A 114,014-nucleotide genomic window follows, 5' to 3' on the forward strand; every position below is an offset into this window, starting at 1 on the left:
GGTCAGGCCGAGCGACCGCCGGTCGGTGCGGTGCGGTGCGGGCGCGGCGACACCGTCGTCGCCGGGCGCCGTCACGCGCTGCCTGGGACGGGCGGGGGTGCCAGCGGGGCCGACAGGGGCCCGGCCGCGGCGACGGCCGAGAGCACCGCCCGGGCCTTGTTCAGGCACTCCATGTCCTCCGCGGCCGGGTCGGAGTCGGCGACGATCCCGCCGCCGGCCTGCACGTAGGCGGTCCCGTTGCGGATCATCGCGGTGCGGATCGCGATCGCGGTGTCGGCGTTGCCCGCGAAGTCGAGGTAGCCGACGATGCCGCCGTATTGACCGCGCCGGGTCGGCTCCAGCCGGTCGATGACCTGCATGGCCCGCACCTTCGGCGCCCCGGACAGGGTGCCGGCGGGGAAGCAGGCGACGACGGCGTCGAACGCGGTGCGGTCGCGCCGCAGCAGCCCGGACACCGTCGACACCAGGTGCATGACGTGGCTGTAGCGCTCGATCTCGAAGAAGTTCCGCACGGTCACTGTGCCGGGCTCGCACACCCGGCCCAGGTCGTTGCGTCCGAGGTCGACGAGCATCAGGTGCTCGGCGCGCTCCTTCTCGTCGCCGCGCAGCTCCTTCTCCAGGAGCTGGTCCTCCTCGTCGGTCGCGCCGCGCCAGCGGGTGCCCGCGATGGGGTGCGTGGTGGCGCGCCCGTCGAGCACGCTGACCAGCGCCTCCGGGCTGGACCCGACGATCGAGAACGGCGGCCCGCCCGCGGCGTCGTCGAGGCGCAGCAGGTACATGTACGGGCTCGGGTTCGTGGTGCGCAGGATCCGGTAGACCTCGAGCGGGTCGGCGTCGCACTCCATCTCGAAGCGCTGCGACAGCACGATCTGGAAGGCCTCACCCGCGCGGATCTGCTCCTTCGCGTCCTCGATCGCGGCGTGGTGCTGCTCGGGGGTGCGCCGGCGGAGGAACTCCGGGCGGGTCGGGGTGTACACCGCGACCGAGCTCGGCGACGGGACCGCGAGCTCGCCGGTCATCCGGTCCAGCCGGGCGACCGCGTCGTCGTAGGCCTGGTCGACGCGGTCGTCGGTGGCGTCCCAGTTGATCGCGTTCGCGATCAGGGTGACGGTGCCCTCGTGGTGGTCGAGCGCGGCCAGGTCGGTGGCCAGCAGCATGACCAGCTCGGGCAGCGCCAGGTCGTCGACGGCCGGGTCGTCCGGGTCGGCGATGCGCTCGACACGGCGGACGATGTCGTAGCCGAGGTAGCCGACCATGCCGCCGGTCAGCGGCGGCAGCCCGGGCAGCGGCTCGGAGTGCAGCTCGGTGACCACGGTGCGCAGCGCCTCGAGCGGGTCCCCGCTGGTGGGCAGGCCGTCGGGGACCTCACCGGTCCAGACCAGCTCGCCGTCGACGGCGGTGAGCGCCGCGGCGCTGCGCGCCCCGACGAACGACCACCGCGACCAGGACCGGCCGTTCTCCGCGGACTCCAGCAGGAACGTGCCGGACCGCCCACCCGCCAGCTTGCGGTACACCCCGACCGGGGTCTCGTCGTCGGCCAGCAGCCGCCGGGTCACCGGGATGACCCGGTGCGCACGCGCCAGCTCCCGGAACTCCTCGCGGCTGGGGCTCACCGCGCCCAGGGCTGCGGCTGCGGGAACCGCGGGGGCGGGGGCGCCCGTCGTCGTCGCGCCACCGGATGCGTTCTGGGTCCGCTGGGTCATGCGACTCATTGTCCCCGAGCAGTGACGACCGCCCTCGGGCGGGTGAGGATGGGACGCATGACCGAACCGAGCGCCAGCGCACCCCCGGCCCCGGGGGCGCAGCCCCGGCGTCGTGGCCGCCGGTCCGGCGGTGCGGACACCCGCGCCGCGCTGCTGGCCGCCGCCCGCGTCGAGTTCGCCGACCGCGGCTTCGACGGCGCCACGGTCCGCCGGATCGCCGAGCGCGCCGGGGTCGACCCGGCGATGGTCAACCACTGGTTCGGCGGCAAGGAGAAGCTGTTCCTCGCCGCGCTCGACCTGCCGCTCGAGCCCGAGCAGGTCCGCGAGCACCTGCTGAGCGGTCCGGGCGACACCGTCGGCGAGCGGATCGTGCGCACCTTCCTCACCGTGTGGGACACCGGCAGCGGCTCCCCGATGGCGGCGGTGCTGCGCAGCGTCGCGGGACACGAGGCCGCGGCCCGGATGCTGCGCGAGTTCATCGGCAAAGCGATCCTGGTGCCGGTCACCCGCGTCCACTCCCCCGACCGGCCCGACGAGCGGGGCGCGCTCGTCGCCGCCCAGCTGATCGGGCTCGCCATGATCCGCTACGTGGTGCACCTGGAACCGCTGGCCTCGGCGCCCCCCGAGGACATCGTCGCCGCGGTCGGGCCGACCGTGCAGCGCTACCTGACCGGGAACCTGGGGTCGACGAACCCCGAGGAGTAGGCGGCGAACCCGGCCACGAGCTCGCCAGCAGGGCGGCCGGGGCCGCACGACCGCACACTGGGGTCATGGTCGATCCGTCCGCCCGGCTGCCCGGCGCCGTCGCCGACCGGCTCGAGGCGCTTCGCTCGCGGGTCGGGTCGGCGGTGTTCAGCCGGGTCGCCGGCGACGAGGGATCCGGCCGCCGTGCCCGCGTCCTCGGCGCCGAGGGCCCGCGCTGGTTCGCCGAGGACGCCGCGATCCGCACCGTGCACGGCGACGCGTCGATGTTCGTCGGCGGACTGCGTGCGCTGCTGCTACAGTCGCTGCACCCGCTGGCCATGGCGGGGGTCGCCGGGCACTCCGGGTTCCGCGGCGACCCGTGGGGACGGCTGCAGCGCACCTCGTACTTCCTGGCCGCGACGACGTTCGGGCCGGCCGAGGAGGCCGAGCGGGTGATCGCGCGGATCAGGCGGGCCCACGTGCACGTCCGCGGGACCGCGCCGGACGGGCGTCCGTACTCGGCGTCGGATCCGCACCTGCTGCGCTGGGTGCACATCGCCGAGATCGACAGCTTCCTCACCGCGCACGACCGCTACGGCGCCGCCCCGCTCGACGCCGCCGGACGCGACGCCTACGTCGCCGACACCGCACGCGTCGCCCGTGAGCTGGGCGTGCCCGACCCGCCGGAGTCCGTCACCGAGCTGCGGGCGCAGCTCGCCGCCTACCGGCCCGAGCTGGCCGGGACCCCGGAGGCCCGCGACGCCGCGCGGTTCCTGTTGTGGGAGCCGCCGCTGCCGCTCTCCGCGCGGCTGCCGTACTCGGTGCTGGCCGCCGCGTCGGTGGGGCTGATGCCGCGCTGGACGCGGCTGCCGCTGCGGCTGCCCTGGCTGCCCGTGGCCGAGGCGACCGTGGTGCGGGCCGGGGGGCACGCGATCACCGCCGGGATCCGGTGGGTCACCTCGGCACCCACCCAGCCGCCACCGACGCCGCCGGTGCACCCGTAGCGGTCAGACCCCGCCGCCGTCCCTGGCGAGCAGGACGTCGGTGCTCATGCGCCGTCCCTGGCGAGCAGGACGTCGGTGTCGAAGCAGGTCCGGGTCCCCGTGTGGCAGGCCGGCCCCTCCTGGTCGACGACGACCAGCACCGCGTCGCCGTCGCAGTCCAGCCGCACCTCGTGCACGTGCTGCACGTGCCCCGAGGTGTCGCCCTTGACCCAGTACTCCTGGCGCGACCGCGACCAGTAGGTCCCCCGGCCGGTGGTCAGGGTGCGGTGCAGCGCCTCGTCGTCCATCCAGCCGACCATCAGCACCTCACCGGCGCGGGACTGGACGACGGCGCAGACCAGCCCGTCGGCGTCGCGCTTGAGGCGGGCGGCGATCCCCGGGTCCAGCGCGGACTCGGCCGCCGTGAGACGGGTGCTCACCGGATCTCGACCCCCTCCGCGCGCAGCGCGTCCTTCACCTCACCGATCCGCAGCTGGCCGAAGTGGAACACGCTGGCGGCGAGCACGGCGTCCGCCCCGGCGCGCACGGCCGGCGCGAAGTGCTCGATCGCACCGGCACCGCCGGAGGCGATCACCGGGACGTCGACGACCTTGCGGACCGCGGTCAGCATCTCCAGGTCGAACCCGGCGCGGGTGCCGTCGGCGTCCATCGAGTTGAGCAGGATCTCCCCGACACCGAGCTCCTGGCCGCGCTGCGCCCACTCGACGGCGTCGATACCGGCGGAGCGACGCCCGCCGTGCGTGGTGACCTCCCAGCCCGACGGCTGCGGCTGCTCCCCCTCGGGGACACGGCGGGCGTCGACCGACAGCACGATGCACTGGCTGCCGAAGCGACGCGACATCTCGTGCAGCAGCGTGGGCCGGGCGATCGCGGCGGTGTTCACCGAGACCTTGTCCGCGCCCGCGCGGAGCATCCGGTCGACGTCGTCGGGGGTGCGGATGCCACCGCCGACGGTCAGCGGGATGAACACCTGCTCGGCGGTGCGACGCACCACGTCGATCATGGTTCCGCGCTCCGACGACGACGCGGTGACGTCGAGGAAGGTCAGCTCGTCGGCGCCCTCGGCGTCGTACACGCGGGCCATCTCGACCGGGTCGCCCGCGTCGCGGAGCTCCTTGAAGTTGACGCCCTTCACCACCCGCCCGGCGTCGACGTCCAGGCACGGGATGACACGGACCGCGACGCCCATCAGGCGCTCACCGCGTTCACGGCCGCCAGGGCCTCGGGCAGGGTGAACCGGCCGGCGTAGAGCGCCTTGCCGATGATCGAGCCCTCGATGTTCACCCCGGTCGCGGCGACCTCGGCGAGCCGGGTCAGGTCGGCGACCTCGGAGATCCCGCCCGAGGCGATCACCGGGGCGGTGGTGGCCTGCGCGACCTCGGTGAGCAGCTCGACGTTCGGGCCCTGGAGGGTGCCGTCCTTGGAGACGTCGGTGACGATGTAGCGGGTGGCACCGTCGGCGTCGAGGCGGGCGAGGACCTCCCAGAGGTCGCCGCCGTCGGAGGTCCAGCCGCGGCCGGCGACCCGGCGCCTGCCGTCGATCACCTTGACGTCGAGGCCGATCGCGATCTTCTCGCCGTGCTCGGCGAGGACCTTCCGGCACCACTCGGGCTGCTCCAGCGCCGCGGTGCCGAGGTTGAGCCGGGCGGCGCCGGTGGACAGGGCGCGGTCCAGGGACTCGTCGTCGCGGATGCCGCCGGACAGCTCGACCCGCAGATCGAGCTTCCCGACCACCTCGGCCAGCAGCTCGGCGTTCGAGCCACGGCCGAACGCGGCGTCGAGGTCCACCAGATGGACCCATTCGGCGCCGCCGGCCTGCCAGGTCATGGCCGCCTCCAGGGGAGAGCCGTAGCCGGTCTCGGTGCCGGCCTCGCCCTGCACCAGCCGGACGGCCTGCCCGTCGACGACGTCCACCGCGGGAAGCAACGTGAAGCTCACCGCGCCAGGGTATCCGCGCCGCTCGTGGCCCTCGGGGGTGGCCGAGGGGGACAGCATGCGTTCCGGGGAGTACGCGCCGGGCCGAGGCGCGTTCCGCGGAACGCTCGTGGCAGCGCGCGAGCACGGCCACACTCCCCGTCGTGGCGTTCCTCCGTGCCCGCACGCGCGCCGACCGGACCGCGCCCCGTGTCGAACCGCCGTTCCTGCCGTGGGCACCGGACCGGCGCGAGATCGCCGAGTACCGGAGGTGGAAGTACGGACCGCCCTCGTGGATCGGCGGGCTGATCTCCGTCGTGGTGATCGTCGTCGTCGGACGGGTCTGGCTGCAGGTCCAGGTCGAGCAGATCGACTTCGGGCCGGTCCGCGATCCGGCTCCCGTCGTCTCCGCGCCGGCCGCCCCGGCCACCGACATCAGCACGGCAGCGGGACTGACCCGCCTCGTCGACGACGTCCGCCGCGCGACCGGGAGCACGGTCGTCGACCGGCTCGCGGCGTACGGCGCGGACGGGGAACCGTGCAGACGGCCGACCCCGGCCGGCCCACCCACACCCGCACCTACGTCTGGAACTCCGACGACGGGTTGGGCGTGGTCACGACCGACCGGGCGCTCGCCCGGGACCCGGCACAGCGCACCGTCGACCTCGACGACCTCGCGCCGGGACCGGTCGCGGAGGTGGTCGCACGGGCCCCCGGCGCCGTGGGTGTGCCCGCACCGGAGACCATCCGCCTGGTCGTCACCGACCTCGGCAGCGGTCCCACCGTCGTGGTCACCTGCATCGGCCGCGACGGCCGGGTCGGCGAGGTGGAGGCCCGGCCCGACGGCGGCGGCGTCGTGGTGGGTATCAGGCCGTGACCGACCGCAGCCAGTTCTCCAGGACCGTGGCGCCGGCGTCGCCGGACTTCTCCGGGTGGAACTGGGTGGCCGACAGCGGCCCGTTCTCCACCGCGGCGACGACGTCCTCCCCGTGGTGGGTCCAGGTGACCTTCGGCGACGCGATCGCGTGCGAGGCCTCCAGGGTCCAGCGCCGCACGCCGAAGGAGTGCACGAAGTAGAAGCGGGCGTCGGCGTCGAGCCCGGCGAACAGCGCGCTGTCCTGCGGGGTCCGGACGGTGTTCCAGCCCATGTGCGGCAGCACGTCGGCCTGGATCCGCTCGACCGTGCCGGGCCACTCGCCGCAGCCCTCGGTGTCCTCGTCGAACTCGACGCCGCGCTCGAACAGAACCTGCATGCCGACGCAGATCCCCAGGACCGGACGGCCGCCGGCGAGGCGACGCCCGATGATCTGCGGGCCGCGGACGGAGTGCAGGCCCCGCATGCACGCCGCGAAGGCGCCCACGCCGGGGACGACGAGACCGTCGGCCTCGGTCGCCGCGTCGAAGTCGGACGTCACGGTGACGTCCGCGCCGACGCGTTGCAGGGCGCGCTCGGCGGAGCGCAGGTTCCCGGAGCCGTAGTCGAGGACGACGATGCGTGCCACGACGACCAGGATAGTCGCCGTCCCGCCCGGGACCGGTGGCGCGGGGCGATCGCGCCGCGCGGCTGCCACCCACCGCTCGTTCCGCATCCGCTCTGTCCGGAGGGACCCGATGACCCTGATCGACCTGCACTCTCACTTCCTCACCCCGTCCTACGTCGAGGCCGCCGGGTCGGCCGGGCACACCAGCCCCGACGGCATGCCGGGATGGCCGGACTGGGACCCGGCTCGCCACCTCGCGCTCATGGACGAGTGCGGGATCACCACGTCCCTGCTGTCCGTCTCCTCTCCGGGGACCCACTTCGGGGACGACCGGGCCGCCCGACGCCTGTCCCGCGAGGTGAACGAGGCCGGCGCATCCCTGCGCGCCGACCACCCGGACCGGTTCGGACACCTCGCCTCGTTGCCGTTGCCCGACGTGGACGGAGCGCTGGCCGAGGCCGTCCACGCCCTCGACGAGCTCGGCAGCGACGGTGTGACCGTCGAGACCAACGCCCACGGCAGGTATCTCGGGGATCCCGCGTTCGCGCCGCTGTGGGCGGAGCTGGACCGGCGTCGGGCGGTGGTGCTCGTCCATCCCACCTCGCCGCCGCACGCGGCGGAGCTGACCGCCGGTCGACCCCGACCGATGCTGGAGTTCGTGTTCGACACCGCCCGCACCTACACCGATCTCATGCTGTCCGGAACCCTCGCCCGGTTCCCCGGTGTCCGGTGGATCGCCACGCACTGCGGCGGTGCGCTGCCCGCCCTCGCCGACCGGATCGAGCTGTTCCACACGGCGTTCGGCGACGGCGGGGGCGCCCCGGTGCCCGACCAGCTGCGGTCCCTCTGGTTCGACACCGCCGGGACCCCGTTCCCGCACCAGGTCCCGGCCCTGGAGCGCACCGTCGGAGTGGAACGGCTGGTCTACGGCAGCGACTCGTGCTGGACGCCGGCCGCGGCCGTGCGCGCCCAGGTCGCCTCGCTCGACACCGCTCCCCCGGCCGCGGACGGCCGCGGCTGGCGCGAGCTGACCACCGCCAACGCGCGACGGCTCCTCGGATGACCTCGTGCTCTGCCGCCCGCCGGCCGCCCGGCGCCCCCGGTCGAGCCGCGCCCAGTACCCGGCGCCGCGCACCACCCGGCGCGCCGCGACGACATGATCATCAGTACGTGAGCGCTGCCCGCCCGGCACGCGACAGCGCTCACGCACTGATGATCATGTGAGGCGGTGTGCAGCGGGGCGCGGCGGCGGGCCGCGGTGAGGCAGGGCGGCGGGGGCGGTCGCACCGCGGCAGGTGCTCAGCGCGGCAGGTCCGGCCACCGGCCTCCCTGCGACTCCCGCACCCCCCGGTCCGCGAGGGCGGCGACCAACCGGGCGGCGGCCCGGTCCAGGGTGACGCTGCGGTCGGCGCGGCCCCGCCGGGTGCCGGTGAGCACCGCCGCCGCGACCGTCTCCCCGTCCTCCTCCACCGGGACGGCGACGGCGCGGATCGCCGGGTCCGCCAACCCGTCGCTGCGGGCCAGCCGGGTACGGACGATCTCCGGTCGCTCGGTGAGGTAGGCCGCGACCGCGGGCGGGTCGTCGACCCCCGCCAGCGCTCGGGCGGACTCCTCCGGATCGCCCAGGGCGAGCAACAGCCGTCCCGCGGCGGTGCGCAGCGGGGGGCGGGGCCGGTGGTCGTCGGTCACCCGTTGCAGCCGGTCGGGGGCGCGGGGACCGGCGTGGTCGACGTAGCGGACCTGCCCGCCGACCAGCACCGCGAGTGCCACGGGGGCCCGGGCGACGCGGCTGAGCGCGTCGAGCTCGGAGTGCGTGAGCGAGGCCGGCGGACCCAGCCCCGCGAGCAGCCCCAGCACGTACGGCCGGCGGCCCAGGACGTGGCCACGGCCCCGCAGCCGGAGCCAGCCGGTGGCCCGCAGCTCGCGCAGCAGGTCCGCGGTGGAGCTGAGCGGCAGGTCGAGCTCCCGGGCGACCGCGGTCACCGACGGAGGTGTCCCGGCGGTCGCGACCAGCTCCAGGATGCGGTCGGCCCGGCCGACCGCGCGGGCGGAGGCGACAGATCCCGACACCCGTCCGATCCTACGGATATACGGAGCCTGTGGAGAGCGCGGCCAGTTCGTCGCAGGCTGGAGCCATGACCACGACGACCCCGGCCGCACGCTTCCCCTCCGCCGCCGACACGGCGGCCACCCTGTTGCCGGACGCTCCCCCGGTCCGCTCGACGCTGCGGGTCACCGGAGCGGACCCGCTCGTGCCGTCGGTGCACCGGCTCGCCGATGCGATGTCGGCGGCGGTCGGGGCGTTCGGGCTGCAGGTCGCCGGGCTCGCCGAGGACTCCGGCGGCGCGCCCCGGGAGATCACGGTGCGGGCGGCCGACACGATCGACACGCTGCGCGCGCCGTTCCTCACCACCCTCGGCGGCGTCGACGTGCAGACCGTGGCCGAGGACCCGACGGCACTGGCGAACAACGGGTTCCGCCGGACCGCCGACGGCTGGATCTTCCTGATCACCACCTACCCGCACCAGCGCGACGCGGTGTGCCGGGTGCTGGACTGCCCGCCCCTGCTCGATCGCATCGCGCAGGAGGCCGCCCGGTGGCGGTCGGTCGAGCTGGAGGATGCCGTGTGCGCGGCCGGCGGGGTGGCCGCGGCGGTCCGGACCGGGGAGCAGTGGGCCGCGCACCCCGCGGGCCGACACCTCGCCGGGCGCCCGGTCGTCGAGGTCGAACGGATCGGCGACGCCCCGCCCGAGCCGGTACCGGACCGGCTGCGGGTCCTCGACGACACCCACGTCATCGCGGGGCCGGTCGCGGCGAAGCTGCTCGGCACCTTCGGCGCGGACGTCCTGCACGTGTCGCGCCCGGACCTGCCCGACCCGCTCGCGATGGTCGCGCTGACCGGCGGCGGGAAGCGCAACGCCTGGCTGGACCTGCGGGACCCGGCGCAGGCGGCGACGCTGCGCGACCTGGTCGGCGGGGCCGACGTGTTCGTCAACGCCTACCGGGGCACCGCCGCGCGGGGCTTCGGCCCGCAGGACCTGGCGGGACACCGGCCGGGGATCGTCGCGCTGGACCTGCACTGCTGGGGTGCCGACGGGCCGTGGGCCGCGCGGGGCGGCTTCGACCAGCTGGCCTGCTCGGCGACCGGGTTCGCGCTCGAGGAGGGTGCGGGCGGGCCGCCGTCGTTGCCGCCGACGCACCTGCTCAACGACTACCTCGCGGCCTGGCTCGGAGCCGCCGGGGTGCTCGCGGCGCTGCGCCGGCGCGCCGTCGAGGGCGGCTCGTGGCGGGTGCGGGTCACCCTCGCCGGGGTCTGCACCTGGGTCCGGGAGCTCGGGATGTTCACCGCGGCCCAGGTCGCGGACCTGCCCCGGCCCGGCGCGCCGACCATCGGCACGCACGTCGTCGACGGGCCGATGGGCCGGCTCGTCGAACCCGTGCTCCCACTGGAGTTCGACGGCCGGCCCGCGCCGCTGCCCGGCCCACCTCAGCTGCTGGGGACCGCCGCCGCGACCTGGTGACCGGCCGGCGCCCAGCCGATCGCCGGGGCGACCCGCTCGGCGATCGAGCGGAGCAGGTGCGCGTTGTACTCCACCCCGAGCTGGTTGGGCACGGTGAACAGCACGTAGTCCGCCTCCCGGACCGCGGCGTCCTCGGCGAGCTCGGCGGCGATCCGGTCCGGGTCCCCGACGTAGCTGCGCCCGAACCGGGAGCGGGCGCCGTCGAGGATGCCGACCTGGTCGTCCTCGCCGCGCTCGCCGAAGTAGCGGCGGTCGAGGTCGGTCGTCACCGGGATGACGCTGCGCGAGATCGACACCAGCGGGGTGCGCTCGTGCCCCGCGGCGGACCAGGCCTCGCGGTAGCGCAGGATCTGCTCGGCCTGCAGCCGGTCGAACGACTCGCCGGTGTCCTCGGTGAGCAGGGTCGAGCTCTGCAGGTTCATGCCCTGGGTCGCCGCCCACTCGGCGGTGGCGCGGGTGCCCGCACCCCACCAGATCCGGTCCGCCAGCCCCGGGGACTGCGGCTGCACCGGCAGCGCGACGTGCCGGCCGCGGGTGCGGGCCGGGTCCGCCGGCGCGACCCCGGCGCCGCGGATCGCCGCGAGGAACACCTCGGCCTTGGCGCGGGCGGCGTCGGCATGGGTCTGCCCGTCGGCGGGCCGGTAGCCGAAGGCCTCGGCGCCGTTCAGCGCGATCTCGGGCGACCCCCGGCTCACACCGAGCTGCAGCCGCCCGCCGGACAGCAGGTCGGTCGCGGCGGCCTCCTCGGCCATGTAGAGCGGGTTCTCGTAGCGCATGTCGATCACGCCGGTGCCCATCTCGATCCGGCTGGTGGTCGCCGCGATCGCCGCGAGCAGCGGGAACGGCGCAGCCAGCTGGCGCTCGAAGTGGTGCACGCGCACGAACGCGCCGTCGATGCCGATGTCCTCCGCGGCGCGTGCCAGCTCCACGGTCTGGCGCAGCGCGTCGGCCGCGGTGGGTGTCCGGGACCCGGGGACCTCCCCGTGGTGCCCGAACGACAGGAACCCGATCTTCGTCATGCCCTCTGCAACGAAGGTTGAGGGCTCAACATTCCCTAGAGGGCGCCCTTGGTGGACGGCACCCCGGTCACCCTCGGGTCGGACTCGGTCGCGGCCCGCAGCGCACGGGCGACGGCCTTGAACTCGGCCTCGGTGATGTGGTGCGGATCGCGGCCGTCGAGCACCCGCACGTGCAGCGCGAGGTGCCCGTGGAAGGCCAGCGACTCGAACACGTGCTTGTTCAGCACCGTCGGGTAGTGCCCGCCGACGACGAAGCCGCGCATCATCTCCGGCTCGCCGGTGCACACGGTGTAGGGCCGTCCGGAGACGTCGACGACGGCCTGGGCCAGGGCCTCGTCCATCGGGATCCAGGCGTCGCCGAACCGGCGGATGCCCTTCTTGTCCCCCAGCGCCTGCCGGATCGCCTGGCCCAGCACGATCGCGACGTCCTCCACGGTGTGGTGGGAGTCGATCTCGATGTCGCCCTCGGCGTGCACGGACAGGTCGAAGCTGCCGTGCTTGCCGAACGCGTCGAGCATGTGGTCGAAGAACGGGACCTTGGTGGCGATGTCGGTGCGCCCGGTGCCGTCGAGGTCGATCTCGACGACGATCCGGGTCTCCTTGGTGACGCGCTCGACGCGTCCGATGCGGCTCACAACAGCTCCTGGGTGGCGAGGTCGGTGGCGGCGGCGAGGAACGCGTCGTTCTCCTCCGGAGTGCCCACGGTGACCCGCAGCCGCTCGGGGATGCCGACGTCGCGGATCAGCACGCCCTGGTCGAGGAACCCCTTCCAGGCGCGGCCGGCGTCGGCGAAGCGTCCGAAGAGGATGAAGTTGGCGTCGGAGGCCACGACGTCGTAGCCGGCGGCGGCCAGTTCGCCGGAGATCCGGTCCCGCTCGGCGGCGAGCAGCGCCACCGAGCCGAGGGTGGCCTCGGCGTGGCGCAACGCGGCCCGCGCGGCGGCCTGCGACAGCACCGACAGGTGGTACGGCAGCCGCACGAGCTGGAGTGCGTCGATCACCGCGGGCGCGGCGGCGAGGTAGCCCAGCCGTCCCCCGGCGAACGCGAACGCCTTGCTCATCGTCCGCGACACCACCAGCTTGTGGCCGTGCGTGGCCAGCAGGGTCGTGGCGCTCGGCCGGCCGGTGGCCTCGGCGAACTCGGCGTAGGCCTCGTCGACGACGACCATCCCCGGCGCGGCGTCGACCAGCCGGGCCAGGTCGGCCGGGGCGATCGACTGCCCGGTCGGGTTGTTCGGGCTGGTCACGAACGTGATGTCCGGGGACTTCTCCGCCAGGACGGCGACGGCCGCGTCGACGTCGAGGGTGAAGTCTTCGCGGCGCGGGACCGGGACGAACTCGGTCTGCGTGCCCGAGGCGAGGATCGGGTGCATCGAGTAGCTGGGCACGAAGCCCAGCGCCGTCCGGCCGGGCCCGCCGAAGGTCTGCAGGATCTGCTGGAGGATCTCGTTGGACCCGTTCGCGGCCCACAGGTTCGCCGTGGTCAGCTCGACCCCGGTCTGCCGGGACAGGTAGGCGGCGAGGTCGCCCCGCAGCGCGACGAGGTCGCGGTCGGGGTACCGGTGCAGCTCGCGGGCGGCGTCGGTCACGGAGGCCGCGACGTCGGCGACCAGCTCCGGCGGCGGCGGGTACGGGTTCTCGTTGGTGTTGAGCCGCACCGCGACGTCGAGCTGCGGCGCACCGTACGGGCTCTTCCCGCGCAGGTCCTCGCGCAGCGGCAGGTCCGACAGCCGCACGCCCTCCCCCGCGGTCACGCGCGGGCCTCGAACCGGGCGGTGACGGCCTCGCCGTGCGCGGGCAGGTCCTCGGCGTTCGCCAGGGTCACGACCCGGTCGGCGACCTCGGCCAGCGCCTGGCGGCCGTAGTCGACGACGTGGATGCCGCGCAGGAACGTCGACGTCGACAGCCCACCGGAGTGCCGCGCGCAGCCCCCGGTCGGCAGCACGTGGTTCGACCCGGCGCAGTAGTCACCCAGCGACACCGGCGAGTGCGCCCCGACGAAGATCGCGCCGGCGTTGCGGACCTTCGCCGCGTCGCCCGCGGAGTCGGCGGTCTGGATCTCCAGGTGCTCGGCGGCGTAGGCGTCGACGACGGCGACCCCGTCGTCGGTCGAGGACACCAGGATGACCCCGGACTGCGGGCCGGTCAGCGCGGTGCGCACGCGCTCGCTGTGCTTGGTCGCGCCGACCCGGGTCTCGAGCTGCGCCTCGACCGCCTCCACCAGCGCCTCGGACGTCGTGACAAGTACCGACGCGGCGTTCGGGTCGTGCTCGGCCTGCGAGATGAGGTCCGCGGCGACGTGCGCGGGGTCGGCGGTGTCGTCGGCCAGGATAGCGATCTCGGTGGTCCCGGCCTCGGCGTCGATCCCGACCAGCCCGCGCAGCATCCGCTTCGCCGCGGTGACGTAGACGTTGCCCGGGCCGGTGACCATGTCGACCGGCTCCAGCTCGGCACCGTCGGTGTCGGTGCCGCCGTAGGCCAGCAGTGCCACGCACTGGGCACCGCCGACGGCCCACACCTCGTCGACACCCAGCAGCGCGGCCGCCGCGAGGATCGTCGGGTGCGGGCGCCCGCCGAACTCGGCCTGCGCCGGGGAGGCGACGACCAGCGACTCCACACCCGCGGCCTGTGCCGGGACCACGTTCATGACCACGCTCGACGGGTAGACCGCCAGCCCGCCCGGGGCGTAGAGCCCGACCCGCCGGACCGGGACGAACCGCTCGGTGACCGTGCCGCCGGGGACGACCTGGGTGACGACGTCGGGCCTGCGCTGCTCGGCGTGCACGATCCGGGCCCGCTCGATCGAGGTCTCCAGCGCCGCGCGCACGTCCGGGTCGAGGTCGCGCAGCGCCTCGGTGATCGCCGCGGTCGGCACCCGCACGGTCTCCGGGCGGACCCGGTCGAAGCGCTCGGTGGCGTCCAGTGCGGCGGCGGCGCCGCGATGGCGCACGTCCTCCACCAGCGGGCGGGCGCGCTCCAGCGCGGCGTCGATGTCCAGCTCGGCGCGCGGCATCACTGCGCGCAGGGTGGCCGGACGGGGCAGCGGTTCGGCTCGCAGGTCGAGGCGGCGGAGCATGGCTCCCAGGGTACGGCGGCGCTCCGAGGCCCCCTCAGCCCACCGGGACCACGAGCAGGTTCCCCGCACCCGCCCACGGCGTCCCGACGTCGACGCCGTCCGGATGGTGCCCGGCCCGGTGCACCAGCCGGGTGGTCCCGCGCTCGTACGGGGCGGGGCGCAGGAACAGGTAGTTGACGTCGTAGAGCGCCGAGGCGACCGGGCCCGCCTCGGCGCGGCGGGCCGCGATCCGGGTGAGCATCGGGGCCCGTTCCGACAGCGGGTCGTCGATCGTGCAGCGCCGGTCGCAGAAGTAGGCGAGTGCGCCCAGCTCGCCGGCGCTGACCACGGTGCCGTGCAGACCGGAGGCGACCCGCGCGTACTCGGCGGCCGTGGCGTGGTTGGTCGAGATCGGCGCGAGCCGCCACGGCGTCCCGTGGCCGATGTCGAACGCGGCGGACGCCACCGCCAGCACCGCCAGCACGGCGGTGAGCAGCGTCGCCGTCGCCGCCGAGAGGGTCGTGACCGCGCGCGGGGCCGGCCCGTCGCGCCGGACCGGTCGGACCAGCGCGCCGACCGACCACGCGGCCAGCACCGTCAGCGCGCCGACCGCGGGGCCGTAGTACCAGTGGTAGGGCGCCGTCCCGATCACGACGAACGCCGCCGCGTGCACCGCCGCACCCAGCCCGAGGACCGTCACCGCGGCCCGACCCCGGCGTCGCACGGCCACCCAGGCGAGGCCGCCCACCACCCCGGCGACGGCCGGGAGCAGTGCGAGGACGGTCGCCACCGGGAACACCCTGGCGTAGACCGTCAGCCCGTTCGCGAAGGTGATGTGGTCACGACCCCAGCTGTCACCGACTTTCCACAGCAGCGTATCCGGCACGAACGAGCCCAGCACGACCCACGAGAACAGGTACCAGGGCGCGGCGACCAGGAACGCTGCCGCCACGACCGCCCACCGGCGTCGGCGCAGCACCGGAACCGCGACGACCGCGAGCACGGCGATGACGACCAGGTCCGGCCGGGTGAGCACGAGCAGCGCGCACAGCACGCCCGCGGTGCGCGCGCGGCCGGTGACCGCGGCGTGCGCGAGCCCGGCGAGCAGGACGACCGCCAGGTACGTCTCGAGCCCCACGGTGGACAGCAGCAGCGGGTTCGCCAGCAGCAGCGGCGCCGGGAGCGCGGCCGTCCAGCCGGGCAGCCCCAGCGCCGCGGCGGTCCCCGCGCTCCAGTGGGTGAGCAGCGCCATCAGCCCGGCCAGCACGATCCCGGCGGCGACCACCGCGTCGCGGACGACGATCGTCACCGCCGCCTGGAGCAACACGTTCAGCGGGGAGGTGGCGGTGTTCGCGGGCAGGCCGGGCGACACGCCCCACTCCCCGTGCAGCGCGAGCGTGCGGACGTAGGCGAGGGTGATGTAGGCGTCGTCGATCAGCGCCCCGCGGACCAGCGCGAACGCGCCCGCCGCGAGCAGGGCGGCGGCCGCGGGCAGCACCGCGGCGGACCAGCGCGGCGGCCGCGCTGCGGGCACACGGTGGCGGCCCCGGCGCGTCCCCCACGGGCGCGGCTCCGGAGCCGATCGTCCCGGGCGGACCGCGGCGAGCACGGAGCAAGAATTGCAGGTGGCGCAGCGCCCCGGACACGGCCCCGCCACTCCGCCGGAGTGAGGTCGCCCACGGAGGGCACTGCGTGGCACCCTTCGCGCGTGACCCGGCACGTGACCGACGACGAGCGCCGCGCCCGGCTGGTGACCCGCCACCGGCTCGCCCCGCACACCCGCACCGACGACGTCGTCGCGATCAGCGACGACCTGGTCGGGCTGCACTCGACCGACCCGGTGACGGTGTACCTGTCGGCGGCCGCGCGGATGGTGACCCCGTCACTCGGTCCGGTCGACGCCGCGCTGCACACCGACCGCACCCTGCTGCGCCACCACGCGATGCGCCGCACGCTGTGGGTGTTCGGCCGCGGCCACGCCGCGCTGGCCCACCACGCCGCCACCGTCGACGTCGCCGCCGTCCAGCGTCGTGACCTGCTGCGTCAGGCCGCAGCAGCCGGCCACGACGACCCCGAGGCGTGGTACGCCGACGCCGCCGACCAGGTCCTGGCGGTGCTCACCGAACGGGGCCCGACCGCCGCCCGCGACGTCGCGAAGGCCCTGCCCGAGCTCGCCGCGCAACGGCTCGTCCTGCCCGGCGGGGGTCCGCAGCCCGCCCACACCCGGGTGCTGCTGGTGCTCGGGTTCGAGGGCCGGGTGCTGCGGACCCGACCGCTCGGGACGTGGGTCAACGGCCAGTACCGCTGGGCCGCGGCCGACGCCTGGGTCCCCGGCGGGATCGGCCCCGCACCCGACCCCGACGGCGACGCCCGTCGCGCGGCCGCGGCCGGGCTGGCCCGCGCCCACCTGCGGGCGTTCGGCCCGGTCCGCCGCGACGACCTGAAGTGGTGGGCGGGCTGGACCGTCGCCACCACCACCAGGGCGCTGGCCGACGTCGGTGCGGTCGAGGTGACCCTCGACGGCGGGGACACCGGGTTCCTGCTCCCCGACGACCTGGACCCCGTCCCCGACCCCGGGCCGTCGGTGGCGCTGTTGCCGAGCCTCGACCCGTCGACGATGGGGTGGAAGGCCCGCGGCTGGTACCTGGAGGCTTATTCAGGCTCCGTCAGGTAAGTGTGTAGAAGATGAGTCCGATGACTGCCGAGATTGTCGTTTTAAATGTGGCGTAGGGCCGCCGGTAGTCTGTGTGGAGAACTTTCCACGTTTTGATATGGGCGATGACTCGTTCGATGGTGGCGCGTGTGTGGTTGAGGCTCTTGTTGAATGTTTTTTGCCAGTTGAGAAGTTCCCGGCCGGGTGGTTTTTTGAACGGGGTGAGCATGCCGCGCCCGATGTATCCTTTATCGCCGATCGGGGGGTATGTGGCGAGGTGGTCGAGGGCGCCGGATTGGTCGAGGCAATATAGGTCGTGTCGGGAGCCTGGGGTCGGGTCGGAGATCCACGACAGCTGCCCTTCCAGGGTGGCTGCGACCTGGACGACGACGCCGGTGGTGCGATGCTTGCCCGACCACAGACCCGGCACCGCGGCCCATGACCAGCAGGGCAGCAAGGTTCCATCGATGATGTACTGCCGATCGGCACGAAGCTCCTCTGCCGTCGGAACGACACTCCGCAGCGCCTGTGCCAGCAACGGTGTCACCCCCGTGATCGCTCGACTAACCGTCGACTGCGACACCCCATAGGTTTCCGCCAACTCCCACTGCACACGATTCCCGCGCAGATACGCCAACGTGATCACCACCGACCAGAACAACCCCAGAACCGGCGGCCAAGACAAACGTGCCTCCGTCGCGTCCCGCTGATCCTGCTCATACACTATAGCGACAAGATCCTGAATTTCATCACGCCGGAAACCAGTGGTATAGTACATACTGCGGCAGCCCGTTCATCTCGGATTGATTCGGCAAACCAATATTCGCGATGGACGGGCTGTCGCCCAACCCGACACGCCGGGCTAGATCGTTATTTCACGGGGCCTGAATAAGCCTCCTGCCCGCCGAGGTGGCGCCGGAGCTGTTCGACCGCAACGGCAACGGCGGACCGGCGGTCTGGGTGGACGGTCGCATCGTCGGGACCTGGGTGCAGCGCCCGGACGGCGAGATCGCGACCCTGCTGCTCGCGCCGGTCACGGCCCGGGCTCGGACGCAGGTGCGGGACGCGGCGCAGCGGCTGCGGGAGTTCCTCGGCGACGCGCGGTTCTCCACCCGGTTCCCGGCCCCCGCCCAGCCCCGACTGCTCGCCTGACCGGCCCGGCGACAGCGCCCGGATCGGAGTACGACGCGTTGTCCGCCGCGCTCGGCGGGCGCGGTGCGGCCGGCCGGGCGCCGAGTGGCACACCATGCACCCCCGGCACCCGTCTCGGGGTGCACGGTGTGCCACTCGGCGTCGGTCACTCCAGGTCGAGCCCGAGGTCCAGCGCGGTCACCGAGTGGGTCAGCCCGCCGACGGCGAGGAAGTCCACACCGGTGGCCGCGTAGTCCCGGGCGCTGCCCAGGGCCAGCCCGCCGGAGGACTCCAGCAGCGTGGCCCGGCCCCCGCGCCGCCGGACCGCCTCGGCCGTCTCGGAGACGCTGAAGTTGTCCAGCAGCACCAGCTCGGCGGCGAGCTCCAGCACCTCGTCGAGCTGGTCGAGCGAGTCGACCTCCACCTCGCACGGCAGGTCCGGGGCGAGCGCGCGGGCCGCGGCCAGCGCCGCGGAGACCGACCCGGCCGCCGCGACGTGGTTGTCCTTGATCAGCACCGCGTCGCCCAGCCCGAGCCGGTGGTTCACCCCGCCGCCGCACCGCACGGCGTACTTCTCCAGCAGCCGCAGGCCGGGCAGCGTCTTGCGGGTGTCCCGGATCCGGGCGCCGGTCCCGTCGACGGCGTCGACCCAGGCGCGGGTGGCCGTCGCGATCCCGGACAGGTGCGTGAGCAGGTTCAGCGCGGTGCGCTCGGCGGTGAGCAGTCCGCGGACCGGTGCCCGCACCGTCAGTGCCGGGGTCCCGGCGGTGAGCCGGTCGCCGTCGGCCGCCTCGGCGAGGACGGTGTACCCGCCCGCGCCGAGCACCTCGTCGAGCACGGCGCGGGCCGCCGGGAGCCCGGCGAGCACGCCGTCGACCCGCGGGGTGACCGACGCGGTCGCCACGGCGTCGGCGGGCACGGTCGCCGCCGTCGTCGCGTCCGGGCCGTACCGCAGGTCCTCTTGCAGCGCGGTGCGCACCACCCGCAGCAGGTCCTCGGGGTCCGGGACGCCGACGTCGCTGACCCCACCGACCCCGGCGGCGACGCGCGCCCCGCCCCGCGCCGTACCGGTGCGTGCCGTCATGCCGCACCCACCAGCGAGCCGTCCGCCACGACCACCGGCCGCCCGGTCGCGTCGACCCGGATCCGCAGCGACGACCGCTGGTGTGTGTCGTCCCGGTCGGGGAAGTCCGTGCGCACGTGGCAGCCGCGGGTCTCCCGGCGGGTGCCCGCCGCCACCAGCACGGCCTGGGCGATCAGGGTCAGCGCCGCGTCCTCCACCCCGGTGCGGTCGACCGGGACCGCGGTGGTGGTGACGGCCTCGATCGCGTCCGACGCGCCGGCGAGCCCGGCGGCGTCGCGGCCGATCCCGGCGCTGCCCGACATCGCCCGCTGCACCACGGTGCGGTCGGCCACCGGCAGCGCCGGGACCGTCCCGGCCGGGGCAGGCACCCCGGTCGGGCCCGCGTCGGCGAGCACCGCGCGGACCACCCGCTCCCCCACGACCAGCCCCTCCAGCAGCGAGTTCGACGCCAGCCGGTTCGCCCCGTGCAGCCCCGTCCTGGCGACCTCGCCCGCCGCGTAGAGGCCCGGGACACCGGTCCGGCCGGACGTGTCGGTGACGACGCCGCCGCAGGCGTAGTGCGCGGCCGGGGTCACCGGGATCGGCTCGGTCAGCGGGTCGATCCCGGCGGCCCGACAGGAGGCGTAGACGGTCGGGAACCGCGCGGCGAACCCGTCGAGCGCGGTGGCGTCGAGCCAGGCGCACTCGCTCCCGGTCTCGGCCATCCGGCGGGTGATCGCCGCGGCGACGACGTCGCGCGGGGCGAGGTCGGCCCGCGGGTGCACCCCGGCCATGAACGCGGTCCCGGCCCGGTCGCGCAGCACCGCGCCCTCGCCGCGGACGGCCTCGGTCACCAGCGGGCGACGCCCGGCGGTGCCGCTGCCGGGGCCGGTCCACAGCACGGTCGGGTGGAACTGCACGAACTCCAGGTCCGCCGCGACCGCACCGGCGCGCAGGGCGAGCGCGACGCCGTCGCCGGTGGACGTGGCCGGGTTGGTGGTGGAGGCGTAGAGCTGCCCGTAGCCGCCGGTCGCGAGCAGCACCGCGGGCGCCGACAGCACCCCGGCGCGGCCGTCGGCGTCGAGCACCGTGAGGCCGGTGACCCGGCCGGCGTCGCGCAGCAGGTCGGCGGCGACGTGCCCGTCGAGCACGGTGAGCTGCGCCGACCGGGTCGCCGCGACCAGCGCGCGCTCGATCTCCGCACCGGTCGCGTCGCCCCCGGCGTGCACCACCCGGTACGCCGAGTGGCCGCCCTCCCGGGTCCGCGCGGGGCGGTCCCCGCTCAGGTCGAACAGGGCGCCGCGCGCGCGGAGCCTGCGCACCGCGTCCGGTCCGGCGCGCACGATCGTCTCCACCGCGGCGACGTCGTTCAGCCCGCCGCCCGCGGCGACGGTGTCGGCGACGTGGGAGTCGGGCGTGTCCCCGGCGATGTCGCCGAGCACGACGGCCACCCCGCCCTGTGCCCAGCGCGTGGAGCCCTCACCGACGCCGTCCTTGGTGACCACCACGACGCGCAGCCCGGCCGCGGCCGCGTCGAGCGCGGCGGTCAGCCCGGCCACCCCGGACCCGACGACGACCAGGTCGGCGCCGGCCTCCCAGCCGGCTCCCCGCGCCGTCACTCCCCACCTCCCGGCTGACCGATCTCGATCATCCGCTGCACGGCGGCGCGGCCGCGCGCGGCGAGGTCGGGGTCGACGTGGACCTCGTCGGTGCCCTCGCGGACCGACCGCAGCAGCGCCTCGGCGGTGATCATCTTCATGTAGGGGCAGGACGCGTGCTCGTTCACCGCGCGGAACTCGATCTCCGGGGCGGCCAGGCGCAGCTGGTGCAGCATCCCGACCTCGGTCGCGACGAGCACCTCCGTCGCGCCGGTCGCGCGGGCGGCGTCGATCATCCCGCCGGTGGACAGGATCTTCACCTGCTCGGCGGGCACCACGCCGGTCCCTGCCAGGTAGAGCGCCGAGGTCGCGCAGCCGCACTCGGGGTGCACGAACAGGTCCGCGCCGGGGTGGGCGGCGGCCCGGTCGGTGAGCTGGCGGCCGTTGATGCCGGCGTGCACGTGGCACTCCCCCGCCCAGACGTGCATGTTCTCCCGCTGCAGGGTGCGGCGCACGTGCGCACCGAGGAACTGGTCGGGCAGGAACAGCACCTCACGGTCGCGCGGGATCGAGTCGACGACCTCGACGGCGTTGGAGGACGTGCAGCAGACGTCGGTCTCGGCCTTCACCGCGGCGGTGGTGTTGACGTAGGAGACGACGACCGCACCCGGGTGCTCGGCCTTCCACTCCCGCAGCTGGTCGGCGGTGATCGAGTCGGCCAGCGAGCAGGCGGCCCGCGCGTCGGGGATCAGCACGGTCTTGTCCGGGCTGAGGATCTTGGCGGTCTCGGCCATGAAGTGCACGCCGCAGAACACGATCGTCGACGCGTCGGACTCGGCCGCGATCCGGGACAGCGCGAGCGAGTCCCCCACGTGGTCGGCGACGTCCTGGATCTCGGGCAGCTGGTAGTTGTGCGCCAGCAGGACCGCGTCCCGCTCGCGGGCCAGCGCACGCACCTCGTCGGCCCAGCCGGGGTCGATCCCCGTGTCGCCGGGTGCCGTCAGCGTTCCGGTCATTGCGCCCTCCCGGGCCGAATCGGGTTTTCGCCTAGCGGGCGGAAACTGAGCGGATAGTAGCACCGGTCGTCCGTCACCGGCACCTCCGTCGTGACCGGGACCTCACCTGACGGACACCTCACCGTCACGTCCCGGTGCGGTTGTCGATCCGCCCTAGGCTGGGGTCCGTGACACCGCCACCGGTCCTGCACGAGGTCCTCGCCGTCGTGCTCAGGATCCGGGAGGGGCGGGTCAACGCCCTGCTCTGGCAGCGCGCCCTGGACCCGGACGCCGGCCGCTGGGCGCTGCCCGGCGGCACCCTGGGCCCCGTCGAGGACGTCGAGACCTCCGTGCGCCGGCAACTCGCCGAGAAGGTCGACGTCCGCGAGGTCGCCCACGTCGAGCAGCTGTCGGTGTTCTCCGACCCGGCCCGCTCGCCCGGCAGGCGCCGCATCGCCACCGCGTTCCTCGGCCTGGTCCCCTCCGACGCGGACCCGGCACTGCCCGAGGACACCGCGTGGCACGAGGTCGAGGACCTGCCCGCGACCGCGTTCGACCACGCCGGGATCGTCGCGGCGGCGCGGGACCGGCTGCGCGCCAAGCTCTCCTACACCAACCTCGGGTTCGCGCTCGCCCCCGCGGAGTTCACGATCTCGGCGCTGCGGGAGCACTACGTCGCCGCGCTGGGACACGAGGTGTCGGCGACGAACCTGCAGCGCGTCCTCACCCGTCGCGGCCTGCTGGAGCCCACCGGCGAGGTCGCGCCGTCCGGGCGCGCGGGTGGGCGCCCGGCCGCGGTGTTCCGGTTCACCGACCGCGGCCTGCGGGTCACCGACGCGTTCGCCGTGCTCCGCCCACCTGCGCGACCCGGCGGGGCCCGCGACGGCGTACTACCGTGAGCCGGTGTCCGCCATGCTCCCGCTGTTCCCGTTGGGAACGGTGCTGATGCCGGGTGCGGCGCTTCCCCTCCACATCTTCGAGCCCCGCTACCGCCAGCTCACCGTCGACCTGCTCACCGGGGCCGTCCCCGACCGCGAGTTCGGCGTCGTCGCGGTGCGCGAGGGTCACTCACCGGACCGCTCCGGCGCCGCGGGCATGCACCCCGTCGGCTGCACCGCGGTACTCATCGACGCCCGCCGGCTGCCCGACGGCCGCTACGACGTCGTCACCCGCGGGGCCCGCCGCTTCCGGCTGCTCGACCTCGACGCGACCTCGCACTCCTACCTCTGCGGCGAGGTCGAGTTCCTGCCCGACGACACCGGCGACGACGCCGACCCGCGGCTGGTGGCGATGCTGGAGCGGTCCGCCCGCGCGGCCCACCGCGAGTACTGCGACACCGCGTGGCGGACCGGCGACTGGTCCGAGCCCGCCGACGACACCCCCACCGCCGAGCTCGCGCACCTGCTCGCCGGGGACTGCCTGCTCCCCCTCGATGACCGCCAGCTCCTCCTGGAGCAGACCAGCCCGGTGCAGCGGCTGCGGGAGATCCGCCGGCTGCTCGCCCGCGAGCGCGGCCTGCTGGAGAACCTGCGGGCGGTGCCCGCGCCGCTCGGGTCGTTCACCGACGAGCACAGCCCGAACTGAGTTCACCCGCCGATCGCGAGGTGCGGCCCGTCCCAGCGCCGGCGCAGCCACCGGTCGTGCGAGGTGACGACGACGGTCCCCGGCGCGGTCCCGAGCGCGTCCTCCAGTTCCCCGGCCAGCCGCAGCGAGACGTGGTTGGTCGGTTCGTCGAGCAGCAGCAGGTCCGGGGCGTCGGCGACGGCGACGGCCAGTGCCAGCCGCCGTCGCTGGCCCAGGCTGAGCTCCCCGACCGCGGTGCCGTGCTCGCGCGGGTGCAGCAGCCCCAGTTCGCGCAGCGGGACGGCCTCGGCCCGCTCGACGCCGACGGCGTCGGCGTAGGCGGCCGCGGCGCTGCGGTCGGGCGGGCCGACGTCGGGGTCCTGGGCCAGCAGCCCGACCCGGCGCGCCCGGACGTCCACGGTGCCCGCGCTCGGGGCGAGGGCGGAGTGCAGGACCGCCAGCAGGGTCGACTTCCCGGCCCCGTTCGGGCCGGTGACCAGCAGCTTCTCCCCCACCGGCAGGTCGAGCAGGTCGAGCCGCAGCCGGCCGTCGACCCGCAGGTCCCGGATGCTCACGGCGAGCCCGTCGGCCGGGGCCTCGCCGGTCAGGCGCCCGGTGAACTCCAGCGGCCGGGGCGGCTTGCGGACCGCCTCGCGCTCGGCGGTCTCCAGCCGGCGCTGAGCGACGTGCACCCGGCGGGCCCGGGTGCGCTCGACGCCGGCCCCCTTGAAGGCGTGGATGAACTTGTCGTTGTCGCGCGGGCCGCGGCCGGGGGCGATCGTCGAGAGCCCGGCCCGGCTCCGCTCGCGCAGCGCGGCGATCTCCTCCTGCTCCGCGGCGAAGCGCTCCTCCCAGCGACGGCGGCTCGCCGCGGCGGCGTCGAGGTACTCGGTGAACGAGCCGCCGAACCGGCGTCCGCCGTGCCCGTCGGTGCCGAGCTCGCCGGCGTCGAGGTCGAGCAGCTCGGTGCAGACCCGGTCGAGGAAGGTGCGGTCGTGGCTCGCCGCGACGACGACGCCGGGCAGCTCCACGAGCGAACGTTCCAGCAGGTCCAGGGCGGCGTCGTCGAGGTGGTTGGTGGGCTCGTCGAGCAGCAGCACCGCGGGGCGGCGGACCAGCGCGGCGGCCATCGCGAGCCGGGTGCGCTCACCGCCGGACAGGGTCGCGACCGGCCGGTCCCGCTCCAGGTCGGCGACGCCGAGCGTGCCCGCTGTGACCTCGGCGCGCCGGTCGGCGTCCCACGCGTCGTGGGCGATCGCCCAGGCCAGCACCCGGTCGTAGGCGACGGCGCCGGTGCCGTCGGCCAGCCGGCCGGCCAGGCGCTCCAGCTCGGCGACGGCGTCGTGCAGCGGACGCAGCGCCGCGTCCTGCAGGTCGCCGACGGTCCCCCCGTCGCCCAGGTCCGGTTCCTGCGGCAGGTACACCCGGTCAGCGGGCACCGTGAGCGTCCCGCCGTCCGGGGTGTCGACGCCGGCGAGCAGCCTCAGCAGCGTGGACTTGCCCGAACCGTTCTCCCCGATCAGGCCGACCCGGGTGCCCGGTGCGGCGACGAGGTCGACGCCGTCGAGCACCGGCGGGCGGCCGGCGCGGGTGGCGTAGGAACGGACCAGCCCGCGGGCGGTCACGGCGTGGATCTGCTCGGTCGATGACATGACGACGGCTCCGGTGGAGACGGAGGAGGACCGCAGGGGCGTGTGCCGCGTCCGCGGTCGGTGGTGTCGTCAGTGCCTCATGATGAGCAGGAGACTAGCGGGCGCGCCGGTGCGGCGCACCCCGGTTTCTCAGCGCAGGTTTCTCAGCGCCAGCCGTAGCGCGAGCGCAGCTCGGTGGCGACCCGGTCGAACCGCGCCCGGTCCAGCACCGCGCCCTCCCGGCGGATCCCGTGCTCCTCCACCTCCAGCACCCGGTCCAGCCGGATGTAGGAGTCGCGCCCCTCGCGGTCCCAGGCGCCGGAGCCGATCCCGACCCAGTCCGGGTCGTGGGCCCGCTTGTCCTGGCTGGACAGCATCAGCCCGAGCAGGTCCCCACCCGACCGCCCGACGACGAGCAGCGGCCGGTCCTTGCCCTGGCTCGCGTCCTCCTCGTAGGGCACCCAGGTCCAGACGATCTCGCCGGGGTCCGCGGCGCCGTCGGGCTCGGGGGCGTAGGCGATCTGCCGGGCACGGTCGCCGGTCGGCGCGGTCCGCACCCGCCCGGCCGTGGGCGGCGGACCGGGCCGGGCCCCGCCGCCCGGCCGCGCACCCCGGGGTGCCGTCCGACCGGGCTTCTGCGCGTCCTTCTGCGAGTCCTTGAGGAACTGCACCGCCACGTCCGCGGCCTTGCGCAGGACCGAGCCCCAGTTGATCGCCATGCCGGCCAGCCTGCCGCATGTGCGGCGCGTCACCGCGACCGGGCGCGCATGAACGGTTCCGCATGTGGGCACCCATCGGTATGAAGGCGACTCTGATCCACGGCAAGCACGACATCCGGATCTCGTCCGACGTACCGGACCCGGTCATCCGTGACGACACCGATGCGATCGTGCGAGTGCTGCGCTCCTGCATCTGCGGCAGCGACCTGTGGCCGTACAACTCGGCGGAGGACTCCACCGAGGGCCACCGCATCGGACACGAGTTCCTCGGTGTGGTCGAGGAGGTCGGGTCCGGCGTCCGGAACCGCACGAAGGGCCAGCTCGTCGTCGCGCCGTTCGTGTGGGCCGACAACACCTGTGACTTCTGTGCCGCGGGCCTGCAGACCTCCTGCCGGCACGGCGGCGGCTGGGGCTCCGACGGCACCGACGGCGGGCAGGGCGAGGCCGTCCGTGTGCCGTTCGCCGACGGCACCCTGGTCCCGATGCCCGGCGAGCCGGACGACGCGCTGCTCGCCTCGATGCTGACCCTGTCCGACGTGTTCCCCACCGGCCACCACGCCGCCGTCTCGGCGCGGGTGCAGCGCGGGGACACCGTGGCCGTCGTCGGCGACGGAGCGGTCGGGCTCTGCGCGGTGCTCGCGGCGAAGCGGCTCGGTGCCGAGCGGATCATCCTGCTCGGCCGGCACACCGCCCGGACCGACCTGGGCCGCGAGTTCGGCGCCACCGACGTCGTCCCCGAGCGCGGCGACGAGGCGATCGAGAAGGTCCGTGAGCTCACCGGCGGCGACGGCGTCGACGCCGCGCTGGAGTGCGTCGGCTACGTCGAGGCCGTCCGCACCGCCGTCGAGGTCACCAAGGACGGCAAGCTCGTCGGCCGGGTCGGCGTCTCGCAGTACTCCGACATCCCGCTGGGCGTCGGCTCGTTCATGCGCAACGTCGGCGTGCACGGCGGCGTCGCCCCGGCGCGGGCCTACATCGAGGAGCTGCTGCCCGACGTGCTGGACGGCACGGTCCGGCCGGGCAAGGTCTTCGACCGCACGGTCGGCCTCGACGAGGTCCCCGACGGCTACCGCGCCATGAACGACCGCGAGGCCCTCAAGGTCCTGATCAAGCCCTGACCGGGACCGGGACCGCTACCGGCTGGACCGCTCGCCGTGCCTGCTGCACCGGGCGGTCCAGCCCACCGGGTCGACCTGGACCACCATCCGCCGGGCGCAGTCCGGGCAGAAGCGCGGCGGCTCCAGCTCACGTCGCGCGGCGCACCGATCGTGGCCCGCCGTCGCGTCGGGGTTCCCGCACTGGTCGCAGTACGGGCCCCCTCCTCCCGGGTGGAGACCTGCACCGGCGCCGTCACAACGTCTCGTTGAGGGCCTTGATCGGCATCTCCAGCTCGCCGAGCAGGTCGATGTCGGACTCGGCCGGACGTCCCAGCGTGGTCAGGTAGTTACCGACGATCACCGCGTTGATCCCGCCGAGCAGGCCCTTGCGGGCGCCCAGGTCGCCGAGGGTGATCTCACGGCCACCGGCGAAGCGCAGGATCGTGCGCGGCAGCGCCAGGCGGAACGCGGCGACGGTGCGCAGCGCGTCCGGTCCGGACATCGGCTCCAGGTCCCCGAACGGGGTGCCCGGGCGCGGGTTGAGGAAGTTCAGCGGCACCTCGTCGGGCTCCAGCTCGGCGAGCTGCCCGGCGAACTCGGCGCGCTGGTCCAGGCTCTCCCCCATCCCGACGATCCCGCCGCAGCACACCTCCATGCCGGCCGCACGGACCATGCGCAGGGTGTCCCAGCGCTCCTCCCAGGTGTGGGTGGTGACCACGTTGGGGAAGTGGCTGCGGGCGGTCTCCAGGTTGTGGTTGTAGCGGTGCACGCCCATCGCGGCGAGCTCGTCGACCTGCTCGGCCGTGAGCATCCCCAGCGAGCAGGCGATGTTGATGTCGATCTCGTCCCGGATCGCCGCGATGCCGGCGGCGACCTGGGACATGAGCCGCTTGTCGGGCCCGCGGACGGCCGCGACGATGCAGAACTCGGTGGCCCCGGTCTTCGCGGTCTGCTTGGCGGCCTCGACGAGCATCGGGATGTCCAGCCAGGCCGAGCGCACCGGCGAGGCGAACAGGCCCGAATGCGAGCAGAAGTGGCAGTCCTCGGGGCACCCGCCGGTCTTGAGCGAGATGATCCCCTCGACCTCGACGTCGGGCCCGCACCAGCGCATCCGCACCTCGTGGGCCAGCTCCAGCAGGTCGTCGAGACGGTCGTCGGGAAGGTCGAGCACCTCGCGCACCTGGCTGACGGTGAGGCCGCGGCCCTGGTCGAGGACCTGGTCGCGCGCGACGGTGAGAACGTCGGTCCTGGCGGTCGTCATGATCAGGCATCCTGCCAGCGGCCGACCGGGCGCGGTCCGAATGTGCGGCACGCAACGTCGCGGAACCACTCGGGAGCGGCACCGCCGAGCCCGGCCGGGAGCGCTCCGAGCAACGGCACCCCGCTGGTCGCGGGCAGGTCGTCGAGGTTGCACCGGGCGGCGAGGTCGGGCGTGTCCGGCCAGGACCCGACGACGACCCCGGCGCAGACCAGGTCACGCGCCCGCAGTGCCTCGACGGTCAGCGCGGTGTGGTTGAGCGTGCCGAGCCCGGCCGCGGCGACGACGACCACCGGCGCGTCGAGCAGGCGGGCGACGTCGGCGACGGTGCCGCCGTCGTCGTCGAGGTGCACGAGCAGCCCGCCCGCGCCCTCGACAAGCACCAGGTCGTGGGTGCGGGCCAGCTCGCGGGCGGCATCGGCGGCCGCGGCGGGGGTGACCGGGGCGAGCCCGGCCCGCCGTGCGGCGGTCCCGGGTGCGAGCGGCTCGGGATAGCGGGCGAGCTCCGCGGTGTGCGCCTGCGGCACCAGCCGCGCGACGACGGCGGCGTCCCCCGGCTCGTCCGGTCCGACCCCGGTCTGGGCGGGCTTGAGCACCGCCACCCGCTCCCCCGCCGCGACCGCGACCGCGGCCAGCGCGGCGGTGGCGACGGTCTTGCCGACCTCGGTGCCGGTCCCGGTGACGACCAGGTGGCGGCCGGTCATGCCGGGACCTCCGTCCGCGACGCGGCCAGCACCTCGGTGAGCACCCCGGCCGCGAACGACAGCTCGGCGTCGGTGAGTCCGGCGCGGGCGGTCAGGCGCAACCGGGAGGTGCCCGGCGGGACCGACGGCGGGCGGAAGCACCCCACCCGCAGCCCGCGGCGCAGACAGGCCGCGGCGGCCTCGACGGCGGGGCCGGGCTCGCCCAGCACGACCGGGACGACCGCGGACACCGGCACCGGGGCGTCGCAGGCCCCGGCCAGCACCCCGGCGACGTGCAGCACCTCGGCCGGCCGGCCGGGCTCGGCGGCGAGCACCCGCAGCGCGGCGAGCGCCGCGCCGGCCGCGGCCGGGGCGAGGCCGGTGTCGAAGATGAAGCTGCGCGCGGAGTCCACCAGGTGGGCGGTGACCGCGGCCGGGCCGAGGACCGCGCCGCCCTGGCTGCCGAGTGCCTTGGACAGCCTGACGGTGGCGACGACGTCGTCGGCCCCGGCGAGCCCGGTCTCGGCGAGCAGCCCGCGCCCGCCGGGACCGCGCACGCCGAGGCCGTGCGCCTCGTCGGCGAGCAGCACCGCGCCGCGGGCCCGGCAGACCCGGTGCAGCGCCGTGAGCGGGGCGAGGTCGCCGTCGGCGGACCCGACGGAGTCGGTGACGACGAGTGCGCGGGTCTCGGTGCGGGCCGCCAGCGCGGCGTCGACCGCGTCGATGTCGCCGTGCGGCACGACGACCACCCGGGCCCGGGAGAGCCGGCACGCGTCGACCAGCGAGGCGTGTGCCGCGGCGTCGGAGACGATCAGGGAGCCGGGCCCGGTGAGGGCGGTGACGACGCCGAGGTTGGCGGTGTACCCCGAGGAGAACACCAGCGCGTCGGCGAACCCGCAGAACGCGGCGAGCTCGGTCTCCAGCTCGGCGTGCAGCGCGGTCGAGCCGGTGACCAGGCGCGATCCGGTGGCGCCCGCGCCCCAGGTGCGCAGGGCGGCCGCGGCCCCGGCGAGGACCCGCGGATCGGTGGACAGCCCGAGGTAGTCGTTGCCGGCGAGGTCGAGCCACGGCCCGCTCGCGGGGTCGGCCGGTCGCGGGGACAGCCTGCGGCGCAGACCGGCCTCGGTACGGGCGCGGGCGTGCTGGTCGAGCCAGGCCAGCGGGCCGGATCCTGGCGTCGTCGGGAGGTGGCCGGTCACGTCCACACCCTAGGCAGAGCGGAGCCCCGCCCACCGGTAGGTGTGCGGGGCTCCGGGGTCGGGCGTCGCCGGTCAGGCCTGCGGCGCCTCGCCCTGCTGCTTCTCCTGCTCGGCGACGGCGGCACGGACCTCGTCCATGTCGACCGCCTTCACCTGGCCGATGAGGTCCTCGAGGGCCTCGGCGGGCAGCGCGCCCGGCTCGGAGTAGAGCACCACACCGTCGCGGACGGCCATCACGGTCGGGATCGAGGAGATCCCGAACGCGCCGGCCAGCGCCTGCTGGGCCTCGGTGTCGACCTTGCCGAAGGTCACGTCCTGGTGCTTCTCGGAGGCGGCGTCGTACACGGGGGCGAACTGGGTGCACGGCCCGCACCAGGACGCCCAGAAGTCGATGAGCACGGTCGTCCCGGGCGCGCCCACGACGTCGTCGAAGTTGTCGGTGGTCAGTTCCACGGTGGCCATACGGTCCTCAACGACGTTGTGGGTGCGGATTGTTCCCGGGTCCGCGGTCTCAGACCTTCAGCAGCCGGCGGGCGGCGGCGGTGGCCCCGTGCCCGTGTCCGGCGGCGATCCGGTCGAGGTCCGAGCCGTCGGTCCCGATGTCGGTGCGGGGCTCGACGAACCGGCCCGCCGCCTCGTCGAGGACGAGCACACGGGCGCTGCGGATGTCGTAGAACAGGCCCAGCACCTCGGCGCCGGAGTCCTGCGCCCGCAGCATCTCCAGCTGCATCGCGACGTTCACCATCGCCAGCTGGTCGGCCTCGCCGAAGCCGTCCTCCGCGGCGGCGACGGCGACCGGGTGGCCGGTCTCGTAGGCCCGCAGCACCGGCCGTGCCTCGCGCAGCCACTGGCCGAGCGCGGAGTCCCCGCTCGCGCCGCCGGCGAGCAGCCCCTGCATCGCGCCGCAGCCGGAGTGGCCGCAGACCGCGACGATCGGGACGTCGAGGGTGCCGGTGGCGAACTCGACAGCGGCCGCGGTGCCGGGACCGACGACGAGGTTGCCGACGTTCTGCACGGTGAACACGTCACCCGGGCCGCTGTGGGTGATGACGTGCGGCAGCACCCGGGAGTCCGCGCAGGTGATCATCATCGCGGACGGGGACTGCCCGTCGGCGAGCCCGGTCATGGTCGGGCGGATCGCCTCGGAGGTGTTGTCGTGGTAGGCGGCGACGCCGGCCATCAGCGTCCCCGACGCGTGCCCCTCGGTCTGCATGCCCTGCCACTCGCCCCAGGTCAGGAACCCGGCGCCGGGCGCGGTGGCGCGACGGGCCTGCTCGGGCTCGATCACGGTCACGGTGGCGCCGGTGCCCTCGTGCCGGGCCTTCCAGGCGAGCAGGTGGTCGTAGGCGGCGTGGTCGAGGTAGTCGGTGACCAGCCGGACGGTGACGTCGCAGCCGCGCGGGACGGCGTTCAGCTCGCGGGACAGCCGCGGCACGGCCAGGAAGCTCAGCGAGCCCTCGACGACGAGCTCGCAGCTGCCGTCGTCGGCCTGCTCCAGGTGCGGGCGGGACCGGACGGCACGCCAGAGCAGCATCAGCCCGGCCAGGACCAGCCCGATCAGGACGCCCTCGAGCAGGTTCAGGAACACGACGCCGAGTAGGGTGGCGGCGTAGATGGCCAGCTCGCCGTGCTGGCGTGCGGTGCGGATCTCGGACGGCTTGATCAGCCCGACACCCATCATGACCAGCAGACCGGCCAGTGCGGCCATCGGGATGAGCTCGATGACGCCGATCAGCACGATCGCGAACAGCGCGATCCAGACACCGTGCAGCACCGCCGACGCGCGGGTCTCGGCACCGGCCTTGACGTTCGCGGCGGACCGGACGATCACACCGGTGATGGGCAGGCCGCCGATCATGCCGGACACGGTGTTGGCCGCACCCTGGCCGAGCAGCTCCCGGTCGGTGTCGGTGCTCGTGCCGGGCTTCATACGCTCCACCGCGACGGCGGACAGCAGCGACTCGACGCTCGCGATCAGCGCGATCGTCAGCATGCCGAACAGCACGCCGCCCCAGTTCGACTCCGGCAGCGTGGGCAGCGACAGCGCGTCCAGGAGCGAGCCCCCCAGCTGCACCCGGACGACGTCGGTGAACGCGAGGGAGACGACGGTGGCCGTGACGATCGCGACCAGCGCGGCCGGGACGACGGTCAGCTTCGCGGGCAGCCGGTTCCAGGTCAGCATGATCGCGATGACGATGCCGCCGAGGAGCAGCGCGGGCCAGGACAGGTTCGCGATCGCGCCGGGCAGCGCGGTGATCGAGTTGACACCGCCGGTCTGCGCCTGGCCACCGAGCACGACGTTCAGCTGGCCGAGGGCGATGGTGGCGCCGATGCCCGCGAGCATGCCGTGCACGACGGCCGGCGGGATGGCCTGGGCGAACCGGGACAGCCGGGTCAGCCCGAACACGATCTGCAGGACACCGGCGCCCGCGGTGATGAGGGTGGTGACCTGCCAGCCGAAGGTGTTGACCAGCTCGGCGACGATCACGGTCAGACCCGCGGCGGGGCCGGAGACCTGGAGCTTCGAGCCGCCGAGCAGACCGGCGACGACGGCACCGACGACGGCGGCGATGAGGCCGGCCAGGATCGGGGCGCCGGAGGCGACGGCGAGGCCCAGCGAGAGGGGCACCGCCACGAGGAACACGACGATCGAGGCGGACAGGTCCGCCCGGGCGTGCGGGAACGTGCGCCCGAACCAGGAGCCGCCGGGCGGCGAGTGCTCGCCACGGCCGGACTCGGCCGGGGCGTGCTCGTGGTCCTGCATGCCGTGCTCGGTGTTGCTGGTGTTGCCAGTGGGGTGGGTCGTGCTGGAGTGACTGTGCGCGGGCACCGGATCCTCCGTATCGGTCCGTGGGGGGTGCCGGACCGCAACGGTGCGGTCGGCTGGGGCGGGTCGTGCGGTGCGCGACCGGCGGAGCGGGTGCGGCCGACCGGACGAATGCGATCGGCCGACACCGTTTCACCCCGACCAGAGAATCGGATCCTGATGAGAGCGCTTCTCATCGTTTCGGACGTCTGCGACGAAACGCCCGGTCAGCGCCGTACATCTCTGTGTAACGTGATGTGGAACACGGAAAGATCCACCGGATCGGTGGTCCGATCAGGCGCTCAGCGCTGGTCGCGGTGCCCGTCGCCGTGGGGATCCCGCTGCCCCGCAAGCGCTGCGGCCCGCATCCCGGCGGTGATCAGCGCGATGTCGTCGCGGGTGCTGACGAACGGCGGCATCGCGTAGACGAGGTTCCGGAAGGGCCGCAGCCAGACCCCGGTGAGCACCGCGGCGGCGGTCGCGGCCGCGACGTCGACCTCCTCGTCCAGCTCGACGACGCCGATCGCGCCCAGGACCCGGACCTCCCGCACCCCCGGCAGCGACCGGACGGGGGCCAGCCCGGCGCGCAGTCCGGCGGCGATGTCGGTCACCTCGCGCCGCCAGTCCCGTTCGAGCAGCAGCGACACCGAGGCGTGGGCGACGGCGGCGGCGAGCGGGTTGCCCATGAACGTCGGTCCGTGCATGAGCACGCCGGCCTCGCCGTCGGTGATGCCGCGGGCGACCCGGGTGGTGCACAGGGTCGCCGCCATCGTCAGGTAGCCGCCGGTGAGCGCCTTACCGACGCACATGACGTCCGGGGCGACGGACGCGTGGTCGGCGGCGAACAGCTCACCGGTGCGGCCGAAGCCGGTGGCGATCTCGTCGAACACGAGCAGCACCTCGTGGGCGTGGCACAGCTCGCGCAGCACGTGCAGGTAGCGGGGGTCGTGGAAGCGCATCCCCCCGGCACCCTGCACCACCGGCTCGACGACGACCGCGGCCAGCTCGTCGGCGTGGGTCTCGACGAGCTCGGCGAGGTGGGCGAGGTGGGCGACGTAGTCGTGGGAGAAGTCCTCCGGCGGGGCGTCGGCGAACACCTGCTGCGGGAGCACGTCGGACCAGAGCGAGTGCATGCCGCCGTCGGGGTCGCAGACGCTCATCGCGCCGAAGGTGTCGCCGTGGTAGCCGCGCCGCCAGGTCATCAGCCGGTGTTTGCCGGGGCGGCCGCGGGACCGCCAGTACTGCAGGCACATCTTGATGGCGACCTCGACCGACACCGAGCCGGAATCGGCGAGGAACACGTGTTCCAGCCCCTCCGGGCCGACGTCCACGAGCAGCCGGGCCAGGTCGACCGCCGGGCCGTGGGTCAGGCCGCCGAACATCACGTGGCTCATCCGGCCGAGCTGGTCGCGCACCGCCGCGTCGAGCCGCGGGTGGCGGTAGCCGTGGATCGCCGACCACCACGACGACATCCCGTCGACGAGCTCACGGCCGTCGGGCAGCGTCAGCCGCACTCCCTGCGCCGACTCCACGACGATCGGCGCCCGGGTGGCCGGCATCGGCGCGTAGGGGTGCCAGACGTGGTCCCGGTCGGTGGCGAGCAGCGCCGCCGTGTCGGGCGCGGATCCGGGGAGGGTCGGGTCCGGGACACGCCCGGGGCCTGCGGTGGTCACGGACGGCCACGCTAGTGCCGACCCTCTACGCTGGCCCGACCATGGCCACGCCCGACTCCGTGTACGAGCCGGAGGGGCCCGACGGGTCGGCCCTGCGCCGGCGCGAGCTCGGGCAGACCTCCGCCCGATCGTTGCTGCTCACCGTGCTGGGCGAGTTCGTCCTCCCGGCCGGCGAGCCGGTCTGGACCCGGGCCCTGCTCGACGTGCTGGGCGCGCTCGGGGTGGAGGCCAAGTCGGCCCGTCAGGCACTGGCCCGCACCGCGGGCGAGGGTCTGCTCACCTCCGACCGCGACGGCCGCCGGGTCCGCTGGTCGCTCACCCCCGCCGGGTCGGAGCTGCTGTCCGACGGCGCCGCCCGCATCTACGGATTCGGCCGCCCGACGACCGGCTGGGACGGTCGGTGGCTGGTGCTGCTCGCCTCGGTCCCGGAGTCGCGGCGACGCCTGCGGCACCGGCTGCGCACCCGGCTCGCCTGGGCCGGGCTGGGCTCCCCCGCCCCCGGGGTGTGGGTCAGCCCCGACCCCGGCAAGGAGGCCCGGGTCGCGGCGGTGCTCGACGAACTCGACCTCACCGGGTCCGGGTACTCGTTCGTCGGGCACTACGGCGGCATCGGCCGCGCCGACGACATCGTCGCCCAGGCCTGGGACCTCGACGTCGTGGAGCGGGCCTACTCCGAGTTCCTCGACGAGTTCGGCCCGCACCTCGGGCCCGGCGCATCCGGCCGCTCCGAGCCCGGGCCCGCTGCAGCCGGCCGCTCCACAACCGGCCACGCCGCATCCGGTCCCGCTCGCGCCGGCGCAGCCGCGTCCGGTCACACCACCGCGTCCACCGCCGGCGCCGACGCCGGCGGTGGCGGTGGCGTCGGCGGCGGCGGCGTCCTCGCCCGCCAGGTCCGCCTGGTCCACGCCTGGCGTCGCTTCCCGTTCCTCGACCCCGAGCTGCCCGCCGAGCTGCTGCCCGAGCACTGGGCCGGGTCCCGTGCCACGGAGCTGTTCACCACCCTGCACGAGCGCTGGGACGCCCCCGCCCGCGCCGCCTGGGCCGACCTGGCCCGCCGGGCCTGAGCCCCGCCCCACCGGACCGGGCCGGCGGCCGGTCGGTGCCGCATCCACACCCCGTCCCCGGTACCCACACCCGTTGCAACGGGTGTGGGTACCGGCTGAGAGGTGTGGCTGGTCAGCCGCCGAGGCAGCCGGGGCCGAGCAGGGCCTTCAGGTCCCCCATCAGGGCCGAGGTGTGCGTGACCTTGAGCGAGTCGTCCAGCCGCAGGGCGGTCATCTTGCTGCCGTAGACCAGGGTCAGGTGCACCTCGGAGGTGCCGGGGTGGTGGGTCAGCACCTCCTTGAGCTTCGCGACGCGCTCGGGGGTGCACTGGTCGGTGCGCAGGCTGACCTTGATCGGCAGTCCGGCCTCACCGGTGGCGAGCTCGGGCACCGCGAGGTCGTTCGCGATCAGCGACACGCGGTCGTCGCGCTTGTTGACCCGTGCCTTGACCAGCACGATCGCGTCCTCGGCGACGTCAACGCCGACCACCTGGTAGGCCCGCGGGAAGAACAGCACCTCGATGCCACCGGCGAGGTCCTCGATCTGCGCCGAGGCCCAGGGCTCGCCGTTCTTGTTCACCCGGCGGTTGACGTTGGCGAGGATGCCGCCGACGGTGACCTGCGCGCCCTCGGCGACCGAGCCCTCGACGATGTCGGCGATCGAGGTGTCGGACTTCGCGGCGAGCGCCTGCTCGAGACCCTGCAGCGGGTGCCCGGACACGTAGAGGCCGAGCATCTCCCGCTCGACGGCGAGCTTGTGCTTGGAGTCCCACTCCTCGTCGGGCACCTTCACGTCGAAGATGCCACCGAGGCCGCCGTCGTCGCCCTCGCCGGGGCCGTCCAGGGACCCGAACAGGTCGAACTGGCCCATCGAGGCGGCCTTCTTGGTGCTCATCACCGCGTCGATGGCGTCGGCGTGCACGAGCAGCAGGCCCTTGCGGGAGTGCCCGAGCGAGTCGAAGGCTCCCGCCTTGATCAGCGACTCGACGACCTTCTTGTTGCAGACGACCGCGTCGACCTTGCGCAGGAAGTCGGAGAAGTCGACGAAGTTCCCCTTCTCCCGTCGTGCGGCGACGATCGCGTCGACGACGTTGTGCCCGACGTTGCGGATGCCGCCGAGGCCGAAGCGGATGTCGTCGCCGACCGGGGCGAAGTTGCGCACCGAGTCGTTGACGTCGGGCGGGAGGACCGTGATGCCCATCCGGCGGCACTCGGCCAGGTAGACGGCGGCCTTGTCCTTGTCGTCGCGCACCGAGGTGAGCACACCGGCCATGTACTCGGCCGGGTAGTTCGCCTTGAGGTAGGCCGTCCAGTAGGACACCACGCCGTAGGCGGCGGAGTGGGCGCGGTTGAAGGCGTAGTCGGAGAACGGGAGCAGGATGTCCCAGAGCGTCTTGATCGCGGCGTCGGAGTAGCCGTTGTCCTTCATGCCCTGGGCGAAGCCGGCGTACTCCTTGTCCAGGATCTCCTTCTTCTTCTTGCCCATCGCGCGGCGGAGCAGGTCCGCCTGGCCGAGCGTGTAGCCCGCCAGCACCTGCGCGATGGACATGACCTGTTCCTGGTAGACGATCAGACCGAAGGTCTCGCCCAGCACGTCCTTGAGCGGCTCGGCCAGCTCCGGGTGGATGGGCGTGATCTCCTGCCGGCCGTTCTTGCGGTCGGCGTAGTCGTTGTGCGCGTTCGCACCCATCGGGCCCGGGCGGTACAGCGCGCCGACCGCGGAGATGTGCTCGAACTCGCTGGGCGCCATGCGGCGCAGCAGGTCCCGCATCGGGCCGCCGTCGAGCTGGAACACGCCCAGGGTGTCCCCGCGGGAGAGCAGTTCGTAGGTCTTGCGGTCGTCCAGCTCGACCTTGTCCAGGTCGACGGCGGGCTTGCCGTTGAGCTCGATGTTCTCCAGGGCGTCGTCGAGGATGGTGAGGTTGCGCAGCCCCAGGAAGTCCATCTTCAGCAGACCGATGGTCTCGCAGACACCCATGTCGAACTGGGTGATGATCGCGCCGTCGGACTCGCGGCGCTGGATCGGGATGACGTCGATCAGCGGCGTCGAGGACATGATCACGCCCGCGGCGTGCACACCCCACTGCCGCTTCAGCCCCTCCAGGCCCCGCGCGGTGTCGATGATCTCCTTGACCTGCGGGTCCGCCTCGTAGAGGGCGCGGACCTCGGTCGCCTCGGAGTAGCGCTTGTGCGACGGGTCGAAGATGCCCGACAGCGGGATGTCCTTGCCCATCACCGCGGGCGGCATCGCCTTGGAGATCCGGTCCGCGACGGAGTAGCCGGGCTGGCCGTAGAGCACCCGCGCCGAGTCCTTGATCGCGGCCTTCGCCTTGATCGTGGAGTAGGTGATGATCTGCGCGATCCGGTCCTCGCCGTACTTCTCGGTGACGTAGCGGATCATCTCGCCGCGGCGGCGCTCGTCGAAGTCCATGTCGATGTCGGGCATCGACACACGGTCCGGGTTGAGGAACCGCTCGAAGATCAGCTTGTGCCGGATCGGGTCGAGGTCGGTGATGCCGAGGACGTAGGCGACCAGCGAGCCCGCCGCCGAGCCACGGCCGGGGCCGCAGCGGATGCCGACCGACTTGGCGTGCTGGATGAGGTCCGCGGTCACCAGGAAGTAGCCGGGGTAGCCCATCTTGATGATGACGCCGACCTCGTAGTTGGCCTGCCGCCGGTACTTCTCGGTGACGCCGTCGGGGAACCGCATGTGCAGCCCCCGCTCGACCTCCTTGATCAGCCAGGACTCCTCGGTCTCACCCTCGGGGACGGGCGCCTTGGGCTGGAGGTCCTGCCCGGTGGTGAAGTCGATGTTGCAGCGCTCGGCGACGAGCAGCGTGTTGTCACAGGCCTCGGGGTGGATCGGGTCCCAGAGGGCGCGCATCTCGGCGGCGGACTTGAGGTAGAAGTCCTGCGCGTCGAACTTGAACCGGTTCGGGTCAGCGAGGGTCTTGCCGGTCTGGACGCACAGGAGCACCTCGTGCGCCTTGGTGTCGTCCGGGTAGGTGTAGTGCAGGTCGTTCGTCGCGAGGCCGGGCAGGTCGAGCTTGTCCTTGAGCCGGAACAGGTCCTCCTGGACCCGCTTCTCGATCTCGATGCCGTGGTCCATCAGCTCCAGGAAGAAGTTGTCCTTCCCGAAGATGTCGCGGTAGTCGCTCGCGGCCTGGCAGGCGCCGTCGAAGTCGTGCTGCTGGAGCAGGCGGGCGACCTCGCCGGACGGGCAGCCGGTCGTCGCGATCAGGCCCTTGCCGTACTTCTCGAGCAGCTCGCGGTCCATACGCGGCTTGTAGTAGTACCCCTCGAGGCTGGCCAGCGAGGAGAGCCGGAAGAGGTTGTGCATCCCCTCCGTGTTCTCCGCGAGCAGCGTCATGTGGGTGTACATGAGGTCGGGGTTGTTCTCGCTGCCGTTGCCCAGCGCGGTGCGCTTGCGCTCGTGGCGCGACCCGGGCGCGAGGTAGCCCTCCATGCCGATGATCGGCTTGACGTCGTGGGCCTTCGCCTTGCGCCAGAACTCGAAGGCGCCGTACACGTTGCCGTGGTCGGTCATCGCGATGGCCGGCATCTCGTGCTTGGCGGCCTCGGAGAACAGGTCGTCGAGCCGCGCGGCCCCGTCGAGCATCGAGAACTCGGTGTGCGTGTGCAGATGGACGAAGGAGCGATTCCCGGATCCGGCACTGCCCATGTGTGTCCCGCGCTCCTCTCCCGCGCCGCTGGGACGGCGCGGACCTGACGATGGTGCGCACGCCCGTCGGGGCGGACGTGCCCGACACCGGGCCGGCGGCACGGCCGGGCAGGGACGACGGCGCCGGGTGCGCGGGCCTGGCGGGGCCCGCTCGCCGGAGCCGGTGGACCCTGCGGGTCCGGACCGACCGGATCGGTGAGGGCCTCAGCGTAACGGTGGGGCCCGACGGTTCCCGCGACGGCGGGCGGGCACGATCGGGCCCCGCGTGTCGCTCCAGCTCACCCCCCGTCCACCCCGGACGACGGCGTGTCGCGGACCCCCGGCGGCGGGTTAGGGTCGGGCCACGATGCCCGCCACCCCCGAGCCGCCGCAGACGCCGACGACACTGCAGCCGATGCCGAGGACGGTCGTGTTCGACCTCGGTGAGGTGCTCGTCCCCTCCGCGGGGCTCGAACGCCGCCTGGCCGCGGTGCTCGGGGTGTCCGAGCCGGCGCTGCGCGAGGCGTACTGGCGCCACCGCGCCCGGCACGACCTGGGCGAGCCGCCGGACCGCTACTGGACCGCCGTCTGCACCGACCTGGGCCTGGCGCCCGAGCGGACCCGGCTCGACGCCGCCGAACGGGTCGACGTGACCTTCTGGTCGACGCTGCCGCCGTCGTCGTCGCTGCTGATCGCCGACCTCGCCCGGGCCCGGGTGCGCCTGGCGGTGCTGTCGAACGCCCCGCGCGGGCTCGCGGCCGCGGTGCGTGCGGCGGCCTGGAGCAGCCCGTTCGACCGGCTGCTGTTCTCCGCCGACGTCGGGGCCGCGAAGCCGTCGCAGGACATCTACCGACGCGCCGACGTCGAGTTCGGTACCGCCCCGGAGCAGGTGGTGTTCTTCGACGACCGGGTCGACAACGTCCGCGCCGCCGTCGCGCACGGCTGGGACGCCCATCACTGGGAGGGCGCCGCCCGGGCCGTCCGGGTGCTGCGCGAGCGCGGCGTGCTCGGCTGACCGGGCCGCCTGCCCGTGCTCCGCGGGGGGCGGCCGCCTGCACTCGCACGCCCGGCCAGCGGCACCCCCGGGAGCCGGCGCCATGATCACCGCTGGTGAGGTGATCGGTGCCGGATCCGGCACCGATCGGCTCGGTCGTCGCGATCATGACCGGCAGCGGCCGGGCCGCGGGGCGGACGAGCCGGGCCCGGGCAGATCGCGGGCGGGACCGCGGCTCAGGGCCCGGGCGCCGCATGATCACCACCGATGCAGCGATCGGTGCCGGATCCGGCACCGATCGGCTCGGCCGTGGCGATCATGACCGGGCAGCCGGTGGCCGCGGCGGCGCCGGGCCACCGTCGTCACCGGCGGCTCGCGGCGGTGGGTGGACCGGGAGGACTGCTCAGGGGACGGGGCCGTCGTCGGGGGGTGGGCTCGCACTGGTGGTCTGCTCGGGCAGCAGCGGCGACAGCGCCAGCTCCGGTGCGGTGGTCCCGGGCGGTGCGGCCTGCACGGCGCGCACCCCCTGGCGCGCGGCGAGCGCCTCGAGCCCGGCCCGGTCCGCGGTCACGACCAGCGCGACCACGCAGGCGCAGCCCGGGTCGCCGAGGGCGCGGCCCTCGGCGGCGGCCACCGCGGCCCGCCGGGCGAGCGCGGCGCGGGCCTCCGGGGTGCCCGCTCCCCCGCCGTCGTGGGCGGCCCGGTCGGCGTCGGCACCGGCGGCGTACGCGGCCCGCTCGCGGGCGACGCCGAGCGCGCCGGCGGCGTCCCCGGTGCCGGTGACCGGCTCGAACCGCAGCGCGGTCTGCACCCGGTCGATCGGCACCCGGAACACCGCGGTCCCGACCGGGCCGACCCCGGCGGGCACGGCGGCCGCGGCGTCGACCGTCAGCGGCCGGGCGAACTGGACGAGCGCGGGCACCGCGGGGCCGGGCGGAGGCAGGGTCGCGGGCAGCCCGGCGAGGTAGCCGGCGACGTCCTGGCCGGGGTCGGGGCCCAGCCGCACCGACCCGGTCGCCGCCGGGGGCCCGGCCGACGGCCCGGACCCGGCCGCCCAGACGGCACCGAGGAACACCACCGCCATCGCCGCGGCGATCCACCCCAGCGCCCGGGTGCTCAGACCGGTCACGGGTCAGTCCCGCAGGACGTCCAGCGCCGCGTCGAGGTCGGCCGGGTAGGGGCTGGTGAACTCGACGTACCGGCCGTCGGCGGGGTGGGCGAACCCGAGTGTGCGGGCGTGCAGCCACTGCCGGGACAGCCCGACCCGCTTGGCCAGCGTCGGGTCGGCGCCGTAGGTGATGTCGCCGACGCAGGGGTGGCGCAGCGCGGAGAAGTGCACCCGGATCTGGTGGGTGCGGCCGGTCTCCAGGTGCACGTCGAGCAGGCTGGCCGAGCGGAACGCCTCGATGGTGTCGTAGTGGGTGACGCTGGGCTTGCCGCTCTGCATCACCGCGAACCGGTAGTCGTGGCGCGGGTGCCGGTCGATCGGGGCGTCGATCGTGCCCGACGACGGGTCCGGGTGCCCCTGCACGACGGCGTGGTAGCGCTTGTCGACGGTGCGTTCCTTGAAGGCCCGCTTGAGCTCGGTGTAGGCGTGCTCGGAGGTGGCGACGACCATCACCCCGGTGGTGCCGACGTCGAGCCGGTGCACGATGCCCTGCCGCTCGGCGGCGCCGGAGGTGGACAGCCGGAACCCGAGCGCGGCGAGCCCGCCGGTCACGGTCGGCCCGGTCCAGCCCGGGGAGGGGTGCGCGGCGACCCCGACCGGCTTGTCGACGACGACGATGTCGTCGTCGGAGTGCAGCACCGTCAGTCCCGCGACGACCTCGGCCGGGCCCTCGATGACCGCGGGCGCGGGCGCGTCGGGCAGCTCGACCTCCAGCCAGGACCCGCCCGGCAGCCGGTCGGACTTGCCGGCCTCACGACCGTCGACCGAGATCCGGCCCGACTCGGCCAGGGTGGCGACGACGGTCCGCGACAGCCCCAGCAGCCGGGACAGCCCGGCGTCGATCCGCATGCCGTCCAGCCCGTCGGGCACCGGCATGCTCCGTACCTCACCCACGGTCGCGACTCCCGTCGATCTCGATGCCCCGCACGGCCATCAGCACCAGCAGGATCCCGCCGCACACGATGCCGGTGTCGGCGAGGTTGAACACGGGGAAGATGCTCCCGTCCGGGGAGAAGAAGGCCAGCATGTCCACGACGTGCCCGCGCATCGGTCCGGGTGCGCGGAAGAATCGGTCGACCAGGTTGCCGAGCGCGCCGCCGAGGACCAGGCCGAGACCGATGGCCCAGCCGGTCGAGGCGAGCCGCCGCGCGATCCGGATGATCACGCCGACGACGACCACGGCGACGATCGTCAGCACCCAGGTGTAGCCGGTGGCCATGGACCAGGCGGCGCCCGGGTTGCGCAGCAGCGTGAGGTAGAAGAACCCGTCGACCACGGTGACCGGCCGCTCCCCCTCCAGCGCGGCGACGGCGGCGATCTTGGTGACGAGGTCGAGCGCCAGCCACACCGCGGCGATGCCCGCCAGCAGCGCCACACCGCGCCGTCGTACGGCGGGGTCGATCGGCACGGTGGGGGGTGGGGGGTCGGCACTCACACCCGTGATTATGCGGGTCGCCCCCACACCGCCGACCGGCCGGTCAACCGGCCCGCCCGCCCGGCCGGCCCCCGCCCTCGTGCCAGCGGACCAGCTTGCCGCCGCGGTCGACGTCGCGGATCCGCTTCTCGGTGTCCTCCCGGTTGTCCCGGGTGCTGACGACGAGGAACTGGTCGCCCTCGCGCAGCCGGGTGTCGGTGCCCGGGGAGAACGCCTCGGCGTCGCGCACGACCAGGCTGACCGTGGCTCCGCGGGGCAGCCGCAGCTCGCGCAGGTAGACGCCGTGCAGCCGGGACCCGGGAGGGACCTTGACCTGCAGGAGCTCGGCGTCGACCTCGTCGAGCGGGGCGGCGTCGACCTCGACGCCGCGGGTGTCGGTGCGCGAGACCACCCCGAGCAGGCGCGCCACCCAGGGCAGAGTGGTGCCCTGGACCAGGGTGAGCAGCACGACCAGCACGAACACGACGTCGACCAGCCGTTGGTTCTGCCCGCCGCCCTCGGTGACCGCGATGAGGGCGAGCACGATCGGCACGGCACCGCGCAGCCCCGCCCAGGACAGGAACGCCTGCTCGCGCCAGGGCACCCGGAACGGCAGGGCGGCGGCGGCCACCGACAGCGGCCGCGCGGCGAGCAGGACGACGGCGGCGCAGATCAGCGCGGGCACCACGGCGGCGGGCAGCCGCGCGGGCACCGCGTACAGGCCGAGCAGCACGAACAGCCCGATCTGGGCGATCCAGCCGGTGCCCTCGGCGAAGGAGACGACGCCGCCGCGGTGCGGGAGCCGGGAGTTTCCCAGCACCAGCGCGGCGCAGTAGGTGGCGAGCAGGCCGGAGGCGTGCACCCCCTGCCCGGCGGCGAAGGCGAGCAGGCAGGACGCGATCGCCGCCAGCGGGTACAGGCCGGTCGAGGGCAGCGCGGCGCGGCGCAGTGCCCAGGCCGCGCCCAGCCCGAGCAGCACACCGATGACGGCGCCGGCGACGAGCTCGTAGACGATCAGCAGCGGCGTCGTCCAGCTGATGGCCTCGGTCCCGGCCAGGACGACGACGGCGATCACCACCGGCGCGTCGTTCATGCCGGACTCGAGCTCCAGGGTCCCGGCCAGGCGTTGCGGGACGGCGACGCCGCGCAACACGGAGAACACCGCGGCGGCGTCGGTGGAGGACAGCACCGCGCCCCACAGCAGCGCGGTGCGCCACTCCAGGTCGAGCAGCAGGTGCAGCAGCCCGCCCGTGACCGCGATCGACACCAGCACCGACAGCGTCGACAGCAGCAGCCCGAGCCCGAGCGCGGGCCGCACCGCCGACCAGCGGGTGGTGAGCCCGCCCTCGGTGAGGATCAGCACGAGCGCGGTGAGGCCGAGGGACTCGGTGAGGCCGGTGTCGTCGAACCGAATGCCGAGCACGGACTCGCCGAGCAGCACCCCGATGCCCAGGTAGAGCAGCAGCGACGGCAGGCCGAGCCGCACCGACACCCGCACCGCGAGCACGCCGAGCAGCAGCACCCCCGCGGAGATGCCGAGCAGCAGTTCCAGGCTCACCGGGGCCCCTGCTCAGGGCGACCAGGTCAGCGTGACGGCGTCGGTGCGTCGCGGCGGGAGGTCCACCAGTGCGGCGGCGACCTCCTCGACACGGTCGGCGGGCAGGCAGAGCCTGCGGGTGACCCAGGCGGCGTCGTGCGGCAGGCGTGCCGTGCGGGTCCAGGTCAGGACCTCCGGGTCGACGCCCTGCTGCTCGCGCAGCACCGCGACGGCGTCGTCATGGGTGGCCGACGGCGGCCGGACCACGTCGTGGAAGCGCTCCCACAGCGGGTCCAGCCAGGCCAGCGGGTGCTCGGTCAGCATCTCGACCACGACACCGCCGATCCCGCCCCGGGTGCGGACGGCACCGATCAGCGCGGCGAGGAACGGGGGCAGGTCGACGACGTTGTGCAGCACGTGGTGGCAGACGACGACGTCGTGCCGCCCGGCGTCCCCGGCCGCCTCCGGCCAGCTGCCGTGCACGGTCGCGTGCGGGAGTCCCCGGGCGCGGGCGGCCTCGGCGAACACCCCGAGCATGTCGGCCTGCCGGTCGACGCCGACCACCCGCGCCACCGGCGACGGCTCCGGCCACGCCGCGCCGAACGCGGCGTCCCCGCCGCCGCAGCCGACGTCGAGCACGCTCGCCCCGGCGCAGGTCCACGCGGCGGCGCGCTCGGCGATCGCCCGTGCGGCCCGGTGCGACGGCGTGTCGGCAGGTCGGGCGGGCGGGGTGAAGTCGGCGGGGTCGTGGGTCCACGGGTCAGCGGGGGCCCGGCGGAGGACGTGGTCGGGGATCCCGCGGGCGGTCTGGCGTTCTCGCCACCGTTCCGCCGCGTCACCCATGGGGGTGAGGATAGGGCCCGGTGGGGCCCGCACCCCGGACCGGTGGTTCCGGAGATCCCGGCGACGCCCGGGTCGCCCGGGATCCCGGCGCCGACCACCGCGTCCGTCCCGCGGGGACGCCCCGCAGGTGAGCGGTGGTCGGCGCCGGGCCGGTCAGGCGCGGGCGACCGCGGCCGACAGCGTGACCGACGCGCCGTCGGGACCGACGACCTGCCCGCTCGACGCGCCGTCCCCGGTGGGGCCGTAGGCGACCGAGGTCGCCAGCACCTCACCGGCGACGAACGCCTCGTGGGTCCGGACGGCGTCGAGCACCGCGTCGGGCCCGTCGAGGGTCAGCGCGATCCGGTCGGACACGTCGAGGCCGGCGTCGCGGCGGGCCTGCTGCACGACGCGCACGACGTCGCGCGCGGTGCCCTCCGCCGCCAGCTCCGGCGTCACCGTGGTGTCGAGGACGACGAGCCCCGCGTTCCCGGGCAGGGCCTGGGTGCGCTCCGGGTCGGCGGCGACGAGCTTCTCGGTGAACTCGCCCGGCTGCAGCGTGATGCCGGCGGCGACGACGGTGTCGCCCTCCTGGGTCCACTCCCCCGCCTTGACCGCGCGGATGCAGGTCTGGACGTCCTTGCCCAGGCGCGGGCCGGCGACACGGGCGTTGACGGCGACCTCGAACCGGCCGTGGGTGGCGACGTCGTCGGTCAGCTCGACCGAGCGGACGTTGACCTCGTCGGCGAGCAGCCCGGTGAAGTCCTCCAGCGCCTTGGCGTCGGTCGCCGCGACGGTGAGCGCGGGCAGCGGCTGGCGCACCCGGACCTTCGCGGACTTGCGCAGCGACAGCGCCGCGCTCGCGACCTGCCGGATCCGGTCCATCCCGGCGACGAGGTCGGCGTCGTGCGGCAGCCCGGCACCGTCCTGGCGGTGCGAGACCGACGGGTCGGACCCCCCGGGCCAGTCGGTCAGGTGCACCGACCGCCCCCCGGTGAGCCCACGCCAGATCGCCTCGGCGGTCAGCGGCAGCAACGGCGCCGCGACCCGGCAGGTCACCTCCAGCACGGTGTGCAGGGTGTCGACGGCGTCGCGGCGCACGGCATCGTCGGAGGACCAGAACCGCTCACGGGACCGGCGGACGTACCAGTTGGTGAGGGTCTCGGCGTGGTCGCGGATCCGGTCGCAGGCCCCGGCGATGTCGTAGGCGTCCATGGCCGCGGTGACGCCGTCGACGAGGTCGGCGGTCTTGGCCAGCACGTACCGGTCGAGCACGTGGGGTGAGTCGGTGCGGAACGTGCCGCGCTCGTCGCCGGCGTAGAGCGACAGGAAGTACCAGGTGTTCCACAGCGGCAGGATCGCCTGACGGACGCCCTCGCGGATCCCCTGCTCGGTGACGACGAGGTTGCCGCCGCGCAGGACCGGGCTCGACATGAGGAACCACCGCATGGCGTCGCTGCCGTCGCGGTCGAACACCTCGTTGACGTCGGGGTAGTTCTTGCGCGACTTGGACATCTTCGCACCGTCGTCGCCCAGGACGATGCCGTGCGCGACGCAGTTGCGGAACGCGGGCCGGTCGAACAGGGCGGTGGCCAGCACGTGCAGCGTGTAGAACCAGCCACGGGTCTGGCCGTTGTACTCGACGATGAAGTCGCCCGGGTAGTGGTCCTCGAACCAGTCGCGGTTCTCGAACGGGTAGTGGACCTGCGCGAACGGCATCGAGCCGGACTCGAACCAGCAGTCGAGGACCTCCGGCACCCGGCGCATGGTCGAGTTGCCGGTGGGGTCGTCGGGGTTGGGCCGGGTCAGCTGGTCGACGTACGGCCGGTGCAGGTCGGTCGGGCGCACGCCGAAGTCGCGCTCGATCTCCTCCAGCGAACCGTAGACGTCGGTGCGCGGGTAGCGCGGGTCGTCGGACTGCCACACCGGGATCGGGCTGCCCCAGTAGCGGTTGCGGGAGATGCCCCAGTCGCGGGCACCCTCCAGCCACTTGCCGAACTGCCCGTCGCGCACGTGCGCCGGGGTCCAGTCGATCTGCTGGTTGAGCTCGACCATGCGGTCCCGGAACTGCGTGACGCGCACGAACCAGGAGTCGACGGCGCGCTGGATGAGCGCGTTGCCGCAGCGCCAGCAGTGCGGGTAGGGGTGGTCGTAGGTCTCGTGGCGCAGCAGGACGCCCTGGGCGTGTGCGTTGCCGTCCTTGAGGTCGCGGATGACCTGCGGGTTCGCGTCGAAGACCTGCATGCCGGCGTAGGGGGGGACCTCGGTGGTGAACTCGCCGCGGGAGTCGACCGGGTTGACGACCTCGATGCCGGCCGCGTCGGTGACCTCCTTGTCCTCCTCACCGAAGGCGGGGGCGATGTGGACCAGCCCGGTGCCGTCGTCGGTGGTGACGTAGTCCGCGGCCAGCACCCGGTGGGCGTTCTCGCGGCCGGTGAAGAAGTCGAACGGCGGGGTGTAGCTCGCGCCGAGCAGGTCGGAGCCCTTCACCCGCGCCAGGACCGGCGGGTCCTCCCCCAGCTCGCGGGCGTACGCGGCGACCCGGGCCTCCGCGAGCAGCCAGCGCTCGGAGTTCGCCTCCACCACCACGTAGTCGACGTCGGGGTGCACGGCCATCGCGAGGTTGGACGGCAGGGTCCACGGGGTGGTCGTCCAGACCAGGGCGAGGACGCCGTCGGTCTCCGGACGGCCCGGCGTCGACAGACGCAGCCCGACGGTGACGGCCGGATCCTGCCGGTCGGTGTAGACGTCGTCCATCTTGGTCTCGGTGGCGCTCAGCGGCGTCTCGCAACGCCAGCAGTACCAGAGCACCCGGAAGCCGGAGTAGACCAGGCCCTTGTCCCACAACGACTTGAAGGCCCACATGACGGACTCCATGTAGTCCAGGTCGAGGGTCTTGTAGTCGTTGTCGAAGTCGACCCAGCGGGCCTGGCGGGTCACGTAGTCGCGCCACTCGCCGGTGTAGCGCAGCACGGAGGTGCGGCACGCCTCGTTGAACGCGGCGACGCCCATCTCGTCGATCTCGGACTTGTGCTTGATGCCGAGCTGGTTCTCGGTCTCGACCTCGGCGGGAAGACCGTGGGTGTCCCACCCGAAACGGCGCTCGACCCGGTGGCCGCGCAGGGTGCGGTACCGCGGGACGACGTCCTTGACGTAGCCGGTCAGCAGGTGGCCGTAGTGGGGCAGGCCGTTGGCGAAGGGCGGGCCGTCGTAGAAGACGTACTCGTCCGCGCCGTTCTCGCCGGCGGGCCGCTGGTCGACCGAGGCGCGGAACGTCTCGTCGGTGTCCCACGACGCGAGCACGTCCTGCTCGAGCGTCGGGAACGACGGGTGCGCCGGGACGTCGGGATAGCCGCTCACGTGTGTCGCTCCTCGTGCGTGCTCTCGCTTCGCACGGGGACGACGACGGCTCTGGCGAGCCGGGCCGCGGTACCACCCCGTTTGCCCGTGCACGGGTGCACGAGCCTCTCGTTCGACGGCGATGACGGGCCGCACCCGTCCGGTTCTACTCCGGCCGGTGGATCACGTGGCCGTTTCTTCCGGAGGCTCCCCGGTGATGGCCGGATCGGTGCCTGTGGAACCAGGGTAGCGCGGATGCGCACCCCGTTATTCCGCGGGGCGCGCCCCGCCGCTGGTCAGCGGGCCTGGGCGGGGTGCCGCTCGCCGAGGGTCCGGTTCGGCGCGCACCAGCCGCACGGGGTGAACCCGAGCTCGACGGCCTCGCTGACGGGCAGCGGGATCACCGGGCGCCCGGTGAGGGCCCGGCAGGTCTGCACGTGGTAGCGGGGGTGCTCGTCGATCACGAGCACCTCGTCGGGCAGGCGCGCGGCGAGTGCGGCGAGGGTGGGCTCGTGCGGCTCCTCCGGGGAGTCGCCGTCCGCGCCGGCGGCCCCGTCGGTCCCGGCCGCGTCGGCCGGACCGCCGCCGGTGTCCGTGCCGGCCCCGGCGGGCGCGCCCGCGGGAGCCCCGCCGCGGGGGTCGTCGACCGGCGCGCCGGATCCCGCGGCCGCGGCGCCCGCGGGCACGGCGGAATCGGGAAGGCCCGCACCGGACGGGGTGTTCGCACCGGCCGGTCCGCCGGAGGCACGATCGGTGCCCCCGCCCGGGCCACCGGGTGCGCCCGCGGCGCGGGCCGCCGTGGTGGCGTCGGCCGCTGCGGGGGTGCGGGTCGCGGTGGTCGCGTCCGCCGCTCCCGTGGCCGCCGCTGTCGGGGCACGGTCCGCCGTGGTCGGGTCCGCCGCTCCGGGAGCACCGTTCGCGGTGGCCGCTCCCGGCACAGCGTTCGCGGTCGTCGCGTCCGCCGCTCCCGGGGCACGGGTCGCGGTGGTCGCGTCGGACGGGCCGTCCGTGGCGCCCGGGCGGTCGGGGCCGGCCGCGGCCGGGGCGCCCGGGCCGTTGTTGCTCGGACCGGTGCCACTCGGGCCGGTACCCGAGCCGAAACCCGGGTCGTCGGCGCCCTCGCGGGCACCGGAGCGTGCCGTCGGGTCCGCACCCGACGTGGTGTCGCGTCCGGCGGCGGTGCCGGCGGCGACCGCGCCTGCGACTGCCGCCGTCACGGCCGACGTCGTGCCGGCGCCGCCGGATCCGGTCGGACGCGAGTCGGTCGCCCGCGCTGCCTCGGCGGGCGGTTCCGCGGTGCCGGGATCGGCGGGGCCGGACCGCGCCGGGTCGCCGCCACGACCCGCACCGTCCTCCCCGTCCGGTCCCGCCGACGCGTCCGCGCCCGCCGGGGCAGCCGCGTGCGAGCCCACCCCGCTCGGGTCGACCGCGTCCTCGGCCCCCGAATCGGTCACCGTGCGTGACGAAAGTCCACCCGAACGAGATGCGCCGGACGGTCCCTCCGCAGAGCCGGACGGACGGATCGCCGGCATCTGGATGGTCTCGTCGGTCGCGTTGTGGGCCGCCTCGGGCGTACCCGAGGCCGCGCCACCGTCCGGCCGGACGACCGGCAGGACCTGTGTCGCGGGCTCCATGTCGGCGCCGTGGCCCGCTTCCGTCGAGGCCCGGTCGGCCTGGTCCGGCACCGCGGGGGCACCGGTGCCACGACCGGAGGCATCGGCCTCCGCCCGGTCACCGGCCTTCACCGCGGCACGGGTCTGCCACCAGTCGTAGGCGAGCACCAGGCCCGCGATCAGACTGATGACCACCGATGTCCACGCCAGTGCCACCACGTGCAGGAACCATCCTGCGAGCAGCAGCACCAGCGCGATGACCACGAGGATCAGGACCAGCACCAGCATCGGCGAACTCCGTCGGTCGGCAGCGGCACCTGTCCGCTACCCGGTCGTCGTCGGTCGTCCCCGGCGCCTGGGCGGCGCCGTGGGGCGGTCAGCTCCCGGTGTCGGCCCGCTGGCCGTACCCGGAGGCGGCGTAACCGCCGTTCGAGCCCGACCTGGTGGCACCGGTGCCGTCCGACGGGGCAGCGGAACCGCGACCCTCCAGGTCACGCAGCTGCGACTCCAGGTAGGTCTTCAGGCGGGTGCGGTACTCCCGCTCGAAGGTCCGGAGCTCGTCGATCTTCTTCTCCAGAACGGACTTGTCGCGCTGGATGGCGCCCATGATCTCGTTCTGCTTGCGCTCGGCCTCGCTGACCAGGCCGGACGCCTTCTCGCGCGACTGGCGCTCGAGCGTCTCGGCCCGCGTGCGGGCGTCGTTGAGCATGGTCTCGGCGCGCGAGCGCGCGTCGTTGACCAGGCCGTCGGCCTTCGTCCGGGCGTCCGACAGGAGCTGCTCGGACTTGTTCCGGGCGTCCGACAGCATCGTGTCGGCCTCGTTCTTGGCCTCCGCGGTCAGGCGGTCCGCCATCTCCTGGGCGAGGCCCAGGACCTTGGCGGCCTGCACGTGGTGGTCACCGCCGTCGGCATCGGCGGGTCCGGCACCGGCCAGCTGCGGAGCGGGAGCACCCGCACCACGGCCCATCGGCGACGGCGAGGCGGCCATGACCTGGGTCTGCGCCGGAGCCGGCTGGCTCCGTGCCTCCTCCAGGTCGGCCTCGGCATCGCCGAGGCGCTGCTCCAGCTGCGCGACCTGGTCGCGCAGGTCGTCGTTCTCCCCTATCAGCCGGGCCAGTTCGGTCTCGACCAGATCGAGGAAGGCGTCGACCTCGTCCTCGTTGTAACCCCGCTTCCCGATCGGGGGTTTGCTGAACGCGACGTTATGAACGTCGGCGGGCGTCAGCGGCATCGGATCACCTCATGCGGTCCTCGGCGGCACTCCCGGGTGACTGGGGCTCATCCCAGGAGCTGTGATCTGACGGCGCTCATCGAGATGAACACCACCAGCAACAGAACCATAATCGACAGGTCCAGTCCTACGCCTCCGATACGGACCACGGGGATCACTCTCCGCAGCAACTTGACCGGAGGGTCGGTCACGGTGAAGACGACCTCGAGCGCCACGGCGGGCACTCCGGCGGGTCGCCACTGGCGCGCGAACGACCGGACCATCTCGACGACGATCCGGGCCGCGAGCAGCAGCCAGAAGAAGAACAGGATGTAGTAGACGAACATCAGGATCGCGACGGCCACGACTCAATCCTGTCGGAAAGCTCCGCGCTCGGCGAGTCTCCGCGCGTCGTCCGCGGACACTTCGACGTCGGCCGGAGTGAGCAGGAACACCCGGTCGGTGACCTTGTCGATGCTCCCGCGCAGGGCGAACGCGAGGCCTGCGGCGAAGTCCACCAGGCGTTTCGCGGCCGCGCCGTCCAGATCCGTGAGGTTCATGATGACGGGCACACCGTCGCGGTAGCGCTCGCCGATGGTGCGGGCCTCGTTGTAGCTGCGGGGGTGCAGCGTCGTGATCGACGCCGGTCCCGCGGCGGCCCGGTCGCGCTGCTCCGGCACCGGCGCGGGGGCGACGACGGGCTCGCTCCGCTCCTCGTGTGCCGGGCCCCGGAGGCTCTCCGGGTCCATCGCCAGCGCCCCGCGGACGGCCGCTCCGGCACCCCCTCCGAGGGGTGTCGGGAGGCTCCCGCGCTCCGGGACCAGCCCGAGCGTCTCCCGCTCGCCGCGTGGATCCTGCCGCACGGCGCGCGCCGGGCGGAGGGTCTCCCGCGCCGGGCGGGCTCCCCATCCGTCCTCGTAGCGCACCGCGGGCTCGTAGCGGTCGTCATCGTAGGACGCCTGGTCGGCGAACCGACCGGCCCCGGCGGACCAACGGTCACCGCGCGGGCCGGCGTGGTGCTCGTGGCCGCCCCGGTAGTGATCCGGTTCGTCCACATAGTCCATCTCGTCGGCCGGGACCATGCCGAAGTACGCCTTCAGCCGGTACATCGCGCTCATCCGCTGTCCCCTCGCAGTACTGCTCGACTCCGTACGCGTCCCAACCGCACGCGCACCCCGCGTTCTGGCGACGGTCTCGCCGGCGGCGCGGTGTCCGCCTCGTGCTTAGTACCCACACCCACCAGCGATTACTCGGAGGCTATCCGCCGATCCCCCACAAGGGCCGTACCGACACGCACCACCGTCGATCCGTGACCGATCGCCGACTCCAGGTCCCCGCTCATTCCGGCCGACAGAACCGTGGCCCCGGGGTGCCGTCCGACGGTCGCCCGGTGCGCCTGCGCGATCCGCTCGAACGCCGCGTCGGGCTCCCAGCCCAGCGGCGCGACGGCCATCAGCCCGGCCAGTTCCAGCCCCGGCAGCTCCGTGACCAGGTCGGTCAGCTCGACGAGCCCGTCCGGGGCGACACCGCCGCGGTCGGGGTCGCCGTCCACGCTGTACTGCACGAGCACCGGCAGCGGGCCGCCGCGAGCCCCGGCGTCACGGGCCTTCGCGACCTCCTTGTCGATGGCGCGGGCCAGCCGGGGCGAGTCGACGGAGTCGATCCGTGTCACCCACGGGAGCACCGTCCGTACCTTGTTCCGCTGCAGCCCGCCGACGAAGAACCAGTCCGGGGCGGCGTCCGGGCGCAGGGCCCCGACCTCGTCCACCTTGGACGCGGCCTCCTGCGCGCGGTTCTCGGCGAAGGCGTCCAGCCCGAGGTCCAGCAGCGCGGCCACGTCGACGGCCGGGATCGTCTTGGTGACGGCGAGCAGGTCGACCTCGGAGGGGTCGCGGCCGGCGGCGCGGCAGGCCGCGGCCACCCGCTCGCGGACGGCGGCCAGTCGGTCGGTCAGTTCACCGACACGGTCGGCGGCGGGGGTACCGAGATCGGACACGGGATCGGACACGGGATCGGGCACGGCGCCCATGGTTCCCGCCCGCGGGAGCGCCCGCGAGCCCCGCGTGGTGAGAATCGCCGGGCCGGGGTGCCGGTCAGCGCGGGTCGAGCCAGGTGACCGCGGCCTGGCGGCCGCAGCGGCCGTCGCGGCGGTGGCTGAACAGGTCCGGGTCCTCGACGGTGCAGCGCGGGTCGGTCGCGACCTTGGTGACGCCGAGGTCGGCGAGGCGGCGGACGAGACCGGCCCGCAGGTCCAGCCCGGCCGTGCCGGTGCGGGTGGTGGACGCGCTGCCCGGCAGCACGGCGTCGACCTCGGCGCGCATGGCCGGGGGCACCTCGTAGCAGCGGCCGCAGACCGACGGCCCGAGCAGGACCTCCAGCCGTGCGGGCTCCGCGCCCAGCGCGGTCATCTCGGTCACGACGGCGTCGACGACGCCCGCGGCCGCGCCGACGCGACCCGCGTGGGCCGCCCCGACGACGCCGGCGACCGGGTCACCGAGCAGCACCGGCACACAGTCCGCGGCGAGCACGGCGACACCGAGCAGCGGCACGTCGGTGACCACGGCGTCGACGTCGGCGATGTCCGGGGCGACGCCGCCCGTGCCGGGGCGGGCCCGCGGGGGCTCGCGCAGCACCGCGACGTCACGGCCGTGGACCTGGTTCAGGAAGACCAGACCGGACAGCGCGAGCTCACGTACGACCCGGGCCCGGTTCCCGGCCACCGCGGCCGGGTCGTCCCCGACCCCGGCGGACAGGTTGAACGAGGTGAACGGGCCCTCGGACCGGCCACCGGCGCGGGTGGTGGTGACCCGGCGGATCCGCGCGCGGCGGGTGCCGCCGGCGCGGGCCGCCGTGGTCGGGGCCGGGCCTGCTGAGTCCGGCACGCGGGTCAGCGCCGCATGAACGGCGGGACGTCCACCTCGTCCTCGACCGGCTCGGCCGGGCGCGTCGCGGAACTCCCGCCGACGGTGCCGTGCTGGGCCGGGGCCGACGTCGACGAGGCCGGCGCGGACATCGGGCCGCTCGGGACGGACGCGCCGTCGCCGCCGTGCTGCTGGGTGTCGCCCTGGCGCGGGGCCGGGGCGGTGGGCCGCTCGGGCGGCAGCACGCCGGTGCGCTCGGGCGCCGGCGTGGTGGCGGGCAGGTGCGGCGCCGACGGGGTGGTCGCGGTCGTCGCGGCCCAGCGGGACTGGCCCCGCGGCTGCTGACCCTGCTGCTGGGTCTGGTGCTGCTGGGTCTGCTCGGGCTGCTGCGGGGTCGCGGGCGACGCGGCCTGCTGGGCGGACCCGGCGGGCTTCTGGCTGCCGCGGGCGAACACGGCGGGCTCGAGCTTCTTGTGGGTCGGCGTGCCGCCCTCGAAGCCGGCCGCTATCACGGTGACCCGCACCTCGTCGCCGAGCGAGTCGTCGATCACGGTGCCGAAGATGATGTTCGCCTCGGGGTGCGCGGCCTCCTGGACCAGCGACGCCGCCTCGTGGATCTCGAACAGGCCGAGGTCCGAGCCGCCCGCGATCGACAGCAGCACACCCTGGGCGCCGTCCATCGACGCCTCGAGCAGCGGCGAGTTGATCGCCTTCTCGGCGGCCTGCACCGCGCGGCCCTCGCCGCGTGCGGACCCTATTCCCATCAGCGCCGACCCGGCACCGGACATGACCGACTTGACGTCGGCGAAGTCCAGGTTGATCAGGCCGGGGGTGGTGATCAGGTTGGTGATGCCCTGCACACCGGAGAGGAGGACCTCGTCGGCGGAGCGGAAGGCGTCCATCAGCGAGACGCCGACGTCGCCGAGCTGCAACAGCCGGTCGTTGGGGATGACGATGAGGGTGTCGCACTCGTTGCGGAGCGCCTGGATGCCCTCCTCGGCCTGGCCGGCGCGACGGCGCCCCTCGAAGGTGAACGGGCGGGTGACGACGCCGATGGTCAGGGCACCCAGCTTGCGGGCGATCGACGCGACGACGGGCGCACCGCCGGTGCCGGTGCCGCCGCCTTCACCCGCGGTGACGAAGACCATGTCGGCCCCCTTGAGGACCTCCTCGATCTCCTCGGCGTGGTCCTCGGCGGCCTTGCCCCCGACCTCGGGGTTGGCGCCGGCACCGAGGCCGCGCGTCAGCTCACGGCCGATGTCGAGCTTCACGTCGGCGTCGGACATGAGGAGGGCCTGGGCGTCGGTGTTCACCGCGATGAACTCGACGCCCTTGAGGCCGACCTCGATCATCCGGTTGACGGCGTTGACGCCGCCGCCACCGATGCCGACCACCTTGATCACTGCCAGGTAGTTGTGCGGGGGCGTCATGCGCGGCACCTTCCAGTCGCTCGGGGTCCGGGGTTCGGGTGGGTCAAGCTCCGGGTGCCCCGGGCCTTCGAACGCGCACGCTAAGTGGAGTGCGGTGCCCGGGTCCAGCAGGCGCGCCGCGCAACGACAACACCCCGCTCGGGTGGTTCGTCTTCTCCCCCGATGGAAACGCGCAGGGTCGTCGTCCGGTCACCCGCTGCAGCGGGCGGGTGCTCAGCGTTGCCGGACGGTGACCAGCGACGGGCTGGAGACGTCGTAGACGGCGCCCGGGCGCTGCAGCACCGGCCCGAGGACCCGGGCCCGGGCGGCGGTCTGCCCGGTGTCCGCCCACGGGCCCCACAGGACCCGCCGGTCCTCGGTGAGCCCCAGCTCGAAGGTGGAACCGCCCCCGCCGAGCGACAGCGTCTGGACCTGGTCGCGGACCGGGACCGGAAGCGCCTGCAGGACGCCGACCGCGGCGAGGGTGGCGGGGTCGTCCGGGGCGATGCGCGGCAGCTGCAGCCGGGGCAGCCGCACGTCCGGCGGGGCGTCGCGGTAGACGAACCCGGTGACGTCGACGAGCTTCGGTCCGTCCGGTGTGTCGAGCACCGCGGCCGGAGTGCGTTCGGTCACGACCACCACCAGGGTGTCCGGCCAGGACCGGTCGACCTCCACCGCGGCGACGCCCGGGATGGCCGACACCCGGGCGGCGACGCCGTCGGTGTCCACCGCCGCGAGCGGGACCCCGGTCTGGTCGCCGGCGGCGTCCTCGACGTCGCGGACCGGGATCTGGCGGGTGCCGTCGACCCGCACGGTGGCCACCGGCGGGCCGTACTGCCCCAGCGCCCACCAGCCGGCCGCGGACACCCCGAGGAGCACGACGGCGGCGGTGGCCAGCACGGCGACGAGGCGGCGGCGCCGGTAGCGGGGGTCGCGGCTGCGCGACCGCTCGGCCGCACGGGCCGCCGTGCGCTCCCGGACGGCGGCGGCCGCGCCGCGTCCGGTCCCCCGGCCCGCCGTCCCGGCCCGGTCGGTGCCGGCCGCCCCGTCGTCGGTCGCCCCGTCGTCGGCGTCGGCGGCGGCGTGGTCGGCGGCGGCAGCGTGGTCGGCCGCGGCAGTGTGATCGTCGGTGTCGGCGGGGGTCCCGGCGGTGCCACGGCGTCCGGCGCGGCGTTCGGCGGCACGGCGCTCGCGGATGCGGCGGGCACGCTCGGCGGCACGCCGTTCCCGGTCCGGGTCACGGCGGCCCGAGGAGCGGGCACCGTCCCGGGCCCGGTCGTCGCCGGTGTCCTGCTCGTCGCTGCTCATCGTGCCCCCGCTGTGCCGCCGGTCTGCCGCCGGTCTGCCGCCGCTGTCCCACTGCCGTGGCGCTGGTGTGGCGCTGCTGCCCGCGCGCTCACCCCTCGCCGGCGAGCTCCCGCAGGATCTCCGGCCCGAGCGCGGTGACGTCACCGGCGCCCATGGTGATCACGACGTCCCCGTCGGTCGCGAGCGCGGCGATCGCCGCGGGTGCCCGCTCCCACGAGGGGGCACGGTGCACCCGCTCGGCCGGCAACGTCACCGCGTCGGTGATGAGCGCCGGACCGACGCCGGGTTCGGGATCCTCCCGGGCACCGTAGACGTCGAGCACCATCACCTCGTCCGCCAGCGACAGCGACGCGCCGAACTCGGCGGCGAACAGCCGGGTGCGGGAGTACAGGTGCGGCTGGAACACGACCAGGACGCGGCCGCGCCGCCCGTTCCGGACCGGCGCGGCCTCGCGGGCGGCGCGCAGGGTGGCGGCGACCTCGGTGGGGTGGTGGGCGTAGTCGTCGTAGACCGACACGCCGCGGGCGCGGCCCTTGAACTCGAACCGGCGCTGCACCCCGCCGAACCCGGCGAGCCCCTCCAGCAGCACGGCTGGGTCGGCCCCGACGGCGCGGCCGGCGAGGAAGGCACCGAGCGCGTTGAGGACCATGTGCTCACCCGGGACGCCGAGGGTGAGCTCGTGCTCGGCGTCGCCGGTGCGGAACCGGGCGCGGCAGCCGGTGCCGTCCGGGGTGAACTCGAGCAGCCGGGCGTCGTGGCGGCCGGTCGCGGTGCGGCCGTAGCGCAGCACGGTGACGCCGGCCTGCTCGGCCCGCACGGCCACGGCCTCCGACCCGGGGTCGTCGGCGCAGGCGACCAGGGTGGCGCCGGGGACGAGCCGCTCCAGGAACCGCTCGAACACGGCCCGGTAGGCGGCCTCGTCGCCGTGGTGGTCGAGGTGGTCGGGCTCGACGTTGGTGACGATCGCGACCGACGGGGCGAACGCGGTGAACGAGCCGTCGCTCTCGTCGGCCTCGACGACGAACACGTCGCCGCTGCCGTGGTGCGCGCCCGACCCGGACACCGACAGGTCGCCGCCGATCGCGAAGGACGGGTCGGCCCCGGCGTGCTGCAGGGCGACGGTGACCATCGACGTCGTCGAGGTCTTGCCGTGCGTCCCGGCGACGGCGACCAGCCGCCGTCCCTCGGTCAGCGCGGCCAGTGCGACCGCCCGGTGGACGACGTCGTAGCCGCGCTCGCGGGCGGCGGCCAGCTCCGGGTTGGTCTCCCGGATGGCGGTGGAGACGACCACGGTCGGCGGGGCCTCGCCGTCGTGCCGCAGGTGGCCTGCGTCGTGCCCGGTCTCGACGCGGGCACCGAGCGCACGCAGCGCGGTGACCGTGCGCGAGTCCCGCGCGTCGGACCCGGAGACCGTGGCCCCGCGGGCGAGCAGGATCCGCGCGATCCCGCTCATCCCGGCGCCGCCGATCCCGATGAGGTGGACGTGGTCGGAGAGCACGCTCACCGGCCCGCCACCTCGAGGACGATGCGGGCGATCTTCTCGTCGGCCTCGCCGTGCCCGGCGGCGCAGGCGCGGCGGCCCATGGCCAGGGCCAGGTCGGGGTCGGTGAGCATCGGCATCAGTTCGTCGATCGCGCGGTCGCCGTTCATGTCCTCGTCCTGCACGAGCTTGCCACCCCCGGCCTCGACGACCGGACGGGCGTTGAGCGCCTGCTCGCCGTTGCCGTGCGGCAGCGGTACGTACACCGCGGGCAGCCCGACCGCGGTCAGCTCGGCGACGGTGGTCATGCCCGAGCGGCCCAGGACGACGTCCGCGGCGGCGTAGGCGAGGTCCATCCGCTCGATGTAGGGCACCGGCACGTAGCCGGGCCGCGGGTCGGCGGGGGTGCCGCCCTTCCCGTACGCGTGCAGCACCGAGATGCCGCGCTCGGTGAACGCCGGCAGCGAGGCGGCGACCGCCTCGTTGAGCGTCCGGGAGCCCTGGGAGCCGCCGAAGACCAGCAGCACCGGGCCGTGCGGCGGCAGGTTGAAGTACGTCCGGGCCTCCGGCCGCAGCGACGCCCGGTCGAGGGTGGTGATCGAGCGGCGCAGCGGCATCCCGACCACCTCCTCGTTCGCGAGGCCGGTACCGGGCACCGCGACGCAGACGGCGGAGGCGAACCGCGCGCCGACCTTGTTCGCGAGCCCGGCGCGGGCGTTGGCCTCGTGCACGACGATCGGCACCCGGCCGCGGGCACCCAGGTATGCGGGCAGCGAGACGAACCCGCCGAACCCGACGACGACGTCGGCCTCGGCCGCCTCCAGCACCTCCCGGACCCGCTTCACCGCACCGCGGACGTTGCCGGGGAGCTTGAGCAGGTCGGCGGTGGGCTTGCGGGGCAGCGGCACCGGCGGGATCAGCTCGAGCGGGTAGCCGCGGGCCGGGATCAGCTGGGTGTCGAGGCCCTTCTCGGTGCCGAGCGCGGTGATCCGGGCCCCCGGGACGAGCCGGCGGATCGCGTCGGCGACGGCCAGCGCGGGCTCGATGTGCCCGGCCGAGCCACCCCCGGCGACGACGACCGACAGGCCGCCCGACACCGGACCCGGTGCCTGCCCCCCCGCGGGACGCGTGGTGGCGGGGCCGCCGGTGCGGGTCGCGTCGGGGGCCGTGGGTACGGGCACGCCGGGTCCCTGCACACCCTCGCCCTGCGGGCTCTGCTGCGGGCCGGTCGGCTGCGGACCGGTCGGCTGCCGACCGGGCACCTGGGGGCCGGGTCCCTGGAAGCCCTGGGGCTGCGGGGCGCCGGGATCCTGGGGGTTCTGCGGGGCACCCGGGCCCTGCGGCCCGGGAGCGCCGGGGACCGGCCGACCGGGAGCGCCGGGGCCGTACTGACCGGGGACACCCGGTCCACCAGGGCCGTACTGGCCGGGGGCGCCGGGGCCTGCCGGGCCGAACCCGCCCGGGCGGAACGGGCCGGTCCCCGCGGGACCCGGTCGTCCGGGGCCCGCGAACCCGGGCGCCGGGCGGCCGGGGCCCTGCTGTCCCGGGGCGGCCGGGCCGGGGCCCTGTCTGCCGGGGGCATGGGGGTGGTGCGGACCGGTGCCGGTCAGGGCGTTCGGGCCCGTCGGGCCGGGACGCCCGAACTGCTGCGGGCCGGGTCCGCCGGGGACCGGGCCGGGGCCCTGCGGACCGACGCCGGGACGGCCCGGCGCGTACGGGCCGGGGGCGAACCGGCCGTGCGGCGGAACCGGACCGCGGGGGCCGGTCGCCGACAGGGCGCCCGGCTCGGGCCCGCTCTGCGGACCGGTGGCGGTGACGCCGGCGTGCTCGCGCTCGTCGGGCCGGCCCGGGCGCTGCTGCGGAGCCGACGGAGGCCGGGCCTGCTGCCGACCGGTTCCCGACGGCCCGTCCGCCGAGGCGGCGGCCGGGAGCCCTGCGGTGTCACCGGCGGGCTGCGCGACGGTCGGCGGTTCGTCGGGGGCCGCCTGCTCACCCCGGGCGTCGGCGACGGGCCGCTGCGGGCCGGTCCCGGCGTCGGGTCCGGACGCGTCGGCCGAGTCCGGGCCGGTGCCGTTCGGGACGGCACCGTTCGGGACGGCACCGTTCGTTCCGGTGCCCTCCGCACCGGCGCCCTGCGGGGTCGTGGTGTGCGGCGTGGCGACGGTGGGGCCGGTGTCCGTGGCGGACCCGCCGGGAACGTCCGGTCCCGGACCGGCGGCGGGGCCGTCCTGCGCCGGGCCGGTGCGCGGCACGCCGTTCACCGGGTCGCCGGACCGGGTCGGGTCCGCGCCGTCCGCCGGGCCGCGGTCCGCCGGCGCCGATCCGCCGCGTCCGGTGCTCGCGCGCGGGGTGAACAGGTCGTCGGCCGCACCGGGTCGCGCCGGCATCGCTGCGGGGGGCACCGGTCGCCCGGGCCGGCGACGCGGCAGGCCGCCCGGCTGCCCTCCGGCGTCGTCGGAACGCGGGGCGCCGGTGCGGCCGCGCGGCCCACCGTCCGGGGCGCCGTCCTGGCCGCCGGTCACGGCGTTCGGGCCCTGCGGGGCGCCCTGGTCCCCGCCCCCGGCAGCGCCGCGCGGAGCCCCGTTGCGCGGGGCCCCGTTCAGCGGGGCGCCCTTGCTCGGGTCGCCGTTCTGCGGAGCGCCGTTGCCCGGGGCGCCGTTCTGCGGAGCGCCGCTGCCCGGGGCACCGTTGCGCGGAACGCCGTTGGAGGGGCCGTCGTTGCGCGGAGCACCGTTGAGCGGGGCCTCGTGGCGGTCGGTGCCGTCCGGCCGGGGCTCCTCGTGCGCGGCGCCGCCCACCGGCCGTGCCGCCCCGCGGTCGCCGTGCGCGACGCCGTTCGTGCCCTGCGACCCGCTCCCGTTCAGCGGGCGGGCACCCGGGCGCCGGGACTGCGCGTGCGGGTCCCACCCGGTCCCGGGCAGCCGCTGCGGCCCACGCGCGCCCTGCGGCTCCCCCGGCTCCGCGGAGGGCTGTCCCGAGGGGGGCTGCGCCGACGGGGGTTGCGCGGGGGCGCTGAACAGGTCGGAACCCGACGGGGTCTCCGCAGGCCAGGCCGGGCGCCCACCCGTGCCACCGGCTCCGTCGGGCCCGCCGAAGACCACGCCGTCCGGCCGGACCTCGTGGGGCCCGGGAGCACGGCCGCCCATGGTCGGACGCCGGCCGGGCTCCCGGCCCGAGCCGGTGCCGTCGTTCCCGCCGGTCTGATCCGTACCCGTCACGCTCTCGTGCCCCTTGCGTCGTCCGTCGTGTCCGCTTCCACCCGGAGTGGGAGCGCCCTAACGCGCCGCCCACCGCGACACCGGGACCGGTGCGCGGTAGGGCTGCGGCAACGGCAGGCGCAGCAGCTTCGCCAGCCGCCCCTGCCCGTCCTTCCGGAGCGCGGCGACCGCCTCCGGCTCGTGCCGGGCCGCGTTCGTGAGCAGCCCGAACAGGAACATGGTCACCACCAGCGAGGTACCGCCGGAGGAGATCAGCGGGAGCTGCAGCCCGGTCACCGGCAGCAGTCCCACGACGTACCCGATGTTGATCGAGGCCTGGACGACCAGGCCCGCCGTCGACGTCGCGACGACGATCCGCAGCCACGGGTCGGTGTTGCGGGCGGCGATCCGCATGCCGGTGTAGGCCAGCGTCGCGAACAGTGCGAGCACCGCTCCCGCCCCGACCAGCCCCAGCTCCTCGCCGATGATCGCGAAGATGAAGTCGTTGTGGGCGTTGGGCAGGTAGTCCCACTTCGCCCGGCCCTGGCCGAGCCCGACGCCGAACAGGCCGCCGTCGGCGAGCGCGTACAGCGCCTGCGTCGCCTGGTACGCCGGACCCAGCGGGTCCGCCGACGGCGACAGGAACGCCGTGATCCGGCTGGCCCGGTAGCCGGCGGTCAGCCCGAGGATCACCGCACCGGCCAGGCCGCCGCCCGCGATCAGCGCGAGCAGCTTCACCGGGGCACCGCCGAAGTACAGCAGCGCGAGCATGATGATCCCGACCGAGATCGTCATGCCCAGGTCGGGCTCCAGCACGAGCAGCGTGAAGATCACCAGCGTCACCGGCACGACCGGGTTCAGCGCGTGCTTCCAGCGGTGCATCACCGCGCGGCGGGCGGCCAGCACGTGCGCGCCCCACAGCGTCAGCGCGATCTTCGTGCCCTCCGACGGCTGCAGCGACACCGGGCCGAACGCGAACCACGACCGGGCGCCGCCGCGCAGCGCGCCGATCCCCGGGATCAGCACCAGGACCAGCGCGACCAGCCCGATGATCAGCAGCACCGGTGCCGCGGCCCGCAGGCGTCGCGGCGGCACACGCAGACCCACGTAGAACAGCACGAGCCCGACCCCGCAGAACATCAGCTGGCGGGTGAACACCGAGTACGACGAGCCGTCGCCGACCGACGACGCCGACAGCACCATCACCAGCCCGAACAGGGTCAGCAGCCCGAAGACGCCGAGGATCAGGTGCAGCGAGGTCAGCGGCCGGCGCAGCCAGCGCCGCAACCGCCGCACGGCCCCGCTGGCGCCGGTGACGGCGACCTGGCCGAGCGTGCGGTCCGGCGCGGCCGGGCTCACCGGGACACCCCGGCGGCGGCCAGACCGGCGACGGCCGCGGCGAACGCGTCGCCGCGGTGGGCGTAGTCGCGGAACTGGTCCATCGAGGCGGCGGCCGGGGCGAGCAGCACGACGTCGCCGGGGCGGGCCAGGCCGGACGCGCGGCGGACCGCGGCCGGCATCGGGTCCTGCAGGTCGGAGGGCGCCATCGGGCCATCGTGTCCCGGCGCGACCTCGTGCACCGGGAGGCCGGGCGCGTGTCGCGTCAGCGCCTCGACGATCGGTGTCCGATCCGTCCCGATCACGACGATCCCGGCCAGCCGCTCGGCGTGCGCGGCGGCGAGCAGACCGAGCTCGGCCGGGTCCACACCCTTGAGCAGCCCGCCGACCACCCAGACCGCGCGGGCGCCGGGCCGGCGGGCGGCGACGGCGGCCAGCGCGGCCCCGGCCGCGTGCGGATTGGTCGCCTTCGAGTCGTCGAGGTAGGTGACACCGGCGTGCTCGCCCACCGGGGCGCTGCGGTGCGGGCCGGGGGTGAACGCCGCCAGGGCCGCGCCGATGTGGGTCGGGTCGACACCGTGCGCGCGGGCCAGCGCGGCCGCGGCGAGCGCGTCGGTGATCCCGGGCGGCCCCGGAGGGACGACGGCGTCGGCCGCGAGCAGCTCCCCGCCGCCGAACGCGCGGTCGGTCAGCACCCCGTCGGCGACACCGAGCTGGTCCGGCCCGGGGGCGGACAGCGTGACCCCGACCCGGCGCGGAGCCGGGGCCCGTGCCAGCAGCCGGGCCGCGACGGCGTCGTCGACCCCGCCGACGGCGACGTCCCCGACCAGCGCGCGGGCCTTCGCCGCGGCGTAGGCGTCCATCCCACCGTGCCAGTCCAGGTGGTCCTCGGCCACGTTGAGCACCACGCCCGCGGCCGGGCGCACCGACGGCGACCAGTGCAGCTGGAAGCTCGACAGCTCGACGGCGAGCACCGCGTGGCCCGCGGCGACCGCGGTGACCACCGGGTGGCCGATGTTGCCGCAGGCGACGGCGTCCACCCCGGCGCGCGCGAGGATCTCGGCGAGCATCTCGGTGGTGGTGGTCTTGCCGTTGGTGCCGGTCACCACCAGCCAGGACGGCGGCGTGTCGCGCAGCGCGCCGAGCCGCCAGGCCAGCTCCGGCTCCCCGATCACCTCGACACCGAGCCCGGCGGCCTCGGCGACCAGCGGGTGGTCGGGGCGTCGCCCCGGCGAGGTGACGACCGTACGGACCCCCTCGGGGATCCCGCCGCCGCGCCACGGCTCGACGCCGTCGGGCAACGAGGCCAGCGCCTCCTCCCGGTCGTCGGACAGCAGCACCCGGGTGCCCGCGTCCACCAGGGCCGCCGCGGCCGCGAGACCGGAGACACCGGCCCCCGCGACCAGGACGGGTCCCCCGCCGAACGGGCCGCTCATCCGGAACCCGACATGGACAGCCACTCGGAGTAGAAGATGCCCAGCCCCATCGCCGCGCAGATCGCGGCGAGCAGCCAGAACCGGATGATGACCGTCGTCTCGGCCCATCCGGCCAGCTCGAAGTGGTGGTGGAAGGGCGCCATCCGGAACAGCCGCCGCCGCGAGGTGCGGAACACGATGATCTGCAGCGACACCGACAGCGCCTCGACGACGAACACACCGCCGATGACCACGAGCAGCAGCTCGGTGCGGGTCACCATGGACAGGCCGGCGAGCAGGCCGCCGAGCGCCAGCGAACCGGTGTCGCCCATGAAGATGCGGGCCGGCGCGGCGTTCCACCAGAGGAACCCGATGCAGCCGCCCATCGCGGCGGCGGCGACCAGGCCGACGTCGAGCGGGTCGCGGACCTCGTAGCAGCCGGCCGTCGCGGCGATCGCGCAGTTGTTGCGGAACTGCCAGAACGCGATGATCACGTAGGTGCCGAGCACCATCGCGGCGGTGCCCGCGGCGAGGCCGTCGAGGCCGTCGGTGAGGTTCACCGCGTTCGACCAGGCGGCGACGATCAGGTTGCACAGCAGCACGAAACCGACGACGCCGAAGCTCAGCACCGTGATGTCGCGGACGAACGACAGGCTCTCCGAGGCCGGGGCCAGGTTGCGCTCGTTGACGAAACGCACGGCGAGGATGCCGAAGATCGAGGCGGTCAGCACCTGGCCGACGATCTTCGAGGTCTTGTTGAGGCCGAGGTTCCGCTTCCGGCGCAGCTTCAGGTAGTCGTCGAGGAACCCGACGACGCCCAGCGCGGTGGTCAGGAACAGCACCAGCAGCGCCGAGGCGGTGATCGGCTCCCGGGTGAACGCGTGCGAGCCCAGATAGCCGACCCAGATGGCGAGCAGGATCGCCACGCCGCCCATCGTCGGCGTACCGCGCTTGGACTGGTGGCTCTGGGGGCCCTCCTCGCGGATCTCCTGCCCGAAGCCCTGCCGCGCGAAGAAGCGGATCAGGTACGGGGTGAGCAGGATCGACACCGCGAGCGCGAGACCCGCGGCCAGGAACAGGCCTCTCACCGGTACACCGGTCCTTCGGTCGTCAGCAGGCCGGCGGCGAGCCGCTCCAGCCCGGCGCTGCGGGAGGCCTTGACCAGCACGACGTCGCCGGGCCGGGTCCGCTCCCGCAGCAGGGTCAGGGCGGCGGGCAGGTCGGCGACGTGCTCGGCGCCGGGCCCGTAGTCGGGCGCCCCGACGGCGACCACCAGGGCCCCGGCGGCGCGTGCGTACTCCGCGACCCCGGCGTGCTCGGCGGCCGCGTCGTCCCCGATCTCGGCCATCGGGCCGAGCGCCGCCCAGGCCCGGCGGTCCGGACCGGCGATCTGCCCGAGCGCGTCGATCGCGGCGCGGACGGACTCGGGGTTGGCGTTGTAGGCGTCGTTGACGACGGTCACCCCGTCGGCGCGGTCGGTGACCTCCATCCGCCAGCGCGACGCCGGCGACGCCGCGGACAGCGCCGCCGCGATCCCGTCCGGGGTGCCGCCCAGCTCCAGGGCGACCGCGGCGGCGGCGAGGGCGTTGGAGACCTGGTGCTCCCCCACCAGCCGCAGCGCGACGTCGGCCGCCCCGGCCGGGGTGACCAGCCGGAACGACGCCCGTCCCGAGGTCAGGGCGACGTCGGTGGCCCGCACGTGCGCGTCCGCGGCGCGTCCGAAGGTGACGACCCGGGCGGAGGTGCGGGACGCCATGGCGGCGACCAGCTCGTCGTCGGCGTTGAGGACGGCGACGCCGCCCCGCCCGCCGGGCAGGTCACCCGGGGGCAGCGCCTCGACCAGCTCGCCCTTGGCCGTGGCGATCGCGGCGCGGGACCCGAACTCGCCGAGGTGGGCGGAGCCGACGTTGAGCACGACCCCGATCCGCGGTGGCGCGATCGCGCACAGCGCGGCGATGTGGCCGATCCCGCGGGCGGAGAACTCCAGCACGAGGTTGCGGGTGCCCGCGTCGGCGCGCAGCGCGGTGTACGGCGTGCCGAGCTCGTTGTTGAACGACTCCGGCGGCGCGACGGTCGGCCCCAGCGGGGACAGCACCGCGGCCAGCAGGTCCTTGGTGGAGGTCTTGCCCGCCGATCCGGTCACGCCGACGACGGCGAGCCCCGGCAGGGCGCCCAGCACGTGCCGGGAGAGGCGGCCGAGCCCGGCCAGGACGGCGGCGCCGGTCCCGTCGGGGTCGACCGCACCGAGGTAGGTCTGGCTGTCGCGCCCCTCGACCGGCGGCACGACGATCGCCGGGGCGTCGACCTCGCGGCCCGCCAGCACCGCGGTCGCCCCGCGGGTGACGGCCTGCGCGGCGAAGTCGTGGCCGTCGGCCCGCTCCCCCGGCAGCGCCAGGAACAGCCCGCCCGGCCCGATCCTCCGGGAGTCGAACTCGACGGCGGTGACCGGTGCGGCGGCGGCCTCGTCGTCGATGCGGTGCAAGCGCCCGCCGGTCACGGCCGCGATCTCCGCCGGCGTCATCTCGATCATCGCCCGCTCGCCTCCACCGGTCCGATCCGTCTTCCTGCCCGTGCGCGGGCCGTGCCGGGTGCCGGCACGGCCCGCCGTGATGCCCCGCGGCGCGTCACGTCGCCGCCCGGATCGCCGCCACCAGCTCGTCGGTGTCGTCGAACGGGTACTTGACGCCGTTGATCTCCTGGCCCGCCTCGTGGCCCTTCCCGGCGACCACCACGGCGTCGCCGGGGCGGGCGGAGCGGACCGCGTAGACGATCGCGCTGCGCCGGTCGCCGATCTCGATGACGTCGCCGCGGGCGGGCTCGGCGAACGCGCCGTCGAGCATCGCGCGGCGGATCGCGCCGGGGTCCTCGCTGCGGGGGTTGTCGTCGGTCACGACGAGCACGTCGGACCGGATCGCGGCGGCGGCGCCCATCAGCGGGCGCTTGCCGGTGTCGCGGTCCCCGCCGCAGCCGAGCACGGTGATCACCCGCGCGTGCGGGCGGACCTGGCGGCGCAGCGCGTCGAGCAGGGCGGCGACGGCGGCGGGCTTGTGCGCGTAGTCGACGACGCCCAGCCAGGGCTGACCGGCGTCGACGCGCTGCATCCGACCCGGCACCGACGCCCGGGCGAACCCGGCCGCGGCCGTCTCCGGGGCGATCCCGTCGGCGTCGAGCACGGCCAGCGCGACGAGCGCGTTCGCGACGTTGTAGCGGCCGGGCAGGCTCAGGGTGACCGGCACGGCGAGCCCGCCGGGGCCGACCGCGGTGAAGGTCTGGGTGCCGTCGGGGTGGGCGGTGAGGTCGCGGACCGTCCAGGTGGCGTGCGGTCCGCGCGGTTCGGAGGAGACGGTGACCGCGTCGCGGTGGCGGGCCGCCAGCCGACGGCCCCACTCGTCGTCGACGCAGACGACCGCGTGCCGCGCGGCCTCCACCCCCGCCCCGCCACCGCCGAACAGCCGGGCCTTGGCCTCGAAGTAGTCGGTCATCGTGGGGTGGAAGTCCAGGTGGTCCTGGGACAGGTTGGTGAAGGCCCCTGCGGTGAACCGGGAGCCGCCGACCCGGCCGAGCTCGAGCGCGTGGCTGGAGACCTCCATGGCCACGTCGGTCACGCCGGCCTCGACCATGACCGCGAACAGCGCCTGCAGGTCCGGCGCCTCGGGGGTGGTGAACGCGCTGGGGAGCGCCCTGGCCGGGCTGCCGGGGACCTGCACCCGGGTCCGGACGGTGCCGAGCAGGCCGGTGGCCCGTCCGGCGGCGGTCAGGCCCGTCTCCAGCAGGTGCGCGACGGTCGTCTTGCCCGAGGTGCCGGTCACCCCGAGCACCCGCAGCCGGGCGGTGGGCTCGCCGTAGACGGCGGCCGAGACCGGCCCGAGGACCTCGCGCGGGTTCGGGTGCACCAGCACCGGGAGCCGGGAGTGCCGGATCTCGGCGCGGTCCGCGCCGGCGGCGTCGGTGAGGATCGCGCCGGCGCCGGCGGCGATGGCCTGCGCGGCGAAGTCGGCGCCGTGCGCCCGGGCGCCGGGCAGCGCCGCGAACAGGTCGCCGGGGCGCACCGAGCCCGCCCGCAGGGTCGCGCCGGTGACGGTGTGCGGCCCGGCGGCGGGGTCGAGCAGGGGGCCGGGGCCGCTGCCCGCGGTGCGCGGGTTCAGCTCGGCACCGGCGAGCCGCCCGAGCAGCGCGACGTCGACCGGGCGCACCTGCGAGGGGCGCTCCGGCAGCGACTCGAGCGGACCCGCCACGTCACCCGTCCCCGTCCGGTCGCCGACCACGCCACCCGGCCCGCCGTCGTGCGCGGTTCCACCGGTGCTCCGGGAGCGGGCGGTGGCTGCGGTGTGGAGGTCGGGCACAGGGCCGGAGATTACCGACCGGCACGGGCCGCCCCTCCCCCCGGTCGGACGCCCCCGACCGCTCACGGAGGAGGTCGCGGCGGGCGGCGGACAGACGACCGACACCCGGCCGTCCGACCAGCCGGATACGGCCATCCGGCGCAGGTTCCGGCCCGGTGGGCGGGCCGCCGGGCAGGGCGCACGGCGGCCCGGCCGACACCCGTACGGGTGGGCAGCGGCCGGGACCGCCCGACGCAGCCGGACCGCACCCGGCCGCGCCGTCACCTGATCTGCAGGGTCTGCACCGGGGCGGGCGTCGTCTGCACCGGCACCGCGTCGCGCTGGGCCAGGTAGGAGGCGATGTCGTGGAACAGCGGGGCCGCGCTCGTCCCGCCCTTCGGGGCGTCGAGCATGATCCCGATCACGAACCGCGGGTCCTGGGCCGGGAGCATCCCGGCGAAGGTGATCCAGTACTGGGAGCGCGAGTACGCCCCGGTCGCCGGGTCCACCTGCTGGGCGGTGCCGGTCTTGCCCGCCACCTCGTAGCCGGGCACCGCGGCGGCGGGCCCGGTGCCGGACTGGCCGTGCGCCTTCTGGGTGACGGCGGTGAGCATCGTCCGCAGCGTCTGCGCGGTCTGCGGCGACATCACCTGCACCGGCTCGGGTGCCTCGGTCGGTACCCGGACGCCGTCCGGGCCGGTCGTCGCGGCGACGATCCGCGGCGGGATCCGGACGCCGTCGTTGGCGATGGCCTGGTACATCCCGGCCATCTGCAGCACGGTCATCGACAGCCCCTGCCCGATCGGCAGGTTGCCGAAGGTCGAGCCGGACCAGGTCGCGCGGGCTGGGACCCGCCCACCGCTCTCGCCGGGCAGCCCGACACCGGTCTTCTGCCCGATGCCCATCTTCGCGAGCATGTCCGAGAAGCGGTCCTCGCCGACCTTCTGCGCGGTCATCAGCGTGCCGACGTTGGAGGACTTCGCCAGCACACCGGTCAGCGTGTAGTGGTCGAGGCCGTGCTCCCAGGCGTCCTTGATCGTCCGGTCGGCGACCTCGATGCTGCCGGGCACGGCCAGCACGTCGTCGGGCTTGGCGACGCCGGCCTCCAGCGCGGCGGCCATGGTGACCACCTTGTTGACCGAACCGGGCTCGAACGGCGTGGTGACGCCCTTGTTGCCCAGCGTGTTCGGGTCCGCGGACAGCAGCTGCGCCGGGTCGAACGAGGTGTTGTCGGCGAGCGCGAGCACCTGCCCGGTCGCCCGGTCGAGGACGACGGCCGACCCGCTGCGCGCCTCGGCGCGGCCCGCGTAGTCGGCCAGCATCCGCTGCACCTGGAACTGCAGGTCGGAGTCGATGGTGAGCTGCACGTCGGAGCCGGACACCGCGGCCTGTTCGGAGCGCACGCTGCCGGGGATGACGGTGCCGCTGCCCTCGGCGGTGTCGGCGATCTGGAAGCCGTCGCGCCCGGCGAGCAGGGCGTCGTCGGAGGACTCCAGGCCGATCCGGCCGATGAGCTTCTGCGCGTCGGCGCTCCAGGTCGCGGCGCCGATGATGTTCGAGGCGAGCGTCCCGTTCGGGTACTGGCGCGCCTCGCGGCTCTCCTCGGCGATCTCCGGGAACTGCCTGCGCAGGTCACGGGCGGGCCCGGGGTCGACCGCGGTGGCCATCACGACGTAGCCGCGGTCGCTGTTCAGCGCCCGCTTCAGCTCCTCGGGGTCGCCGTGGGTCACCGCGGCGACGGCCTCGGCCATCCGGTTCTTGTAGGCGACCGCGTCCGCGCCCTTGGTCGAGTTGATCAGACGCGGGTTGGTGACGAGCGCCTTGGACTCGGTGGAGAAGGCCAGGACGGCGCCGTTGCGGTCGGTGATGGATCCGCGCTCGGCCGGAACGACGATCCGGCTGGCGCGCTGCTTCTCCGCGTCCGCGGTCAACGTGCCCGCCTGCACCGTCTGGACGACGACGAGCTTCGCCCCGGACACCAGCAGCAGGGCGGCCAGCGCCACCCAGGCCAGGCGCAGCCGGAACCGCGGGTCGTCGGCCGGGGACCGGCGCCGTCCACCCCGTGGGCCCTGCCCCCGCGGCCGGGGGCGCGGCGGCGCGTAGACCATCAGTTCCCGCCCGCCGCCCGGGTGTCGGCCGGGACCTCGCGCTCGGTGCCCTCACCGGCACCCTGACCAGCATCCTGCCCGGCTCCCTGACCGGCGCCCGCGGCCCCGCCCGGGGCGGCGTCGCCGCCCTCTGCGGCCGGGTCGGTGGTGGCGGCGCCCGGCTGCCCGGCCGGCGGCGCGGGCGGGGTCTGCGGTGCCGGGGCGTCGGCGGCGGGCGGCACGGGTGGCACGGCCGGCGCCGCGGCGACGGCGGCCATCGGCTCCCCGACGACGTCCACGCGTCCGTCCGGGGCGACGACCAGGCGCGCCGGGTCGGTCACCCGGACCATGCCCTGGGCGGCGGCGCGGTCGGCGAGCGAGCCGGGGCTCTGCAGCACCGTGACCTCCTTGCGGAGCGCCTCGGACTGCTCGGTGAGCGACGCGGTCCGCTCCCGGGCCGCCTGCAGCGAGTAGGAGTCGGCCGCCGCGGCGGTCGACAGCCACAGCGTCGCGATCAGACCCGAGACCAGCAGCACCATCACGACCAGCACGAACTTCGCGCGGCCGGTGTTCTCCCTGGCCGCGGTGCGACGGCGCTGGTCGGCCACCCGGCGGGCGTCGCCGGGGCCGCGTTGGGCCGGGATCCGCGGGGGCGCCGCGGTGCGACGGCTCTGGCGGGTGTCGGGCCGTGCCCGGCCACCGCCCGGGGTGCCCGGGCGCTCGATGACGGGTGTGCTCATCGGGGGTTCCTGCCTCTCCGCCGTGCCGGTACTGCCTGCGTGCTCGGGGCCGTGCCACGGGTGCTCACGGCCCGTCCTCCACGCGCTGGGCCGCGCGCAGCCGCACCGGGGCGGCCCGCGGGTTGCGGGCGACCTCGGAGTCGGACGCCTGTTCGGAGCCCCGGGTCAGCAGCCGGAACTCCGGTCCGTGTCCGGGGAGCTCCACCGGCAGGTCCACCGGGGTCCGCGAGCGGACGCGCTCGGCGAACACGCGCTTGGTGATCCGGTCCTCCAGCGAGTGGTAGGACAGGACGACGATCCGCCCGCCCGGGGCGAGCGCGTCCAGCGCCGCGGGCAGCGCGTCGCGCAGGACCTCGAGCTCGCGGTTCACCTCGATGCGCAGGGCCTGGAAGGTCCGCTTCGCCGGGTGCCCGCCGGTGCGCCGGGACGCGGCCGGGACCACGCCGTAGAGCAGCTCGACGAGCTCGGTGCTGCGGGTGAAGGGGCGCTTCTCCCGGGTCCGGACGATCGCGTTCGCGATCGGGCCCGCGAACCGCTCCTCGCCGTACTCCCGCAGGATCCGGCGGAGCTCACCGGCGGTGTAGGAGTTCAGGACGTCGGCCGCGGTCGGCCCGGTGGTCGGGTCCATCCGCATGTCGAGGTCGGCGTCGCGGGAGTAGGAGAAGCCACGGGCGTCCTCGTCGAGCTGGAGCGAGGACACGCCCAGGTCGAACAGGATGCCGTCGGCGGCGGGCACCCCCGCCTGCTCCAGTGCGCCGGCGACGTCGTCGTAGACGGTGTGCACCCGGTGCAGCCGGTCGGCGTAGGCGGTGAGCCTGCGGCCGGCGAGCTCCAGGGCCTGCGGGTCCCGGTCCATGCCGACGACGGTCAGCCGGGGGTGCGCGGCCAGCAGCGCGGCCGCGTGGCCGCCCATGCCGAGGGTGGCGTCCACGTAGACCGCGTCCCGGTCGCGCAGGGCGGGGTCGAGCAGCTCGGTCACCCGCTCCAGCAGGACCGGGGTGTGCCGCTCACCGGGCGCGCGCTCGTCGCGCGGGGTGGCGCCGTCGCCGGAAGTTCCGTCCACGTGCCACCCCCCGGTGCGCCGTCCGTCCCCGTGGTGTGTGCGTGTGTGTCGTGCCGGCCGGCGTCCGTCCCCGGTCCCGGCCACGGGGCCGGGACCGGGACGGTCGATGTCCGTGGGTGTGGCGTGCCGGCTCCCACAACCGGTCCGCTCCACGCCCGAAGACGCGCGGGCTCCACCGCGCCACCCGAACTCCCCAGTCGGGGTGGGCGCCGGCGCCGTCCCCACCCGGGGGCCGTGCCGAGACGGACCTGGCACCGGGGAAGGTGTGCCAGGGCCATCTCGATCACGGCACCCGGGTCGGGGCGGCGACGGTGGTGTCGTCCGCTGTCGGTCGTGCTGTCCTGCTCGGTACTGCCGCCGTCCGTCGTCCCGCCCGCCAGCGGGACTCAGAACAGCCCGGGCAGAACCTCCTCCTGGGCCTTGGCGAACTCGTCCTCGTGCCGCTCCTGGTACTCCTGCCAGGCCTGCGCGTCCCAGATCTCGGCACGCGTGAACGCGCCGATCACCACGCAGTCCTTGGACAGTCCGGCGTACCGGCGCAGCTCGGACTGGATCGCGATCCGGCCCTGGCCGTCGGGGTTCTGCTCGTCGGTGCCCGAGAAGAGGTTCCGCTGGAACACCCGCGCCGACTCGTTCGTCAGCGGGGCCGCGGCGATCTTGCGCGCCATCTCGGTGAAGGCGTCACGGGTGAACACGTAGAGGCAGTGGTCCTGCCCTTTCGTGATCATGCAGCCGCCTCGCAACTCGTCGCGGAACTTTGCGGGCAGCGTGAGCCGCCCCTTGTCGTCCAACTTCGGGGTGTAGGTGCCGAGGAACACCGACCCCACCTCCACCTGGGACCCCTGTTCGCCCCAGCGATCACCACACTACCCCACACTCACCCACCGTCAACCCGAGACGGGGGGATCTTCCGCCGTTCATCAAATGTTTCCGCAGGTCAGAAGCGGTGGGGGACGGTGGGGGCGCGCGCCGCGCCACCCGGTCGCGCGACGTCCGGAGGCCGTATCGGGCCCGTCGCGCCCGTCCGGGGCGCCATCGCTCCCCCACCGCCGTCGTGGCTGGTCGGAGGCGGTTTCCGGGCCGATCGGGCCGTCCGGGGTGGGGACGGGTGGGGCGACCGTGGGGAGACCGGGTGGGGGGCGGTGGGGAGCCCGACGGACGCGTGGTGGGGCGGCGTGGGGAACCACGGTGGGGCGCGGTGGGGGAACCGCCGTGGAGTGCCGTGGGGCGCCGCGGCGGAGGTGCCGACGGCTCCGGCGGGGGCACTGCGGGGCCCGCCGCGTTCGGCCGTACGGAGCAGCGTCGCGGGGCGGGTGGCGGCGCCCGGTCCCGATCGGGGGACGTTTGACAGACTGGGGTCATCCGAGCCGTCTCCTGAGGAGGCCCGTTGTCGTCGAGCGCGCCGTCCGCGCCCTCCGTACCGCCCGTCCCGTCGCCGTCCGGCGGTCCCGTCCGCCGGGCCGAGGCCAGCGGTGCGCACCCCGGTTACGCGCCCGAGCCGATGGACGCCGTCGCCGTCGCCGACGCGGCGGGCCGGATCGCCGCCGCGATGGCGCGGATCATCGTCGGCAAGCCCGACACCATCCGGCTCGCCCTGGTCGCGATGCTCGCCGAGGGTCACCTGCTCGTCGAGGACGTGCCGGGCGTCGGCAAGACCACGCTGGCCAAGGCGCTCGCCCGGGCCGTCGACGGGGCGGTGAGCCGGGTGCAGTTCACCCCGGACCTGCTGCCCGGCGACATCACCGGCTCGTCGGTCTACAACCGCCAGACCGCGGAGTTCGAGTTCCGGCCCGGCCCGGTGTTCGCGAACGTCGTGATCGCCGACGAGATCAACCGCGCGTCACCGAAGACCCAGTCGGCGCTGCTGGAGTGCATGGCCGAGCACCAGGTCACCGTGGACGGCGGCACCTACCCGCTGGGTGACCCGTTCATGGTCGTCGCCACCCAGAACCCGGTGGAGATGGACGGCACCTACCCGCTGCCCGAGGCCCAGCAGGACCGGTTCACGATCCGCGTCTCGGTCGGCTACCCCGACCCGGCGGCCGAGCTGGCGATGCTCGAGGAGCACGGCTCGACCGACCCGCTGGAGCGGCTGCGGCCGGTGACCGACCTGCGCACGCTGCGGTCGATGATCGCCGGGGTCCGTGGTCTGCACACCGCGGCGGAGGTGCGCCGCTACTGCGTCGAGGTCGTCGGCGCGACGCGGCGGCTGCCCGAGGTCCGCCTCGGGGCGTCGCCGCGCGCGACCCTGCACCTGCTGCGCGCCGCCCGGGCCTGGGCGGCGACGGCCGGGCGCGGGTACGTCGTGCCCGACGACGTCCAGGCCGTCGCCGTACCCGTCCTCGCGCACCGGCTGATGCTGGGGCCCGAGGGGGTCGCGGCCCGCCGCACGCCGGCGGACCTGGTGCGGGCCGCCGTCGCGCGGGTCGCGGTGCCGTCCCCGCCGCGGGGCTGAGATGGCGCCGACCGCGCCGCCGCCGCGGACACCGGCTCCCGCCGAGCCCGGCGCCCCGGCCGCGTCCGGGTCCTCTCCGCCGCTCGCGACCGGCGGCGCACCGCGCCGGGAACGGCCGGCGGGGCTGACCGTGCGCGGGCGCTGCCTGCTCGCCGGCGGCGCCGCGATGGTCCTCTCGGCGATCGCGCTCGACGAGCGCGACCTCGTCCGGATCGGGGCGTTCGTGCTGCTCCTGCCGCTGCTCGCGCTCGTCGTCGCGCTGCGGTCGCGCCGCTCGCTGCAGGTCGCGCGCACCCTGGAGCCGGCCCGGCTGGAGGCGGGCGACGGCGGCACGGTGCTGCTGCGGATCGCCGGCGGCGCCCTGCTGGGCGCGTTGCGGATCGCCGACCACGTGCCCGACGCCGCCGGTCCCGCCGACCGCTACCCGCCACGGTTCACCGTGCACCGGCTCGGCCGTCGCGGTGCCCGGGTCGGCTACCCGGTGCGGCCCGCGGTCCGTGGCGCGTACCGGATCGGCCCGCTGCGCGGCCGCGGGACCGATGCGCTCGGCCTGGCCGAGTTCCGCCACGACCTGCTGCCCGCCGACCGGCTGCTGGTCCTCCCCCGGGTCACCCCGCTCACCGGGCGGCCCGCCCTGACCTCCACCGCCGCCGGGCGCGGCGCCGAGGGCGGCAGCCGCCCCGGCCCCGGCACCCCGGACGTGCTGATCCGCCCCTACCGCCACGGCGACGAGCTGCGCCGCGTGCACTGGCGCTCCAGCGCCCGGCGCGACGAGCTGATGGTCCGCCTCGACGACCGGCCCGACCCGTCCGGCGTGACCCTGCTGATCGACCGGCGCGACAGCGCCCACCGCGGCCACGGACCCGCGTCCAGCCTGGAGTGGGCGGTGGCGTTCACCGCCAGCGCCGCGGTGCACCTGCTCCAGCGCGGCGAGGCCGTCGCGCTCGTCGACGAGTCCGGCGAGACCGTCGGCGACGTGCCGCCCGGTGTGACCGGCGCGGACGCCGTGCCCCCGCGGCTGGAGTCGCTCGCGGTGCTGCGGCCCTCGGCGAGCACCGGGATCACCGCACCCGGCCCCGGGCCCGGGCATCCGGAGGGGGTGCTCGCGGTGCTCGGCGGGACCGCGCCGCAGGACGTCACCGCGCTGGTCTCGGCCTGGCCGCGCGGCGGGCACGCCGTCCTCCTCGACGTCGACACCTGGTCGGCGGCGACGCGGGCCCGCCCGGCGTCGGTCGCGGCGGCCGCGCTGCGCCGTGCCGGGTGGCACGCCACCGTCGTCACCTCCGACATGACCGTCCAGCGGGCCTGGGCCGACGCCTGCGGCTCGCCCGGCACCGCGGGAGCGACCGGATGAGCGCGCCGACCCGGCCCCCCGTGCGGCCCGCGCCGCCACCCGCCGCGCCCGTCGCCGAGACCGCGCCGGCGGGCCGGACGCCGGGCGCACCGGCCTGGACGGTGGTGCTGGGACCGGTCGCGACCGTCGTCGCGGTGCTGCTCGCCGGGACGGCAATGGGCTCGGTCGTGCAGGGCGCAGCCTGGTTCGCCCACGCCGCCGTCGCCGTCGTGCTGGTCGCTCTGGTCGGCGCCCTGCTGCTGCCGCTGCGGGCCTGGCTGGTCGCGCCCGGGCAGCTGCTGGCCCTGATCCTGCTGGTGACGGCGTGGTTCACCGGCAGCGGTGTGCTCGGGGTGCTCCCGGGCCCCACGGCGTTCGGCGAGCTGTCGGGCCTGCTCGGCGGTGCCGGGCAGCAGATCGACAGCGGCCTGCCGCCGGTGCCGGCGAGCCCGGAGATCCTGCTGCTGGTCACCCTCGGGTTCGGCACGATCGCGATCGCGGTGTTCGGTCTCGCGGTGACCGTCGCCGCCCCGGCCGCGGCCGGGGTGCCGCTGCTCGTGGTGTTCGCGGTGCCGACCGCGCTGCAGCCGGACCTGCTGCCCTGGTGGACCGTCGTCGCGGCGACGCTCGGCTACGGCGTGCTGCTGCTCCTGCGCCCGGACCGGCTGCGGCAGATCCCGGCCGGGGCCGCGGTCGTCGCGGTGGCCGTCGTGGGCTCGCTGCTGGTGGGGCTGCTGGCGTCGTCGGTGGGGACCTCGGGTCGCTTCGATGCCACCGGCGGGACCGGGGGCAACGCCGACGGCTCGATCGGGCTGAACCCGTTCACCTCGCTGCGCGGACAGCTGACCCGCAGCGAGCCGCGGCCGCTGTTCAGCGTCCGGGGTCTGGAGACCCCGACCTACCTGCGTGCGCTCACCCTGCAGACCTACGTGCCGCAGGAGGGCTGGAAGGCGGGCCGTCCGCTGCCGGGGGTGCCGCTGACCGGGCCGCTGCCGCCGTCGACGTCCGGGCCGGCCGCCGCGCAGGACGTGCAGGTCGAGAACCTCGGCTTCCGCGACTACTGGCTGCCGGTGTTCGGCGACCCCACCCGGATCGCGGTCGCCTCGCCGAGCTGGGCCTACGACGCCGCCGGCGGCATCGTCTACAGCGAACGCGCACAGTCCGAGGACGGCTGGACCCAGTCGATGCGGCTGCCGGAGCCCTCGGCCGACCAGCTGCGCGCGGCATCCGGCCCGACCACGGTCGACCGGGCCTACCTCGACACCGACGGGGTCGACCCGCGGGTCACCGCGATCGCCCGCGAGGTGACCGCCGGTGCCGCGACGCCGTTCGACCGGGCGATGGCGCTGGAGAACCACTTCACCGGGCCCGGCTCCCCCTTCACCTACAGCCTGGCGACCGCGCCGGGCAGCAACGGCGACGCCCTCGTCGACTTCCTGACCCGCGGCCGCACCGGCTACTGCGAGCAGTACGCCTCGGCCATGGCCGTCATGCTGCGCGCCGTCGACGTCCCGGCCCGGGTGGCGGTCGGTTTCACCGCGGGCGACGCCGACGGCTCCGGGGCCCGGACGATCACGACCGAGGACGCGCACGCCTGGGTCGAGGCGTGGTTCCCCGGGTACGGCTGGCTGACCTTCGACCCGACCCCGCTCGCCGACGGCCGCACCATCGACCCGGCCTACGTCCAGCAGGCCCGGGAGCAGGAGAGCGGCACGCCCGCCGCCGAGCAGACCCCGCAGCCCGAGCCGTCCGCGACACCCCCGCCCCCGGAGGCCGCCGGTCCCACCCCGGAGCCCCCGCCCACCGAGGAGCAGGCGGCGGACCGGCCGACGGCCGCGACCGGGTCGTGGTGGCCGCTGGTCGTGGCGCTGCTGCTGGCGGCCGCGGTGCTCGCCGTCGTGCTGACCCCGGGCCTGTGGCGCCGGCACCAGTACTCCCGACGGGCCGGGCTCGCCCGGGCCGGCGGCGACGGTGCGGCGACCGCGGCGTGGGACGAGGTCCTGGCCGCCTCCCGCGACCACGGGGTCCCGGTGCCGACCGGGGACACCGTCCGCGCGGCCGCCGACCGCATCATCGAGCGGCACGGCCTGTCCGGGCGGCCCGCGGAGGCGCTGCGCGAGCTGGCGGGCCGGGTCGAGGCGAGCTGGTACGGCGGGATGCTGCCCGGGCCCGGCACGCTCGACGGCCTGGTGGACGAGGTGCGGACGGCGATCGCGGCCGGCGGGACGCCGTTGCGGGCCCGGGTGCTGCCGGCCTCGGTCGTGCCGGAGGCGGTCCGGCGCGGGCGCCGTCCGGCCGACGACGACGCGCCGGCCGACGACCTGGACCAGGTCCGCACGTCTCGGCCCGACGGCGACGTACACTGATCGGTGAAGTCGGGAGCACGGCGACACGGGGAAGAGGGTTGGCCATGTCGAGCGCGGAGGATCACGAGGCGCTGCGTGCGCCGGCGCTGACCCCGGGCGCGCGCCGGATCCTGGAGGTGGCGTCGGGGCTCTTCTACCGGTGCGGGATCCACGCCGTCGGCGTCGACACCGTCGCGGCCGAGTCCGGCATCACCAAGCGCACGCTCTACAACCGCTTCGGCTCGAAGGATCGCCTGGTCGAGGCCTACCTGCAGGCTCGGCACCACGCGTGGTGGGAGCTGATGGAACAGAGGGTGGCCGCGAGTCCGGGCTCGGGAGTGCTGGCGCTCTGGGACTCCTACACCGAGAACGTCGAGTTCTCCGGGCGTGGCTGCGCCTTCATCAACGCCGCGGGAGAGCTTCCCGCGGACCATCCCGCCCATCGCGTCGTCCGCGCCCACAAGCGCGCGGTGCGCCGGCACCTCGAGGCGCTCATCCGGGCCGACCACCCCGGGATCGTCAGCCCCGAGGCGTCGGCGAACCTGGTGTTCCTGCTCCTCGAGGGCGCGATCACCCACCACGGCATCGGCGACGACCCCGACCTCCTGCGCAGGGCGCGAGAGGCGGCCGAGCGCCTGCTGCGGGACGAACGAGCGGCGCTGCACTGAGCAGGCAGGCCACTCCGGCCACCCGCTGTGCCCGCTCGCACCCGGCCCGGAGGACCGGGGGCGACCGCATCGTCTCGCAGCTCCGACGGCGACGTGGGCCGGCCTCCGCGTCAGCGCGTGACGGGGTCCGGGCCCGGCCCGGGAAGCGTGCCGCCGGCCAGGCGAAGTCCCCCACCGGCATCGACCGTCCAGCGCAGAGGGTGCGCCTGGCCCCGGTCGGCCTCCCGACCTCCGATCACGTCGCCGCCGTACTCCCGGACGGGCCGGGCACGCCGTGGAGCAGGCGGTGGGGCGCCGTGTCGGATCGCGCTGCCGGCGTTGACGCCCCACGCGACGTCCCGCAGGAACTCCATGACCACGTGCAGAACCTGACGCATCCGAGACCCCTTCACAGATCAGTGAACTCCTGGAGGGTCGACGCTAGGTACACAGATCTGTGAAGTCAAGTCCGGAGCCCACTCGGCGGCGACACCGGCGCAGCGCAGCGGGCCCCTGACGACGCGACCGCCGGATCCCGGTCGCCGAGCCGGGTAGCCGTGGGCAGCGCGCCCCCCTACCCGACCGTCAGGCACCCGGCGACGGTGCCGGACACACGACGGCGGAGCGGGTCACCGAGTCGGTGTCCCGCCCCGCCGGGCGTCACGCGGGCAGTCGCCTGGGGCGCCCGGGCGTCACTCCTGCTCGAAGCGACGCCGGAAGCGCTCCTCCATCCGGCCGGTGAAGCCGCCGCCGCTCTCGCCGGACTGCTTGTCCTTGGGGGCGGATCCGCCCTGGCCGGTCGTCTCCTCGCCGCCACGACGGGCGCCGATCGAGGTGACCGCCAGCAGCGCGCCACCGAGCATGGCGAGGAAGCCGACGATGCTGAGGATCGGCAGGTCGCCGAGCCAGAGCGCCCGGAAGGGGATCCCGGCGACGAGCAGCACGAGGCCCACCACGAACAGGACGGCGCCCTGGATCCGGCGGCGCCGGGCGGGCTTGCTCCGCCGGCTACCGCTGACCGAGGACGCGAACTTGGGGTCCTCCTGGTAGAGGGCGCGTTCGATCTGTTCGAGCAGGCGCTGCTCGTGCTCGGAGAGCGGCATGCCTTCACCTCCGGCACACGTAATCGGACGGTAGGCCGCATTCGGCCCGGGCTTCCTGCCCCGACCGGTACGACGGGCGCCCCAACCTGGGCGTCTGAGGACAAGAGTACGAGGCGAATCGTGCCGCGACCACCCGGACCGTCCAACCCGCTCGGCTGATCGTCGAGCGGACGGTGTTGCGCGGCGTGTCGTCGGTCACCCGGACCGTCGCGGACCCACCCGGACGGGGGTGGGCGGACGAGTGAACGCCGGTCGACCGATCACCGACGGCAGCCGGACGACGACCGTCGGACACCGGCGGCGGGACGGGCGTCAGTACCGCCGGGCGAGCAGATGCAACCGCGGGGCGACCTCGGCGAGGGCGCCGACCTGCGACGCGAGCGCGTCCAGTTCGTCACGTTCCTCGCGGCCCGCCGCCTCGCCCTCCTGACCGGGGCCGGGCAGCCACGCCTCGAGGGTGCCGTCGCCCTGGAGGATCTCGGTCTGCAGGCGTCCGGTCCCGGCGGCGAGCTCCTGCAGCCGGTGCGCGTCGAACCGGCGCAGCAGCCGGTCGTCGGAACCGGTGCGGCCCTCGGGGTCGGTGAGCAGGGCACGGGCCTCGGCGAGCCGGCCGCTGGCGAGGCGCCCGATGAACGCGCCGTAGCGCCCCACCGTCAGCACCGACACCGCTCCGCCCGGGGCGGCGGCCGCGGCGAGCGCGGCGAGCACCCGGTCCGGGCCGTCGACGACCTCGAGCAGCCCGTGACCCAGCACGAGGTCGGCGCCGTCGGCCGGGACGACCTCGGCGAGGGTGTCGACGTCGCCGTTCACCGGGGTGACCCGGTCGGTGACCCCGGCCTCCCCGGCGCGTCGGGCCAGCGTCGCCAGCGCGTTGGGGCTGGTGTCGACGACGGTCACCGCGCAGCCGGCGATCGCCAGCGGCACCGCCCAGGTGCCGCTGCCCCCGCCGACGTCGAGCACCCGGGGCGCGGCCCCGGTGTCCCGGCGGACACGGTCGATCTCCCTGTCCAGCACCCGGAACACGGCAGCCCCGCGCGCTGCTCCGGCCTGCTCGCGTGTCGGCGATCCCACGGCGCCGAGACTAGTGGCCCCTGCCGGTGCCCGGCCCGCCCGCCCGACACGACACCCACGGCGGGGCGCCGACGATCATGTGGACTCCGCCCGGCGACAGTGCCGGACCGCACGGTAGGTTGGGTGGGTGCAGGTCGTCGCCACGCTCAGTCTCAAGGGTGGCGTCGGCAAGACCACGGTCGCACTGGGTCTGGCCGGCGCGGCGCAGCGTCACGGCGTCTCCACCCTCGTGGTGGATCTCGACCCGCAGGCCAATGCCACCACCGCGCTCGACCCGGAGCCGACCACGGCCACCGTCGCCGACGTGCTGGACGAGCCGCGCCGCGCGGTCGTCGAGCGGGCCATCGCGCCGTCGGCGTGGGGCGAGGGCCTCGACGTGCTGGCCGGTGCGGAGCAGACCGAGCGGCACAACCACCCCGACCCGGGGGCGGCGCAGCTGTACCGGCTCGACCGCGCCCTGCAGCGGCTGGCGGGCGAGCTGATCACCGACGACTCCGGCGGCTCCGAGCCCGCCGAGGAGCGCTACCGGCTGGTGATCGTGGACTGCCCGCCGTCGCTGGGGCAGCTGACCCGCAGCGCGCTGTCGGCCGCGGACCGGGCGATCCTGGTGACCGACCCGACGATGTTCTCGGTGTCCGGCGTGCAGCGCGCGTTCGACGCGGTCCAGACCGAGCGCGAGCGGTCCAACGACCGCCTGCAGCCGTTGGGTGTGCTGGTCAACCGGGTGCGGCCGCGCAACACCGAGCACGAGTTCCGGATCTCCGAGCTGCGCGAGCTGTTCGGCCCCCTGGTGTTCAACAGCGTCCTGCCCGACCGCTCGGCGGTCCAGCAGGCCCAGGGCGCCTGCCTGCCGATCCAGGCCTGGGACACCCCGGGCGCTCGGGAGATCTCCGCGGTGTTCACCGCGCTGCTGGGCCGGGTGCTGCGCAGTGCCTCGCGCCCCGCCGCCTCGGCCTGACCGACCTCCTCCCGGATCTGCTCGCCGCGCCCGATCCCGGCGGCCCGACCTGCCCCGGCGCCGGCCGCCGCTCCGGCCGGGGGTCCTCACCGGGGCAGCAGCAGCTGCACCCGGGTCACGAACTGCTCGGCCTGACGCAGCAGGTCGTCGGCGGCGCGCCGGTCGACGTGCCGCCCGATCCCGGCCTCGGCCTCGATCCGCAGCCGCGAGCAGCCGGCGAAGAACGCCGCCCACTCCTCCAGCTCCGGGGCGACCTCGGCGAGGAGCCGCCAGACGTCGCGCGGGGCTCCCCGGCGGGTCCTGGGCCGGGCCCGCATGGCCAGCACCGCCGCCCCGGCACGGAGCGCTGCGAGGTAGGCCGCCGGGTAGCGACGCAGCGGCTCGGTCTCCCGGTGCGCCTCGGCGAGCTGCTCGGCAGCCTGGCGCAGCAGCCCGAGCGCGTCCCGCGACGGCGGAGCGGGCGCGGGCGACCCGAGCGGCGCGGCCGGCCGCGCGGTCTCGCCGGCCGGTCGTGCAGGGCCCCCGCCCGGTCGTGCAGAGCCCCCGCCCGGTCGTGCGGGGCCTCCGGGCACGACGGTGCTGCCCACGGTCGGTCGTGCCGGACCTCCGGTCGGTCGGGCGGCGCCGCCCGCCGACGCGGATGTGCCCGGCAGGGGGATCACCTGCCCGGACCGGCCGGCGCCTCCGGTCGATCCGGGCCGACCCGGCCGTCCGGTGCACCCGGCCCCCGCCGGGTCCGTACCGGTCCGGCCGCTCCCCCGCCGGGACGGCGCCGCCCCGGACGCGGACTCCGTACGGTCGGCAGCGGCCCGTGCCGAGCCCCGCCCCGAGCCCCGTGCCGCGCCCCGTGCCGCGCCGCAGTCCAGCGGCCACAGCCCGTCGGCGACCGGCCGCACCCGGGCGGACCGCCGCGCCGGTGGGGCGGCGGCCACCGGGGTGTCGCCCGGCCGTCGCGTCCCGGCGGACCGCGGCGCCGGCAGCGCCAGGTCCAGTTCCATCGTCCTGCTCCGCACGTGCACCTCCCGCACCTCCCGCACCACTCAGTCGACCTTCACCAGGTCCCACACGCCCGGACCGGACCGCATCCGCAGCACCACCTCACGCGGCGGCTCCTGCGGGTCCTGCACCGACCGGGCGAGCACCCGCCAACAGCTCAGCCGGTCCCCGCCCACCGGCATCGGCGACGGGAACGGCCACGGGGACTCCTCGATCCACTGGTCTCGAACCCCGGTGACCAGAAAATGTTCCCCGCGGCGCGACGGACGCCGGGAGAACTCGACCGGCTCACCGTTCTGCCAGCGCACGTCGATCGCCGCCGGCTGGCGGGACCGGAACAAACGCGAGAAGCCGCCCACTGGCATCACCACGCCCTCCACCCGGTGGCCGGGCCTCGATTCCCACCACCGGAATCGGTCTCCGGGACGCCCGGCGACGGGGTGCTTCCCCCACTCCGCCCACCGGACGCCCCGGCATCGAACGCGCGTTCGACATACGACAGTAGAACGCGTGTTCGATCGTCGCGTCAAGTCGGGTGCCCGGGTGGCGCCACTCACCCACCGACTCCGTGGCGGGGCACCCGGTCCGGACCCGCCGCAACCGGCCGGGCGTGGTGTGATGGGGACATGCACCCGGACACCGACCCCGCCCCCGCGCGGGCGTGCGGTCACCACCGGGGCCGGTGGTCGCGGTGACCGCCGCGCCGTCGCGGGCGCGTCTGGTCGGTCTCGGCCGCGGCGAGTTCGCCGACCGGCTGGGCGAGGCGATCGACGTCTACGTGACCGCGATGGGCTACCCGCGGTCGACCGCACGCCAGCGCCGCTCGCTGTGGCTCGAGCACTCCTACCGGCCGGGCTGGCGCTCGGTCGGCTGGCTCGACGAGCAGGACCGGCTCACCGGCATCGGCTACGGCTACTGGGGCGGCCCCGGGCAGTGGTGGTTCGAGGAGGTCCGCCGCGGACTGCGGGCCCGGCGCGGGGAGCCCGACGCCGTCAGCGCCGACTGGCTGACCGACTACTTCGAGCTGACCGAGCTGCACGTCCACCCGCAGGCCCAGGGCTCGGGCATCGGTGAGGCGCTGCTACGGGCGCTGGCCCGCGACGCCGCCCGGAGCCGGATGCTGCTGTCCACCCCCGAGTACGGCCGCGCCAGGCCCGGCCGGGCCTGGCGGCTCTACCGTCGCGCCGGGTTCGTCGACGTGCTGCGCGAGCACCTGTTCACCGGCGACCCGCGTCCCTTCGCCGTCCTCGGGCGCGAGCTTCCCCTGCTCCCCACGGATCACCCGACACACGCCCCCGAGTGACACCGGGACCGTCGTACCCGGGTGGCACGATGACGCCATGCCGTCGCACCACACCGCGCCACCCGCACGCCGTCGATCCCGGACGCGTGCGCTCGTGCTGCTCGCGGTGCTGGCCCTGCTCGCACTGACCGGCTGCGCCCGGGTCCAGGTGGCCCTCGCCGTCCAGCCGGACGACACCGTCGACGGCACGATCGTCGTCGCGACGCCCGCGGGCGCGCCGGACGGTCGCGGCCCGCAGCTGGCGGTCCCGGCCGACCTCACGGACGAGGTCGAGCTGTCGCCGTACGACCAGGACGGCTTCGTCGGCACCCGCGCGGCCTTCGAGAACCTCACCTTCGCGCAGGTCTCGCAGCTGAACCTGCTCGGCGGGAACGCGTCGGGCCGGGCGAACCTGGAGCTGCGCCGGGTCGGGGAGCGGATCGCCGTGCAGGGCCGGGCCGACCTGACCACGATGCCGGTGGACCGGGCCGACGTGCGGCTCGCGATGAGCTTCCCGGGCGAGGTCGTCGAGTCCGACGGCGAGACCGACGGCGGCACCGTCACCTGGGAGTTCGTCCCCGGTGAGGTCTCACAGATCAACGCCTCGGTGATCTCGACCGATCCGAACGCGCCGTCGATCCTGGGCTGGTCGCTCCTGCTGGCCGGGCTCGTCGTCGTCGCGGCGGGGGCCGCCGTGCTGCTGGCCCGGCGCAACCGGAACCCGCCGATCCGGCGCTGAGGGCGCGCCCGTCCGGTCTCAGGCGGCGTCGCGGCGCTCGTCGGCGAGCACGGCGACGGTCTCGCGGGCGGCGGCCCGGCGGGCCTGCGCGCGACGACGCCGCACCCGCCACCCGACGACGCCGGCGACGACCACGACCGCGAGGACCACCCAGCCGGCGATCCCGAAGGCCTTCTCGAACTGCTCGGCGGCCTCGCGCAGCAGGAAGCCCGCGGTCACGTGCACGGCCGACCAAACGGTCGCCCCGACGACGACGGCGGGCAGGAAGCGCCGCAGCGGCAGTCCGGACGCGCCCGCCGCGGCCGGGGTCATCGTCCGCACCACCGGCAGGAACCGGGCGCAGAGCACCGCCCACGGACCCCAGCGGCGCAGGGTGCGGGCGGCGTCGTCCCAGGCGTCGCGGCCCATCCGGCCGATGATCCGGGACTCGCGCAGCCGCGGGCCGAAACGGCGGCCGATCGCGTAGCCGATCGAGTCGCCGCAGGCCGCGGCGACCGCGACCACCGCGGTGACCAGCACCGCGGCGGGGACGTCCGGGACGGCCATCGCGGCGCCGATGAGCACGGTCTCGCCGGGCAGGACGAGCCCGACGCCGATCGTGGTCTCGCCGAGGGTGACCAGCCCCGCGACGAGCACCACCACCCACAACGGGACGGAGGTCAGGAAGTCGATGATCTCGGTGATGATGGGAGGCTCCTCGGCCGGGGTGACAGGGCCGCGTCAGTCGACGCAGGGCACCCCGTCGGCGGTCAGCTCGGGCTGGGTGTCGGCGGCCGGGGTCGGGTCACCCCGGGGCGCCGCGGCCCGTCCGGTCCTGCCCTCCGTGGTGGCCGGGGCCGTGGACGGTGTCGGCGCGGCGGTGTCCGCGTCGTCGCCGGCCCCGGGGTCGGCCGGCGCCCCGGGCGCGGTCAGCCCGGCGAAGAACGCGGTGACCTGGGCCGGGTCGACCTTCACCGCGACACCCTCGCTGCCGGTCCGGTAGTCGGCCCGGCCGGTGGGGATGGTGCGGAAGGTGACCCGGTCCCCGCGCAGCTGCGAGGCGTGGGCCAGCATCGAGGTGAGGTCCCAGCCCTGGTCGAGCACGACCGCCCCGTTGATCGCCTGCATCAGGTCGGCGACGGCCGTCGGGTCGGTGAGGGTGCCCGCCGACAGCAGCCGGTGGGTCAGCCCCGCGAGGAACGCCTGCTGGCGGCGGACCCGGTCGAGGTCGCCCTCGGGCAGGCCGTGGCGTTGGCGGACGAACTGGAGCGCCCGGGCGCCCTGCACGGTCTGCGGGCCCGCGGCGAAGTCGGCGCCCGAGTAGCTGTCGTGCACCGGGGCCTTGAGGCACACCGGGACGCCGCCGAGCGCGCGGGTGATGTCGGCGAACCCGGCGAGGTTGACCTGGGCGTAGTGGTCGATCGAGACGCCGGTGAGCTCCTCGACGGTGCGCACGAGCAGCCTGCTGCCCGCGGCGTTGGCCGCCCGCTCCAGATCCGGCCCGCTCAGGCCCTGGCGGACCAGGTCCGGCCGGGCCATCGCCGCGCCGCGCGCCAGCGCCGAGTTGATCTTGTGCATGCCGAGGCCGGGGACGTCGACCCAGGAGTCGCGCGGGATCGACACCGCGGACGCGCCGAGGTCGGGGTCGTCCGGGATGCGGACCAGCATCAGGGTGTCGGTGTTGTCCTGGCCGTCGGCGTCGCCGGCGTCCAGGGCGTCCAGGACCTCGCGCGGGAGCGGGTTGCCGCGGGCGTCGACCCGGGAGTCGCTGCCGACCAGCAGGATGTCGGTCGCGCCGTCGGCGACGTGCGGGCCGGTGACGTCGGCGGTGGTCAGGCCGCTGGTGCCGCCGACCATCGCCCAACCGGCGCCGGTGGCGAGGAAGACCGCGACCGACAGCGCCGCGACGAGGCCGCGGACACGGTGCCACCGCGGGGCGGAGGTGCGCTGCTCGGCGCGGGGCCAGGGGGCGACCGGGCGCATCGGCGTGGTGGGACGGGCGCCGGGGTCGGCGGGCCGGGACCGCGGACCAGCCGACGCACCGCCGGGGACCGCCGGCGACGACCGGGGCCCGGCGGGTCCGCCGGAGCGGGGCCACGCCTGCGGCGCCCGGGTGTCGCGCCGGGCCGCAGCACCCCGAGCCGCGGAGGTCCGCGACGACGCGTCGGACGCCGACGGCGTGGCTCCGGAGCGCCTCGTCGCCGCACCGGGAGTGGGCGGGGTCGCGGCCCCCCGGGCCGTCGGGGCGCCGGGCGGACGGGGCGTGCCGGCACGGTCCGGTCGCGGACGGCCCGGGGGCACCGGACCCGGCGGCGTCACGCGCTCCCCCGGTCGCGGACGGCGTCCGGCCCACGACGGCGGTCCTGCGCGGCCACCACGGTGCGGACCACCTCGACCATGCCGGCGTCGGCGATGACGTAGATCTGGTGGCGGCCCTCGCGACGGGCCCGGACCAGCCCGGCGAGCTTGAGCTTCGCCAGGTGCTGACTCACCGCCGCCACCGGCTGGCCGAGGACCGCGGCGAGCGTGCCGACGTCGCGCGGGCCGTCGGCGAGCAGCCAGACGATCTGCAGCCGCGAGGTCGCGGCGAGCATCCCGAACGCCGCGGCCGCGTCGGCCAGCAGCTCGGGGTCGAGGGGCTGCGGGCCCTCGGGGGCGGTCTCCACCGGACCTCCAGACAGTTGCGTCACTTACGCAACTGTTACCGTACCGGGCGGTGCCGGACGCGGTGCCGGGGACCGGAGGAGCACCGTTGGACCGGACGATCGGACGCGACGGTGCCGCGGCGCGGCCACCGCCCGCACCCGCCGGTCCGCCCGCCACGCCCGGCGAGCCCGCCCTGCGGCGCTGGGCGGACGCCGACGCGTTCGCGCTGTTCCGGGGCCTGGAGTCCTCGCGCCGCGGACTCTGTGAGGACACCGCCGCGCTGCGGCTGCACGTCCACGGCGACAACGCCACCGACGCCGTCCGACGCACCGGCGCGGCCGCCCGCGCCCGCCGCGCGCTCGCCGGCCCGTTCTCCGGCCTGATGACGGTGCTCGGGGTGCTGCTCGCCGTCGCCGGCAGCCCCGGCAGCGCGACGCTGGTGCTCGTGGTCGCCGCGCTCGGCGTCGGGCTGCGCCTGTGGCACGCCGTCCGCAGTGACCGGCTCTCGCGGGAGCTGCGGGCGCACGCCGCGACCACGGTGACGGTCCGCCGCCGCCCTGCCCCCGGGACGACACCGCGGGACAGCGAGGTGCCGCCGGAGGACCTGGTGCCCGGCGACGTCGTGCTGCTCGGCGCGGGCGACCCCGTCCCGGCCGACGCGCGGCTGCTGCGTGCCCGGGACCTGCTGGTCGACCAGTCGTCGCTGTCCGGGGAGCTGCTGCCGGTGGCGAAGGCTCCGCCGTCGTCACGGGCGCCGTCGTCACGGGGGCCGCGCCCGGCGCCGCGGCGACGGCCGTCGCGGGCCGGGTCCGACGACGGGCCGGTCACCGCGCACCCGGCGCTGCTGTTCGCCGGGAGCACCGTGGTGCGCGGCACCGCGACGGCGGTCGTACTGGCCACCGGCGCGCACACCCACACCGAGGAGCTCGCCGGGCGCGGCCGCCGTCCCCGGCCGGAGTCGGAGGTGGACCGGGGCCTGCGGTCGGTGCGCCGGGCACTGGTGCGCTGCATGCTGCTCGCGGCGCCGCTGGTGCTGCTGGTGAACGTCGAGGTGTCCGGCGACGTGCGGCAGGCGCTGCTGTTCGCCGTCGTCGTCACGGTGGGGCTGGCCCCCGAGCTGCTGCCGCTGATCGTCGGGACCACGCTGCTGCGCGGCACCACCCGGCTGCGCGAGTCCGGGGTGCTGGTGACCCGTCCGGAGGCCATCCACGACCTCGGGTCGATCGACGTCGCCTGCCTGGACAAGACCGGCACGCTCACCGAGGACCGGGTGGTGTTCACCCACTCCGTCGACGTCGACGGCCGTCCCGACCCCGCCCCGGCGGACGCGGCGGCGGTCGCGGTGCGTTTCCAGACCACCCCGCGCGACGGCCTCGACGACGCCATGGCCGCCGCCGACCGGGACGGGTCGGCGCTGCTGGCCCACGGCCTGCTCACCCGGGTCGAGGAGCTGCCGTTCGACCACGCCCGTCGCCGCTCCGCGGTGGTGCTGCGCGACGCGCACGACCCCGGCGAGCTGGTGATCGTGCGCGGTGACCCGGACACCGTGCTCCCCCGCTGCCCCCGGGTCGCGCGCGCGGGTGGGCCCGTCGAGCTGACCGCGTCGCTGCGGGTCGCGGCCGCCGACGCGGTGGCCGGACACCGCGCGACCGGGCTGCGGGTCGTCGCCGTCGCCACCCGCCGGACACCCCTGCTGCGCCCGCTCGGCGCCGGTGACGACGACGACCCCGAGCGCGACCTGCTGCTGCTGGGCTTCGTCGGGATGGTCGACCCGGTGCGGGAGTCCGCGGCCCGTGCGGTGGAGCGCTTCGCCGAGCAGGGTGTCGCGGTGAAGGTCCTGACCGGCGACGACACCGCGGTCGCCGAGCAAGTGTGCGCGCGGGCCGGGATCGCCGTCACCGGGGTCCTCGACGGCGCCGCGCTGGACGGGCTCAACGACGTCGCGCTGGCCCGCGCGGTGGAGCGCACCACCTTGTTCACCCGGCTCGGACCGCTGCAGAAGGAGCGGGTCGTGGGCGCGCTGCAGGCCCGCGGGCACACCGTCGGGTTCCTCGGCGACGGCCTCAACGACGTCGGCGCGCTGCGGATCGCCGACGTCGGGATCGGCGTCGACGGGGCGGTGCCCGCCGCGCGGGCGGCCGCGGACATCGTGCTGGCCGACCGCAGCCCCGACGTCGTCGTCTCCGCGGTCGAGGAGGGCAGGCGGACCCTGGGCCGCGCCACCCGCTACCTGACCGTGACCGCCGCGCTGAACGTCGGCAACACGCTGTCGGTGCTGGTCGCCTCCGCGGTGCTGCCGTTCCTACCGCTGCTGCCCGCGCAGCTGCTGCTGCAGGGCGTGCTGTTCGGCGCGGCCGCGCTCTCGCTGTCGTTCGACCGGGTGGAACCGGGGTGGACGGCGCGGCCCCGGCGGTGGGACACCCGCGGGATGCTCTGGTTCATGGCGGTCCTGGGGCCGCTGGCCTCGGCGTTCGACCTGGTCACGTTCTGGGCGGTGTGGCGCTTCCTGGGTCTGGACACCCCGCAGGAGCAGGCGGTGTTCCAGGCCGTCTGGTTCTCCGAGGGCATGCTGTCCCAGGTCCTGGTGCTGCTCCTGCTGCGGACCAGGGCGGGACGCGCGTCGCGGCCGGTGGTGGCGACGGTGTGCGCCGTCGTGCTCGCCGGGCTCGCGGTGCCCTACACCCCGCTCGCCCCCCTGTTCGGGATGGCGGCGCCGCCGCCCGCGGTGTGGCCGCTGCTGGCGGCCGTCGTGCTGCCGTTCCTGGCCTGCGTGGCCGCGATCCGGCCGCTGTACCTGCGTCACGTGCTGGGGATCGACGCCGCGGACCTCCGCCGGGAGCGCTGACCGTCGCGGGGCCGGGGACGTGCGTCCCCGGCCCCGCGGACCGGTTCGGAGCAACCCAGAGCAGCTCGGAGCGGCTCGGAGCGGCTCGGAGCGGCTCGGTCAGAGCAGCGAGGACCAGTAGGTCCAGAAGCGCTGCAGGATCAGCGCCGCGATCACCAGGAACCACAGCACGACCGGCACCGCGTGGTAGCCGGCGATCCGGGCGTGCAGCGCACGCGCGCCGCCGCCGAGGGCGTCCAGGGTCGCGAGCAGCGAGTACCAGAAGATCGGGATCGTCACGACCCACACGACCATGCAGTACGGGCAGAGCGCGCCGATCCGGTACAGGCTCTGGACGATCAGGTAGTGCACGAACACGACGCCGAGCGCGGACCCGACGGTCAGCCCCACCCACCACCAGCGCGGGAAGCGGGCCCCGGCCAGCAGGGCAACACCCGTCGTCACCACGACCGCGAACGCCCCGATCCCGAGCAGCGGGTTCGGGAACCCGAAGAACGCCGCCTGCGGGGTCGTCATGACCGACCCGCAGGACAGCACCGGGTTGATGCTGCACGACGGCGTGTAGCTCGGGTCCATCAGCAGTTCGATGCGCTCGACGGTCAGTGTGAACGCCGAGACCAACCCCAGCACGCCGCCGACGACGAGCAGCCACGGCAGGAACCGCGGCACCGGCCCCGGCACGGCCGGGGCGTCGGGGGTGACGCGGGAGAACTCCTCGGTCCGTGCCGCGGAGGGCGCCGCCGGGACGCTCATCGGTTCACCGCGGCGTCGAGGGCGTCGGTGATGTCCTGCACCGAGCGGAGCTGCACCTTCTCGCCGTTGACGAAGATCGTCGGGGTGCCCTCGACGCCCGCGGCGGTCCCGGCGTCCTTGTCGGCCTGGATCTTCGCGGCGGTCGCCGGGTCGGCGATCGCGGCGTCGTAGGCGTTCAGGTCGAGGCCGAGGTCCTGGGCGTAGCCGCGGAACACCGTCGCCGCGTCCGGGGACTCGGACCAGTCGCGCTGGGTCTGGAACAGCCGCTCGTACATCGGGTGGAACGCGCCCTGGGCGCGGGCGGCCTCACCGGCGAGCGCGGCGGCCTCGGCGTTCTGGTGCATCGGCAGCGGGAAGTTGCGGAACACGAACTGCACGCGGTCGCCGTACTGCGCCACCAGCTGGTCCATGATCGGCTGGACCTGGCCGCAGGCGGGGCACTGGAAGTCGGCGAACTCGACCAGGGTGGCCGAGGCGTTCGGGGCGTCGTTGAGGCGGGCGGCGTCGGCGGTGACGAGGCTGTCGGGCGTGCCGGCGGCGGCGCCGGTCTCCGGGGCGTCGGGGCGCGTCGCGAACAGCAGGGCGGCCACGATCAGCGCGAACGCGCCGAGGGCGGCCAGGGAGATCTTCACGTTGCGGGTCATCGGGAGTCTTCCTCCACGGGGCCCGGCACGGTGGCCGGGTCGGAACGGGTGCGGGGACACGGTGGCGGGGTGACCGCACGCCTCAGTTGCGGTCCACGCAGAGGTGCTCCACCGGCGACGGCGCGCACAGGGTCCGTTCCGGTGCGGTGGGTGGCGCGACGCCCGCGTGCCCGGAGGGCAGGACGGAGACGACGGTGACCGGGACCAGCGTGGGGACCGGCACGTCGTCGTCGCGGCGGGGGGCCTGCTCGCAGTCCCCCGGGTGCAGCAGCGTGAGCGGGTGCTGCGAGCAGTCCGAGCCGACGACGACCGCCGGCGCGGCGCCGTGGCCGCCCGAGGCGGTGGCGACGGCGGGTCCCGCGCAGAGCACCAGGGCCAGGACCAGCAACGTCAGCGGGGCGAGGACGCGCACGTGCCTCACCCCACCTCTCCGCTCCGGCCACGGCCGGACGCCTCCGGCAGCGTCGGTGACGATACCGAGGGGCGCTCGCCGCCCCGGCGCTCCCCCACGGCCCCGCGCGGGCGGTGACCGGCCACAGCGCCGGGACGCCCGGTCATCGGTCCGCTACGTTCGGTGCGTGAGCTTTCCCGAGCCCGGCGCGGTGTGGCGCCCCGCCGCGACCACCGAGCGCGCCGTGACCTCCCCGACCGGCTCGTGGACCCGGTTCGCCGCGCCCGGCACGGAGGTCGGTGGCGGGTTCGGTCTGTTCGAGTCGTGGGTCCCGGCGGACTCCCCCGGTGCGCTGCCGCACCTGCACACCGGGTTCACCGAGAGCTTCTACGTCCTCGACGGCGCACTGCGGGTCATGACCGGCGAGACCTGGACCGAGGCCGGGCCGGGTGACCTGGTGCACGTCCCGCACCGGGGCGTGCACGCGTTCCGCACCGGCCCGGACAGCGACGCGCGGTTCCTCATCCTGTTCGTGCCCGGCGCGCCGCGGGAACGCTACTTCCGGGGGCTGGCGGAGTTCGCCGCACGGGCGACACCGCCGTCGCCGGAGGAGGTCGACGCGTTCGCGCTGACCTGCGACCAGGTCAACCTGCGCGACCACCCGGGCTTCTGAGCGGGGCGGCCGGGGCTCAGCTGACCAGACCCGCCCGGAACGCCAGCGCGACGAGCTGGACGCGGTCACGCGACTGCGTCTTGGCGAGCAGGTGCCCGATGTGGGTCTTCACCGTCGCCTCGGAGACGACGAGGTCGGCCCGGATCTCGGCGTTCGACCGGCCGTTGCCGACGAGGACGAGCACCTCCCGCTCCCGCGGGGTCAGCTCGGCGAGCGCGGCGACGGCGTCCACCGACGGCTCCGCGGCGGCCGGCTCGGGCGCGGTGAGCAGGGGCCGGGTGGCGCGCAGCAGCCGGCGGGTGGAGACCGGGTCGACGACCGAGTCGCCGCGGTGCACGGTGCGGACGGCCTCGATGAGGTCCTGCGGGGACACGTCCTTGAGCAGGAAGCCGCTGGCACCGGCGGCGATGGCCTCGGTGACGGACTCGTCGAGGTCGAAGGTGGTCAGCACCAGGACCCGCACCCCGGGGTGCTCGGCGACGACCCGGCGGGTGGCGGCGATGCCGTCGAGGCGGGGCATCCGCACGTCCATCAGCACGACGTCGACCTCGGTGCGGTCCAGCTCGGCGAGTGCGGCCTCGCCGTTGCCGGCCTGGGCGACGACGGCGAGGTCGTCGCAGGAGTCGAGCACCATCGCGAAGCCGGTGCGGACCAGCTCCTGGTCGTCGACGAGCATCAGTCGTACGGGGTTCACCGTTCTCCTCGGGCCGGGGGTGTCAGGGGCAGACGCAGCCGGACCGTCCAGCCGCCGTCGGCGCGCGGTCCGGCCTCGACCGAGCCGCCGTGCAGGGCGGCGCGCTCCCGCATGCCGGTCAGGCCGTACCCGCCGCGCGGCGGGGTGGGGACGGGTCCGCGGGCGCCCTCGTCGTGGACGCGCACGGTCAGCTCGTCGGGGGTCCACCGCAGCTCGACGTGGGTGGGCACGCCGGTCCCCGCGTGCTTGATGACGTTGGTCAGCGACTCCTGCACGATCCGGTAGACGGTCAGGCCGGGCCCGGTCGGGAGCTCCCGCGGGGTGCCGACGGTCCGCAGGTCGACCGGCAGCCCGCCGGTGCGGACCTGCTCGACGAGTGCGGGGACGTCGCCGACGCCGGGCTGCGGACGCGCCGGGTCGGTGTCGGTGCCGTCGTCCGGGCCGGTGTCGCGCAGCATCGACAGCAGACCGCGGACGTCGGACAGCGCGGAACGGCCGGTCGTCGCGATGCCGACGAGCACCTCGACGGCCTTCGCCGGGTCGCGCTGCGCGGCGAACTGGCCGCCGTCGGCCTGGGCGATGATCCCGGACAGCGAGTGGGCGACGACGTCGTGCACCTCGCGGGAGATCCGCGACCGCTCGGCCAGCAGCTCGAGGCGGACCTCCTGGCGGCGGCTCTCCTCCAGCAGCCGGTTGCGTTCGCGCAGGTCGAGGGTGCGGCGGTGGGCGGCGCGGCGCAGCGACCCGAGCAGCCACACCAGCAGCGGGACCGTCGCCATCGCCCCGATCAGGGCCAGCGCCACCAGCGGCGTCATGTCCGGGGAGGCGAACAGGAACGCCGGGCCGCGGGCCACGAACGATCCGAGCACCCCCACCATGAGCACGACCAGCGCCAGCCAGCCCGCCCAGCGGGGCCCGTAGGCCACGGCCGAGTACCCCATGACCAGCGACGGCAGCAGGAACGCGGCCATCGTGCCGGGCAGCCCGAAGGTACAGACCAGCGCGACGACCGCGGTCGCGATCGCGGCCGGCATCGGGTACACCCGGCGCAGCGGGACGGGCAGCGACGCCAGCACGGAGACGACCAGCGCCTCGATCCGCATGTCCGAGCGGACGCCCTTGCCCTCCAGCGTCCAGCTGACCGCGACCCAGATGAGCAGGGCGGCCAGCACGGCGTCGACGACGACGGGGTTGCGCCGGCCGAGTGCCACCGCACGTTCGACGAGGGTCGGGGCCTCCGAGGGCGACGAGCGCAGCGCGGGCAGCCGGCGCACGGCGTCCCGCAGCCGTGTCGCGGTGCTCATCGCGTCTCCTCCCGGCCGGGACGGGCCTGTGGCACCTGTCGCGCCGGCCGCGCAGGCCCCGTGGTCGATGATGTCCGATACCCGATCGTGTCGGCCGCCCGGCCCGCCGTCGTGCTGTCCATGTCCCCAGCCTCGCGCGGGGCGGCCGCGCGAGGCATCGGAGCGGGGTCCGATCCCCGGTCTCCGACCGTGGGCGGAGACCCGGCCGCGCGGACGGAGACGCCGTGCACCAGTGCCTCCAGCGGACCGCGCCCGACGAGCCGGCGCCAGGTCCACGCTGTGACCACCGCCAGGCCCGCGACCAGCGCCGTCGCCGCCCACGGCGCGTCCTGCGGCCACCCGCCGAGTGCGACGAGCAGCGCGATGTGCCCGGCGTACAGGGTCAGCGCGAGCGCGCCGGTCGCGGTGAGCGGGTCGAGCAGCCGTCCCCCGTACCGCGCGGCGAGCAGGCACAGGCCGAGCACCGCGACGGCGACCCCGGCCGCCCCGACGACGTCGAACGGGCTGCCGCTGTGCGGGGTCGCGGCGAGCAGCCAGGCGGGTGTGGTGGTGGCGACCGTGCCCAGGGCGGTACCGCCGAGCAGCTGCAACGCGAGCTCGGCCGGGACGCCGAGCCGGTCGGCGACGGGCGCGACCGACGCCAGGAGCGCGTCGCGCCCACCCAGGACGTCCAGCGCCAGCCAGGACCCGCCGTAGCCGAGCACCGCGCCGGCGGCCCCGCCGGCGACCAGCCGGGTGGCCGCGGTGCGCAGGTCGAGCCGGCCGAGCGCCATCCCGAGCAGCAGGAACGGCATCCAGGTCAGGACGGGGTAGGCGCCGCTGAGCAGCACCGTGTCGAGCGCGTGGAGCAGGCCGGCGGGCGAGGTGAGGTCGGACAGCTGCGCGGTCGCGCCGAGCACCGTCCGGCCGTCGGCGTCGGGGGTGGACCCGAGCCGGGCACGCAGCACCCAGGACAGCAGCGGCCCGGCGACGGCCCAGACCGCGGCGGCGACCGCGAGCGCCCGGGCCGGCGCGAACAGCACCGGCAGGAGCAGCCAGAACAGCACCCCGTAGACGACGAGGATGACCATCGGTCCACTGCTGATCTCGGCCAGGAGCAGCCCGAGGACCACCAGCAGCAGTCCCCGCACCGCGATCCGGCGGCGCAGCCACGCCCGGTTCCGCGCGGTCGGCGCGGCGAGGACGGGCGCGGCCATCAGGGTCAGCGACACCCCGCCGAGCACCGCGAACAACACCGCGGCGCGCCCGGTGACCGCCTGCACCAGCCAGCTCGACCCCGCGGCGACGGCGACGTGCGCGACGATCATGCCGAGGACCGCGAGACCGCGGGCGGCGTCGAGGCCGGCCACCCGTGCCCGTCCGGCCCGGTGCCGGCCGCGCGGCCACGACCCGCTGTCCGGTCGGGCGGGCGGCGCCTGGGGTGCGCCGGGGATCCGGTCTGTCGTGCTCATGCTGCAACGGTGCGGGCCCGGGCCGGTCCGGCGCGTCGGAGCGGGGAACGATCTGCGCCGTCCGACCACGGTCGTACGGTCGCTCCCCATGAGCGATCCCTTCGCGGTGATGGTCGGCGACGAGCGGACCCAGCTGACGGCGTTCGTCGAGGAGTACCGGACGCTGATCGCCGGCCTTCTCGACGGGCTGACCGAGGAGCAGGCGCGACGGCGGCTGGTCCCGTCGGCGACGACGCTGCTGGGGCTGGTCCGGCACGCCGCGTTCATGGAGACGGTGTGGTTCGGCATCGGGGTCCACGGCGCGACGCGCGCGGAGCTCGGCATTCCCGAGACCGTGGAGGAGTCGTTCCTGCCCCGCGACGACGAGACCATCGGCTCGGTCCGGGACCACTACCTGCGGGTGTGCGAGCGTTCCCGGGACGCCGTGGCCGGGCTGGCGCTCGACGACACCGTGACCGGACGCGGGTACCCGATCACGGTCCGCTGGCTGCTGCTGCAGGTCCTGCGGGAGCTGGCCCACCACTGCGGGCACGCCGACATCCTGCGGGAACAGATCCTGGCGGCGGGCTGAGTCGCCCGCCGCCGCCACGTCCGTCGGTCCCCGGGCGGGTCAGGCCCCGGGGCCGGCCGGGGCCGTCGGTGCGGTGCCGCCACCCGCAGCGCCGCCTCCTGCAGCGCCGCCTCCTGCAGCGCCGCCTCCTTCAGGGCCGCCTCCTGCAGGGCCGCCGCTTGCGGTGCCGGCCGCCGGCGGGTGTCCGGTCGACGGGCCGCCGGTGCCAGGGCCGGATCCGGTGCCGGTCGCGTCCGGGGCCCCGTTCCCGGTCCCCGTGCCGGATCCCGTCCCTGCTCCCGGTCCCGGGCCCGACGCGGGCCCGGCTCCCGCCGGGGGCGCCGGGGCCGGTGCGGCTCCGGTACCGGAGGGCTGTCCCGTGCCAGTGCCGCCGGAGCCCGACGGGGTCGTGCCGGCGCCGGGCGTGCCGGGCCCGGCCGGGCTCGTGCCGCCGGGTGGGGTGCCGGGTGTCCCCGGGGTCGTCCCCCCGGCGGGCGCGCCCGGAGCCGCCGGACCGGTCCCGCCCGGAGCCGGGGCAGCCGGTGCCACCCGGCCACCCGCCGCCGGTCCGCCCGGAGCCGGCGGAGCGGAGGGTGCCGCCGGTGCGCGGCCGCCACCCGGTGCCGGGCTCGGTGCCGGGCGCTGTGCCGCGCTCGATGCCGGGAGCTGTGTCGCGGGGCCGCCCCGCCGCTCGTCCGGGCCCGCGGCCGGGTCCGGGCGGGACGCGCGGTCGGGATCCGGGTCGGCCCGGTACCGCTCCGGCGAGGCGGCCCGGTCAGGCGCCCCGTCACCGGAGGAGACCCCGGGCATCGGGACCAGGGGTCCCGGCCCCCCGGGGAGACCCGCGGTCACCCCGTCCGGGCGGGTCACCGCCGTCGGGTCGGTCGCGCCGGGCCAGCCTGCGCCGTCGCTCTGCTCCGACACCAGCGCGACCGCGCCCGCGGCCGCACCGGCGGCCGCCAGCAGGGACCCGACCAGCACCGCTGCCGTGAGCCGGGGCGTCGCGCGCGGCCCGACCGCGGGGACACCGGGCAGGGTCGGGTGCGGGCCGGTCGGCGGTGGCAGCGAGCGGGCGCCGTCGGGCGGTGGGACGGGCGGCGCTCCGGGCACGCTCGGCCCGGCGATGCCCGGCGCAGCGGCAGCGGGCGCCGTGGATCCCGGTCCCGCGGCAGCCGTCGACGCAGCGGCCGTCGCCCCAGCAACCGTCGCCCCAGCAGGGGTCGACGCAGCCGGGGTCGACGCAGCAGCGGTCGCCTCGACGGAGGCGGGTGCAGCGGAGGCCGGGCCCGGCTCTGCGGTGCTCTCCCGATCACGGTCGGCCGTGCCGGAATCCGGCGCAGCGCCCGTCGCGGCGGGCACCTCGGCGGTGAGCACCGGATCCGCGGTCGCGGGGTCGTCGGAGGACGGTGCGGCGGCCTCCGGCACCACACGGGGCGGCGTCACGCCGGCCCCGAACGCCTCGATGCCCGGAGGACCAGGCTCGTCCGCGGGCGGGGCGACGAGCGGCGCCACCCCCAGGAAGGGCGACGTCGGCCGCAGCGGGGGCCGTGGAGGCGGCGGGCGGAAGGGCCGGCGCACCGGCCGGTCCACTCGGTCACCGGCGACGGGGTCGGCGCCGGTGTCTGGACGCCGCACCGCCCCTGCGTCGTCCGCGACCTCACCATCGGTGTGGTCGGCGTCCTCCTGCCTCGACACGAGGTCCCCTCTCCGCACGGCGTTCACGCGATTGTCGAGCCCACGGACACCGCACTCCAGGTGCCGCGACGACCGTGCACCCGTTCGGGATCGCCGACCGCACGGCCGAGTGACCCCACGGACGGTCTGCACGCTCGCCGTCACACAAAGTGACGGAAGAACGAGTCTTTTCATCGAACACCCCTCCGAGGTGCGCGTTGATCCCGATAACGAGTACGCTCCGTTACTAGTGGGTGGGCCGTTCGAGTGATCACGGCTCGTTCGCGGAGTACGGAGGGGGTCGGGTTGTCCATGACCGAGCGGAGGGTGACCGTCCGGCACCGCGGTGCCGGACGGTCGACGACGACCCCCCTGCGCGAGGACCTGCGCGCCCGTCACGACCGCGCCGCCACCGACGTGCGCACCGCGGGACGTCGGGGCGACATGCCCGCGCTGCTGGACGCCACCCGTCGCGTACAGCGGGTCCTCACCGCCGCCGGTCGCGACCTGGGTCCGGACGACCCCGACACGCTCGTCGCCGAGGGGACCCTCGCCGTCGCGCTGCTGCTCGGCTACGACCGCACCGGCGGGCTGGAGCTCGCCACCCACAACCTCGCCGCCCGCGAGGCGCTGCTGGGCCCGGACCATCCGGCCTCACTCGCGGCCGCCGACGCCGTGGCCGCGGCCCACCGGGAGACCGGCGACGCCGAGGAGGCGGTCCGCCGGCACGAGGACGTGGTCACCCGGCGGACACGGGTGCTCGGCGAGACCCATCCCTGCACGATCGCCTCCCGCGCCGCGGTGGCGATCGCGCGTGCCGACACCGGCGACCTGCGCGGCGCGGCCGGCCTGCTCGCCGCGACGCTCGAGGTCGCCGAGCACGCGCTCGGCGACGGGCACGCGGTGACCGACGACGTGCGGGAGCTGCTCGCCGACTGCCGCGCCGCCGACGACGCGGAGCGCGCTGCGGAGCCGACCGCAGAGCCCGCCGGAGAGCCCACCGCAGAGCCCACCGTGCGGCCCGCCGCGGACTCTGCCGGGCAGCCCGCCGACCGCACCGGGCCGCCCACGGGCGTCCTGCCCCGGATGCGCCCGCCGACCGGGGAGCCCGACCCGCCGACCGGCGTCCTCCCCCGGATGCGCCGTCCACCCGAGGACGCCGAGCCCCCGACCGAGGTCCTCCCCCGGACCCCGGACCCGCGCGAGGACACTCTCCCGATCGTCTTCGACCGGCCCTCCGGCCCCCTGCGCGTCGTGCGCTGAGCGGCCCGACGGGCTCGGGCCCGCCGGTGCAGAGTGACCACGGGGCGGGCGACGTCGTCGTGGCCGGGGTCGCGTACGCCCTCGACCTCTCGACACGCTCTGCCCGCAGCCCCCGGAGGACCCCCATGACCCTCGATCCGAGCACCTACACCCAGCTGCGGTTCGAGCGCCGCGACGACGGCGTCCTGCTCATCACCATCGACAACCCGGCGAAGTACAACGCCGCCGACGAGGTCCTGCACGGCGAGCTCGCGCGGGTCTGGCGGGACGTGTCCGCCGACGCCGCCACCCGGGTCGCGGTGATCACCGGGGCCGGGAAGGCGTTCTCCGCGGGCGGCGACCTCGGCATGGTCGAGCGGATGGCCGGCGACCACGAACGCGTCTCCCACATGCTCCGGGAGATGTCCGACCTGGTCTGGAACATCATCGACTGCGAGAAGCCGGTCGTGTCGGCGATCAACGGCGTGGCCGTCGGCGCCGGGGTGGTCGTCGCGCTGCTCGCCGACATCGCGATCGCCGCCGAGGACGCCAAGCTGGGCGACGGCCACGTGAAGCTCGGCGTCGCCGCCGGGGACCACGCCGCGATCATCTGGCCGCTGCTGGCCGGGATGGCGAAGGCCCGCTACTACCTGCTGACCGGCGAGATGGTCACCGGCGCCGAGGCCGAGCGGCTGGGGATGGTCGCGAAGGCGGTGCCGCGCGACCAGGTCCTCGACGAGGCGCTGCGGGTCGCGCACGCCCTGGGCACCGGCTCCCAGCAGGCCATCCGGCTCACCAAGCGGGCGTTGAACTCGTGGCTGCGCAGCGCGGGACCGGCCTTCGAGCAGTCCGCCGCCTACGAGATGCTGACCTTCATGGGCCCCGACGTGGTGGAGGGCGCCGCCGCGCTGCGCGAGAAGCGTCCCCCCGACTTCCCCTCGGCACGGGGCTGAGCCTGGTGCAGGGTGGGTGCACGCGCGTCCCACCACACGCCAGGAGCACCACCGTGACCCTCACCGGATCGCCCGCGGAGACATCGCCCACCGACCCGGCAGGCCGCCCGGCCCTGCTCGCCCTGCACGACCGGCTCGCCGCCGCGGTCCGGCCGGCCGCCGTCGCCACCCGGGCGATCGACCGGCTCCGGATGGCGCACGACGCGTCGCACTTCGCCCGTACCCCGGCCGCGGTGGTGACGGTGTCGAGCGCTGCCGAGGTCGCCGCGCTGTTCCGCGCGGCGGGCGGGGTGCCGGTGACGTTCCGCTCGGGCGGGACGAGCCTGTCCGGGCAGGGGGTCACCGACGGGATCCTCGTGGACGTCCGCCGGCACTTCCGCGACGTCGAGATCCTGGACGGCGGCGAGCGGGTGCGCGTCGGGCCCGGCGCGACGGTGCGCTCGGTCAACACCCGGCTCGCCCGGTACGGCCGGATGCTCGGCCCGGACCCGGCCAGCGAGGTCGCCTGCACCCTGGGCGGGGTCGTCGCGAACAACTCCTCCGGCATGGCCTGCGGCACCGCCGCGAACAGCTACGCGCTGCTCGACTCGGTCGAGCTTGTCCTGCCGTCGGGCACCACCCTGGACACCGGCGCACCCGGCGCCGACGACGAGCTGCGCGCCCGCGAGCCGCGGCTGTGGGCGGGCCTGGCCCGGCTGCGCGACCGGCTCCGCGGCGACACCGCGCTGCGCACCGAGATCGAGCGCCAGTTCGCGCTGAAGAACACCATGGGCTACGGCCTGAACTCCTTCCTCGACCACCACGACCCGGTGCAGATCCTGGCCCGGCTGCTCGTCGGGTCCGAGGGGACGCTGGCGTTCCTCGCCTCGATCACCATGCGCACCGTGCCGGTGCTCGCCCACACCCGTACCGGGCTGCTGGTGTTCGACGACCTCGCCGCCGCCAACCGGGCCCTGCCCGGCCTGGTGGACTCCGGCGCCGCGACGATCGAGCTGCTGGACGCGACGTCGCTGCGGGTCGGACAGGGCGACACCGACGCCGACCCGCGGCTGCGCGCACTGACCGTCGACGAGCACGCCGCGTTCCTCGTGGAGTACCGCGGGCACACCGCCGACGAGGTCACCCAGCTCGCCGGGGACGCCTCCGGCCTGATCTCCGGGCTGCCACTGCGGGGCCCGCGGGAGCTGTCGGCGGACCCGGTCGCGAAGGCCGGTCTGTGGAAGCTGCGCAAGGCGCTCTACGCCAAGGTCGCGGGCGCCCGCCCGCCGGGCACCGCGGCGCTGCTGGAGGACGTCGCCGTACCCGTCCCGGACCTGCTCGCGACCTGCGAGGGCCTGATCGCGCTGTTCGCGAAGCACGACTACGACCACGCCGTGATCTTCGGGCACGCCAAGGACGGCAACGTCCACTTCATGCTGACCGAGACCCTCGACGACTCCGGCACGGCGGGCGGCCGGGACCGCTTCGGCCGGTTCACCGACGACATGGTCGACCTCGTGCTGGCCCACGGCGGGACGCTCAAGGCCGAGCACGGCACCGGCCGCATGATGTCGCCGTTCGTCCGCCGCCAGTACGGCGACGAGCTCTACGAGGTCATGCAGGAGATCAAGCGGCTGTGCGACCCGCAGCGGATCCTCTCCCCCGGCGTCGTCCTCGACGACGACCCCACCGCGCACCTGGCAGGTCTCAAGACCGCCCCGGCCGTCGAGTCCGAGGTGGACCGCTGCGTGGAGTGCGGGTTCTGCGAGCCGGTCTGTCCCAGCCGCGACCTGACCACCACCCCGCGGCAGCGGATCGTGCTGCGCCGCGAGATGGCCGCCGCGCGGGCCGCGGGCGACGACGCCGTACTCGCCGAGCTGGAGGCCGACTACGCCTACGACGGCGTCGACACCTGCGCCGTCGACGGCATGTGCGGCACCGCCTGCCCCGTCCTGATCAACACCGGTGACCTGGTGCGACGGCTGCGCGGCGAACGCGACCACGGCCCCGCCGGCGCGGGCTGGACCCTCGCCGCGAAGCACTGGGGCGCCACCACCCGGGCCGCCGGGCTGGCCCTCACGGTCGCCAAGACCGTGCCCGGCGCCGGGCCCGCCTCCGCGGCGCTGCGCCGGGTCGCCGACCCCGAACAGGTGCCGCAGTGGAGCCCCGACCTGCCCCGCGGCGGCGGGCGCCGGGTCCCCGGCGGTCTGGTGTCCACCGACGCCGACCTCGTCCTGTTCTCCTCCTGCACCGGTGCCATGTTCGGCTCGGCGGGCCCCGGCGCGGGCGAGGCGTTCTCCCGCCTCTGCGGACGGGCGGGGCTGCGGGCGAGCGCACCCGCCGGCCTGGGGTCGCTGTGCTGCGGCACGCCGTGGAAGTCCAAGGGGCTGCACGACGGGTTCGCCGCGATGGCCGAGCGGGTCCTGCCCGCGCTGTGGACGACGAGCCGCGGCGGGGCGGTCCCGGTGGTGTCCGACGCGTCGTCGTGCACCGAGGGCCTGCGGGTGATGGTCGCGTCCGGGCCGGAACGCTACCGCGGCCTGCGGGTCCTCGACGCCGTCGCGTTCACCGCCGAACGGATCCTGCCCACGCTCACCGTGCCCGCCCGGCTGGCCCGGCTCGTCCTGCACCCGACCTGCTCGGCCACCCAGCTCGGCCTGCTCGACCCACTGCGACGCCTGGCCGCGGCCGTCGCCGACGACGTCGTCGTCCCCGACTCGTGGAACTGCTGCGGCTTCGCCGGGGACCGCGGGATGCTGCACCCGGAGCTGACCGCGGCGGCCACCGCCGGGCAGGCGTGGGAGCTCGCCGGGGTCGACGCCGACGCCCACGCCTCCTGCAACCGCACCTGCGAGCTCGGCATGAGCCGGGCCACCGGCCGCGACTACGAACACGTCCTGGAGGTCCTCGAACGCCTGACCCGCGCCGCGCGTCCAGCAGTGACCGGGACGACACCGCACTGATCCGTTCGGGTGGCGCCATGAGCAGTTTTCGTGATCCTGACGCACCTTTTTCGGTCAAGTCCTTGTTTATAACCGGGTGGACAGGGCATGAATGTCCGTGATGCGCGCCTTCGTGGGGGCGGTGCGCACCCGGAAGGAGCACATGACCGTGACCGTGGTGACAGGTGGGTCCGCGGCGAGCGCCGTCATGGCGATCGTCCGCATCGAGGCGCCCGCGGGCGTCGAGGCGGACGTCGTGGAGGCCGAGCTGACCCGTGCCCTGCACACGCACCGCAAGCGTCCGATGACCGTCGAGCTGTCCCTGGCCGACGGCACCGGGCCCTGGCCACGTCGCGGACCGGCCCGGTACGCCTTCGTCGCCGTGCTGACCATGGCCGGGCACTCCGAGCCGGAGCGGCTCGCCGCCCGCATCGAGAAGACGGCCCGCAAGGCGATCCGGCGCCGCTTCGGCCGCCCGGCCACCGCCGAGGTCCGCACCGAGATCTCCGGCGCCGAGGCCGGCGCCTACTGGTTCAGCGTCCGGGGCACGCCGCACCGGCAGTGCTGACCCCCCGGCGGATCGGCCGGCCCACCCGGTGACCGGTCCGGTGGCCGCTCCGGGGCGTGAGACACGACACCGGCGTTTCCGTTCGGGTGCGCCCGTGCCGCATCCTGTGTGCCGCCGCCGACCCGGGCGGGCGCAGACGAGACGGGGAACGACCGTGCCCACCATCCTCACCGCCGAGATCGGCGGTTGACCGCCGCCGCACCGCCTCCCCTCGTGGAGGCCGGCCCGAAGGGGCTCCGGACCGGAGCGCTGGGCCTGTGGGGCAACACCGTCATCGGGCTCGGCGCCACCGCGCCCGCCTACAGCCTGGCCGCGACGCTCGGCTACGTCGTCCTCGCCGTCGGCGAGAAGGCGCCCGCGATGTTCCTCGTCGCGTTCGTGCCGATGCTGTTCGTCGCCGTCGCCTACCGCGAGCTGAACCGCGCGGTCCCCGACTGCGGGACCACGTTCACCTGGGGCACCAAGGCCTTCGGGCCGTGGGTCGGCTGGATGGGCGGCTGGGGCGTCGCGGTGTCGGCGATCATCGTGCTGGCCAACGTCGCCGAGATCGCCGCCGTCTACACCCTGCGCGCGCTCGGGTTCGACGCCGCCGCGGAGAACACCCTGGTCAAGGTCGGTGTCGGGGTGCTGTTCATCCTGGTCATGACCTGGATCAGCCACCGCGGGATCGTGCTGTCCGAGCGGTTCCAGAACGCGCTGATCGTCTTCCAGATCGTGGTGCTCGCCGTGCTGGCCGCCGGTGCGCTGTGGCTGGTGTACTCCGGCGACGCCGGCCCGCAGGCCGTGCTGCCCAGCTGGAGCTGGTTCGACCCGACCGGGATCTCCGGCTCGGCCGCGGCGCAGGCACTGATCCTGTGCATCTTCGTCTACTGGGGCTGGGACGCCTGCCTGGCCGTCGGCGAGGAGACCCGCGGCTCGACGAGCACCCCGGGCCGGGCCGCGCTGCTGGCCACGGTGATCCTGCTGGCGATCTACGTCGTCGTCGCCGTCGCGCTGCAGTCCTACGCCGGGTTCGGCGCGACCGGGATCGGCCTGGCGAACCCCGAGCACTCCGAGGACGTGCTCACCCTGCTCGGCGCGCCGATGGGCGGCACGGCGCTCACCGCGGTGCTGCTGCTGACCGTCGCGGTGTCGGCGGCGTCGTCGACCCAGACGACGATCCTGCCCACCGCGCGCGGCGCGCTGGCGATGGCCGTCTACGGGGCTGTCCCGCCCCGCTTCGGCAGCGTCCACCCCCGCTACGCGACGCCCGGGTTCGCCACCGTCGTCATGGGCCTGTCCGCGGTGGTCTTCTACCTCGTGCTGGGCCTGGTCAGCTCGGACGCGCTGCTCGACACCGTCGCCTCGCTCGGCCTGGCCGTGGCGTTCTACTACGGCATCACCGCCTTCGCCTGCGTCTGGTACTTCCGGCGCACCCTGCTGCGCTCACCGCGCGACCTGCTGATGCGCGGCCTGCTGCCGCTGCTCGGCGGGGTGGTCATGGTGTGGGCGTTCGTGCAGAGCTCGATCGACATGCTCGACCCCGGCTACGGCGAGACCTCCTTCGGCCCGGTCGGCGGGGTGTTCGTGATCGGCGTCGGCATGATCGCGCTCGGTGTGCCGCTGATGCTGGCCTGCGCGGTGCGGCTGCGGCCGTTCTTCCGCGGCGAGACCCTCGACGAGAACACCCCGGTGCTCGTCCCGGAAACCGGTGAGCCGCCCTACGGCGGTTCCTAGACCACACGGGGAGCGACCGGTCACCGCCCCCATCCGGTGACGGTCCCGACGGAACGGACCGACGACGCATCCGCCCAGGTGGGGGGCCGCCACGACGATCATGACCTCGCGTACGGTGCGGCCCATGGCTTCCGACACGAGCAGGTCCACGGACAGCGGCACGGCGACCGGTACCCCGGGGACCGACGACGCGTCCGGCTCCGTCGCGACGGACCGGGCGACCACGACCGGCACGACCGACACGACCGGCGGCACCGGAGCCGACTCCCCCGCCACCGACGCCCCCGCGACACCGGCCGAGAGCGCGCCGACCGCCGCCGGGAGCACGGAGGCGACCGACACGACCGACACCGGCGCGGCCACGGGCGACTCGTCCACCGCGGCGACGCCCGCGCCGACCGGGTCCGACACCCCGGCCGACACCGCGGCGGCCACCCCCACCTCCGAGGCGACCACCGGGACGACCTCGGCGACGACCTCCGGGACGACCTCCGGTGGTGGGCTCGCCGGAGCCGGCGCCGTCGTCGCCGCGGGGCTCGGCCTCGCCTCGCTCACCGGCACCTCGGTCGGCGACATGCTGCGCGAGCGCGAGTCGCTCGTCGGGCAGATCCAGGCCGCGACCGGCAGCCCCGGCGACACCATCGAGTCCTTCTACGGCGCGCCCTGGGACGTCGCCGCCCTGGTCAACGGTGTCGTCGCGCTGGTCGCGGTGCTCGTCGGGCTCGTCCTGGTCCTCGGCCCGGCCGCCCGGCCCGCCGCGGGCGCCTGGGTCCGGCCGGTCGCACTCGGCGGCCTCGTGCTCGGCGTCCTGGGCCTGCTGGTCTCCGGCGGGATGTACCTCGACCTGTTCGCCTCGACGCCGGTGCTCCCGCAGATGCCGGGCATCCCCGGCCTCGGCGGCTGACCCGCCCCTCCGGCCAGACCCGAGCGCGCATCCCGAGACGGCGCATCCCGTGGCGGCACCGACCGGGTCGCCCCGTTCACCCGCTCGATCGCTTCCGCTACCGGTCGCCCCGGTCCCGTCCCTAGGTTCGGCGCAGGTCACCGCCCGGTGACCTGCGCCGCACCCGCCGACCGCGGGCGACCGGGAGGAACCGACCGGGATGAACATCGTGCCGCTCCGGTCCCCGTTCGCGACGACGCTCGTCGCCATGGTCCTGCTGCTCGTCACCGGCGGTGTCGCCGCGGCCGGGCCGCCGGGGACGCCCGAGCAGCGGGTGGCCACCGCGGTCGAGGTCGCCCTGCGCCAGGTGGGGCTGCCGTTCGCCTGGGGTGGCAACGGGCCGGAGAACGGCGACCGCGGATTCGACTGCTCCGGGCTGACCGCCTTCGCCTACGGCAAGGCCGGCATCGTCCTACCGCGGACCGCGCACGACCAGTACCGCCGCGGCCCGCAGGTGCCCGCCGGGGCCGCGCTGCGCCCGGGTGACCTGGTCTTCTACGGCACCGTCGACAAGGTCCAGCACGTCGGTCTGTTCGTCGGGCAGGACCGGATGGTCAGCGCGCCGACGTTCGGGATGCCGGTGCAGACCTCCTGGTACCGGTGGCGCGGCGACGACTACCTCGGCGCGACCCGCCCGGCGCAGGCCACCGACGGCGTCCCGGACCCGGCGGTGCGCGAGACCCCGGACCCGTCGATCCCGGACGAACCCTGGTTCGACGCGCCCGCCGCGCCACCGCTGCCCCGCTGACCGCGCGACCCGCCGGCCCGCGGGACGACGACGCTGCCGCCCACGCGCCGGGTCAGGACGCGTCGGCGACCGGCACGTCGACCGCGACCACGGTGAGACCGGGGCCCGGGACCAGCCGCAGCGCGCGTGCCGCCGGCGCGGCCGGGTCCAGCACCACCACCAGGGAGGCGCCCGTGGCCCGGGCGCGGTCCGCGGCCGCACGCAGCATCGCCACACCACGCAGCCCGAGGAACCCCACCGCGTTCAGGTCCAGGACGACCCGGCCACCGGGCGCGGAGTCGACCGCGGCGAGCACCCGCGCCTCGACCGAGGGGCCGGGCGCGAGGTCGATCTCGCCGGACACGCCGATGACGACGGTCGCGGCAACGCCGCGTCCGACGTGGACCTGCGGGTCGGTGGTGACGGTGTCGGGCGCCGGGACGGCGAGGAGACGACGGGATGGCGTGGGCGCGGTCATGTGTCCGCCAGGGGGAGGTGGGGTCGGTCCCCCACTACGAGGACGGTCGACCCGTGGTGCCGTCGGAGCACGGAGCTGTACCGGACGGCCGAACGGCGACGGCCCCCGAGAGGGTGTCGCCCGTGAGAGACATCGAGCAGATCCCGTCGTCGGATCGACGAGCCCGGACCGTCACCGTAGCCGTCGTCGACACCGGGTGTCCAGGGCGCGGTCCGCTCCTCCGCCGGACCGGCGCCCCGATGCACTCCGCGGGGGCCTCGCCGCCCGGGCCCGGTGCTCCCGGGCGGCGAGGACCCCGGCGGGTCACATGCCCATGCCGCCGTCGACCGGCAGGCCGGCACCGTTGACGAACCGGGCGGCGTCCGACGCCAGGAACGCGACCACGTCGGCGATGTCGGCGACCTCGCCGAGCCGACCCGACGGGGTCAGCTCGACCACCGCGCCGACCGCGGCCTCCGGGCTCTCGAACAGCCCGAGCCCGGCGGTCTCGACCGCGAGCTTCTGCCCCATCGCGGTCGGGACGAGCCCGGGGTACACGCAGTTGACCCGCACCCCGTAGCCCAGCTTGCCCGACTCCATCGCCGCGACCCGGGTGAGCCGGTCGACGCCGGACTTGGTCGCGGAGTAGCCGCCGATGGCGGGGAACGCGATGGTCGCGGCCACCGAGGCCACGTTGATCACGGCCCCGCCGCGGCCGGCCGCGCCACCCGGGCGCATGGCGCGGAAGGCGTGCTTGATGCCGAGCATCGTGCCGAGCAGGTTGACCTCGAGCATCCGGCGGACGTCGTCGGGCTCGGTGTCGGCGAGCAGCTGGGTGACCTCGACGCCCGCGTTGTTGACGACGACGTCGAGTCCGCCGAACCGCTCCACCGTCTCGGCGACGGCGCTGGTCCATGAGGCGTCGTCGGTGACGTCCAGGTGCACGAACCCGTGCTGCTCGCCGAGGGACTTCGCGAGCGTGCCGCCCGCCTCGTCCTGCAGGTCGGCGACGACGACCCGGCCACCGGAGTCGGCCAGCGCGCGGGCCATCCCCTCGCCCAGTCCCTGTGCTCCCCCGGTCACGAGCACGGTGCGTCCGGTCAGGTCGATCTGCGTCACGGCGACTCCAGTGTCGATCGGTGATGTGGGCCACAGGCTGCCGCGATCTCTGACCAGTTGTCAAGACATCGTCGGGCAGGCGTCCAGAACACCGGCGTCGGAGGCGCGCCGGTCGGTTACAGTGGCCCCCTGGCGGACGACGGGAGGGGGCCGCGTGGCACGGGCGAACCCGGTCGACAAGCACGACGCGCGCCGTCGCGCACTGGCGGACTCTGCCCTGCAGACCCTCGGCGAGCTCGGCTACGCGCGGGCGTCGCTGCGCGAGATCGCCCAGAACTCCCCGTACAGCCACGGTGTCGTGCACTACTACTTCGCCGACAAGCTGGAGCTGATCGTCTACTGCGTGCGGCAGTACAAGGCGGTGTGCGTGACCCGCTACGACGGCGCCGTCGCCGACGCGACGACCGCGGACGGCCTGGTCACCGCGTTCGCGGACACCCTGTGCCAGACGATCGTCGACGAGGCCCCGATGCACCGCCTCTGGTACGACCTGCGCGCCCAGAGCATGTTCGAGCCGAACCTGCGCGAGGCCGTCGGGCAGATCGACCGCACCCTGGAGGACATGGTGTGGCGGGTCGTCACCCGGTACGCCGAGCTCGCCGGCACCACGGTCGCGCTCAGCCCGCACGCCGCCTACGGGATGGTCGACGGCGTGTTCCAGCAGGCCCTGCTGGGGTTCCTCACCGGCGACGACCCGCACGCGCTGGACACCCTGCGCACCGAGGTCCGCGACCTGCTGCCGCTGACCCTGCGCCCGGTGCCGGTCGGCGCGGGCGCCGGGGCCTGATCCCGGATCTCACCGGGACCGCGCGGACAGCCCGCCGTCCACGGGCAGGCAGACGCCGTTGACGTAGGCGGCGCGGTCGGACGCGAGGAACACCGCGGCCTGCGCGACGTCGTGTGGCGACCCCATGCGGCCGGTCGGGCTGGCCTCGTGTCGGGCGGCCAGCGCATCGGGGTCGTCGACGACCTGCTCGCGCACCATCGGGGTGTCGATCAGCCCGGGAAGGACCGCGTTGGCGCGGATCCCCTCGCGTGCGTACGTCAGCGCCAGCGACACCGTGAGCTGGTCCAGGCCGGCCTTCGCCGCGCTGTAGACCGGGTAGACGTAGCCGGTGTCGCGGATGGCGGCCAGCGACGACACGTTCACGATCGCCCCGCGACCGGCGGCGCGCAGGTGCGGCAGCGTGTGCCGGCAGGTCAGGTAGGCGCTGGTCAGGTTGATCGCGAGCCCCCGGTTCCAGTCGGCGAGGTCCAGCCCGGTGACCTCGCCGGGCACCACGGCACCGACGTTGTTGTGCAGCACGTGCGGCACACCGAGGGTGTCGACGATCCGGGCGACGGCGCGGGCGACGGCGCCGTCGTCGGTGACGTCGGCGGTGACGGCCAGCGCCGTGCCACCCGCGCCGGTGATCGCCGCGGCCACCCGGGCCGCCTCCGCGGCGTCGCGGTCGACGGCGGCGACCACCGCGCCGGCGTCGGCGTAGGCCAGCGCCGCCGCCTCGCCGTTGCTCAGCCCCCGCCCCGCGGACCCCGCGCCGAACACCACGGCCACCCGGCCCTCCAGCTCCCGCACCGGACCCTCCTCGCGTCGCCGTCCCCCGTCACCCTGCGCCCGCGACGGGGAGCTCGGACACCGACCGCCGACGAGCACCCCCGCCGCCGAGTGCTCCGTCTGTAGGATCGCGGCGTGCTCGGCGACGCGGCGACGACGCTGATCGACCGGCTCGCCGACGAGCTGTCCCGGTCGGTCGTCGTCGACGACCCCGCCGTGCAGGTCCTCTACGCCAGCGCGCACTACGGCGATGCCGACGAGACCCGCGTCGCGGCCGTGCTCAACCGCGGCGCCGAGCCGCGGATCCGCGGCTACGTGCTGTCCCAGGGGGTCCTGACCTGGACCCGCGCCGGGATCATCCCGGCCAGCGAGGAGCTGGGCATGCACGCCCGGGTCTGCGTCCCGGTGCGCTGGGAGGGCAGGCTGCTGGCGCTGCTCATGGTGATGGACGCCGACGGCTCGCTCACCACCGGCGAGCTCGGCCGGATCACCGAGGTCGCCGACCGGCTCGCGTTGCCGCTGCTGGACCTGGCGCGCACCGCCGACGCTGCCCACGAGGACGACCGCCGGGTGCTCGACCTCGTCGGCGACGACCCGGCGGCCCGGTCCCGGGCCGCCGCCGCGCTCGCCGGGACGGGCCGGGCCCCACGGTCGGGCGCGGTCGCCGCCGTCGTCGCGGTCCCCGGGGCCGGTGAGGACGAGGAGCACGCCCGGATCGCCCTGCGGACGGCCCTGTCCGGGCGCCGCCCCGACCCGTGCGGGTGGCTCACCGCGGTCACCGGCAGCGCCGCGGTGCTGCTCGCCGACCCCCCGGCGGCGGGCGGCGGGGACCTTCCCGGGCGGGTGCACCGGGTCGTCGAACGGGTCGCGGAGCTGGCCCACGGCCGGTTCCGCTGTGTCGCCGGGATCGGCGGGCCGGCCGCCGCGCCGGAGCTGCTCGCCGGGTCGGTCGCGCAGGCCCGGACCGCGTGCACGGCCGCGGAGCTGGGCCTGCGGCCCCCGGTGGCCCGGTGGTCGGAGCTCGGGGCGCTCGGCCCGCTGCTCGCGGTCCCGCCGGACCACCTGACCGAGGAGACCCTCCCGGCCGAGGTGCACCGGCTCCGCGCCGCCGACCCCGACGGGCGGCTGGTCGCGACCGTCCGCGCCTACCTCGACGAGGCGGGCAACGGCCCGGCCGCCGCCGCCCGCCTGCACATCCACCGCACCTCGCTCTACTACCGGCTCGACCGGGTCACCCGGCTCACCGGCCTCGACGTCTCCGACGGCGCGACCCGGCTGGCGCTGCACCTGGGGCTCACCGCACTCGACGTCATCGAGGCCCGGGCTCACCTTCGACAGTCGGAGCACGGAACGGCCTGATCACTCGTCCGGCGGAGGTGGTGACCGGAGCCACAGCGCCCCAGACTCTCCGCGGACCCGAGGAGGACACCGATGCCCACCTTCACCACCGCCGACGGCGTGACGCTCGACTTCCGCGACTCCGGCGGCGACGGCGTCCCGCTGGTGATGCTGCACGGCTGGGGACAGACCCAGGCGATGTTCGCCCACCAGCTCACCGGACTCGGCGCCGGCCGCCGCGTGGTCACCTACGACCAGCGCGGGCACGGCGTCTCCGACAAGCCCCACCACGGCTACCGCATCGCCCGGCTCGCGCAGGACCTCGTCGAGCTGCTCGACCACCTCGGGCTCGACCGCGCCGACCTGCTCGGCTGGTCGATGGGCGCCTCGGTGCTGTGGAGCCACATCGACACCCACGGCACCGGCCGGATCCGCAGGCTGGTGCTGGTCGACCAGCCGGCGGCCGTCGCGGCGGTGCCGTGGATGTCGGTGGACGAGCAGGCCGGGTCGGGGGCGATCTTCGACGTCGGCGGCCTGCTCGACCTGGCCGCGAACCTCGCCGGACCGGAGGGCCCGAAGGTGCGGGAGGCGTTCGTCCGCTCGATGTTCTCCGGCACCCCCGCCGAGGACGTCTGGTCCCTGGTCGCCCAGGAGATCACCCACACACCCGCCCACGCCGGAGTGCCGCTGCTGTTCGACCACTGCGCCCAGGACTGGCGCGACGTACTGCCCCGGATCGACGTCCCGACGCTGGTCGTCGGCTGCGAGGGCAGCCACGTGAGCCCGGAGTCGCAGCGCTGGATCGCCGAGCGCGTCCCGGGTGCGCGGCTGCACGTGTTCGGGACCGACGAGGCGAACTCGCACTTCGTGTTCCTGGAGAACCCCGCCGCGTTCGACGCGGTGGTCGAGGACTTCCTGGGCTGAACGCCCTCACGGCGCGGGGTCTCCCCCGGCGTGCGCCCGGGCGATGCCGTGGGCCGCGGCGCGCAGGGCCGGGACGAGGGTGCGGGCCCGGCCGTCGCGCGGCTGCACCGTCGACAGCGCCGCGACGACGGCCCCGTCCCGGCCCCGCACCGGGACCGCGACGCCGGTCGCGTCGGGGTGCACATGGCCCTCGGTGACGACGTGGCCGTCACGCCGGACGCGGGCGAGCAGGACCCGCAACCGGGCCGGGTCGGTCACCGTGGCGGACGTCCGCCGTTCCAGGGGCGCCGCGAGGACGCGTTCCTGCTGGTCGGGCGATGCGTGGGCGAGCAGGACCAGACCGGACGACGAGACGTGCAGCGGCAGCCGCCCGGCGATCCGGGTCAGGTTGACGACGGCCCCGGGGGCGGAGAGGCGTTCGAGGAAGATGACCTCGTCGCCGTCGAGGACGCCCAGCTGCACGTGGTGCCCGACGACGGCGTGCAGGTCCCCGAGGAACGGCAGCGCGGCGGCCCGCAGGGTCAGCGTCGGCGACGCCCGCTGCCCCA

Annotated in this window: 100 protein-coding genes (2 of these 100 only partly in view); 32 read left to right on the forward strand and 68 right to left on the reverse strand. The window is 75.4% G+C overall.

Going from position 1 to position 114,014, the window contains the following annotated elements; genetic code table 11:
* Both KPL59_RS01310 and KPL59_RS01315 read right to left on the reverse strand, forming a co-directional pair.
* Nucleotides 1-75 carry the 5' portion of a Trp biosynthesis-associated membrane protein gene (locus tag KPL59_RS01310; RefSeq protein WP_226352992.1) on the reverse strand. It extends 576 nt beyond the left edge of the window, so 75 of the gene's 651 nt are visible here — the first part of the coding sequence; the start codon lies at nucleotides 73-75; the stop codon falls past the left edge of the window.
* Complete coding sequence (locus KPL59_RS01315) at nucleotides 72-1,703, reverse strand: anthranilate synthase component I (RefSeq protein ID WP_226352993.1); 1,632 nt, start codon at nucleotides 1,701-1,703, stop codon at nucleotides 72-74. The genes KPL59_RS01310 and KPL59_RS01315 overlap by 4 nt, the downstream gene beginning before the upstream one ends.
* A gap of 57 nt (nucleotides 1,704-1,760) precedes the next feature.
* Here KPL59_RS01315 and KPL59_RS01320 point away from each other — a divergent pair, with 57 nt between their 5' ends.
* Nucleotides 1,761-2,408, forward strand: coding sequence for a TetR family transcriptional regulator (locus KPL59_RS01320; RefSeq protein WP_226352994.1), 648 nt, complete (start codon nucleotides 1,761-1,763; stop codon nucleotides 2,406-2,408).
* Between the two features lie 65 nt (nucleotides 2,409-2,473).
* Nucleotides 2,474-3,391: an oxygenase MpaB family protein gene (locus KPL59_RS01325; protein ID WP_226359650.1), complete on the forward strand. Its 918-nt coding sequence runs from the start codon at nucleotides 2,474-2,476 to the stop codon at nucleotides 3,389-3,391.
* A gap of 44 nt (nucleotides 3,392-3,435) precedes the next feature.
* Here the strand turns inward: KPL59_RS01325 and hisI are convergent, their stop codons facing one another.
* The 3 genes from hisI to priA are packed head-to-tail and all read right to left on the reverse strand — an operon-like array spanning nucleotide 3,436 to nucleotide 5,329.
* Nucleotides 3,436-3,810 carry a phosphoribosyl-AMP cyclohydrolase gene (hisI, locus tag KPL59_RS01330; RefSeq protein ID WP_075305661.1) on the reverse strand — a complete coding sequence of 125 codons (375 nt, stop codon included), beginning with the start codon at nucleotides 3,808-3,810 and terminating at the stop codon, nucleotides 3,436-3,438.
* Nucleotides 3,807-4,580, reverse strand: a complete 774-nt coding sequence (gene hisF, locus KPL59_RS01335; RefSeq protein WP_149666226.1) for an imidazole glycerol phosphate synthase subunit HisF — start codon at nucleotides 4,578-4,580, stop codon at nucleotides 3,807-3,809. Before hisF ends, hisI begins: the two co-directional genes overlap by 4 nt.
* Nucleotides 4,580-5,329: a bifunctional 1-(5-phosphoribosyl)-5-((5-phosphoribosylamino)methylideneamino)imidazole-4-carboxamide isomerase/phosphoribosylanthranilate isomerase PriA gene (gene priA / locus KPL59_RS01340; RefSeq protein ID WP_226352995.1), complete on the reverse strand. Its 750-nt coding sequence runs from the start codon at nucleotides 5,327-5,329 to the stop codon at nucleotides 4,580-4,582. The genes hisF and priA overlap by 1 nt, the downstream gene beginning before the upstream one ends.
* A 514-nt stretch (nucleotides 5,330-5,843) precedes the next feature.
* Between priA and KPL59_RS01345 the strand changes: the two genes are divergently transcribed.
* Nucleotides 5,844-6,182: a hypothetical protein gene (locus KPL59_RS01345; RefSeq protein ID WP_226359651.1), complete on the forward strand. Its 339-nt coding sequence runs from the start codon at nucleotides 5,844-5,846 to the stop codon at nucleotides 6,180-6,182.
* Here the strand turns inward: KPL59_RS01345 and hisH are convergent.
* On the reverse strand, nucleotides 6,172-6,807 hold the full coding sequence (gene hisH, locus KPL59_RS01350; protein ID WP_226352997.1) for an imidazole glycerol phosphate synthase subunit HisH: 636 nt from the start codon (nucleotides 6,805-6,807) through the stop codon (nucleotides 6,172-6,174). The two genes, KPL59_RS01345 and hisH, sit on opposite strands and share 11 nt — an antisense overlap.
* A gap of 109 nt (nucleotides 6,808-6,916) precedes the next feature.
* Here hisH and KPL59_RS01355 point away from each other — a divergent pair, with 109 nt between their 5' ends.
* Nucleotides 6,917-7,849 (forward strand): amidohydrolase family protein, encoded by a 933-nt coding sequence (locus KPL59_RS01355; RefSeq protein WP_226359652.1) that lies wholly within the window; start codon nucleotides 6,917-6,919, stop codon nucleotides 7,847-7,849.
* Nucleotides 7,850-8,085: 236 nt separating this feature from the next.
* Here the strand turns inward: KPL59_RS01355 and KPL59_RS01360 are convergent, their stop codons facing one another.
* Nucleotides 8,086-8,856 (reverse strand): helix-turn-helix domain-containing protein, encoded by a 771-nt coding sequence (locus tag KPL59_RS01360; protein ID WP_226352999.1) that lies wholly within the window; start codon nucleotides 8,854-8,856, stop codon nucleotides 8,086-8,088.
* Nucleotides 8,857-8,921: 65 nt separating this feature from the next.
* Here KPL59_RS01360 and KPL59_RS01365 point away from each other — a divergent pair, with 65 nt between their 5' ends.
* A complete protein-coding gene (locus tag KPL59_RS01365; protein ID WP_226359653.1) occupies nucleotides 8,922-10,307 on the forward strand; it encodes a CoA transferase in 1,386 nt (461 codons plus the stop codon).
* Here the strand turns inward: KPL59_RS01365 and KPL59_RS01370 are convergent.
* Genes KPL59_RS01370 through KPL59_RS01390 form a run of 5 tightly spaced genes read right to left on the reverse strand, consistent with a single transcriptional unit; the run spans nucleotide 10,274 to nucleotide 15,914 of the window.
* On the reverse strand, nucleotides 10,274-11,326 hold the full coding sequence (locus KPL59_RS01370; protein WP_075305650.1) for an LLM class flavin-dependent oxidoreductase: 1,053 nt from the start codon (nucleotides 11,324-11,326) through the stop codon (nucleotides 10,274-10,276). The genes KPL59_RS01365 and KPL59_RS01370 overlap by 34 nt on opposite strands.
* A gap of 35 nt (nucleotides 11,327-11,361) precedes the next feature.
* Entirely contained in the window at nucleotides 11,362-11,961 is a 600-nt protein-coding gene (gene hisB, locus KPL59_RS01375) for an imidazoleglycerol-phosphate dehydratase HisB (protein ID WP_020622780.1), read from the reverse strand.
* The gene (locus KPL59_RS01380) at nucleotides 11,958-13,079 is read right to left on the reverse strand and encodes a histidinol-phosphate transaminase (protein ID WP_020622779.1); all 1,122 of its coding nucleotides are present in this window, start codon (nucleotides 13,077-13,079) and stop codon (nucleotides 11,958-11,960) included. The genes hisB and KPL59_RS01380 overlap by 4 nt, the downstream gene beginning before the upstream one ends.
* Nucleotides 13,076-14,401, reverse strand: coding sequence for a histidinol dehydrogenase (gene hisD / locus KPL59_RS01385; RefSeq protein ID WP_226353001.1), 1,326 nt, complete (start codon nucleotides 14,399-14,401; stop codon nucleotides 13,076-13,078). Before hisD ends, KPL59_RS01380 begins: the two co-directional genes overlap by 4 nt.
* Nucleotides 14,402-14,435: 34 nt before the next feature.
* A complete protein-coding gene (locus tag KPL59_RS01390) occupies nucleotides 14,436-15,914 on the reverse strand; it encodes a hypothetical protein (protein ID WP_226359654.1) in 1,479 nt (492 codons plus the stop codon).
* Nucleotides 15,915-16,088: 174 nt separating this feature from the next.
* Here KPL59_RS01390 and KPL59_RS01395 point away from each other — a divergent pair, with 174 nt between their 5' ends.
* The gene (locus tag KPL59_RS01395) at nucleotides 16,089-17,054 is read left to right on the forward strand and encodes a DNA glycosylase AlkZ-like family protein (RefSeq protein WP_226359655.1); all 966 of its coding nucleotides are present in this window, start codon (nucleotides 16,089-16,091) and stop codon (nucleotides 17,052-17,054) included.
* Here KPL59_RS01395 and KPL59_RS01400 read toward each other — a convergent pair.
* Nucleotides 17,047-17,811, reverse strand: coding sequence for a transposase (locus tag KPL59_RS01400; protein WP_226359656.1), 765 nt, complete (start codon nucleotides 17,809-17,811; stop codon nucleotides 17,047-17,049). The two genes, KPL59_RS01395 and KPL59_RS01400, sit on opposite strands and share 8 nt — an antisense overlap.
* Before the next feature lie 131 nt (nucleotides 17,812-17,942).
* Between KPL59_RS01400 and KPL59_RS01405 the strand changes: the two genes are divergently transcribed.
* Complete coding sequence (locus KPL59_RS01405) at nucleotides 17,943-18,185, forward strand: DNA glycosylase AlkZ-like family protein (RefSeq protein WP_226359657.1); 243 nt, start codon at nucleotides 17,943-17,945, stop codon at nucleotides 18,183-18,185.
* A 145-nt stretch (nucleotides 18,186-18,330) separates the two neighbouring features.
* On the opposite strand, the gene nadC is transcribed toward KPL59_RS01405, so the two are convergent.
* From nadC to nadA, 3 genes are read right to left on the reverse strand one after another with little or no spacing between them, the layout of a single operon-like run.
* Nucleotides 18,331-19,248: a carboxylating nicotinate-nucleotide diphosphorylase gene (nadC, locus tag KPL59_RS01410; protein ID WP_226359658.1), complete on the reverse strand. Its 918-nt coding sequence runs from the start codon at nucleotides 19,246-19,248 to the stop codon at nucleotides 18,331-18,333.
* Nucleotides 19,245-20,846, reverse strand: a complete 1,602-nt coding sequence (locus KPL59_RS01415; protein WP_020621722.1) for an L-aspartate oxidase — start codon at nucleotides 20,844-20,846, stop codon at nucleotides 19,245-19,247. The genes nadC and KPL59_RS01415 overlap by 4 nt, the downstream gene beginning before the upstream one ends.
* Nucleotides 20,843-21,841, reverse strand: coding sequence for a quinolinate synthase NadA (gene nadA / locus KPL59_RS01420; RefSeq protein WP_226359659.1), 999 nt, complete (start codon nucleotides 21,839-21,841; stop codon nucleotides 20,843-20,845). The genes KPL59_RS01415 and nadA overlap by 4 nt, the downstream gene beginning before the upstream one ends.
* Nucleotides 21,842-22,008: 167 nt before the next feature.
* Here nadA and KPL59_RS01425 point away from each other — a divergent pair, with 167 nt between their 5' ends.
* Both KPL59_RS01425 and KPL59_RS01430 read left to right on the forward strand, forming a co-directional pair.
* On the forward strand, nucleotides 22,009-22,719 hold the full coding sequence (locus KPL59_RS01425) for an NUDIX domain-containing protein (protein WP_226359660.1): 711 nt from the start codon (nucleotides 22,009-22,011) through the stop codon (nucleotides 22,717-22,719).
* Nucleotides 22,720-22,732: 13 nt separating this feature from the next.
* Entirely contained in the window at nucleotides 22,733-23,404 is a 672-nt protein-coding gene (locus KPL59_RS01430) for an LON peptidase substrate-binding domain-containing protein (protein ID WP_060714735.1), read from the forward strand.
* Between the two features lie 2 nt (nucleotides 23,405-23,406).
* Here KPL59_RS01430 and KPL59_RS01435 read toward each other — a convergent pair whose 3' ends face one another.
* Nucleotides 23,407-25,035, reverse strand: a complete 1,629-nt coding sequence (locus tag KPL59_RS01435; protein WP_226359661.1) for an ABC-F family ATP-binding cassette domain-containing protein — start codon at nucleotides 25,033-25,035, stop codon at nucleotides 23,407-23,409.
* 143 nt (nucleotides 25,036-25,178) lie between these two features.
* The gene (locus tag KPL59_RS01440) at nucleotides 25,179-25,733 is read right to left on the reverse strand and encodes a type II toxin-antitoxin system PemK/MazF family toxin (RefSeq protein ID WP_226353009.1); all 555 of its coding nucleotides are present in this window, start codon (nucleotides 25,731-25,733) and stop codon (nucleotides 25,179-25,181) included.
* Between the two features lie 80 nt (nucleotides 25,734-25,813).
* Between KPL59_RS01440 and KPL59_RS01445 the strand changes: the two genes are divergently transcribed.
* Nucleotides 25,814-26,851, forward strand: a complete 1,038-nt coding sequence (locus KPL59_RS01445) for a zinc-dependent alcohol dehydrogenase family protein (RefSeq protein WP_020623919.1) — start codon at nucleotides 25,814-25,816, stop codon at nucleotides 26,849-26,851.
* A 232-nt stretch (nucleotides 26,852-27,083) separates the two neighbouring features.
* Here KPL59_RS01445 and bioB read toward each other — a convergent pair whose 3' ends face one another.
* From bioB to KPL59_RS01475, 6 genes are all read right to left on the reverse strand, one after another.
* A complete protein-coding gene (gene bioB, locus KPL59_RS01450) occupies nucleotides 27,084-28,091 on the reverse strand; it encodes a biotin synthase BioB (protein ID WP_226353011.1) in 1,008 nt (335 codons plus the stop codon).
* Nucleotides 28,092-28,093: 2 nt separating this feature from the next.
* Nucleotides 28,094-28,792, reverse strand: coding sequence for a dethiobiotin synthase (gene bioD, locus KPL59_RS01455; protein WP_308187810.1), 699 nt, complete (start codon nucleotides 28,790-28,792; stop codon nucleotides 28,094-28,096).
* Nucleotides 28,789-29,970, reverse strand: a complete 1,182-nt coding sequence (locus KPL59_RS01460; RefSeq protein WP_226359662.1) for an 8-amino-7-oxononanoate synthase — start codon at nucleotides 29,968-29,970, stop codon at nucleotides 28,789-28,791. The genes bioD and KPL59_RS01460 overlap by 4 nt, the downstream gene beginning before the upstream one ends.
* 72 nt (nucleotides 29,971-30,042) lie before the next feature.
* Entirely contained in the window at nucleotides 30,043-30,432 is a 390-nt protein-coding gene (locus KPL59_RS01465) for a co-chaperone YbbN (protein WP_020623876.1), read from the reverse strand.
* Between the two features lie 49 nt (nucleotides 30,433-30,481).
* Nucleotides 30,482-32,800 carry a bifunctional SulP family inorganic anion transporter/carbonic anhydrase gene (locus KPL59_RS01470; RefSeq protein WP_226359663.1) on the reverse strand — a complete coding sequence of 773 codons (2,319 nt, stop codon included), beginning with the start codon at nucleotides 32,798-32,800 and terminating at the stop codon, nucleotides 30,482-30,484.
* A gap of 278 nt (nucleotides 32,801-33,078) precedes the next feature.
* On the reverse strand, nucleotides 33,079-34,380 hold the full coding sequence (locus KPL59_RS01475; protein ID WP_255676213.1) for an adenosylmethionine--8-amino-7-oxononanoate transaminase: 1,302 nt from the start codon (nucleotides 34,378-34,380) through the stop codon (nucleotides 33,079-33,081).
* Nucleotides 34,381-34,490: 110 nt separating this feature from the next.
* Between KPL59_RS01475 and KPL59_RS01480 the strand changes: the two genes are divergently transcribed.
* Entirely contained in the window at nucleotides 34,491-35,513 is a 1,023-nt protein-coding gene (locus KPL59_RS01480) for a PaaX family transcriptional regulator C-terminal domain-containing protein (RefSeq protein ID WP_226359665.1), read from the forward strand.
* A 112-nt stretch (nucleotides 35,514-35,625) separates the two neighbouring features.
* Here the strand turns inward: KPL59_RS01480 and dnaE are convergent, their stop codons facing one another.
* The gene (dnaE, locus tag KPL59_RS01485) at nucleotides 35,626-39,174 is read right to left on the reverse strand and encodes a DNA polymerase III subunit alpha (protein WP_020623479.1); all 3,549 of its coding nucleotides are present in this window, start codon (nucleotides 39,172-39,174) and stop codon (nucleotides 35,626-35,628) included.
* Between the two features lie 346 nt (nucleotides 39,175-39,520).
* Here dnaE and KPL59_RS01490 point away from each other — a divergent pair, with 346 nt between their 5' ends.
* On the forward strand, nucleotides 39,521-40,168 hold the full coding sequence (locus KPL59_RS01490; RefSeq protein WP_226359666.1) for an HAD-IA family hydrolase: 648 nt from the start codon (nucleotides 39,521-39,523) through the stop codon (nucleotides 40,166-40,168).
* 382 nt (nucleotides 40,169-40,550) lie between these two features.
* On the opposite strand, the gene KPL59_RS01495 is transcribed toward KPL59_RS01490, so the two are convergent.
* The 25 genes from KPL59_RS01495 to mraZ form a co-directional block, all read right to left on the reverse strand.
* Nucleotides 40,551-41,276 carry a hypothetical protein gene (locus KPL59_RS01495; protein WP_226359667.1) on the reverse strand — a complete coding sequence of 242 codons (726 nt, stop codon included), beginning with the start codon at nucleotides 41,274-41,276 and terminating at the stop codon, nucleotides 40,551-40,553.
* 3 nt (nucleotides 41,277-41,279) lie between these two features.
* The gene (locus KPL59_RS01500) at nucleotides 41,280-42,191 is read right to left on the reverse strand and encodes an RluA family pseudouridine synthase (RefSeq protein ID WP_226359792.1); all 912 of its coding nucleotides are present in this window, start codon (nucleotides 42,189-42,191) and stop codon (nucleotides 41,280-41,282) included.
* 10 nt (nucleotides 42,192-42,201) lie between these two features.
* Entirely contained in the window at nucleotides 42,202-42,750 is a 549-nt protein-coding gene (gene lspA, locus KPL59_RS01505) for a signal peptidase II (protein ID WP_226359668.1), read from the reverse strand.
* A 43-nt stretch (nucleotides 42,751-42,793) separates the two neighbouring features.
* Complete coding sequence (locus KPL59_RS01510; protein WP_020623590.1) at nucleotides 42,794-44,287, reverse strand: potassium/proton antiporter; 1,494 nt, start codon at nucleotides 44,285-44,287, stop codon at nucleotides 42,794-42,796.
* Between the two features lie 12 nt (nucleotides 44,288-44,299).
* Nucleotides 44,300-45,109 (reverse strand): bifunctional 2-polyprenyl-6-hydroxyphenol methylase/3-demethylubiquinol 3-O-methyltransferase UbiG, encoded by an 810-nt coding sequence (locus tag KPL59_RS01515; protein ID WP_226359669.1) that lies wholly within the window; start codon nucleotides 45,107-45,109, stop codon nucleotides 44,300-44,302.
* 153 nt (nucleotides 45,110-45,262) lie between these two features.
* Nucleotides 45,263-48,448, reverse strand: a complete 3,186-nt coding sequence (gene ileS / locus KPL59_RS01520) for an isoleucine--tRNA ligase (RefSeq protein ID WP_226359670.1) — start codon at nucleotides 48,446-48,448, stop codon at nucleotides 45,263-45,265.
* Nucleotides 48,449-48,723: 275 nt separating this feature from the next.
* Nucleotides 48,724-50,328, reverse strand: a complete 1,605-nt coding sequence (locus KPL59_RS01525) for a hypothetical protein (protein WP_226359671.1) — start codon at nucleotides 50,326-50,328, stop codon at nucleotides 48,724-48,726.
* Between the two features lie 88 nt (nucleotides 50,329-50,416).
* On the reverse strand, nucleotides 50,417-51,271 hold the full coding sequence (locus KPL59_RS01530; protein ID WP_226359672.1) for a DivIVA domain-containing protein: 855 nt from the start codon (nucleotides 51,269-51,271) through the stop codon (nucleotides 50,417-50,419).
* A gap of 47 nt (nucleotides 51,272-51,318) precedes the next feature.
* Nucleotides 51,319-51,597: a YggT family protein gene (locus KPL59_RS01535; protein WP_226359793.1), complete on the reverse strand. Its 279-nt coding sequence runs from the start codon at nucleotides 51,595-51,597 to the stop codon at nucleotides 51,319-51,321.
* 21 nt (nucleotides 51,598-51,618) lie between these two features.
* Complete coding sequence (locus KPL59_RS01540) at nucleotides 51,619-52,368, reverse strand: cell division protein SepF (protein WP_226359673.1); 750 nt, start codon at nucleotides 52,366-52,368, stop codon at nucleotides 51,619-51,621.
* 128 nt (nucleotides 52,369-52,496) lie between these two features.
* Nucleotides 52,497-53,279 (reverse strand): YggS family pyridoxal phosphate-dependent enzyme, encoded by a 783-nt coding sequence (locus KPL59_RS01545; RefSeq protein WP_374111580.1) that lies wholly within the window; start codon nucleotides 53,277-53,279, stop codon nucleotides 52,497-52,499.
* Nucleotides 53,280-53,343: 64 nt separating this feature from the next.
* Nucleotides 53,344-54,066, reverse strand: coding sequence for a peptidoglycan editing factor PgeF (pgeF, locus tag KPL59_RS01550; RefSeq protein ID WP_075311565.1), 723 nt, complete (start codon nucleotides 54,064-54,066; stop codon nucleotides 53,344-53,346).
* A gap of 71 nt (nucleotides 54,067-54,137) precedes the next feature.
* A complete protein-coding gene (gene ftsZ / locus KPL59_RS01555; protein ID WP_226359675.1) occupies nucleotides 54,138-55,541 on the reverse strand; it encodes a cell division protein FtsZ in 1,404 nt (467 codons plus the stop codon).
* A gap of 213 nt (nucleotides 55,542-55,754) precedes the next feature.
* Nucleotides 55,755-56,828 (reverse strand): cell division protein FtsQ/DivIB, encoded by a 1,074-nt coding sequence (locus tag KPL59_RS01560; protein ID WP_226358457.1) that lies wholly within the window; start codon nucleotides 56,826-56,828, stop codon nucleotides 55,755-55,757.
* 88 nt (nucleotides 56,829-56,916) lie between these two features.
* Nucleotides 56,917-58,332 (reverse strand): UDP-N-acetylmuramate--L-alanine ligase, encoded by a 1,416-nt coding sequence (gene murC, locus KPL59_RS01565; protein ID WP_226358458.1) that lies wholly within the window; start codon nucleotides 58,330-58,332, stop codon nucleotides 56,917-56,919.
* On the reverse strand, nucleotides 58,329-59,405 hold the full coding sequence (locus KPL59_RS01570; protein WP_226359794.1) for a glycosyltransferase: 1,077 nt from the start codon (nucleotides 59,403-59,405) through the stop codon (nucleotides 58,329-58,331). The genes murC and KPL59_RS01570 overlap by 4 nt, the downstream gene beginning before the upstream one ends.
* Nucleotides 59,406-61,583: 2,178 nt before the next feature.
* The gene (gene ftsW / locus KPL59_RS01575) at nucleotides 61,584-62,864 is read right to left on the reverse strand and encodes a putative lipid II flippase FtsW (protein ID WP_043277720.1); all 1,281 of its coding nucleotides are present in this window, start codon (nucleotides 62,862-62,864) and stop codon (nucleotides 61,584-61,586) included.
* Entirely contained in the window at nucleotides 62,861-64,279 is a 1,419-nt protein-coding gene (gene murD / locus KPL59_RS01580) for a UDP-N-acetylmuramoyl-L-alanine--D-glutamate ligase (RefSeq protein WP_226358460.1), read from the reverse strand. Before murD ends, ftsW begins: the two co-directional genes overlap by 4 nt.
* Nucleotides 64,276-65,346 carry a phospho-N-acetylmuramoyl-pentapeptide-transferase gene (gene mraY / locus KPL59_RS01585; protein WP_020627574.1) on the reverse strand — a complete coding sequence of 357 codons (1,071 nt, stop codon included), beginning with the start codon at nucleotides 65,344-65,346 and terminating at the stop codon, nucleotides 64,276-64,278. Before mraY ends, murD begins: the two co-directional genes overlap by 4 nt.
* Entirely contained in the window at nucleotides 65,343-66,788 is a 1,446-nt protein-coding gene (gene murF, locus KPL59_RS01590; RefSeq protein ID WP_226359676.1) for a UDP-N-acetylmuramoyl-tripeptide--D-alanyl-D-alanine ligase, read from the reverse strand. Before murF ends, mraY begins: the two co-directional genes overlap by 4 nt.
* 94 nt (nucleotides 66,789-66,882) lie before the next feature.
* Nucleotides 66,883-68,493 (reverse strand): UDP-N-acetylmuramoyl-L-alanyl-D-glutamate--2,6-diaminopimelate ligase, encoded by a 1,611-nt coding sequence (locus tag KPL59_RS01595; RefSeq protein ID WP_060714742.1) that lies wholly within the window; start codon nucleotides 68,491-68,493, stop codon nucleotides 66,883-66,885.
* A gap of 368 nt (nucleotides 68,494-68,861) precedes the next feature.
* Nucleotides 68,862-70,688: a penicillin-binding protein 2 gene (locus KPL59_RS01600; RefSeq protein ID WP_083696096.1), complete on the reverse strand. Its 1,827-nt coding sequence runs from the start codon at nucleotides 70,686-70,688 to the stop codon at nucleotides 68,862-68,864.
* Complete coding sequence (locus KPL59_RS01605) at nucleotides 70,688-71,407, reverse strand: hypothetical protein (protein WP_226358464.1); 720 nt, start codon at nucleotides 71,405-71,407, stop codon at nucleotides 70,688-70,690. Before KPL59_RS01605 ends, KPL59_RS01600 begins: the two co-directional genes overlap by 1 nt.
* Nucleotides 71,408-71,471: 64 nt before the next feature.
* Nucleotides 71,472-72,470: a 16S rRNA (cytosine(1402)-N(4))-methyltransferase RsmH gene (gene rsmH, locus KPL59_RS01610; protein ID WP_020622286.1), complete on the reverse strand. Its 999-nt coding sequence runs from the start codon at nucleotides 72,468-72,470 to the stop codon at nucleotides 71,472-71,474.
* A gap of 386 nt (nucleotides 72,471-72,856) precedes the next feature.
* A complete protein-coding gene (mraZ, locus tag KPL59_RS01615; RefSeq protein WP_043276508.1) occupies nucleotides 72,857-73,288 on the reverse strand; it encodes a division/cell wall cluster transcriptional repressor MraZ in 432 nt (143 codons plus the stop codon).
* Between the two features lie 683 nt (nucleotides 73,289-73,971).
* On the opposite strand from mraZ, the gene KPL59_RS01620 reads away from it, so the two are divergent.
* The 4 genes from KPL59_RS01620 to KPL59_RS01635 are packed head-to-tail and all read left to right on the forward strand — an operon-like array spanning nucleotide 73,972 to nucleotide 79,271.
* Nucleotides 73,972-74,925, forward strand: coding sequence for a MoxR family ATPase (locus tag KPL59_RS01620; RefSeq protein ID WP_060712583.1), 954 nt, complete (start codon nucleotides 73,972-73,974; stop codon nucleotides 74,923-74,925).
* A 1-nt stretch (nucleotide 74,926) separates the two neighbouring features.
* Entirely contained in the window at nucleotides 74,927-76,279 is a 1,353-nt protein-coding gene (locus KPL59_RS01625) for a DUF58 domain-containing protein (RefSeq protein WP_226359677.1), read from the forward strand.
* Entirely contained in the window at nucleotides 76,276-78,624 is a 2,349-nt protein-coding gene (locus KPL59_RS01630; RefSeq protein ID WP_226359678.1) for a DUF3488 and transglutaminase-like domain-containing protein, read from the forward strand. The genes KPL59_RS01625 and KPL59_RS01630 overlap by 4 nt, the downstream gene beginning before the upstream one ends.
* Before the next feature lie 44 nt (nucleotides 78,625-78,668).
* Nucleotides 78,669-79,271, forward strand: coding sequence for a TetR/AcrR family transcriptional regulator (locus KPL59_RS01635; RefSeq protein ID WP_226358468.1), 603 nt, complete (start codon nucleotides 78,669-78,671; stop codon nucleotides 79,269-79,271).
* A gap of 671 nt (nucleotides 79,272-79,942) precedes the next feature.
* Here KPL59_RS01635 and KPL59_RS01640 read toward each other — a convergent pair.
* Both KPL59_RS01640 and KPL59_RS01645 read right to left on the reverse strand, forming a co-directional pair.
* Nucleotides 79,943-80,353, reverse strand: coding sequence for a DUF3040 domain-containing protein (locus KPL59_RS01640; RefSeq protein WP_020623751.1), 411 nt, complete (start codon nucleotides 80,351-80,353; stop codon nucleotides 79,943-79,945).
* Between the two features lie 312 nt (nucleotides 80,354-80,665).
* On the reverse strand, nucleotides 80,666-81,424 hold the full coding sequence (locus tag KPL59_RS01645) for a bifunctional 2-polyprenyl-6-hydroxyphenol methylase/3-demethylubiquinol 3-O-methyltransferase UbiG (protein ID WP_226359679.1): 759 nt from the start codon (nucleotides 81,422-81,424) through the stop codon (nucleotides 80,666-80,668).
* Nucleotides 81,425-81,551: 127 nt separating this feature from the next.
* Here KPL59_RS01645 and KPL59_RS01650 point away from each other — a divergent pair, with 127 nt between their 5' ends.
* Nucleotides 81,552-82,382 carry a ParA family protein gene (locus KPL59_RS01650; protein WP_226359680.1) on the forward strand — a complete coding sequence of 277 codons (831 nt, stop codon included), beginning with the start codon at nucleotides 81,552-81,554 and terminating at the stop codon, nucleotides 82,380-82,382.
* An 86-nt stretch (nucleotides 82,383-82,468) separates the two neighbouring features.
* Here KPL59_RS01650 and KPL59_RS01655 read toward each other — a convergent pair whose 3' ends face one another.
* Together KPL59_RS01655 and KPL59_RS01660 are read right to left on the reverse strand one after the other, a co-directional pair.
* Nucleotides 82,469-83,380 (reverse strand): SAV_6107 family HEPN domain-containing protein, encoded by a 912-nt coding sequence (locus KPL59_RS01655; RefSeq protein WP_226359681.1) that lies wholly within the window; start codon nucleotides 83,378-83,380, stop codon nucleotides 82,469-82,471.
* Nucleotides 83,381-83,422: 42 nt separating this feature from the next.
* Nucleotides 83,423-83,743, reverse strand: coding sequence for a hypothetical protein (locus KPL59_RS01660; RefSeq protein ID WP_051050348.1), 321 nt, complete (start codon nucleotides 83,741-83,743; stop codon nucleotides 83,423-83,425).
* 326 nt (nucleotides 83,744-84,069) lie between these two features.
* Between KPL59_RS01660 and KPL59_RS01665 the strand changes: the two genes are divergently transcribed.
* Nucleotides 84,070-84,681 (forward strand): N-acetyltransferase, encoded by a 612-nt coding sequence (locus KPL59_RS01665; protein WP_226359795.1) that lies wholly within the window; start codon nucleotides 84,070-84,072, stop codon nucleotides 84,679-84,681.
* A gap of 37 nt (nucleotides 84,682-84,718) precedes the next feature.
* A complete protein-coding gene (locus tag KPL59_RS01670) occupies nucleotides 84,719-85,399 on the forward strand; it encodes a DUF3153 domain-containing protein (RefSeq protein ID WP_226359682.1) in 681 nt (226 codons plus the stop codon).
* Nucleotides 85,400-85,417: 18 nt separating this feature from the next.
* On the opposite strand, the gene KPL59_RS01675 is transcribed toward KPL59_RS01670, so the two are convergent.
* From KPL59_RS01675 to KPL59_RS01685, 3 genes are all read right to left on the reverse strand, one after another.
* Nucleotides 85,418-86,038, reverse strand: a complete 621-nt coding sequence (locus KPL59_RS01675) for a DedA family protein (protein WP_226359683.1) — start codon at nucleotides 86,036-86,038, stop codon at nucleotides 85,418-85,420.
* 81 nt (nucleotides 86,039-86,119) lie between these two features.
* Nucleotides 86,120-87,361 carry an LCP family protein gene (locus KPL59_RS01680; protein ID WP_226359684.1) on the reverse strand — a complete coding sequence of 414 codons (1,242 nt, stop codon included), beginning with the start codon at nucleotides 87,359-87,361 and terminating at the stop codon, nucleotides 86,120-86,122.
* 332 nt (nucleotides 87,362-87,693) lie between these two features.
* On the reverse strand, nucleotides 87,694-88,044 hold the full coding sequence (locus KPL59_RS01685) for a helix-turn-helix transcriptional regulator (RefSeq protein ID WP_020627231.1): 351 nt from the start codon (nucleotides 88,042-88,044) through the stop codon (nucleotides 87,694-87,696).
* An 86-nt stretch (nucleotides 88,045-88,130) separates the two neighbouring features.
* On the opposite strand from KPL59_RS01685, the gene mgtA reads away from it, so the two are divergent.
* Nucleotides 88,131-90,869: a magnesium-translocating P-type ATPase gene (gene mgtA / locus KPL59_RS01690; RefSeq protein WP_226359685.1), complete on the forward strand. Its 2,739-nt coding sequence runs from the start codon at nucleotides 88,131-88,133 to the stop codon at nucleotides 90,867-90,869.
* A 99-nt stretch (nucleotides 90,870-90,968) separates the two neighbouring features.
* Here mgtA and KPL59_RS01695 read toward each other — a convergent pair whose 3' ends face one another.
* The 3 genes from KPL59_RS01695 to KPL59_RS36640 form a co-directional block, all read right to left on the reverse strand.
* On the reverse strand, nucleotides 90,969-91,622 hold the full coding sequence (locus KPL59_RS01695; protein WP_020626883.1) for a vitamin K epoxide reductase family protein: 654 nt from the start codon (nucleotides 91,620-91,622) through the stop codon (nucleotides 90,969-90,971).
* Entirely contained in the window at nucleotides 91,619-92,266 is a 648-nt protein-coding gene (locus KPL59_RS01700) for a thioredoxin domain-containing protein (RefSeq protein WP_226359686.1), read from the reverse strand. Before KPL59_RS01700 ends, KPL59_RS01695 begins: the two co-directional genes overlap by 4 nt.
* Nucleotides 92,267-92,348: 82 nt before the next feature.
* The gene (locus KPL59_RS36640; RefSeq protein ID WP_226352791.1) at nucleotides 92,349-92,687 is read right to left on the reverse strand and encodes a hypothetical protein; all 339 of its coding nucleotides are present in this window, start codon (nucleotides 92,685-92,687) and stop codon (nucleotides 92,349-92,351) included.
* 157 nt (nucleotides 92,688-92,844) lie between these two features.
* Here KPL59_RS36640 and KPL59_RS36645 point away from each other — a divergent pair, with 157 nt between their 5' ends.
* Entirely contained in the window at nucleotides 92,845-93,330 is a 486-nt protein-coding gene (locus tag KPL59_RS36645) for a cupin domain-containing protein (protein ID WP_226352792.1), read from the forward strand.
* Between the two features lie 16 nt (nucleotides 93,331-93,346).
* Here KPL59_RS36645 and KPL59_RS01715 read toward each other — a convergent pair whose 3' ends face one another.
* From KPL59_RS01715 to KPL59_RS01725, 3 genes are read right to left on the reverse strand one after another with little or no spacing between them, the layout of a single operon-like run.
* Entirely contained in the window at nucleotides 93,347-94,024 is a 678-nt protein-coding gene (locus KPL59_RS01715) for a response regulator transcription factor (RefSeq protein WP_226352793.1), read from the reverse strand.
* Nucleotides 94,021-95,328, reverse strand: a complete 1,308-nt coding sequence (locus KPL59_RS01720; protein WP_226359687.1) for a sensor histidine kinase — start codon at nucleotides 95,326-95,328, stop codon at nucleotides 94,021-94,023. Before KPL59_RS01720 ends, KPL59_RS01715 begins: the two co-directional genes overlap by 4 nt.
* On the reverse strand, nucleotides 95,325-96,779 hold the full coding sequence (locus KPL59_RS01725; RefSeq protein ID WP_226359688.1) for a heparan-alpha-glucosaminide N-acetyltransferase domain-containing protein: 1,455 nt from the start codon (nucleotides 96,777-96,779) through the stop codon (nucleotides 95,325-95,327). The genes KPL59_RS01720 and KPL59_RS01725 overlap by 4 nt, the downstream gene beginning before the upstream one ends.
* Before the next feature lie 88 nt (nucleotides 96,780-96,867).
* Between KPL59_RS01725 and KPL59_RS01730 the strand changes: the two genes are divergently transcribed.
* A complete protein-coding gene (locus tag KPL59_RS01730; RefSeq protein WP_226359689.1) occupies nucleotides 96,868-97,350 on the forward strand; it encodes a DinB family protein in 483 nt (160 codons plus the stop codon).
* Nucleotides 97,351-97,389: 39 nt separating this feature from the next.
* On the opposite strand, the gene KPL59_RS01735 is transcribed toward KPL59_RS01730, so the two are convergent.
* On the reverse strand, nucleotides 97,390-99,024 hold the full coding sequence (locus KPL59_RS01735) for a hypothetical protein (RefSeq protein WP_226359690.1): 1,635 nt from the start codon (nucleotides 99,022-99,024) through the stop codon (nucleotides 97,390-97,392).
* 291 nt (nucleotides 99,025-99,315) lie between these two features.
* Between KPL59_RS01735 and KPL59_RS01740 the strand changes: the two genes are divergently transcribed.
* The 7 genes from KPL59_RS01740 to KPL59_RS36650 all read left to right on the forward strand — a co-directional run bounded on the left by KPL59_RS01740 (nucleotide 99,316) and on the right by KPL59_RS36650 (nucleotide 108,094).
* A complete protein-coding gene (locus tag KPL59_RS01740) occupies nucleotides 99,316-100,266 on the forward strand; it encodes a tetratricopeptide repeat protein (protein ID WP_226359691.1) in 951 nt (316 codons plus the stop codon).
* 125 nt (nucleotides 100,267-100,391) lie between these two features.
* Complete coding sequence (locus tag KPL59_RS01745; RefSeq protein WP_060712599.1) at nucleotides 100,392-101,198, forward strand: enoyl-CoA hydratase/isomerase family protein; 807 nt, start codon at nucleotides 100,392-100,394, stop codon at nucleotides 101,196-101,198.
* Nucleotides 101,199-101,251: 53 nt separating this feature from the next.
* Nucleotides 101,252-104,140 carry an FAD-binding and (Fe-S)-binding domain-containing protein gene (locus tag KPL59_RS01750; protein WP_226359692.1) on the forward strand — a complete coding sequence of 963 codons (2,889 nt, stop codon included), beginning with the start codon at nucleotides 101,252-101,254 and terminating at the stop codon, nucleotides 104,138-104,140.
* A 100-nt stretch (nucleotides 104,141-104,240) separates the two neighbouring features.
* Nucleotides 104,241-104,687, forward strand: coding sequence for a hypothetical protein (locus KPL59_RS01755; protein ID WP_145981382.1), 447 nt, complete (start codon nucleotides 104,241-104,243; stop codon nucleotides 104,685-104,687).
* Nucleotides 104,688-104,900: 213 nt separating this feature from the next.
* The gene (locus KPL59_RS01760) at nucleotides 104,901-106,403 is read left to right on the forward strand and encodes an APC family permease (RefSeq protein WP_226359693.1); all 1,503 of its coding nucleotides are present in this window, start codon (nucleotides 104,901-104,903) and stop codon (nucleotides 106,401-106,403) included.
* A gap of 124 nt (nucleotides 106,404-106,527) precedes the next feature.
* A complete protein-coding gene (locus KPL59_RS01765; RefSeq protein WP_226359694.1) occupies nucleotides 106,528-107,307 on the forward strand; it encodes a hypothetical protein in 780 nt (259 codons plus the stop codon).
* A gap of 199 nt (nucleotides 107,308-107,506) precedes the next feature.
* A complete protein-coding gene (locus KPL59_RS36650) occupies nucleotides 107,507-108,094 on the forward strand; it encodes a C40 family peptidase (RefSeq protein WP_308187811.1) in 588 nt (195 codons plus the stop codon).
* A gap of 52 nt (nucleotides 108,095-108,146) precedes the next feature.
* Here the strand turns inward: KPL59_RS36650 and KPL59_RS01775 are convergent, their stop codons facing one another.
* Together KPL59_RS01775 and KPL59_RS01780 are read right to left on the reverse strand one after the other, a co-directional pair.
* Nucleotides 108,147-108,551, reverse strand: a complete 405-nt coding sequence (locus KPL59_RS01775; protein WP_226359695.1) for an STAS domain-containing protein — start codon at nucleotides 108,549-108,551, stop codon at nucleotides 108,147-108,149.
* Nucleotides 108,552-108,854: 303 nt separating this feature from the next.
* On the reverse strand, nucleotides 108,855-109,649 hold the full coding sequence (locus KPL59_RS01780; protein WP_020627269.1) for an SDR family NAD(P)-dependent oxidoreductase: 795 nt from the start codon (nucleotides 109,647-109,649) through the stop codon (nucleotides 108,855-108,857).
* 154 nt (nucleotides 109,650-109,803) lie between these two features.
* Here KPL59_RS01780 and KPL59_RS01785 point away from each other — a divergent pair, with 154 nt between their 5' ends.
* A complete protein-coding gene (locus KPL59_RS01785) occupies nucleotides 109,804-110,436 on the forward strand; it encodes a TetR/AcrR family transcriptional regulator (protein ID WP_083696111.1) in 633 nt (210 codons plus the stop codon).
* Nucleotides 110,437-110,445: 9 nt separating this feature from the next.
* Here the strand turns inward: KPL59_RS01785 and KPL59_RS01790 are convergent, their stop codons facing one another.
* Nucleotides 110,446-111,225 carry an SDR family NAD(P)-dependent oxidoreductase gene (locus KPL59_RS01790; protein WP_075554264.1) on the reverse strand — a complete coding sequence of 260 codons (780 nt, stop codon included), beginning with the start codon at nucleotides 111,223-111,225 and terminating at the stop codon, nucleotides 110,446-110,448.
* A 114-nt stretch (nucleotides 111,226-111,339) separates the two neighbouring features.
* Between KPL59_RS01790 and KPL59_RS01795 the strand changes: the two genes are divergently transcribed.
* On the forward strand, nucleotides 111,340-112,563 hold the full coding sequence (locus tag KPL59_RS01795; protein ID WP_226359696.1) for a CdaR family transcriptional regulator: 1,224 nt from the start codon (nucleotides 111,340-111,342) through the stop codon (nucleotides 112,561-112,563).
* Nucleotides 112,564-112,635: 72 nt separating this feature from the next.
* Nucleotides 112,636-113,466: an alpha/beta fold hydrolase gene (locus tag KPL59_RS01800; protein WP_226351668.1), complete on the forward strand. Its 831-nt coding sequence runs from the start codon at nucleotides 112,636-112,638 to the stop codon at nucleotides 113,464-113,466.
* Nucleotides 113,467-113,472: 6 nt separating this feature from the next.
* Here the strand turns inward: KPL59_RS01800 and KPL59_RS01805 are convergent, their stop codons facing one another.
* On the reverse strand, nucleotides 113,473-114,014 hold the 3' portion of the coding sequence (locus tag KPL59_RS01805; RefSeq protein WP_226351669.1) for an IclR family transcriptional regulator. Its footprint extends 211 nt past the window's final position; 542 of the gene's 753 nt are visible here — the last part of the coding sequence; its start codon lies beyond the right edge, outside the window; the stop codon is at nucleotides 113,473-113,475.

The sequence above is a fragment of the Pseudonocardia sp. ICBG1142 genome, from assembly GCF_020496255.1.
In the GTDB taxonomy this organism is placed as follows: domain Bacteria; phylum Actinomycetota; class Actinomycetes; order Mycobacteriales; family Pseudonocardiaceae; genus Pseudonocardia.

What these genes read in the sequence shown, in the direction of transcription:
- KPL59_RS01480 (WP_226359665.1), top strand. Translation starts at nt 34,491, where the DNA reads ATGGCCACGCCCGACTCCGTGTACGAGCCGGAGGGGCCCGACGGGTCG.
- KPL59_RS01700 (WP_226359686.1), bottom strand. Translation starts at nt 92,266, where the DNA reads ATGACCCGCAACGTGAAGATCTCCCTGGCCGCCCTCGGCGCGTTCGCG.
- KPL59_RS01730 (WP_226359689.1), top strand. Translation starts at nt 96,868, where the DNA reads ATGAGCGATCCCTTCGCGGTGATGGTCGGCGACGAGCGGACCCAGCTG.
- KPL59_RS01535 (WP_226359793.1), bottom strand. Translation starts at nt 51,597, where the DNA reads ATGTTCGTCTACTACATCCTGTTCTTCTTCTGGCTGCTGCTCGCGGCC.
- KPL59_RS01540 (WP_226359673.1), bottom strand. Translation starts at nt 52,368, where the DNA reads ATGAGCGCGATGTACCGGCTGAAGGCGTACTTCGGCATGGTCCCGGCC.
- KPL59_RS01670 (WP_226359682.1), top strand. Translation starts at nt 84,719, where the DNA reads ATGCCGTCGCACCACACCGCGCCACCCGCACGCCGTCGATCCCGGACG.
- KPL59_RS01545 (WP_374111580.1), bottom strand. Translation starts at nt 53,279, where the DNA reads ATGGGCGCCGTGCCCGATCCCGTGTCCGATCCCGTGTCCGATCTCGGT.
- KPL59_RS36650 (WP_308187811.1), top strand. Translation starts at nt 107,507, where the DNA reads ATGAACATCGTGCCGCTCCGGTCCCCGTTCGCGACGACGCTCGTCGCC.
- KPL59_RS01800 (WP_226351668.1), top strand. Translation starts at nt 112,636, where the DNA reads ATGCCCACCTTCACCACCGCCGACGGCGTGACGCTCGACTTCCGCGAC.
- KPL59_RS01745 (WP_060712599.1), top strand. Translation starts at nt 100,392, where the DNA reads ATGACCCTCGATCCGAGCACCTACACCCAGCTGCGGTTCGAGCGCCGC.
- KPL59_RS01445 (WP_020623919.1), top strand. Translation starts at nt 25,814, where the DNA reads ATGAAGGCGACTCTGATCCACGGCAAGCACGACATCCGGATCTCGTCC.
- KPL59_RS01465 (WP_020623876.1), bottom strand. Translation starts at nt 30,432, where the DNA reads ATGGCCACCGTGGAACTGACCACCGACAACTTCGACGACGTCGTGGGC.
- KPL59_RS01500 (WP_226359792.1), bottom strand. Translation starts at nt 42,191, where the DNA reads ATGCCGGTGCCCGACGGGCTGGACGGCATGCGGATCGACGCCGGGCTG.
- KPL59_RS01320 (WP_226352994.1), top strand. Translation starts at nt 1,761, where the DNA reads ATGACCGAACCGAGCGCCAGCGCACCCCCGGCCCCGGGGGCGCAGCCC.
- KPL59_RS01635 (WP_226358468.1), top strand. Translation starts at nt 78,669, where the DNA reads ATGTCGAGCGCGGAGGATCACGAGGCGCTGCGTGCGCCGGCGCTGACC.
- KPL59_RS01660 (WP_051050348.1), bottom strand. Translation starts at nt 83,743, where the DNA reads ATGCCAGTGGGCGGCTTCTCGCGTTTGTTCCGGTCCCGCCAGCCGGCG.
- KPL59_RS01775 (WP_226359695.1), bottom strand. Translation starts at nt 108,551, where the DNA reads ATGACCGCGCCCACGCCATCCCGTCGTCTCCTCGCCGTCCCGGCGCCC.
- KPL59_RS01400 (WP_226359656.1), bottom strand. Translation starts at nt 17,811, where the DNA reads ATGTACTATACCACTGGTTTCCGGCGTGATGAAATTCAGGATCTTGTC.
- KPL59_RS01325 (WP_226359650.1), top strand. Translation starts at nt 2,474, where the DNA reads ATGGTCGATCCGTCCGCCCGGCTGCCCGGCGCCGTCGCCGACCGGCTC.
- KPL59_RS01625 (WP_226359677.1), top strand. Translation starts at nt 74,927, where the DNA reads ATGGCGCCGACCGCGCCGCCGCCGCGGACACCGGCTCCCGCCGAGCCC.
- KPL59_RS01695 (WP_020626883.1), bottom strand. Translation starts at nt 91,622, where the DNA reads ATGAGCGTCCCGGCGGCGCCCTCCGCGGCACGGACCGAGGAGTTCTCC.
- KPL59_RS01440 (WP_226353009.1), bottom strand. Translation starts at nt 25,733, where the DNA reads ATGGCGATCAACTGGGGCTCGGTCCTGCGCAAGGCCGCGGACGTGGCG.
- KPL59_RS01620 (WP_060712583.1), top strand. Translation starts at nt 73,972, where the DNA reads ATGGACGCCGTCGCCGTCGCCGACGCGGCGGGCCGGATCGCCGCCGCG.
- KPL59_RS01365 (WP_226359653.1), top strand. Translation starts at nt 8,922, where the DNA reads ATGACCACGACGACCCCGGCCGCACGCTTCCCCTCCGCCGCCGACACG.
- KPL59_RS01600 (WP_083696096.1), bottom strand. Translation starts at nt 70,688, where the DNA reads ATGGTCTACGCGCCGCCGCGCCCCCGGCCGCGGGGGCAGGGCCCACGG.
- KPL59_RS01765 (WP_226359694.1), top strand. Translation starts at nt 106,528, where the DNA reads ATGGCTTCCGACACGAGCAGGTCCACGGACAGCGGCACGGCGACCGGT.
- KPL59_RS01435 (WP_226359661.1), bottom strand. Translation starts at nt 25,035, where the DNA reads ATGTCATCGACCGAGCAGATCCACGCCGTGACCGCCCGCGGGCTGGTC.
- KPL59_RS01740 (WP_226359691.1), top strand. Translation starts at nt 99,316, where the DNA reads ATGACCGAGCGGAGGGTGACCGTCCGGCACCGCGGTGCCGGACGGTCG.
- KPL59_RS01655 (WP_226359681.1), bottom strand. Translation starts at nt 83,380, where the DNA reads ATGGAACTGGACCTGGCGCTGCCGGCGCCGCGGTCCGCCGGGACGCGA.
- nadA (WP_226359659.1), bottom strand. Translation starts at nt 21,841, where the DNA reads ATGACCGGAACGCTGACGGCACCCGGCGACACGGGGATCGACCCCGGC.
- hisD (WP_226353001.1), bottom strand. Translation starts at nt 14,401, where the DNA reads ATGCTCCGCCGCCTCGACCTGCGAGCCGAACCGCTGCCCCGTCCGGCC.
- KPL59_RS01525 (WP_226359671.1), bottom strand. Translation starts at nt 50,328, where the DNA reads ATGCTGGTGCTGGTCCTGATCCTCGTGGTCATCGCGCTGGTGCTGCTG.
- KPL59_RS01680 (WP_226359684.1), bottom strand. Translation starts at nt 87,361, where the DNA reads ATGCGCCCGGTCGCCCCCTGGCCCCGCGCCGAGCAGCGCACCTCCGCC.
- KPL59_RS01560 (WP_226358457.1), bottom strand. Translation starts at nt 56,828, where the DNA reads ATGAGCAGCGACGAGCAGGACACCGGCGACGACCGGGCCCGGGACGGT.
- KPL59_RS01355 (WP_226359652.1), top strand. Translation starts at nt 6,917, where the DNA reads ATGACCCTGATCGACCTGCACTCTCACTTCCTCACCCCGTCCTACGTC.
- KPL59_RS01720 (WP_226359687.1), bottom strand. Translation starts at nt 95,328, where the DNA reads ATGAGCACCGCGACACGGCTGCGGGACGCCGTGCGCCGGCTGCCCGCG.
- KPL59_RS01370 (WP_075305650.1), bottom strand. Translation starts at nt 11,326, where the DNA reads ATGACGAAGATCGGGTTCCTGTCGTTCGGGCACCACGGGGAGGTCCCC.
- murD (WP_226358460.1), bottom strand. Translation starts at nt 64,279, where the DNA reads ATGAGCGGCCCGTTCGGCGGGGGACCCGTCCTGGTCGCGGGGGCCGGT.
- KPL59_RS01725 (WP_226359688.1), bottom strand. Translation starts at nt 96,779, where the DNA reads ATGAGCACGACAGACCGGATCCCCGGCGCACCCCAGGCGCCGCCCGCC.
- KPL59_RS01430 (WP_060714735.1), top strand. Translation starts at nt 22,733, where the DNA reads ATGCTCCCGCTGTTCCCGTTGGGAACGGTGCTGATGCCGGGTGCGGCG.
- KPL59_RS01315 (WP_226352993.1), bottom strand. Translation starts at nt 1,703, where the DNA reads ATGACCCAGCGGACCCAGAACGCATCCGGTGGCGCGACGACGACGGGC.
- KPL59_RS01630 (WP_226359678.1), top strand. Translation starts at nt 76,276, where the DNA reads ATGAGCGCGCCGACCCGGCCCCCCGTGCGGCCCGCGCCGCCACCCGCC.
- KPL59_RS01515 (WP_226359669.1), bottom strand. Translation starts at nt 45,109, where the DNA reads ATGGGTGACGCGGCGGAACGGTGGCGAGAACGCCAGACCGCCCGCGGG.
- KPL59_RS01530 (WP_226359672.1), bottom strand. Translation starts at nt 51,271, where the DNA reads ATGCCGCTGACGCCCGCCGACGTTCATAACGTCGCGTTCAGCAAACCC.
- KPL59_RS01490 (WP_226359666.1), top strand. Translation starts at nt 39,521, where the DNA reads ATGCCCGCCACCCCCGAGCCGCCGCAGACGCCGACGACACTGCAGCCG.
- ftsZ (WP_226359675.1), bottom strand. Translation starts at nt 55,541, where the DNA reads ATGACGCCCCCGCACAACTACCTGGCAGTGATCAAGGTGGTCGGCATC.
- bioB (WP_226353011.1), bottom strand. Translation starts at nt 28,091, where the DNA reads ATGACGACCGCCAGGACCGACGTTCTCACCGTCGCGCGCGACCAGGTC.
- murF (WP_226359676.1), bottom strand. Translation starts at nt 66,788, where the DNA reads ATGATCGAGATGACGCCGGCGGAGATCGCGGCCGTGACCGGCGGGCGC.
- bioD (WP_308187810.1), bottom strand. Translation starts at nt 28,792, where the DNA reads ATGACCGGCCGCCACCTGGTCGTCACCGGGACCGGCACCGAGGTCGGC.
- nadC (WP_226359658.1), bottom strand. Translation starts at nt 19,248, where the DNA reads ATGACGGCACGCACCGGTACGGCGCGGGGCGGGGCGCGCGTCGCCGCC.
- KPL59_RS01755 (WP_145981382.1), top strand. Translation starts at nt 104,241, where the DNA reads ATGCGCGCCTTCGTGGGGGCGGTGCGCACCCGGAAGGAGCACATGACC.
- KPL59_RS01605 (WP_226358464.1), bottom strand. Translation starts at nt 71,407, where the DNA reads ATGAGCACACCCGTCATCGAGCGCCCGGGCACCCCGGGCGGTGGCCGG.
- hisF (WP_149666226.1), bottom strand. Translation starts at nt 4,580, where the DNA reads ATGGGCGTCGCGGTCCGTGTCATCCCGTGCCTGGACGTCGACGCCGGG.
- KPL59_RS01640 (WP_020623751.1), bottom strand. Translation starts at nt 80,353, where the DNA reads ATGCCGCTCTCCGAGCACGAGCAGCGCCTGCTCGAACAGATCGAACGC.
- dnaE (WP_020623479.1), bottom strand. Translation starts at nt 39,174, where the DNA reads ATGGGCAGTGCCGGATCCGGGAATCGCTCCTTCGTCCATCTGCACACG.